Annotated in this window: 112 protein-coding genes, 2 tRNA genes and 1 riboswitch (1 of these 115 only partly in view); of the genes, 44 read left to right on the forward strand and 70 right to left on the reverse strand. The window is 69.9% G+C overall.

Annotation, left to right across the window (positions count from 1 at the left end):
* Window positions 1-157: 157 nt before the first annotated feature.
* Window positions 158-1,045 (forward strand): HAD-IIB family hydrolase, encoded by an 888-nt coding sequence (locus ABZ854_RS04965; protein WP_361204374.1) that lies wholly within the window; start codon window positions 158-160, stop codon window positions 1,043-1,045.
* A gap of 107 nt (window positions 1,046-1,152) precedes the next feature.
* Here the strand turns inward: ABZ854_RS04965 and cydD are convergent, their stop codons facing one another.
* From cydD to ABZ854_RS04980, 3 genes are all read right to left on the reverse strand, one after another.
* Window positions 1,153-4,848: a thiol reductant ABC exporter subunit CydD gene (gene cydD, locus ABZ854_RS04970; RefSeq protein WP_361204377.1), complete on the reverse strand. Its 3,696-nt coding sequence runs from the start codon at window positions 4,846-4,848 to the stop codon at window positions 1,153-1,155.
* Window positions 4,849-4,928: 80 nt separating this feature from the next.
* Window positions 4,929-5,939, reverse strand: a complete 1,011-nt coding sequence (cydB, locus tag ABZ854_RS04975; RefSeq protein ID WP_361204380.1) for a cytochrome d ubiquinol oxidase subunit II — start codon at window positions 5,937-5,939, stop codon at window positions 4,929-4,931.
* Between the two features lie 15 nt (window positions 5,940-5,954).
* Window positions 5,955-7,463, reverse strand: coding sequence for a cytochrome ubiquinol oxidase subunit I (locus ABZ854_RS04980; RefSeq protein ID WP_361204383.1), 1,509 nt, complete (start codon window positions 7,461-7,463; stop codon window positions 5,955-5,957).
* A 209-nt stretch (window positions 7,464-7,672) separates the two neighbouring features.
* Between ABZ854_RS04980 and ABZ854_RS04985 the strand changes: the two genes are divergently transcribed.
* Window positions 7,673-8,047 carry a cyclophilin-like fold protein gene (locus tag ABZ854_RS04985; protein ID WP_361204386.1) on the forward strand — a complete coding sequence of 125 codons (375 nt, stop codon included), beginning with the start codon at window positions 7,673-7,675 and terminating at the stop codon, window positions 8,045-8,047.
* 83 nt (window positions 8,048-8,130) lie between these two features.
* Here the strand turns inward: ABZ854_RS04985 and hisC are convergent, their stop codons facing one another.
* A complete protein-coding gene (hisC, locus tag ABZ854_RS04990; RefSeq protein ID WP_361204389.1) occupies window positions 8,131-9,210 on the reverse strand; it encodes a histidinol-phosphate transaminase in 1,080 nt (359 codons plus the stop codon).
* A gap of 428 nt (window positions 9,211-9,638) precedes the next feature.
* On the opposite strand from hisC, the gene ABZ854_RS04995 reads away from it, so the two are divergent.
* From ABZ854_RS04995 to ABZ854_RS05005, 3 genes are all read left to right on the forward strand, one after another.
* Entirely contained in the window at window positions 9,639-10,751 is a 1,113-nt protein-coding gene (locus ABZ854_RS04995; RefSeq protein WP_129308069.1) for a LacI family DNA-binding transcriptional regulator, read from the forward strand.
* Window positions 10,752-10,989: 238 nt separating this feature from the next.
* A complete protein-coding gene (locus tag ABZ854_RS05000; protein WP_361204393.1) occupies window positions 10,990-12,072 on the forward strand; it encodes a metallophosphoesterase in 1,083 nt (360 codons plus the stop codon).
* A gap of 182 nt (window positions 12,073-12,254) precedes the next feature.
* On the forward strand, window positions 12,255-13,130 hold the full coding sequence (locus ABZ854_RS05005) for a hypothetical protein (RefSeq protein ID WP_361204396.1): 876 nt from the start codon (window positions 12,255-12,257) through the stop codon (window positions 13,128-13,130).
* Window positions 13,131-13,248: 118 nt separating this feature from the next.
* Here the strand turns inward: ABZ854_RS05005 and thiC are convergent, their stop codons facing one another.
* Entirely contained in the window at window positions 13,249-15,033 is a 1,785-nt protein-coding gene (gene thiC / locus ABZ854_RS05010; RefSeq protein WP_361204398.1) for a phosphomethylpyrimidine synthase ThiC, read from the reverse strand.
* Window positions 15,026-15,203, reverse strand: a riboswitch (TPP riboswitch). It overlaps the preceding gene by 8 nt.
* Window positions 15,204-15,274: 71 nt before the next feature.
* On the opposite strand from thiC, the gene ABZ854_RS05015 reads away from it, so the two are divergent.
* Window positions 15,275-16,672, forward strand: a complete 1,398-nt coding sequence (locus tag ABZ854_RS05015) for a YibE/F family protein (protein ID WP_361204401.1) — start codon at window positions 15,275-15,277, stop codon at window positions 16,670-16,672.
* A 105-nt stretch (window positions 16,673-16,777) separates the two neighbouring features.
* Here the strand turns inward: ABZ854_RS05015 and ABZ854_RS05020 are convergent, their stop codons facing one another.
* The 4 genes from ABZ854_RS05020 to ABZ854_RS05035 all read right to left on the reverse strand — a co-directional run bounded on the left by ABZ854_RS05020 (window position 16,778) and on the right by ABZ854_RS05035 (window position 19,036).
* The gene (locus ABZ854_RS05020) at window positions 16,778-17,215 is read right to left on the reverse strand and encodes an SsgA family sporulation/cell division regulator (protein WP_129308065.1); all 438 of its coding nucleotides are present in this window, start codon (window positions 17,213-17,215) and stop codon (window positions 16,778-16,780) included.
* Between the two features lie 98 nt (window positions 17,216-17,313).
* A complete protein-coding gene (locus ABZ854_RS05025) occupies window positions 17,314-18,171 on the reverse strand; it encodes an IclR family transcriptional regulator C-terminal domain-containing protein (protein WP_361204406.1) in 858 nt (285 codons plus the stop codon).
* A 202-nt stretch (window positions 18,172-18,373) separates the two neighbouring features.
* Entirely contained in the window at window positions 18,374-18,586 is a 213-nt protein-coding gene (locus tag ABZ854_RS05030; protein WP_356118675.1) for a DUF5326 family protein, read from the reverse strand.
* Between the two features lie 132 nt (window positions 18,587-18,718).
* A complete protein-coding gene (locus tag ABZ854_RS05035) occupies window positions 18,719-19,036 on the reverse strand; it encodes a cupin domain-containing protein (protein WP_361204409.1) in 318 nt (105 codons plus the stop codon).
* A 57-nt stretch (window positions 19,037-19,093) separates the two neighbouring features.
* Here ABZ854_RS05035 and ABZ854_RS05040 point away from each other — a divergent pair, with 57 nt between their 5' ends.
* The 6 genes from ABZ854_RS05040 (at window position 19,094) to ABZ854_RS05065 (ending at window position 23,870) form a co-directional block, all read left to right on the forward strand.
* Complete coding sequence (locus ABZ854_RS05040) at window positions 19,094-19,471, forward strand: phage holin family protein (protein ID WP_361204412.1); 378 nt, start codon at window positions 19,094-19,096, stop codon at window positions 19,469-19,471.
* Between the two features lie 7 nt (window positions 19,472-19,478).
* A complete protein-coding gene (locus tag ABZ854_RS05045; RefSeq protein ID WP_361204415.1) occupies window positions 19,479-19,970 on the forward strand; it encodes a low molecular weight protein-tyrosine-phosphatase in 492 nt (163 codons plus the stop codon).
* Entirely contained in the window at window positions 19,967-21,115 is a 1,149-nt protein-coding gene (locus ABZ854_RS05050) for a cystathionine gamma-lyase (protein ID WP_361204418.1), read from the forward strand. The genes ABZ854_RS05045 and ABZ854_RS05050 overlap by 4 nt, the downstream gene beginning before the upstream one ends.
* Window positions 21,116-21,313: 198 nt before the next feature.
* Complete coding sequence (locus tag ABZ854_RS05055) at window positions 21,314-22,219, forward strand: LysR family transcriptional regulator (RefSeq protein ID WP_361204420.1); 906 nt, start codon at window positions 21,314-21,316, stop codon at window positions 22,217-22,219.
* A 98-nt stretch (window positions 22,220-22,317) separates the two neighbouring features.
* On the forward strand, window positions 22,318-22,803 hold the full coding sequence (locus ABZ854_RS05060; protein ID WP_129308057.1) for an NUDIX hydrolase: 486 nt from the start codon (window positions 22,318-22,320) through the stop codon (window positions 22,801-22,803).
* A 200-nt stretch (window positions 22,804-23,003) separates the two neighbouring features.
* A complete protein-coding gene (locus ABZ854_RS05065) occupies window positions 23,004-23,870 on the forward strand; it encodes a GNAT family N-acetyltransferase (RefSeq protein WP_361204424.1) in 867 nt (288 codons plus the stop codon).
* Here the strand turns inward: ABZ854_RS05065 and ABZ854_RS05070 are convergent.
* Complete coding sequence (locus ABZ854_RS05070; RefSeq protein WP_361204427.1) at window positions 23,801-25,027, reverse strand: MFS transporter; 1,227 nt, start codon at window positions 25,025-25,027, stop codon at window positions 23,801-23,803. The two genes, ABZ854_RS05065 and ABZ854_RS05070, sit on opposite strands and share 70 nt — an antisense overlap.
* A 142-nt stretch (window positions 25,028-25,169) precedes the next feature.
* On the opposite strand from ABZ854_RS05070, the gene ABZ854_RS05075 reads away from it, so the two are divergent.
* Window positions 25,170-25,628, forward strand: coding sequence for a MarR family transcriptional regulator (locus tag ABZ854_RS05075; RefSeq protein WP_361204430.1), 459 nt, complete (start codon window positions 25,170-25,172; stop codon window positions 25,626-25,628).
* 9 nt (window positions 25,629-25,637) lie between these two features.
* Window positions 25,638-26,090 carry a GNAT family N-acetyltransferase gene (locus ABZ854_RS05080; protein WP_361204433.1) on the forward strand — a complete coding sequence of 151 codons (453 nt, stop codon included), beginning with the start codon at window positions 25,638-25,640 and terminating at the stop codon, window positions 26,088-26,090.
* 80 nt (window positions 26,091-26,170) lie between these two features.
* Here ABZ854_RS05080 and ABZ854_RS05085 read toward each other — a convergent pair whose 3' ends face one another.
* Window positions 26,171-27,556 (reverse strand): serine hydrolase domain-containing protein, encoded by a 1,386-nt coding sequence (locus ABZ854_RS05085; RefSeq protein ID WP_361204436.1) that lies wholly within the window; start codon window positions 27,554-27,556, stop codon window positions 26,171-26,173.
* 54 nt (window positions 27,557-27,610) lie between these two features.
* Complete coding sequence (dnaB, locus tag ABZ854_RS05090) at window positions 27,611-29,092, reverse strand: replicative DNA helicase (RefSeq protein ID WP_361204439.1); 1,482 nt, start codon at window positions 29,090-29,092, stop codon at window positions 27,611-27,613.
* A 459-nt stretch (window positions 29,093-29,551) separates the two neighbouring features.
* Between dnaB and ABZ854_RS05095 the strand changes: the two genes are divergently transcribed.
* Window positions 29,552-30,889, forward strand: coding sequence for an MATE family efflux transporter (locus ABZ854_RS05095; protein ID WP_361204442.1), 1,338 nt, complete (start codon window positions 29,552-29,554; stop codon window positions 30,887-30,889).
* 202 nt (window positions 30,890-31,091) lie between these two features.
* Here the strand turns inward: ABZ854_RS05095 and rplI are convergent, their stop codons facing one another.
* The 4 genes from rplI to rpsF form a co-directional block, all read right to left on the reverse strand.
* Window positions 31,092-31,538 carry a 50S ribosomal protein L9 gene (rplI, locus tag ABZ854_RS05100; protein WP_361204445.1) on the reverse strand — a complete coding sequence of 149 codons (447 nt, stop codon included), beginning with the start codon at window positions 31,536-31,538 and terminating at the stop codon, window positions 31,092-31,094.
* 18 nt (window positions 31,539-31,556) lie between these two features.
* Window positions 31,557-31,793 carry a 30S ribosomal protein S18 gene (gene rpsR / locus ABZ854_RS05105; protein ID WP_003949403.1) on the reverse strand — a complete coding sequence of 79 codons (237 nt, stop codon included), beginning with the start codon at window positions 31,791-31,793 and terminating at the stop codon, window positions 31,557-31,559.
* Window positions 31,794-31,850: 57 nt separating this feature from the next.
* Entirely contained in the window at window positions 31,851-32,444 is a 594-nt protein-coding gene (locus ABZ854_RS05110; protein WP_361204448.1) for a single-stranded DNA-binding protein, read from the reverse strand.
* A 74-nt stretch (window positions 32,445-32,518) separates the two neighbouring features.
* Window positions 32,519-32,809 (reverse strand): 30S ribosomal protein S6, encoded by a 291-nt coding sequence (rpsF, locus tag ABZ854_RS05115; protein WP_009189556.1) that lies wholly within the window; start codon window positions 32,807-32,809, stop codon window positions 32,519-32,521.
* A 272-nt stretch (window positions 32,810-33,081) separates the two neighbouring features.
* On the opposite strand from rpsF, the gene ABZ854_RS05120 reads away from it, so the two are divergent.
* The 3 genes from ABZ854_RS05120 (at window position 33,082) to ABZ854_RS05130 (ending at window position 35,811) form a co-directional block, all read left to right on the forward strand.
* Entirely contained in the window at window positions 33,082-33,396 is a 315-nt protein-coding gene (locus ABZ854_RS05120; protein WP_361204451.1) for a hypothetical protein, read from the forward strand.
* A 179-nt stretch (window positions 33,397-33,575) separates the two neighbouring features.
* Window positions 33,576-34,697 (forward strand): peptidoglycan bridge formation glycyltransferase FemA/FemB family protein, encoded by a 1,122-nt coding sequence (locus ABZ854_RS05125; RefSeq protein ID WP_361204454.1) that lies wholly within the window; start codon window positions 33,576-33,578, stop codon window positions 34,695-34,697.
* An 82-nt stretch (window positions 34,698-34,779) separates the two neighbouring features.
* A complete protein-coding gene (locus tag ABZ854_RS05130) occupies window positions 34,780-35,811 on the forward strand; it encodes an alanine racemase (protein WP_361204457.1) in 1,032 nt (343 codons plus the stop codon).
* A gap of 79 nt (window positions 35,812-35,890) precedes the next feature.
* Here ABZ854_RS05130 and ABZ854_RS05135 read toward each other — a convergent pair whose 3' ends face one another.
* Together ABZ854_RS05135 and ABZ854_RS05140 are read right to left on the reverse strand one after the other, a co-directional pair.
* The gene (locus ABZ854_RS05135) at window positions 35,891-37,423 is read right to left on the reverse strand and encodes a glycosyltransferase 87 family protein (protein WP_361204460.1); all 1,533 of its coding nucleotides are present in this window, start codon (window positions 37,421-37,423) and stop codon (window positions 35,891-35,893) included.
* A gap of 130 nt (window positions 37,424-37,553) precedes the next feature.
* On the reverse strand, window positions 37,554-40,217 hold the full coding sequence (locus ABZ854_RS05140) for a transglycosylase domain-containing protein (RefSeq protein WP_361204463.1): 2,664 nt from the start codon (window positions 40,215-40,217) through the stop codon (window positions 37,554-37,556).
* Between the two features lie 363 nt (window positions 40,218-40,580).
* Here ABZ854_RS05140 and ABZ854_RS05145 point away from each other — a divergent pair, with 363 nt between their 5' ends.
* The 3 genes from ABZ854_RS05145 (at window position 40,581) to ABZ854_RS05155 (ending at window position 43,835) form a co-directional block, all read left to right on the forward strand.
* Window positions 40,581-41,264: a PadR family transcriptional regulator gene (locus tag ABZ854_RS05145; RefSeq protein ID WP_361204466.1), complete on the forward strand. Its 684-nt coding sequence runs from the start codon at window positions 40,581-40,583 to the stop codon at window positions 41,262-41,264.
* A 41-nt stretch (window positions 41,265-41,305) separates the two neighbouring features.
* On the forward strand, window positions 41,306-42,388 hold the full coding sequence (locus ABZ854_RS05150; RefSeq protein ID WP_129308041.1) for an inositol-3-phosphate synthase: 1,083 nt from the start codon (window positions 41,306-41,308) through the stop codon (window positions 42,386-42,388).
* Between the two features lie 154 nt (window positions 42,389-42,542).
* The gene (locus ABZ854_RS05155; protein ID WP_361204470.1) at window positions 42,543-43,835 is read left to right on the forward strand and encodes an MFS transporter; all 1,293 of its coding nucleotides are present in this window, start codon (window positions 42,543-42,545) and stop codon (window positions 43,833-43,835) included.
* A gap of 72 nt (window positions 43,836-43,907) precedes the next feature.
* On the opposite strand, the gene ABZ854_RS05160 is transcribed toward ABZ854_RS05155, so the two are convergent.
* Entirely contained in the window at window positions 43,908-45,374 is a 1,467-nt protein-coding gene (locus tag ABZ854_RS05160; RefSeq protein ID WP_361204472.1) for a CCA tRNA nucleotidyltransferase, read from the reverse strand.
* Window positions 45,375-45,631: 257 nt separating this feature from the next.
* Here ABZ854_RS05160 and ABZ854_RS05165 point away from each other — a divergent pair, with 257 nt between their 5' ends.
* The 7 genes from ABZ854_RS05165 to trxA all read left to right on the forward strand — a co-directional run bounded on the left by ABZ854_RS05165 (window position 45,632) and on the right by trxA (window position 55,307).
* Window positions 45,632-47,992, forward strand: a complete 2,361-nt coding sequence (locus ABZ854_RS05165) for a DUF6049 family protein (protein WP_361204475.1) — start codon at window positions 45,632-45,634, stop codon at window positions 47,990-47,992.
* Window positions 47,993-48,038: 46 nt separating this feature from the next.
* The gene (gene murJ / locus ABZ854_RS05170) at window positions 48,039-50,381 is read left to right on the forward strand and encodes a murein biosynthesis integral membrane protein MurJ (protein ID WP_361204478.1); all 2,343 of its coding nucleotides are present in this window, start codon (window positions 48,039-48,041) and stop codon (window positions 50,379-50,381) included.
* Window positions 50,382-50,499: 118 nt separating this feature from the next.
* Window positions 50,500-52,197: a protein kinase family protein gene (locus ABZ854_RS05175; RefSeq protein WP_361204481.1), complete on the forward strand. Its 1,698-nt coding sequence runs from the start codon at window positions 50,500-50,502 to the stop codon at window positions 52,195-52,197.
* Between the two features lie 22 nt (window positions 52,198-52,219).
* The gene (sigM, locus tag ABZ854_RS05180; RefSeq protein WP_361204484.1) at window positions 52,220-52,945 is read left to right on the forward strand and encodes an RNA polymerase sigma factor SigM; all 726 of its coding nucleotides are present in this window, start codon (window positions 52,220-52,222) and stop codon (window positions 52,943-52,945) included.
* The gene (locus ABZ854_RS05185) at window positions 52,942-53,805 is read left to right on the forward strand and encodes a hypothetical protein (RefSeq protein ID WP_361204487.1); all 864 of its coding nucleotides are present in this window, start codon (window positions 52,942-52,944) and stop codon (window positions 53,803-53,805) included. Before sigM ends, ABZ854_RS05185 begins: the two co-directional genes overlap by 4 nt.
* A gap of 152 nt (window positions 53,806-53,957) precedes the next feature.
* Window positions 53,958-54,929: a thioredoxin-disulfide reductase gene (gene trxB, locus ABZ854_RS05190; RefSeq protein ID WP_361204490.1), complete on the forward strand. Its 972-nt coding sequence runs from the start codon at window positions 53,958-53,960 to the stop codon at window positions 54,927-54,929.
* 45 nt (window positions 54,930-54,974) lie between these two features.
* A complete protein-coding gene (trxA, locus tag ABZ854_RS05195; protein WP_129308032.1) occupies window positions 54,975-55,307 on the forward strand; it encodes a thioredoxin in 333 nt (110 codons plus the stop codon).
* Between the two features lie 75 nt (window positions 55,308-55,382).
* Here the strand turns inward: trxA and ABZ854_RS05200 are convergent, their stop codons facing one another.
* The 9 genes from ABZ854_RS05200 to rpmH all read right to left on the reverse strand — a co-directional run bounded on the left by ABZ854_RS05200 (window position 55,383) and on the right by rpmH (window position 62,358).
* Window positions 55,383-56,000, reverse strand: a complete 618-nt coding sequence (locus tag ABZ854_RS05200; RefSeq protein ID WP_361204494.1) for a GNAT family N-acetyltransferase — start codon at window positions 55,998-56,000, stop codon at window positions 55,383-55,385.
* A gap of 307 nt (window positions 56,001-56,307) precedes the next feature.
* A complete protein-coding gene (locus ABZ854_RS05205; RefSeq protein ID WP_361204498.1) occupies window positions 56,308-57,402 on the reverse strand; it encodes a ParB/RepB/Spo0J family partition protein in 1,095 nt (364 codons plus the stop codon).
* Window positions 57,399-58,472 carry a ParA family protein gene (locus tag ABZ854_RS05210; protein WP_361204501.1) on the reverse strand — a complete coding sequence of 358 codons (1,074 nt, stop codon included), beginning with the start codon at window positions 58,470-58,472 and terminating at the stop codon, window positions 57,399-57,401. The genes ABZ854_RS05205 and ABZ854_RS05210 overlap by 4 nt, the downstream gene beginning before the upstream one ends.
* 333 nt (window positions 58,473-58,805) lie before the next feature.
* Entirely contained in the window at window positions 58,806-59,522 is a 717-nt protein-coding gene (rsmG, locus tag ABZ854_RS05215) for a 16S rRNA (guanine(527)-N(7))-methyltransferase RsmG (protein ID WP_361204504.1), read from the reverse strand.
* 116 nt (window positions 59,523-59,638) lie between these two features.
* Window positions 59,639-60,151 (reverse strand): R3H domain-containing nucleic acid-binding protein, encoded by a 513-nt coding sequence (locus ABZ854_RS05220; protein WP_361204507.1) that lies wholly within the window; start codon window positions 60,149-60,151, stop codon window positions 59,639-59,641.
* A gap of 15 nt (window positions 60,152-60,166) precedes the next feature.
* On the reverse strand, window positions 60,167-61,462 hold the full coding sequence (gene yidC / locus ABZ854_RS05225) for a membrane protein insertase YidC (RefSeq protein WP_361204510.1): 1,296 nt from the start codon (window positions 61,460-61,462) through the stop codon (window positions 60,167-60,169).
* Window positions 61,463-61,465: 3 nt separating this feature from the next.
* Window positions 61,466-61,831, reverse strand: coding sequence for a membrane protein insertion efficiency factor YidD (gene yidD / locus ABZ854_RS05230; protein ID WP_129308026.1), 366 nt, complete (start codon window positions 61,829-61,831; stop codon window positions 61,466-61,468).
* A complete protein-coding gene (gene rnpA / locus ABZ854_RS05235; protein WP_361204513.1) occupies window positions 61,828-62,199 on the reverse strand; it encodes a ribonuclease P protein component in 372 nt (123 codons plus the stop codon). Before rnpA ends, yidD begins: the two co-directional genes overlap by 4 nt.
* 21 nt (window positions 62,200-62,220) lie before the next feature.
* Window positions 62,221-62,358: a 50S ribosomal protein L34 gene (gene rpmH / locus ABZ854_RS05240; protein WP_003956500.1), complete on the reverse strand. Its 138-nt coding sequence runs from the start codon at window positions 62,356-62,358 to the stop codon at window positions 62,221-62,223.
* A 374-nt stretch (window positions 62,359-62,732) separates the two neighbouring features.
* Between rpmH and dnaA the strand changes: the two genes are divergently transcribed.
* The 10 genes from dnaA to ABZ854_RS05290 all read left to right on the forward strand — a co-directional run bounded on the left by dnaA (window position 62,733) and on the right by ABZ854_RS05290 (window position 77,082).
* Window positions 62,733-64,946, forward strand: a complete 2,214-nt coding sequence (gene dnaA / locus ABZ854_RS05245) for a chromosomal replication initiator protein DnaA (protein ID WP_361204516.1) — start codon at window positions 62,733-62,735, stop codon at window positions 64,944-64,946.
* Between the two features lie 907 nt (window positions 64,947-65,853).
* Window positions 65,854-66,984 carry a DNA polymerase III subunit beta gene (gene dnaN, locus ABZ854_RS05250; protein WP_129308022.1) on the forward strand — a complete coding sequence of 377 codons (1,131 nt, stop codon included), beginning with the start codon at window positions 65,854-65,856 and terminating at the stop codon, window positions 66,982-66,984.
* Between the two features lie 300 nt (window positions 66,985-67,284).
* On the forward strand, window positions 67,285-68,160 hold the full coding sequence (gene gnd, locus ABZ854_RS05255; RefSeq protein WP_361204519.1) for a phosphogluconate dehydrogenase (NAD(+)-dependent, decarboxylating): 876 nt from the start codon (window positions 67,285-67,287) through the stop codon (window positions 68,158-68,160).
* A gap of 36 nt (window positions 68,161-68,196) precedes the next feature.
* A complete protein-coding gene (recF, locus tag ABZ854_RS05260; protein ID WP_361204522.1) occupies window positions 68,197-69,354 on the forward strand; it encodes a DNA replication/repair protein RecF in 1,158 nt (385 codons plus the stop codon).
* Window positions 69,351-69,920: a DciA family protein gene (locus tag ABZ854_RS05265; protein WP_361204525.1), complete on the forward strand. Its 570-nt coding sequence runs from the start codon at window positions 69,351-69,353 to the stop codon at window positions 69,918-69,920. The genes recF and ABZ854_RS05265 overlap by 4 nt, the downstream gene beginning before the upstream one ends.
* Window positions 69,921-70,374: 454 nt before the next feature.
* The gene (gyrB, locus tag ABZ854_RS05270; protein WP_129308018.1) at window positions 70,375-72,438 is read left to right on the forward strand and encodes a DNA topoisomerase (ATP-hydrolyzing) subunit B; all 2,064 of its coding nucleotides are present in this window, start codon (window positions 70,375-70,377) and stop codon (window positions 72,436-72,438) included.
* Between the two features lie 42 nt (window positions 72,439-72,480).
* Window positions 72,481-75,075 (forward strand): DNA gyrase subunit A, encoded by a 2,595-nt coding sequence (gyrA, locus tag ABZ854_RS05275; RefSeq protein WP_361204528.1) that lies wholly within the window; start codon window positions 72,481-72,483, stop codon window positions 75,073-75,075.
* Window positions 75,076-75,092: 17 nt separating this feature from the next.
* A complete protein-coding gene (locus ABZ854_RS05280) occupies window positions 75,093-75,959 on the forward strand; it encodes a DUF3566 domain-containing protein (protein WP_361204531.1) in 867 nt (288 codons plus the stop codon).
* A 185-nt stretch (window positions 75,960-76,144) separates the two neighbouring features.
* A tRNA-Ile gene (locus ABZ854_RS05285) sits at window positions 76,145-76,221 on the forward strand.
* 534 nt (window positions 76,222-76,755) lie between these two features.
* A complete protein-coding gene (locus ABZ854_RS05290) occupies window positions 76,756-77,082 on the forward strand; it encodes a hypothetical protein (RefSeq protein WP_361204534.1) in 327 nt (108 codons plus the stop codon).
* 159 nt (window positions 77,083-77,241) lie between these two features.
* Here ABZ854_RS05290 and ABZ854_RS05295 read toward each other — a convergent pair whose 3' ends face one another.
* Window positions 77,242-77,568: a DUF6344 domain-containing protein gene (locus ABZ854_RS05295; RefSeq protein ID WP_361204537.1), complete on the reverse strand. Its 327-nt coding sequence runs from the start codon at window positions 77,566-77,568 to the stop codon at window positions 77,242-77,244.
* Window positions 77,569-77,915: 347 nt separating this feature from the next.
* Between ABZ854_RS05295 and ABZ854_RS05300 the strand changes: the two genes are divergently transcribed.
* The gene (locus ABZ854_RS05300; RefSeq protein WP_003999697.1) at window positions 77,916-78,044 is read left to right on the forward strand and encodes a DLW-39 family protein; all 129 of its coding nucleotides are present in this window, start codon (window positions 77,916-77,918) and stop codon (window positions 78,042-78,044) included.
* Window positions 78,045-78,249: 205 nt separating this feature from the next.
* The gene (locus ABZ854_RS05305; protein ID WP_361204540.1) at window positions 78,250-79,656 is read left to right on the forward strand and encodes a hypothetical protein; all 1,407 of its coding nucleotides are present in this window, start codon (window positions 78,250-78,252) and stop codon (window positions 79,654-79,656) included.
* Here the strand turns inward: ABZ854_RS05305 and ABZ854_RS05310 are convergent.
* Window positions 79,620-81,158 (reverse strand): serine/threonine-protein kinase, encoded by a 1,539-nt coding sequence (locus ABZ854_RS05310; RefSeq protein WP_361204543.1) that lies wholly within the window; start codon window positions 81,156-81,158, stop codon window positions 79,620-79,622. The two genes, ABZ854_RS05305 and ABZ854_RS05310, sit on opposite strands and share 37 nt — an antisense overlap.
* 288 nt (window positions 81,159-81,446) lie before the next feature.
* Window positions 81,447-81,995, reverse strand: coding sequence for a DNA-binding protein (locus tag ABZ854_RS05315; protein WP_361204546.1), 549 nt, complete (start codon window positions 81,993-81,995; stop codon window positions 81,447-81,449).
* A gap of 182 nt (window positions 81,996-82,177) precedes the next feature.
* Between ABZ854_RS05315 and ABZ854_RS05320 the strand changes: the two genes are divergently transcribed.
* Window positions 82,178-82,250: transfer RNA gene (locus ABZ854_RS05320), tRNA-Ala, on the forward strand.
* A gap of 564 nt (window positions 82,251-82,814) precedes the next feature.
* Entirely contained in the window at window positions 82,815-83,051 is a 237-nt protein-coding gene (locus tag ABZ854_RS05325; RefSeq protein ID WP_361204548.1) for a helix-turn-helix transcriptional regulator, read from the forward strand.
* Between the two features lie 127 nt (window positions 83,052-83,178).
* On the opposite strand, the gene ABZ854_RS05330 is transcribed toward ABZ854_RS05325, so the two are convergent.
* Together ABZ854_RS05330 and ABZ854_RS05335 are read right to left on the reverse strand one after the other, a co-directional pair.
* On the reverse strand, window positions 83,179-83,562 hold the full coding sequence (locus ABZ854_RS05330; RefSeq protein ID WP_361204551.1) for a hypothetical protein: 384 nt from the start codon (window positions 83,560-83,562) through the stop codon (window positions 83,179-83,181).
* Window positions 83,559-83,771: a hypothetical protein gene (locus ABZ854_RS05335; RefSeq protein ID WP_361204554.1), complete on the reverse strand. Its 213-nt coding sequence runs from the start codon at window positions 83,769-83,771 to the stop codon at window positions 83,559-83,561. Before ABZ854_RS05335 ends, ABZ854_RS05330 begins: the two co-directional genes overlap by 4 nt.
* Window positions 83,772-83,939: 168 nt before the next feature.
* Here ABZ854_RS05335 and ABZ854_RS05340 point away from each other — a divergent pair, with 168 nt between their 5' ends.
* Window positions 83,940-84,686, forward strand: a complete 747-nt coding sequence (locus ABZ854_RS05340) for a DUF6879 family protein (RefSeq protein ID WP_361204557.1) — start codon at window positions 83,940-83,942, stop codon at window positions 84,684-84,686.
* A 12-nt stretch (window positions 84,687-84,698) separates the two neighbouring features.
* Window positions 84,699-85,550, forward strand: a complete 852-nt coding sequence (locus tag ABZ854_RS05345; protein WP_361204559.1) for a helix-turn-helix transcriptional regulator — start codon at window positions 84,699-84,701, stop codon at window positions 85,548-85,550.
* 55 nt (window positions 85,551-85,605) lie between these two features.
* Here ABZ854_RS05345 and ABZ854_RS05350 read toward each other — a convergent pair whose 3' ends face one another.
* The 37 genes from ABZ854_RS05350 to ABZ854_RS05530 form a co-directional block, all read right to left on the reverse strand.
* Complete coding sequence (locus tag ABZ854_RS05350) at window positions 85,606-85,866, reverse strand: hypothetical protein (RefSeq protein WP_361204562.1); 261 nt, start codon at window positions 85,864-85,866, stop codon at window positions 85,606-85,608.
* A complete protein-coding gene (locus ABZ854_RS05355) occupies window positions 85,863-86,048 on the reverse strand; it encodes a hypothetical protein (protein ID WP_361204565.1) in 186 nt (61 codons plus the stop codon). The genes ABZ854_RS05350 and ABZ854_RS05355 overlap by 4 nt, the downstream gene beginning before the upstream one ends.
* Before the next feature lie 3 nt (window positions 86,049-86,051).
* Window positions 86,052-87,047, reverse strand: coding sequence for a hypothetical protein (locus ABZ854_RS05360; RefSeq protein WP_361204568.1), 996 nt, complete (start codon window positions 87,045-87,047; stop codon window positions 86,052-86,054).
* Complete coding sequence (locus ABZ854_RS05365) at window positions 87,047-87,298, reverse strand: hypothetical protein (protein ID WP_361204571.1); 252 nt, start codon at window positions 87,296-87,298, stop codon at window positions 87,047-87,049. The genes ABZ854_RS05360 and ABZ854_RS05365 overlap by 1 nt, the downstream gene beginning before the upstream one ends.
* Before the next feature lie 66 nt (window positions 87,299-87,364).
* A complete protein-coding gene (locus ABZ854_RS05370; RefSeq protein ID WP_361204574.1) occupies window positions 87,365-87,865 on the reverse strand; it encodes a hypothetical protein in 501 nt (166 codons plus the stop codon).
* Between the two features lie 13 nt (window positions 87,866-87,878).
* On the reverse strand, window positions 87,879-91,058 hold the full coding sequence (locus tag ABZ854_RS05375) for a hypothetical protein (protein WP_361204577.1): 3,180 nt from the start codon (window positions 91,056-91,058) through the stop codon (window positions 87,879-87,881).
* Between the two features lie 3 nt (window positions 91,059-91,061).
* Window positions 91,062-93,608: a phage tail tape measure protein gene (locus ABZ854_RS05380; RefSeq protein WP_361204580.1), complete on the reverse strand. Its 2,547-nt coding sequence runs from the start codon at window positions 93,606-93,608 to the stop codon at window positions 91,062-91,064.
* A 211-nt stretch (window positions 93,609-93,819) separates the two neighbouring features.
* Window positions 93,820-94,338, reverse strand: a complete 519-nt coding sequence (locus tag ABZ854_RS05385; protein WP_361204583.1) for a hypothetical protein — start codon at window positions 94,336-94,338, stop codon at window positions 93,820-93,822.
* On the reverse strand, window positions 94,338-94,814 hold the full coding sequence (locus ABZ854_RS05390) for a phage tail tube protein (RefSeq protein ID WP_361204586.1): 477 nt from the start codon (window positions 94,812-94,814) through the stop codon (window positions 94,338-94,340). Before ABZ854_RS05390 ends, ABZ854_RS05385 begins: the two co-directional genes overlap by 1 nt.
* A gap of 10 nt (window positions 94,815-94,824) precedes the next feature.
* Window positions 94,825-95,256: a minor capsid protein gene (locus ABZ854_RS05395; protein ID WP_361204589.1), complete on the reverse strand. Its 432-nt coding sequence runs from the start codon at window positions 95,254-95,256 to the stop codon at window positions 94,825-94,827.
* Window positions 95,253-95,603: a hypothetical protein gene (locus ABZ854_RS05400; RefSeq protein WP_361204592.1), complete on the reverse strand. Its 351-nt coding sequence runs from the start codon at window positions 95,601-95,603 to the stop codon at window positions 95,253-95,255. The genes ABZ854_RS05395 and ABZ854_RS05400 overlap by 4 nt, the downstream gene beginning before the upstream one ends.
* A gap of 11 nt (window positions 95,604-95,614) precedes the next feature.
* Complete coding sequence (locus ABZ854_RS05405; RefSeq protein WP_361204595.1) at window positions 95,615-95,935, reverse strand: hypothetical protein; 321 nt, start codon at window positions 95,933-95,935, stop codon at window positions 95,615-95,617.
* Window positions 95,929-96,339, reverse strand: a complete 411-nt coding sequence (locus tag ABZ854_RS05410) for a hypothetical protein (protein WP_361204598.1) — start codon at window positions 96,337-96,339, stop codon at window positions 95,929-95,931. Before ABZ854_RS05410 ends, ABZ854_RS05405 begins: the two co-directional genes overlap by 7 nt.
* 3 nt (window positions 96,340-96,342) lie before the next feature.
* Window positions 96,343-97,311 (reverse strand): hypothetical protein, encoded by a 969-nt coding sequence (locus tag ABZ854_RS05415; RefSeq protein WP_361204601.1) that lies wholly within the window; start codon window positions 97,309-97,311, stop codon window positions 96,343-96,345.
* On the reverse strand, window positions 97,308-97,943 hold the full coding sequence (locus ABZ854_RS05420; protein ID WP_361204603.1) for an FkbM family methyltransferase: 636 nt from the start codon (window positions 97,941-97,943) through the stop codon (window positions 97,308-97,310). Before ABZ854_RS05420 ends, ABZ854_RS05415 begins: the two co-directional genes overlap by 4 nt.
* Window positions 97,928-98,599, reverse strand: coding sequence for a hypothetical protein (locus tag ABZ854_RS05425; RefSeq protein WP_361204606.1), 672 nt, complete (start codon window positions 98,597-98,599; stop codon window positions 97,928-97,930). Before ABZ854_RS05425 ends, ABZ854_RS05420 begins: the two co-directional genes overlap by 16 nt.
* Window positions 98,590-99,516 carry a glycosyltransferase gene (locus tag ABZ854_RS05430; protein ID WP_361204609.1) on the reverse strand — a complete coding sequence of 309 codons (927 nt, stop codon included), beginning with the start codon at window positions 99,514-99,516 and terminating at the stop codon, window positions 98,590-98,592. Before ABZ854_RS05430 ends, ABZ854_RS05425 begins: the two co-directional genes overlap by 10 nt.
* A gap of 42 nt (window positions 99,517-99,558) precedes the next feature.
* Entirely contained in the window at window positions 99,559-100,434 is an 876-nt protein-coding gene (locus tag ABZ854_RS05435; protein WP_361204611.1) for a P22 phage major capsid protein family protein, read from the reverse strand.
* A gap of 26 nt (window positions 100,435-100,460) precedes the next feature.
* Entirely contained in the window at window positions 100,461-101,258 is a 798-nt protein-coding gene (locus ABZ854_RS05440; RefSeq protein ID WP_361204614.1) for a hypothetical protein, read from the reverse strand.
* 330 nt (window positions 101,259-101,588) lie between these two features.
* On the reverse strand, window positions 101,589-102,692 hold the full coding sequence (locus tag ABZ854_RS05445) for a phage minor capsid protein (protein WP_361204617.1): 1,104 nt from the start codon (window positions 102,690-102,692) through the stop codon (window positions 101,589-101,591).
* A 4-nt stretch (window positions 102,693-102,696) separates the two neighbouring features.
* The gene (locus tag ABZ854_RS05450; RefSeq protein WP_361204620.1) at window positions 102,697-103,092 is read right to left on the reverse strand and encodes a DUF3307 domain-containing protein; all 396 of its coding nucleotides are present in this window, start codon (window positions 103,090-103,092) and stop codon (window positions 102,697-102,699) included.
* Window positions 103,089-104,591, reverse strand: coding sequence for a phage portal protein (locus tag ABZ854_RS05455; RefSeq protein WP_361204623.1), 1,503 nt, complete (start codon window positions 104,589-104,591; stop codon window positions 103,089-103,091). The genes ABZ854_RS05450 and ABZ854_RS05455 overlap by 4 nt, the downstream gene beginning before the upstream one ends.
* Complete coding sequence (locus tag ABZ854_RS05460; protein ID WP_361204626.1) at window positions 104,572-104,781, reverse strand: hypothetical protein; 210 nt, start codon at window positions 104,779-104,781, stop codon at window positions 104,572-104,574. The genes ABZ854_RS05455 and ABZ854_RS05460 overlap by 20 nt, the downstream gene beginning before the upstream one ends.
* Window positions 104,781-104,951, reverse strand: coding sequence for a hypothetical protein (locus tag ABZ854_RS05465; protein ID WP_361204629.1), 171 nt, complete (start codon window positions 104,949-104,951; stop codon window positions 104,781-104,783). Before ABZ854_RS05465 ends, ABZ854_RS05460 begins: the two co-directional genes overlap by 1 nt.
* Window positions 104,951-106,228: a PBSX family phage terminase large subunit gene (locus ABZ854_RS05470; RefSeq protein ID WP_361204632.1), complete on the reverse strand. Its 1,278-nt coding sequence runs from the start codon at window positions 106,226-106,228 to the stop codon at window positions 104,951-104,953. Before ABZ854_RS05470 ends, ABZ854_RS05465 begins: the two co-directional genes overlap by 1 nt.
* On the reverse strand, window positions 106,215-106,796 hold the full coding sequence (locus ABZ854_RS05475; RefSeq protein ID WP_361204635.1) for a hypothetical protein: 582 nt from the start codon (window positions 106,794-106,796) through the stop codon (window positions 106,215-106,217). The genes ABZ854_RS05470 and ABZ854_RS05475 overlap by 14 nt, the downstream gene beginning before the upstream one ends.
* Window positions 106,797-106,866: 70 nt before the next feature.
* Window positions 106,867-107,340, reverse strand: coding sequence for a hypothetical protein (locus ABZ854_RS05480; protein WP_361204638.1), 474 nt, complete (start codon window positions 107,338-107,340; stop codon window positions 106,867-106,869).
* Between the two features lie 181 nt (window positions 107,341-107,521).
* Window positions 107,522-108,088, reverse strand: coding sequence for a hypothetical protein (locus tag ABZ854_RS05485; RefSeq protein WP_361204640.1), 567 nt, complete (start codon window positions 108,086-108,088; stop codon window positions 107,522-107,524).
* Window positions 108,089-108,195: 107 nt separating this feature from the next.
* On the reverse strand, window positions 108,196-108,849 hold the full coding sequence (locus tag ABZ854_RS05490) for a hypothetical protein (RefSeq protein WP_361204643.1): 654 nt from the start codon (window positions 108,847-108,849) through the stop codon (window positions 108,196-108,198).
* A 217-nt stretch (window positions 108,850-109,066) separates the two neighbouring features.
* On the reverse strand, window positions 109,067-109,651 hold the full coding sequence (locus ABZ854_RS05495; protein WP_361204646.1) for a hypothetical protein: 585 nt from the start codon (window positions 109,649-109,651) through the stop codon (window positions 109,067-109,069).
* Window positions 109,648-110,160 (reverse strand): hypothetical protein, encoded by a 513-nt coding sequence (locus ABZ854_RS05500; RefSeq protein ID WP_361204649.1) that lies wholly within the window; start codon window positions 110,158-110,160, stop codon window positions 109,648-109,650. The genes ABZ854_RS05495 and ABZ854_RS05500 overlap by 4 nt, the downstream gene beginning before the upstream one ends.
* Window positions 110,157-110,828: a hypothetical protein gene (locus ABZ854_RS05505; protein WP_361204652.1), complete on the reverse strand. Its 672-nt coding sequence runs from the start codon at window positions 110,826-110,828 to the stop codon at window positions 110,157-110,159. Before ABZ854_RS05505 ends, ABZ854_RS05500 begins: the two co-directional genes overlap by 4 nt.
* A complete protein-coding gene (locus ABZ854_RS05510; protein ID WP_361204655.1) occupies window positions 110,828-111,652 on the reverse strand; it encodes a DUF2637 domain-containing protein in 825 nt (274 codons plus the stop codon). Before ABZ854_RS05510 ends, ABZ854_RS05505 begins: the two co-directional genes overlap by 1 nt.
* Window positions 111,653-111,729: 77 nt before the next feature.
* The gene (locus tag ABZ854_RS05515) at window positions 111,730-111,936 is read right to left on the reverse strand and encodes a hypothetical protein (protein ID WP_361204658.1); all 207 of its coding nucleotides are present in this window, start codon (window positions 111,934-111,936) and stop codon (window positions 111,730-111,732) included.
* Entirely contained in the window at window positions 111,936-112,253 is a 318-nt protein-coding gene (locus tag ABZ854_RS05520; protein WP_361204660.1) for a hypothetical protein, read from the reverse strand. The genes ABZ854_RS05515 and ABZ854_RS05520 overlap by 1 nt, the downstream gene beginning before the upstream one ends.
* Entirely contained in the window at window positions 112,253-112,387 is a 135-nt protein-coding gene (locus ABZ854_RS05525; RefSeq protein WP_361204663.1) for a hypothetical protein, read from the reverse strand. Before ABZ854_RS05525 ends, ABZ854_RS05520 begins: the two co-directional genes overlap by 1 nt.
* Window positions 112,384-112,599 carry the 3' portion of a hypothetical protein gene (locus tag ABZ854_RS05530; protein WP_361204666.1) on the reverse strand. 141 nt of this gene lie beyond the right edge of the window, so the window shows 216 of its 357 coding nt (coding positions 142-357); its start codon lies off the right edge, out of view; its stop codon occupies window positions 112,384-112,386. Before ABZ854_RS05530 ends, ABZ854_RS05525 begins: the two co-directional genes overlap by 4 nt.

Raw genomic sequence — 112,599 nt, forward strand, 5'->3', positions numbered from 1 at the left:
TGCTAGTGACTGGAGTACTGACGTGTGGAGTTGCGAGCTGCGGCGCTGCGGCGCTGCGGCGCTGCGGCGCTGCGGACCCTCGGATCTGCGTTGCCGAGGCGGGCTGAACGTCATCTGTGTCTCATCTGTGCGGAGTACCGCACGGCCGTGCGTGCATATGCGCGAGAATGACCGGGTGACCTCAGCGACGCGACAGCCCGAGACCCCGGCCGCGGCCACACCCGCGCGGCTGATCGCCACCGATCTCGACGGCACGCTGCTGCGCGACGACAAGTCGGTCTCCCCGAGGACGATCGCCGCGCTGGCCGCCGCCGAGGCGGCCGGCATCGAGGTCTTCTTCGTCACCGGCCGCCCGGCCCGCTGGATGAACGTCGTCAGCGACCACGTCCACGGGCACGGCCTGGCCATCTGCGGCAACGGAGCGGCCGTGGTCAACCTGCGCGGCGGCGCCGGCACCCACCGGTTCGTGAAGGTCCGCGAACTGGCCCGGGACAACGCGCGGGACGCCGTACGGCTGCTGCGCGAGGCGGCTCCCGGCACGGTGTTCGCGGTCGAGCAGACGTACGGCTTCCACCAGGAGCCGGACTATCCCAAGCTGCACATGGAGATACCCGACACCCTGCTGCCCGCCGAGGACCTCCTCGCGGCCGGCGGTCCGGGCGCCGACGAGCCCGTGCTGAAGATCCTCGCGTACCACCCCGACCTGGACCCGGACGCCTTCCTCACCCTCGCCCGCCTGGCCATCGGCGAGCGCGCCAACGTCACCCGCTCCAGCCCCAGCGCCCTGCTGGAACTCAGCGGCCCCGGTGTCTCCAAGGCCAGCACGCTCGCCCTGTGCTGCGCCGAGCGCGGCATCTCCCACGAGGAGGTCGTCGCCTTCGGGGACATGCCCAACGACGTGGAGATGCTCACCTGGGCCGGACAGTCCTACGCGATGGGAAACGCCCACCCGGACGTCCTCGCCGCCGCCTCCGGCCGCACGGTCGCCAACAACGAGGACGGCGTGGCCCTGATCATCGAACGAATGCTGGCCCAGCGGGTCTAGGCCCCCGGCCGAGGAGGGGCGCGGGAAACTGCGCGACCAGTCACGACGTGCCCGCAGACGGACTCGAGGTCCACGGCGGCCGCTGAACCAGCCGACCAAGATGCCGCTCAGCCCGTCCCCACCAGCGACTCCGCTGCCGCCTCCCAGCGGATCATCCTGCGCAACGGCCCCGGCACCGCGGCCAGCTCGGCGTACGGTCCTCGCTGCACCACCCGGCCCTCGTCGAGCACGATCACCTCGTCCACCGCGCCGAGCCCGGCCAGCCGGTGGGTGATCAACAGGGTCGTACGGCCCTCGGTGGCGGCCAGCAGGTCAGCCGTGAGCGCGTCGGCGGTCGGCAGGTCGAGGTGTTCGGCGGGCTCGTCGAGTACGAGGACAGGGAAGTCGGCGAGGAGCGCGCGGGCCAGCGCGAGCCGCTGCCGCTGCCCGCCTGACAGCCGGGCCCCGTGCTCGCCGACGAGGGTGTCGATTCCGGCGGGCAACGCGTCCACCCAGTCCAGGAGCCGGGCCCGGGCCAACGCGTCGCGCAGGTCGTCCTCCGTGGCGTCCTTCCGGGCGAGCAGCAGGTTCTCGCGCACGGAGCTGTCGAAGAGGTGGGCGTCCTGGGCGCACAGCCCGACCAGCCGCCGTACGTCGTCACCGCTCAGCGCGTGGGCGTCCACACCGGCGAGGGTGTACGAGCCTGCCTGCGGGTCCAGGAGCCTGAGCAGGACCTGGGCGAGTGTCGTCTTGCCCGAGCCGGACGGTCCGACCACCGCGATCCGTCGGCCCCGCTCCAGCGTGAGATCCAGGCCGGCAAGGGCGTCCCGGTGCCCGCCGGGATGCCGGGCGGCCAGGCCCCTGACCACGACCGGGAAGGGAGAGGCGGGCGCCTGCCGGGGCCACTCGGGTTCGCGCACCGGCTCGGGAGCGTCCAGCACCTCGTGGACCCGCTCGGCGCTGCGGCGCACCCGCTGCCGGTAGCGCACGGCGAGCGGCATCCCCAGCACGGCCTCGAAGGCGGCCAGCGGGGTGAGCACCACCACGGCCATGGCGACCCCGTGGAGCCGTTCCGCCGCCACCGCCTGGGCACCCAGCAGCGCCGTGGCGGCCACGGTCAGGCCGGAGATCAGCGCCGTGAGCCCGTCACCGAGCGCGGTGGCGGTGGCGGCGCGCGAGGCGATGCGCGTGAGGACGCCGTCGGCTTGCCGGGCCCGCCGCGTACGGTCGGCCAGCGCACCGGCGACGGTCAGTTCGGCGGTACCGGTGAGCAGGTCCGCGACCCGTACGGCGAGTTCCCCGCGGGCAGGCGCCAGTCGCCGTTCCGCCCGCCTGGCCACCGCGGCGGTGATCACCGGGACACCGGCCCCGGCCGCCACGAGGCCCACCGCGAGCGCGGCCCCGGCCGCGGGCAGCAGCCAGGCCGTGAACGCCACGGAGGCGGCGGAGACGCCGACCGCGACCCCGGCCGGCAGCAGCCAGCGCAGCCAGTAGTCCTGCAGCGCGTCCACGTCCGCGACCAGCCGGGTGAGCAGGTCGCCCCGGCGGGCCGACCGCAGCCCGGCGGGCGCCAGCCGCTCCAGCCTCCGGTACACGGAGACCCGGGTGTCGGCCAGCATCCGCAACACGGCGTCGTGCGACACCAACCGCTCGGCGTACCGGAACACGGCCCGTCCGATGCCGAAGGCCCGCGTCGCCGTCACGGCCACCATCAGGTACAGCACCGGCGGCTGCTGGGAGGCCCGCGAGATGAGCCACCCCGAGGTCGCCATCAACCCCACAGCACTCCCCAGCGCCAGCCCCCCGAGTACCAAGGCCAGCCCCAGCCGCCCCCGCCGAACCCCGCTCATCCCCCGAACCCGCCGGAACGCACGACGCCGCCGCGCCCCCGAGCCACCCCCCGACTCACCAATCCGCGCCTCCGGGCCACCTTCCAACGCGCCGAGCCGACCCTCCGAGCCACCCTCCAGCGTGCCGAGCAGGGTCTCCCGCTCATCTTCCAACGCACCGAGCCGGGCCCTCGGGTCACCTTCCAACGCGCCGAGCCGACCTTCCGGGGGACCATCCAACGCGCCGAGCCGACCCCTCGCGTCACTTTCCAGCGTGCCGAGTCGGGTGGCGAGTGGGCGGGGGCGGGGGTCCAGGGGGCGGAGCCCCCTGGGGGGCTCACCACCGCCGGGCCCGGCCGACAACTCCCCGGCCTCCAGCCGTACAACCCGGTCCGCCACCCCCAGCAGCGCGGGCCGGTGCACCACTAGCAACACCGTCCGCCCGACGGCCAGCCTCCGCACCGCCGCGACGACCTCCCCCTCCGTCCCCCCGTCCAGCGCAGCCGTCGGCTCGTCCAGCAACAACAGAGGCCGGTCGGCGAGAAACGCCCGCGCCAGCGCCAGCCGCTGACGCTGACCCGCCGACAGCCCGCCCCCGTCCTCCCCGAGCACCGTCTCGACGCCCTCGGGCAGCGCGTCCACGAACTGCATCGCGCCCGCGTCCCGCAGCGCCTGCCGTACGGCGGCATCGTCCGCGTCGGCCCGCGCGAGCCGTACGTTCTCCGCGATGGTCCCGGCATACAGATGCGGCCGCTGCGGAACCCAGGCGATCCGCGACCGCCACTCCTCCAGGTCGACACCCGAGAGATCGGTGCCACCGATCCGCACCCGGCCCCCGGTGGGCCGCACGAACCCCAGCAGAACGTTGAGCAGCGTGGACTTGCCCGCACCACTCGGCCCGACCAGCGCCACGGTCTCACCGGGTTCCACGCTGAAGGACACACCGGTGACGGCGTCGGCCGACCGTCCGGGGTAGCGCACCGTGACGCCGTCGAAAGCCACCGCCCCCGAGGGCACGGGCCCACGACCCGACGCCGGCACCGGCGTCTCCAGCACCGCGAAGATCTCCTCGGCGGCGGCCAGCCCCTCCGCCGCCGCGTGGAACTGCGCGCCCACCTGCCGCAGCGGCAGATATGCCTCGGGTGCCAGCACCAGGATGACGAGACCGACGTACAGGTCCATGTCCCCGTGGACGAGCCGCATGCCGATCGTCACGGCGACCAGCGCGACGGACAATGTGGCGAGCAGCTCCAGCGCGAACGAGGACAGGAAGGCGATCCGCAGGGTCCGCATCGTGGCCTGGCGGTACTCGCCGGTGATCCGGCGGATGGAGTCGGCCTGCGCCTTGGCCCGCCCGAAGACCTTCAGCGTGGGCAGCCCGGCGACCACGTCCAGGAAGTGACCGGACAGCCGGGACAGCAACCGCCACTGCCGGTCCATCCGGGACTGCGTGGCCCAGCCGATCAGCATCATGAACACGGGGATGAGGGGCAGCGTGCCGACGATGATCGCCGCCGACACCCAGTCCTCGGTGACGATCCGCGCCAGCACCGCCACCGGTACGACAACGGCGAGCCCCAACTGCGGCAGATAGCGCGAGAAGTAGTCGTCGAGAGCGTCGACCCCGCGCGTGGCCAGGGTGACCAGCGAGCCGGTCCGCTGACCGCTCAGCCATCCGGGGCCCAGCGCAGCCGCTTGGTCGAGCAGCCGTCCGCGCAGTTCTGACTTCACCGCTGCGCTCGCCCGGTGGGCCGCGAGTTCGGTGAGCCAGGAGACCAGCGCCCGGCCGCCCGCCACAGCCGCCAACAGCAGCACGGGCGTGGCCAGGTCAGCGGCCGTTCGGCCGTGCTGGAAGGCGCCGACCACAACCTCGGCGATGAGCATCGCCTGGCCAATGATCAGCACGGCCCCGATCGCGCCCAGAACCATGAGGGCCACGAGGAAGAGCCGGGTGGCCCGGGCGAAACGGAGGAGTCGCGGATCGATCGGTTTCACGTGAAACACGCCCTTCGGTCCAGGGAGGGTGTTTCACGTGAAACATCACGGGTCATCGTGAAACGCCCTCCCCGTCAAACTCAGTGCGCGGAGGCGTCCGGCGCGATGTGCTGCGTCCCGATGCGCTTGCGGAACACCCAGTAGGTCCAGCCCTGGTACAGCAGCACGAGCGGTGTGGCGACCGCCGCCAGCCAGGTCATGATCTTCAGGGTGTACGGGCTCGACGAGGCATTGGTGACCGTGAGGCTCCAGTTCGCGTCGAGCGTCGACGGCATCACGTTCGGGAACAGCGACAGGAAGAGCATCGCCACAGCCGCCACGATGGTGAGGCCGGACAGCACGAACGACCAGCCCTCACGCCCCGCCTGGTTGGCCACCAGCGCGGCGACCAGCGCGGCGACCGCCACGATCAGGGCCACCAGGCTCTTGCCGTTCCCGCTGTGCGCCTGGGTCCAGAGCAGGAAGCCCAGGGCCAGGAAAGCCGTGACGAGTCCGACCCGCAGCGCCATCGCGCGGGCCCGCAGCCGGATGTCGCCGACGGTCTTGAGCGCGGTGAACACGGCCCCGTGGAAGGTGAACAGGGTGAGAGTCACCAGGCCGCCGAGGAGGGCGTACGGATTGAGCAGGTCGGCGAGGCCGCCGACGTACTCGAAGTGCTGGTCGATCTTCACGCCCCGCACGATGTTCCCGAAGGCCACGCCCCAGAGGAAGGCGGGGATGAGCGAGGTCCAGAAGATCGCCGTCTCCCAGTTGCGCTGCCAGTTCTCCTCGGGCCGCTTCGCCCGGTACTCGAAGGCCACACCCCGGACGATCAGGCAGACCAGGATGACCAGCAGCGGCAGGTAGAAGCCGGAGAAGAGGGTGGCGTACCAGTCGGGGAAGGCCGCGAAGGTCGCACCGCCCGCCGTCAACAGCCAGACCTCGTTGCCGTCCCAGACGGGTCCGATGGTGTTGATCAGCACCCGGCGCTCGGGCCGGTTCCGGGCGAGCAGCTTGGTGAGGATGCCGACACCGAAGTCGAATCCCTCCAGGAAGAAGTAGCCGGTCCACAGGACGGCGATCAGGACGAACCAGACGTCGTGAAGTTGCATGACTGTTCCCTCCGCCTAGTACGAGAAGGCCATCGGCTTGTCGGCGTCCTGGCCGGTGCCGCCGATCTTCGTGGGCGGGTTGAGGTCGGCGTCGGTCAGCTCGGGCGGACCGGCCTTGGCGTACTTGGTGAGCAGCCTGACCTCGACGACGGCCAGGATGGCGTAGAGCGAGGTGAGGACGATCATCGAGGTGAGGACCTCGCCCTGGGAGACACCGGGGGAGACCGCGTCCCGGGTCTGCAGGACGCCGTAGACGACCCACGGCTGCCGGCCCATCTCGGTGAAGATCCAGCCCCAGGAGTTGGCGATCAGCGGGAAGGCCAGGGTCCAGGTGGCGATGCGCCAGCACCACGGGGTGAGCCGCGGGCTGAGGGCCTTGTTCCGGAACAGCACGAGGTTCGGCACCTCGTCGTCCCCGACCCGTAGGTGCTGTGGCAGCAGGAACTTCTTGCGGGTCAGCCAGAGCCCGGCCAGGCCGATGGCGAAGGAGGCCATGCCGAAGCCGATCATCCAGCGGAATCCCCAGAACGCGACCGGGATGTTGGGCCGGTAGTCTCCGGGCCCGAACTTCTGCTGCTCGGCCTTGTTGACGTCGTTGATGCCGGGGACTTCAGAGGTGAAGTCGTCATTGGCGAGGAAGGACAGCAGGCCCGGGATCTCGATGGCCACGGTGTTGTGGCCCTTCTCCACGTCGCCGTAGGCGAAGATCGAGAACGGCGCCGGCTTCCGCCCGTCCCACAGCGCCTCCGCCGCCGCCATCTTCATGGGCTGCTGCTTGAACATGACCTTGCCTAGCACGTCACCGCTGACCGCGGTGAGCAGTCCGGCGACGACCACGGTGACCAGGCCGAGTCGCAGCGAGGTCTTCATCGTGCGGATGTGCTTCTTGCGGGCCAGGTGGTAGGCCGAGATGCCCACCATGAAGGCGCCGCCGGTCAGGAAGGCCGCCGAGAGAGTGTGGAAGGCCTGACTGAGCGCGGTGTTCTGGGTCAGCACGGCCCAGAAGTCGGTCAGCTGGGCGCGTCCCCGCACCTTGTCGATCTTGTAGCCGACGGGGTGCTGCATCCAGGAGTTGGCCGCGAGGATGAAGTAGGCCGACAGGATCGTGCCGAGGGAGACCATCCAGATGCAGGCCAGATGGATCTTCTTGGGCAGCTTGTCCCAGCCGAAGATCCACAGTCCGATGAAGGTGGACTCGAAGAAGAAGGCGATCAGGGCCTCGAAGGCGAGCGGGGCGCCGAAGATGTCTCCGACGAAGCGCGAGTAGTCCGACCAGTTCATGCCGAACTGGAACTCCTGCACGATGCCGGTGACGACGCCCATCGCGATGTTGATCAGGAAGAGCTTGCCCCAGAACTTGGTCGCCCTGAGGTACTTCTCCTTCTCCGTGCGCACCCAGGCGGTCTGCAGTCCGGCCGTGAGGGCGGCCAGGGAGATCGTCAGGGGGACGAACAGGAAGTGGTAGACGGTGGTGATGCCGAACTGCCAGCGCGCCAGTGTTTCCGGCGCCAGAGCCAGGTCCACGTCGTCACTCTCCTTACTTCGCCGTGGTAAAGCGGCGTGATGCCCCCTTTTGTCAGGTACATAAGGGAGCAAGCGGACGCGCTTGTGAACGCGTTCACATTCACAAGCTATTATGACGTACCGATTTTCGACGCGAGGCAGGGGGGTCCCTCTTGGCCTCAGCGTCAACCCCTTGGCAAGAAATTCAACAGCTTGTTGAATTGCGTCTCATGCAGATACGAATCTCCTGGCCCGCCGGCCAGCTCACCGCGACGCTCGACGACACACCCACCACGCAGGCCCTGGAGAAGGCACTGCCGCTCGTCTCCTCGGCACACACCTGGGGCGAGGAGGTCTACTTCGACACAGGTGTGTCTGTTTCACGTGAAACCGACGCCCGGCAGGTCGTCGAGCCGGGCACGGTGGCCTTCTGGACGGACGGCGACGCCCTCGCCCTCCCCTACGGCCCCACGCCCATCTCACGGGGCGAGGAATGCCGCCTCGCGAGCCCCTGCAACGTCCTCGGCAACGTGGAGGGCGACCCCAGGGTCCTGGCGACCGTGCGGGACGGAGACCCCGTACGCGTAGAGGCCGTCAACGACTAAGCCCCGCACCGGGCGGGGCTCAGTCGGCGGGAAACCGCCTGTCAGAACGCCTTGCAGCCCTCGCTGAAGGCCTGACGACGCGTTCAGAACTCCTTGCGGAACGCCTCCGCCACCTTCAGGAAGATGTCGTTCGCCTCGGTCTCGCCGACCGTCACCCGCACACCCTCACCCGGGAACGGCCGGACCACCACACCGTGCTCCTCGCAGGCCGCCGCGAACGCCGCCGTACGCTCCCCCAGCCGCAGCCACACGAAGTTCGCCTGGGTCTCCGGCACGGTCCAGCCCTGGGCGCGCAGCGCGTCGACCACGCGCGTGCGCTCGCACACCAGTGAGCCCACCCGGCCCAGCAGTTCGTCCTCGGCACGCAGCGAGGCGACGGCCGCGTCCTGCGCAAGCTGGCTCACGCCGAACGGCACAGCCGTCTTGCGCAGCGCCGCGGCGACCGGCTCGTGGGCGATCGCGAAACCGACGCGGAGCCCGGCGAGGCCGTACGCCTTGGAGAAGGTGCGGAGCACGCAGACGTTGGGCCGCTCCCGGTACAGCTCGACACCGTCGGGCACCTCGGGGTCACGGATGAACTCCCGGTAGGCCTCGTCCAGGACCACCAGCACATCGCTGGGGACCCGGTCCAGGAACCGCTCCAGCTCTGCCCGCCGCACCACCGTACCGGTCGGGTTGTTGGGGTTGCAGACGAAGATCAGCCGCGTCCGGTCGGTGATGGCCGCCGCCATGGCGTCCAGGTCGTGCACATCGCCCGGCGTGAGCGGGACCCGCACGGACCGGGCGCCGCTGATCTGCGTGATGATCGGGTACGCCTCGAAGGACCGCCAGGCGTAGATGACCTCGTCGCCGGGGCCGCTGGTGGCCTGGAGCAGCTGCTGGGCAACGCCCACCGAACCGGTACCGGTCGCCACGTGGGAGGCCGGCACCCCGAAGCGCTCCGACAGCTCGTTCATCAGCCCGGTGCAGGCCATGTCGGGGTAGCGGTTGAAGTCGTGGGCCGCCGCGGTCACGCTCTCCATCACGCCCGGCAGCGGCGGGTACGGGTTCTCGTTGGAGGACAGCTTGTAGGCGACCGGGCCACCGGCCGCGGCCGGCTTGCCCGGCTTGTAGGTGGGGATCCCCTCCAGCTCGGCGCGCAGCTTGGGGCTCGTCTCGCTCACCGCAGTCCTCCTCGTGACCACCGGCGGCCCGTCGACGCCGCCGGCTTCCAATACTGCTCACCTTATGAGGATTCGGCCTCGCTGCGAACAGGTGCGCGGCAAACCTCACCAGCCCCACTGTCATCAGTCACATCAGGGGCATCGGCACCCGAAGGCGTACGTATCAGGGGGCGCGCCCTACATATATCTATGCGCCGGTAGCTTGCGCCGTGGCGCGCATCCCTCGTGAAGGTGAGTTGAGACCTCTTCGAGACCTCGGACGGTCGACAGGCACCCACGCCTCGACAAGTCAGGTCCTGGTGTCTCATCCAGCAACTGTCTTGGTTTCTAAGGTAGTTGACCCACCACGACCATGCAGAAACGTGCCTGTCAACGCGTGCATATGCGTCCGCACTACCCCACCGCATGAGCCCTACTATCGGCTCGCCATGACAGCAGCAGGGAAGCACCAGGTGAGCCGCGCGGAAACCTCACGTCGAGGCAGTCGGCCGGGCCGGGCAGGCATCAGAGACGTCGCCGCCGCCGCCGGGGTGTCCATCACGACCGTCTCCGACGCCCTCAACGGCAAGGGGCGGCTCCCGGACGCCACCCGGCGCCATGTCCGCGAGGTCGCCGACCGGCTGGGCTACCGACCCTCGGCCGCCGCGCGCACCCTCCGTACCGGCAAGTCGGGACTGATCGGCCTGACCGTGACGACGTACGGGGATGAACCTTTCACCTTCACGGAGTTCGCGTACTTCGCCGAGATGGCACGCGCTGCCACCTCCGCCGCACTCGCCCGCGGATACGCGCTGGTCATCCTGCCCGCGACCTCCCGCCACGACGTCTGGTCCAACGTCGCCCTCGACGGCACGGTCGTCATCGACCCCTCCGACCAGGACCCGGTGGTCAGCGAGCTGGTTCGGCAGGGCCTGCCCGTCGTCTCCGACGGCCGCCCGGCGGGTGCCCTGCCCGTCACCGCCTGGGTCGACAACGATCACGAGGCCGCCGTACTCGGCATCCTCGACCACCTCGCCGACGCCGGCGCCCGCCGCATCGGACTGCTCACGGGCACCACGACCGACACCTACACCCACCTGTCCACCACCGCCTACCTGCGCTGGTGCGAACGCGTCGGCCAGGACCCCGTGTACGAGTCCTACCCCGCGCACGACCCGTGCGCGGGCGCCGTCGCCGCCGACCGGCTGCTCGCCCGCCCCGACCGGCCGGACGCGGTCTACGGCCTGTTCGACCCGAACGGCACCGACCTGCTCGCCGCCGCCCGCCGCTACGGGCTGCGGGTACCCGAGGACCTGCTGCTGGTGTGCTGCAGCGAGTCGACGGTGTACGCCAACACCGAGCCGCCCATCACCACGCTCTCCCTGAAACCGCGCCGCATCGGCACGGCGGTGGTCCAGCTCTTGATCGACGCCATCGAGGGCGTGGAGTCGGACCACCCGGTCGAGCAGGTGATACCGACCGAGATGATCGTGCGTACCTCGTCCCAGCGACGCCCGCCCCGGACGACGGTCAGCCCGCCGAGGGCGCCGGAGGGCCGCTAGCGGCTTCCGTTCGGATCCGACCGGATCCGGTCAGCTGGAGCCCGGCCGCCGGTATCCGGTCGAACCCCGGCCCAAACGGGGCGAAAGCCGCAGTGAACTGGAGTCTTGCTCCGATTCACCACCCCTGGGTCATCACACGGAGCGACGCTCATTCCTATGATGGGCCCACGACACCGCGGGCCGCTGCGACCAGGCAGTCCGAAGCGGTGCAGCTGCGGCGCGATGGTGGAGGGGTCTGATGACTCAGGGGGCCGGTCTGGGACCCGAGGCGGAACGGACGGCGACGTTGCGCGACTTCCGGGTGCCCGCGTACGTCCACGAGACCGGTCCCTACGCCTCCACGCCCCCCGGCGACCCCGCCCCGCCCGTCGACGAGAGCTATCCCGAGGGCTACACGCCGACCCGGCGCGACCTGCCCGTCATCAACCGAGGTGACACCATGCAGGTCCCCGTCGACCCCGCCCCCACCGCCGTGCCCGCCCCCGCCCCCGAGCCCGAGAACGGTCCCGGCCCGCTGTTCGTCGTCGGCGACGTCCACGGCTACCTCGACGAACTGATGGCCGCCCTGCGGGAGAAGGGGCTGATCAACGCGGCGGGCCAGTGGTCCGCGGGCACCGCCCGGCTGTGGTTCCTCGGCGACTTCACCGACCGCGGCCCCGACGGCATCGGCGTCATCGACCTGGTGATGCGGCTGTCCGCCGAAGCGGCCGCCGCCGGCGGCTACTGCAAGGCCCTCATGGGCAACCACGAGCTGCTCCTCCTCGGCGCCAAGCGCTTCGGCGACACCCCTGTCAACTCCGGCGCGGGCACCGCCACGTTCCAGGCGGCCTGGCTGCTCAACGGCGGCCAGAAGACCGACATGGACCGCCTGCAGGACCACCATCTGCAGTGGATGGCCCGCCTCGACGCGGTCGAGGAGGTCGACGGCCACCTGCTGCTCCACTCCGACACCACCGCCTACCTCGACTACGGCGATTCGATCGAGGCCGTCAACGACACCGTCCGGGAGACCCTCACCCGCAACGACGCGGACGAGTGCTGGGACCTGTTCCGCAAGTTCACCAAGCGCTTCGCCTTCCGCGACGAGGGCACCGACGCCGTGCGCTCACTCCTCGACACGTACGGCGGCACGCGCGTCGTGCACGGTCACAGCCCCATTCCCTATCTCCTCGGCGAGGTCGGCTCCGAAGACGGCGAGGACAACACCGGGCCCGTCGTCGAGGGCCCGCACGTCTACGCCGAGGGACTCGCCATCGCCATGGACGGCGGAGTGACCATGGCCGGAAGGCTCCTGGTCCAGCAACTTCCCCTGGATATCTGAGCGTTCCCGGGGAAGGCGTACCCGCGGCCGAGTCGTCGCAGGTCGGCACGCAATTTCCGGCAACCCCCTGTCACCGTGTGCCGTCACGGCTCTACCATCGCCTTATCCGTAGCAGGCTCCCCTCCGTTTCTGCCCGACGGCTCGCCGGCGTGCGAGCCCCAAGCCCTACGGAGCATCGGGGGATGCACATGAACAGCGTTCCGCAGCACCTGCTGAACGAGGACCGCCAGGAGTTCGAGCGGATCCTCGATGAGGCGCTGCGCTCCGCACCCCATCGACCGGAACTGGCCGCTGTCGGACAGCGGCTCAACCCCGAACAACTGCGCACCATGGCGCTCAACGCCATCGCCCTGATCACCGCGGCCGCGGCGTCCGAGTACCAGCACTATGTGAAGGTCCGTGAGGAACTGCGCCATCCGGCGCCACCCGTCCCCGCCGCCACCCGGGATTCCGGTTCCGATTCCGCTTCCGCGGAGCCGGGCCAGGGCAGGGGGCTCGCCACCGCTCTCGGCGGGGACGCCGAGACCGCCGGCGCTGGCGCCGTCGCGGTGATAGCCGTGCTGGCACCCGTCCTCTCCGGCGCCGCCGCCGCGATCTTCCTTCTCGTCGGCTACATCCTGAAGATGCTCGACCCGGGCGAGGCCTTCGCGCAGACCATGCTCACCGCCGGCTGGGTGTTCGGCGCCGTGACCGCGGCCGCGGTGCTCGTCGCCGCCGTCGGACTGCTGCTCACCGCGCTGCGCAACAACACCTCCGCGGCATCCGGCCCCGACGGCGACGCCGGCCAGGAAGTCAGCTCGGCCAGAGCGGCCTGGCGGGAGGCGGTCCTGGAACGCGGCATCCTCCCGTTCCTCCGGGACGCGCTCGCCGAACCCGGCACCGCCGCCCTGCCCCGCACCGCGCCCTCGTCCCCGGCCGGCCGGATGCCTCGCCTCGGCTACGACCGCCCGGGCTTCAGCAGTCCCGACGACGGCACCGCCCCCGGCCCCCGCCCGAGCTTCAGCAGCCCCGACTACACGAGCCCGGACTTCGGCGGCCCCGAACACCAGCCCGACTAAGGCGTGTTGCGCAAGTCCCGTCGTTCGCCCGGAAGGCGGCAGACGGGACTTTCGCAACACGCCCTGGCCCCCGGTGTGCGCCCCCACCGGGGCGCACACCGCAGGCCTCACCTGACGCCTACTCGGCGATCGGCAGATAGACCCGGTTCCCCGACGCAGCGAACTCCTTCGACTTCTGAGCCATGCCCGCCTCGATCTCGCCCCGGCTGCCTCCGTGTTCCCGCCGGATGTCCTGCGAGATCTTCATCGAGCAGAACTTCGGCCCGCACATCGAGCAGAAGTGGGCCGTCTTGGCGGGTTCCGCCGGGAGGGTCTCGTCGTGGAACTCGCGGGCCGTGTCCGGGTCGAGGGCCAGGTTGAACTGGTCCTCCCAGCGGAACTCGAAGCGAGCGTCGGACAGGGCGTCGTCCCACTCCTGGGCGCCCGGGTGGCCCTTGGCGAGGTCGGCCGCGTGGGCGGCGATCTTGTAAGTGATGACGCCCGTCTTGACGTCGTCCCGGTTGGGCAGGCCCAGGTGCTCCTTCGGCGTGACGTAGCACAGCATCGCCGTACCCCACCAGGCGATCATCGCCGCGCCGATGCCCGAGGTGATGTGGTCGTACGCCGGGGCGACGTCCGTCGTCAGCGGGCCGAGCGTATAGAACGGAGCTTCATCGCAGATCTCCTGCTGAAGGTCGATGTTCTCCTTGATCTTGTGCATCGGGACGTGACCCGGGCCCTCGATCATGGTCTGTACGTTGAAACGCTTGGCGATCGTGTTGAGTTCCCCGAGCGTGCGCAGCTCCGCGAACTGCGCTTCGTCGTTTGCGTCCGCGATCGATCCCGGGCGCAGTCCGTCACCCAGCGAGTAGGTGACGTCGTAGGCCGCGAGGATCTCGCAGAGCTCCTCGAAGTTCTCGTAGAGGAACGATTCCTTGTGGTGGGCCAGGCACCACGCGGCCATGATCGAGCCGCCGCGGGAGACGATGCCGGTCTTGCGGTTCGCCGTCAGCGGCACGTAGGGCAGGCGCACCCCCGCGTGGACCGTCATGTAGTCCACGCCCTGCTCGGCCTGCTCGATGACCGTGTCCTTGTAGATCTCCCAGGTCAGCTCCTCGGCGCGGCCGTCGACCTTCTCCAGGGCCTGGTAGAGCGGCACGGTGCCGATCGGCACGGGGGAGTTGCGCAGCACCCATTCACGGGTGGTGTGGATGTTGCGCCCGGTGGAGAGGTCCATGACGGTGTCGGCGCCCCAGCGGGTCGCCCAGGTCATCTTGTCCACCTCCTCCTCGATGGACGAGGTGACGGCGGAGTTGCCGATGTTGGCGTTGACCTTCACCAGGAACCGCTTGCCGATGATCATCGGCTCGATCTCCGGGTGGTTGACGTTGGCCGGCAGTACGGCCCGGCCCGCCGCGATCTCCTCCCGGACCACCTCGGGAGCGACGTTCTCCCGGATGGCCACGTACTCCATCTCGGGCGTGATCTCACCGCGGCGCGCATACGCGAGCTGGGTGACCGCCGTGCCGTTCCGGCCCCGCCGCGGCTGCCGCGGGCGTCCGGGGAAGACGGCGTCGAGGTTGCGCAGACCGCCGCGCGGCGCGGTGTGCTTGATCCCGTCGTCCTCTGGGCGGACGGGGCGGCCGGCGTACTCCTCGGTGTCGCCGCGCCCGATGATCCAGTTCTCCCGCAGCGGCGGCAGGCCCCTGCGGACATCAGTGTCGAGGAGTGGATCGGTGTACGGGCCCGACGTGTCGTACAGCGTGACCGACTGCCCGTTCGTGAGGTGCACCTGACGGACCGGCACGCGCAGGTCGGGGCGTGAACCCTCGACGTACGCCTTGTGCCAGCCGATGGACTTCCCGGCCTCCTGGGACTTCTCGTCCTGGGCGGAGGCAGGCGTGCGTGCGTCCTTGTTGGTCATGAGACCTACTCCCTACGCCGGCATTACCCGGTAACAGGTTCGGCGGTCGACGCAGCGGCTTCCGTCGGTCGGTGTTTCCCGTGAAACGTCGGTCGTTCCACGTGAAACATCGCCTGTACGGAGGTCAGCGCCCTCTCAGCCCGGTGCTCCGAGCTCCCGCGTGTGCAAAGGTGCCCCCACGCTAGCGTCATTTCGGGCGCGGTGAACAGGGGGCCCCCGGCGTTCTTGCGATGATCGGGCGGTGACGACGATGGAGCAGTCCCCGCCACCGCCCCCGGAACCGCCTCGCGGCGGCCACGCGGCGCAGCATGACGGACATGGCCACGCGCACGGTCACAGCCACGGCCACAGCCACAGCCACGGCCCCGCGGCTCCCGTCTCGGCACATCTGCGCAAGGTCATCGCGGCGATCCTGATCCCGTTCACCGCGGCGGTCGTGGTCGGCCTGGTGGTGCTCTGGCCGGGCGGCGCCCCGCCGCACGAGCGCACCGGCGTCGGCTTCGACCGCCAGACGCAGCAGGCCACGGTCGCCAAGGTGGCCGAGGTGAGCTGTGCGTCGGTGAACGCCTCCGGCGGCGGCACCCCGAACGGTGACAACACCGCCACCGGCGGCGACTCGGCGTCTCAGCGGGCGAAGGGGACCTGCAAGAAGGTGACGGTCCGCGTCGACAGCGGCAAGGACGAGGGCCGCACGTTCACCGAGATCGTGCAGCCGGACCAGCCACGCCAGCTGCACCAGGGCGAGAAAGTCGTCGTCGCCTACGAGCCCTCGGCACCGAGGGACCTGCAGTACTCGGTCACGGACGTCAACCGCAAGTTCCCCATGACGCTGCTGGCCGGGGTCTTCGCCCTGGCCGTCGTGGTGGTGGGCCGGATGCGGGGCGTCATGGCGCTGGTCGCGCTGGCCGTGAGCTTCCTCGTGCTGACCCTGTTCATCCTGCCCGCGATCCTGCAGGGCTCGAACCCCCTGCTCGTGGCGGTCATCGGGTCGAGCGCCATCATGCTGATCGCCCTCTACATGTGCCACGGTCTATCGGCCCGTACATCGGTCGCTGTGCTCGGCACCCTGGTCTCTCTCACACTGATCGGAGTGCTCGGCTCCCTCTTCATCGGCTGGGCCGCGCTCACCGGCAACACAGACGACAACACGGGTCTCATCCACGGCCTGTACCCGTCGATCGACATGAGCGGCCTGCTGCTGGCCGGCGTCATCATCGGCTCCCTGGGCGTCCTGGACGACGTGACGGTGACCCAGACCTCGGCCGTCTGGGAGTTGCACGAGGCCAATCCGTCGCTGGGCCGGCGCGGTCTGTACCGGGCGGCCATCCGCATCGGGCGCGACCACATCGCGTCGGTGGTCAACACCCTCGTCCTCGCCTACGCCGGCGCCGCGCTGCCCTTGCTGCTGCTGTTCTCGATCGCGCAGAGCAGTGTGGGCACCGTGGCGAACAGCGAGTTGGTGGCCGAGGAGATCGTGCGCACCCTAGTGGGCTCGATCGGCCTGGTCGCCTCGGTGCCGGTGACCACCGCGCTCGCCGCCTTGGTGGTGGCGGCCGACCGGCCCGGCGACGCCGGGGCGCCGGTGGGCCGGCAACGCACCCCGGCGCGCGGCGGAAGGGGACGGCGCCGGAAGCGGTGAGGCGGGGCCGGGCGCCGGCCCCGCTACGGCCTCCGCAGAAGCGTTCCTGCATGCCGTCGTACGAGGCCGTCCCACAGCGCCCCGCACCCCCGGTGCCGTAACGCTTCAGCCGGCGCTCTGTTCCTCGGCCAGGATGCGGTCCAGGGCCTCGTCGAGATGGGCGTCGAAGTCGGCCAGGGCGCCTTCCTGCCCGAGAGGCACGAGCTTGTCCGTACGGTCGAGGAAGGCCACGAGCGGCGGTGCGGAGGACCGGAACAGCGCCTGGTCGCTGCCGACCTGAAGCCGGATCAGCACCTCACCGAGCAGTTCGGAATCGGCGGGAGCGATGTGCACATCCCCCTCCCCGCACGGCCGACCGACCCCGTCGATCAGCAGTTCCCGCCCGAAGGCCCAGGTCACCGGGGCGTCCCCGGGCAAGTGAAAAGTGAGCCGTACGGCATAGGGATCACTGGACTCGTAGCGCAACTCCACCGGAATACGGAAGGAGAGCTCCTCGGACACGAGAAAGCTCATCATGACCTCTGCCTGTACGGACTCACGCATGCGCACCCCGTCTAATGACGCCGACTGGCCGGGATTGATCCCTTTGACAATGGTCAAATCTTGCTGAAAGTACACAACAGATCACAAGGAGTGAGTTTTCAGATACTGATAGAGAGCGTGAGCGATCCCAGATGCCGCCCGATCTCCGCCTGCAGCCGACGTGCCGCGGGCAGCAGCCGGTCGGACTGGTGAGCGGGGAGTGAGAGAGCCATCGTCGTCGCCTCGGTGCCGACCGAGATCGGGATGGCGGCGCACACCGTGCCCAGCGCGTACTCCTGCCGTTCCACGACCGGCTCCATCCGCCGCATCCGCTCCAGCCTCCGAAGGACGGTGTGGTTGTCACGCACCGTGTACGGCGTGATCGACTGCACGGGGTAGCGGTCCAGGTGGTCACGGCGCGACTCCTCGTCCAGTTGGGAGAGCAGGCACTGGCCGATGGCGTGCGCGTGGCCCGTCTCCCGGAAGTCCGCCCACTCCTGCACCGCCGGCGCCCCCGGCGAGTCGGAGACGCAGAGCACCTCGATCTCGCCGGCCCGGTAGCGCGCGTAGTACACGGGCACACCGATCGAATCGCGCCAATGTGCCAGGGTGTCGGCCACCGCGCTGCGACGTTTCTGCTGGGCTCCGCTGCTGCTCAGCCGCTCGGCGGCCTCGCCGAGGAAGAACAGGCCCTTCTCGCGCCGCAGATAGCCCTCGTGGACCAGGGTGCGCAGCAGGTGGTAGGTCGTGGGCAGAGCGAGACCGGTCTCGCGGGCGAGTTGCTTGGCGGGGGCGCCGTGCTCATGTGCGGCGACGGTCTCCAGCAACCGCATCGCGCGCTGGACGGATCCGATGAGGGTCGCGGAGTGCGGCTGCCCGGGGATGGACGCGCCGGACAGCGGCCGCTGCACCGGGGGCCTGCGGGAACGCGGCTCGGCATGGGGCGCGAGGGGGCCCGCCGGTGCGGTGTCAACCATGGCCAAGGGTCACTCCGGAGCGCGAGGGGGGCAGCCCGTGCGGAGGAGACACGGGTGGGTGTACGCCGCCCACGGGGGTCGGTCCCGCGTGGAGTTCCGGACTCTAATCGCCTGCCGCCGCTCGTCGGCGGCCTCCGGCGGAAACTTCCCTCCCCCGAGGGAACCGGCGTTTCCTGTTACCGGCCGCCAGCTCCCCGTGCGCTCACCAGTCGCTGCGTGACGAGGAGTTGCCCATGAACTTCCGCACCACGTAGATCAGTCCGCCGACCAGCGCGACGAAGACCAGCGCCTTGAAGAGCAGGCCGATCACGAAACCGACCACTGTCGCTATCAGGCCGCCGAACACCACCAGGGCGATGACCGGCACCGCGACCCACTTCACCCACCACGGCAGCCCCGCGAAGATCTCTCGCATCGCCCTCGTCCTTTGCGTCTCGTGCGTTGTCGATGTTCCGCTCTCGATGCTAGGGCGGCCGGGGGGCCCGCGGAGGCCGCGCATCCCTTGTCCTCCCCTGAACCGCCCCCTAGGGAACCCCGAGACGCGGGCTCAGGCCTCAGGGGGAGAGAACACGACCAGAACCCTCAGGTCCTCGCTGATGTGGTGGAACTTGTGGACGGCCCCGGCCGGCACGTACACGACGCTGCCCCGGGCCACCTCGGTGGTCTCCTGGCCGACCGTGATCGACGCCCGGCCGCTCACGACGAAGTAGACCTCGTCCTGCCGGTGCGGCCGCTGCGGGTCGGACTCGCCCGCGTCGAGGGCGTAGAGGCCGACCGACATGTTCCGCTCCCGCAGGAACTGAAGATAGGCCCCCTCGTTGGCGGCGCGCTCCGCCTCCAGGTCGTCCAGCCGGAATGCCTTCATCGCCCTTGTCGCCCTCGCCTCTGCTCACGGTCGTCCTGGTCTGCCACGATCAGACACATGAAGAATTTCGTAGTCAAGACGATCGCGAACGCGGGCGCCCTGGCGGTCGCCGTATGGCTGCTCGACAAGATCACCCTGACGGGGGGCAGCACAGCCCGGAAGGCCGGCACGCTGATCGTCGTCGCGCTGATCTTCGGCCTGGTGAACTTCCTGGTCAAGCCGGTGGTCAAGGTGCTCACTTTCCCGCTGTTCATCCTGACCCTGGGTCTGATCACGCTGGTCGTGAACGCGTGCATGCTGCTGCTCACCTCCTGGGTGAGCAGCAAGCTCGACCTGAGTTTCCACGTGGAGGGGTTCTGGACGGCGGTCGTCGGCGGCCTCATCGTCGCGATCGTGTCCTGGGCACTGCACGTCGTCCTGCCCGACGAGGACTGAACCCGCCATGACCTTCCGCGTCTGTTTCGTCTGCACTGGCAACATCTGCCGCTCCCCCATGGCCGAGTCCGTCTTCCGCGCGCGCGTGGCGGAGGCCGGGCTGGATGGCCTGGTCGAGGTCGACAGCGCGGGCACCGGCGACTGGCACGAGGGCGAGGGCGCCGACCCGCGGACCGTGGCGGTGCTGGACGCGCACGGCTATGACAGCGATCACGTCGCACACCGGTTCGAGCCGTCCTGGTTCGGCCGTCTCGACCTACTGATCGCCCTCGACACCGGTCACCTCAAGGCCCTGCGCCGCCTCGCCACCACCGAGGAGGACGTCCGAAAGGTACGTCTGCTGCGCTCCTACGACCCCGCCGCCGGCGCCGACCTGGACGTACCGGACCCCTACTACGGGGCCCGGGACGGCTTCGCGGAGTGCCTTGAGATGGTGGAGCAGGCGAGCGAGGGTCTGCTGGCCGCCGTACGGGAACGACTGGAGGGACGGGCCGCATGAGCGACGCCACCAAGGACGAGAGCGGCACCGGCGACGGCACACGCGCGGTGCGGGCCGGGCTGCCGGAGGCCGTCAAACACGAGCCCACCCTGCCCGGACCGGTGTTCGCCGCCCACTTCCACCTGCCCGGGGAGGTGACGGGCCCCTACGCTTACGGCCGCGACGACAATCCGACCTGGACCCTGCTGGAGCGCGCCATCGGCGAGCTGGAGGCACCCGGGCTGGACGAAGTCGAGACGCTGGTGTTCGCGTCCGGCATGGCCGCGATCTCGTCGGTGCTGTTCTCACAGCTGCGCTCCGGCGACACGGTCGTCCTGCCCTCCGACGGCTACCAGGTGCTGCCGCTCGTCCGCGAGCAGCTGGAGGCGTACGGCATCGAGGTGCGCACCGCCCCGACCGGCGGGGACGCCCAGCTGGAGGTCCTCGACGGAGCGCGGCTGCTGTGGATCGAGTCCCCGTCGAACCCCGGCCTCGACGTGTGCGACATCCGCCGACTGGTGGAGGCGGCCCACACGCGGGGCGCCCTCGTGGCCGTCGACAACACCCTGGCCAGTCCGCTCGGACAGCGCCCCCTGGAGCTGGGCGCCGACTTCTCCGTGGCCAGCGGCACCAAGCAGCTCACCGGACACGGGGACGTCCTCCTCGGCTACGTCGCCGGCCGCGACGCCGGGGCCATGGCCGCCGTACGGCGCTGGCGCAAGATCGTCGGCGCGATCTCCGGGCCGATGGAGGCCTGGCTGGCGCACCGCTCCATCGCCACCCTGCAGTTGCGTGTCGACCGGCAGAACGCCACCGCTCTCGCGGTCGCCGAGGCGTTGCGCACCCGGCCGGAGGTGTCCGGCCTGCGCCATCCCGGACTGCCCGACGACCCCTCCCACAAGATCGCCTCACAGCAGATGCGCCGCTTCGGCTGCGTCGTCTCCTTCACGCTTCCCACGCGCGCGCGTGCCGAGCGCTTCCTCCAGGCGCTGCGCCTCGTGGAGGACGCGACGAGCTTCGGCGGGGTCCGCTCCACGGCCGAACGGCGCGGGCGCTGGGGCGGTGACGCGGTCGCGGAGGGCTTCATCCGCATGTCCGTCGGGGCCGAGGACCCCGAGGACCTGGTGGCGGACGTCCTGCGGGCCCTGGACGAGTCCGCAGGCTGAGCGGGCAGCCAGAGCGGTCCGAGCCTCCCCCCTCGTGGCTCGGACCGCCGTGCGGTCCCGCGCGCGAAGAACCGCGCGAACAAGGCTAATTGACTCTCCGTCAGTGTCCAATCACGGTAACGACAGAGACCTATCGACTTATTTATAGTTGATTCCTGCCTGGGGGCCGGAGGAGGCAGGGAGAGGGGTCGTCCCGCCATGGATCTGGCATTGCTGCGCACCTTCGTCACCGTGCACCGGGCCGGCTCCTTCACGCGCGCGGCCGCACTGCTCGGTCTGTCCCAGCCGGCCGTCACCTCCCAGATCCGCACCCTGGAACGCCAGCTGGGACGGCCCCTCTTCCTCCGGCAGGCCCGCGGTGTGACGCCGACGACCATCGGTGACGAACTCGCCCACAAGGCCGCGCCCCATCTCGACGCCCTGGTGGAGATAGCCGGGACCGGGCTGGACGACGACCCCTCCCCGCGTACGCTGCACCTCGCCGGTCCCCCCGAGTTCACCGCGGAACGGGCCCTGCCCGCGCTGACGGAACTGCCGGGCGACGACGGCGGGGGCCTTGCCCTGCGCGTCTCCTTCGGCACGGCGGAGGAAGCCCTGGAAGGCCTCGCCGCCGGCCGACACGACCTCGCCATCAGCACCACCCGGCCGCGCGGCGCCCTGCTCACCGCGACCCCGCTCTGCGACGAGGAGCATGTCCTGGTCGCCTCCCCTCGCTGGACCGACCGCATCGGCACGCCGCAGGCGCAGCGCACGGAGGCGGCCGCCCTGGAGAAACTGCCGGTGGTCGAGGTCCACGAGTCACTGCCCTTCGTCTCGCGGTACTGGGCCTCCGTCTTCGACGCGCGTCCGACCGCCTCGGGCACGGTCATCGTGCCGGATCTGCGCGCCGTGCTCACCTGCGTCGTCGCCGGCGCCGGCCTCGCCGTGCTGCCCCGCTACCTCTGTGCCCACGCCCTCCGCCGGGGCGAGATCACCAGGCTGCACAGCCCGGCCGTGCCGCCGCTGCGCACGTACTTCCTGGCCGTGCGCACCGGGACCCTCGCCATGCCCCACGTCGCCCGGGCGCACGAGTGGCTTCTCCAGGCAGCCTCCCACTGGGGCTGAGCCCCTCGGCCCGCCGCTCACCGCCCGTCGCTCACGGCCCGCGGCGAGGCAGCGACTCACGATGTTTCACGTGGAACAAGCTGGGCCACATTTCTCCCATGACCGTCCGACCCGTGGTCAAGCGCACCGCCCGAGCCGTCCTCCTGGACGGCGACGATCTGGTCCTGATCAAACGCACCAAGCCCGGCGTCGATCCCTACTGGGTCACCCCCGGTGGCGGCGTCGAACGCGAGGACCCGACCGTCGTCGATGCCCTGCACCGCGAGGTCTACGAGGAACTGGGGGCCAAGATCTCCGATGTGGTGCCCTGCTTCGTGGACACCGTGGAGCACATCGGCGAGGACGGAGGCGCCACGGGTGTGAAGGTCCAGCACTTCTTCGTCTGCCGGCTGGAGTCCATGGACCCGGCCCTCCGACACGGCCCCGAGGTGGACGAGCCGGCCGGGGAGTATGAGATCGTCCGCATCCCGTTCACCCGGGTCGGCATCGCCTCGGTCCATCTCGTCCCCTTGTCCTTGCGGCACTATCTGGACGGCAACATCGAGGGTGTACGCGCCATGCACGCACCCGACCTCGGGAAGTAGGCATCCCGGGCTCGGACCGAGCCGACCGTCGGCACCGGTCCACGGGCACGCACCTGAACCGGTATCCGGTCCGCCCCCGATGTTTCACGTGAAACCGTCGCCGCCCAGGTCGCGCGCATGTCCACGGCGTGGCCAAAAGCACGTGTGTCCGCATCGAAACCGGTGGACGGCGGGGGTGCTGGTCGGACAGCCTGACCTGCGTGCCGACTCCTTCCCTCGCCGCTCTGCCCATCCGCCCCCTGACGCCACGCGATCTGTCCGCCTGTGCCGACTTGTCCGAAGACCGGGGGTGGCCACGCGAGGAATGGAAGTGGGGGTTCCTGCTCACCGCCGGCCAGGGCTACGGCATCGACGATCCTCAGGGTGGTCTCGTCGCCGCGTGCGTCATCACCGAGTACGGCTCACCGGGTCAGCCGGAACTCGGCGCCGTCGGCATGGTCCTGGTCGCCGAACGGCACGCCCGGCAGGGCGTCGGACGCCGGTTGATGCGTCATGTCGTCTCGGGCATGGGGGCGACTCCGCTGACCCTGCACGCCACGGCGAACGGCCGCCCCCTCTACGAGGAACTGGGCTTCAAGGTCACGGGCCGGGCGGAGATGGTGCGCGGCCGCTTCGTCCCGGGTGGAGTGGAGTCCCGGGTAGCGACGCGGGCCGCGAACGCCGAGGATCTTCCGGCGATCCTCCGCCTCGACGAGGAGGTGTTCGGCGCCGATCGCACGCCCCTGATCACCCGCCTGCCCGCCTTCGCGGACCAGTTGCGAGTTGCCCAGGAAGACGGCCGGCTCATCGGCTACACGGCCGCCTGGCCCAACATGGACACCCATGTCGTCGGGCCGCTGATCGCCCGCGACACCGAGACCGCCCAGGCACTGATCGCCTCGCTCGCCGCCCACACCGACCGGCCGCTGCGCACCGACATCGACATACGGCACGAGGGACTCCTGGCGTGGGCGAAGGAGCACGGGCTGGCGTCGGTCGCCTTCAACGACGTCATGACCTACGGCATCACGGAGTTGCCGGGTGACTGGACGCGCCGGTTCGCTCCCCTGACGGTGGCCGCGGGCTGAGCCGTCACCGGCGCGGTGCGGCGTTCCAGGCCGGCCGACAGCACGGCGAGGAGCAGGGCGGAACCGGCGAGTGCGGCGCCGACCCAGTTGGGGGCGGTGTAGCCGAAGCCGGCCGCGATCACCATGCCGCCGAGCCAGGCCGAGAGGGCGTTGCCCAGGTTGAAGGCGCCGATGTTGACCGCCGACGCGAGGGTCGGGGCGCCGTGCGCCTGGTCGAGGACCCGCTTCTGCAGGGGCGGCACGGTCGCGAAGCCAAGGGCGCCGATCAGGGTGATGGTCACGGCAGCCGCGACCTTGTCGTGCGCGGTGAACGTGAAGAGGGCGAGGACGACGGCCAGCGCGCCCAGGGAGACGTAGAGCATCGGCATCAGGGCACGGTCGGCGAACCGGCCGCCGACGAGGTTGCCGCCGACCATGCCAAGGCCGAACAGGACGAGCAGCCAGGTGACGGATCCGTCGGCGAAGCCAGTGACACGGGTCATCATCGGCGCGATGTAGGTGACGGCCGCGAAGACGCCGCCGAAGCCCAGCACGGTCATCGCCATGGCGAGCAGGACCTGGGCGTTCCTGAGGGCCCCCACCTCGTGGCGCAGGAGGACCCCCTCCGGCCGCGGCATCTCGGGCACCAGCCGGGCGATGCCGGCCAGGCCGATGACACCGAGCGCCGCGACGACACCGAACGTGACCCGCCAGCCGAAATGCTGGCCGACCAGTGTCCCCAGTGGCACACCGATCACGTTGGCGACGGTCAGACCGGTGAACATCATCGCGATGGCGCCGGCCTTCTTGTGGGGTGCGACCACGTCCGCTGCGACGACCGAGCCGATACCGAAGAAGGCGCCGTGAGCCAGGGAGGCGATCACCCGCCCGGCCAGCATGACCGCGAAGGTCTGGGCGACGGCGGAGAGCAGGTTGCCGACGATGAACAGGCCCATCAGCAGCATGAGCATGCGTTTGCGCGAGACCTTGGTGCCGAGCACGGTCATCAGCGGGGCCCCGATCAGCACCCCGAGGGCGTATCCGGTCACGAGCAGGCCCGCCGTGGGGATCGAGACCCCGAAGTCACCCGCGACCTCGGGCAGCAGACCCATGATCACGAACTCGGTCGTACCGATGCCGAAGGCCCCGATCGCGAGAGCCAGAAGCGCGAGAGGCATGGGGAAAGGCACCTTCCAGACGATTACAGGAACGATTTGAACGCGTCCACAATAATTGCAAACGCTGGATACTTGCAATCGCAGGCTATTGCGGGAGTGCCCTACCCTGTTCTCAGCAGCTCAGAGACGGAGGGGAAGACCAATGACGGCGACGGATCCCGCGCTCACCGCTCTCGCTCAGGGCTGGTGCGCCCTCTCCGCCCTGCACGGAAGGATCGAGACACACATCGAGCGCGCCCTGCAGACGCGGCACGACCTGAGCGGGCGTGAGTACTCGCTGCTCGACGTGCTCAGCCGACAGCACGCCGGCGAGGGCGGGCATCTCCAGATGAAGCAGGTCGCCGACGCGGTCGTCCTCAGCCAGAGCGCCACCACGCGGCTGGTCACCCGGCTGGAGGACCGTGACCTGCTGGAGCGCTATCTGTGCCCCACCGACCGGCGCGGCATCTACACCGACGTCACCGAGGCGGGACTGCGGCTGCTGGAGACGGCGCGGCCCACCCATGACGCCGCCCTGCGCGAGGCGCTGGACGAGGCCGCCGCGAACCCCGAACTGGCGCCCCTGGTCCGTGCCGTGGAGTCGCTGAAGACGCCCGCGTAGGGTGCGGGCATGGGAGATCTTGAAATACGGCGGGCGACCGCGGACGACCTCCCGGCGATCGTCGCCCTGCTCGCCGACGATCCGCTGGGCGCCCGGCGTGAGTCACCCGAGGACCTGAGCCCGTACCGGGAGGCGCTGGAACGCTTGAACGCGGACGCGAACCAGCATCTCGTCGTCGCCGTCCGGGACGGCCGTGTCGTCGGGACCCTGCAGCTCACGATCATCCCGGGGCTCTCCCGCAAGGGGGCGACCCGTGCACTCGTCGAGGCAGTCCGCGTCCACGCCGACGAGCGCGGCACCGGACTGGGCACCCGGCTCATCGAGTGGGCCATCGGCACCTCCCGCGATCTCCGCTGCAGCATGGTGCAGCTGACGTCCGACAAGGCCCGCACCGACGCCCACCGCTTCTACGAGCGGCTCGGCTTCACCGCCTCCCACGAGGGCTTCAAGCTACAGCTCTGAGACGCCGGACGACCGGTACGCGACCGGGCGGCCTGTTTCACGTGAAACGGGCCGCCCAGCGACGACGGAGCCGGCCCGGTTCAGCCGATGCCCCGCCACCCCTCGGGATCCACTCCACCGGGCACGGGAGCCTCCGTGTCGTACGGCTCCCGGGTGAAGACGAACGACCCCAGGTCGAGATGGCTCACGGACCCGTCAGAGCGCCGCACCGGCCGCAACGGCTCCCCGGCGTAGTACCCCTCCAGGCCCGTCCAGGTGCCGTCCGGATTCGCCCGGAAACGAGCACGCCTACCGGGACCGGACAACGGCCCCAGGCTGAGGAGCCCGTCGGCCGTCACCCGCAGCGCGAAAGCGTTCGTACCCCAGTACCAGGGCCCGGCCAGTTCCAGGACCTCCGGTTCCACGTCACGCAGCGGGCGCCAGGGCTCCGGGATGCGTGGTTCCGCCTCGGCGACGATGCGGACGAGGTCGGCACCCACCGCGCCGACCAGCGGGCCGCTGGTGCAGTTGGTCAGCACCACCGCGGCCACGTCGTCCTCCACGCTGATGACGAGGTTCGCCAGAAAACCCGGCAACGAACCGGAGTGCCCGGCGAGAAGCCTGCCGTCGCGGTGCTGGATCTGCATACCGAGCCCATAGGTGACCCCGTCCGACACCTCTGCGGCGGCCGCGGGCGCGGAGGGGGTCCGCATCTCGCGCACCGAGTCCGCGCTCAGCACCCGCTGGTCTCCCCCGGCCAGGAACGCGGCGAAGCGGGCGAGGTCGCCGGTGGTGGACCACAACTGGCCGGCGGGCGCCATCCGGCCCAGGTCCTCCAGCGGCTCCGGCAGCAGCGCGTCCGCCCACGGGTGCACCGCCCAACCGCCGGCGTGTGGCGCCTGCGGCTGGACGCTCGTACGGTGCAGGCCCAGCGGTTCGAGCACCTCCCGGCGCAGCACGTCCTCCCAGGGAGCACCGCGCAGTTCCTCCACCAGCGCGCCGAGCAGGGTGTAGCCGGGGTTGGAGTAGTGGTGCGTCCGTCCGACGGGGTGCAAAAAGGGCTGCTCGCCGAGCACATCGCTCAGCTCGGGCCGCAGCGAGCCGGGCGTCCGCTCCCACCAGGGCCCGGGCGACTCGGCCGCCAGTCCCGCGGTGTGCGCCAGCAGTTCGGCGATCGTCGCCTCGCCCGCGCCTGTGCCCGGCAGGTGCTTCTCCAGGGCGTCACCGAGATCGAGCAGCCCCTCGTCGCGCAGGCGGAGCACCAGCACCGCGGTGAACGTCTTGGTGATCGATCCGATCCGGTACTGCACGTTCACGTCCGGGCCGTGGCCGTCCACCGAGCTACGCGACCCGTGCCACACCGTCCGGCCGCCCCGGACCACCGCCGCGACCAGCGACGGCGCCCTGCCCTCCGCCTGCGCCACGGCGATCCGGTGCACCAGGGCCCGCCGGGTCGAAGGGAGCAGCTCTGCCTCAGATGTCGTCATGCCCCCAGTGCATCCCGTGCCCGGGCGCGCGTCGAGTTCATTTCGGCGGTGTGATCAGGTCTGGGCCATGTCGACGAAGCGGGAGTAGTGGCCCTGGAAGGCCACGGTGATCGTGGCCGTGGGGCCGTTTCGGTGCTTGGCGACGATCAGGTCGGCCTCGCCCGCGCGTGGGGACTCCTTCTCGTACGCGTCCTCACGGTGCAGCAGGATGACCATGTCGGCGTCCTGCTCGATGGAGCCGGACTCACGCAGGTCGGACACCATCGGCTTCTTGTCGGTGCGCTGCTCGGGGCCACGGTTGAGCTGGGACAGCGCGATGACCGGGATCTCCAGCTCCTTGGCGAGCAGTTTGAGGTTACGGGACATGTCCGAGACCTCCTGCTGACGGCTCTCCGCACGCTTGGAGCCACCGGACTGCATCAGCTGCAGGTAGTCAATGACCACCAGCTTGAGGTCGTTGCGCTGCTTCAGGCGCCGGCACTTGGCGCGGATCTCCATCATCGACAGGTTCGGGGAGTCGTCGATGTAGAGCGGGGCGGCCGAGACGTCCGGCATGCGGCGTGCGAGCCGGGTCCAGTCCTCGTCGGTCATCGTGCCGGACCGCATGTGGTGCAGCGCTACCCGGGCCTCGGCGGACAGCAGACGCATCGCGATCTCGTTGCGGCCCATTTCCAGGGAGAAGATGACGCTCGGCAGGTTGTTCTTGATGGACGCGGCCCGTGCGAAGTCCAGCGCGAGCGTGGACTTGCCCATGGCGGGACGGGCCGCGATGACGATCATCTGGCCGGGGTGCAGCCCGTTCGTCAGGGAGTCGAAATCGGTGAACCCGGTGGGCACACCGGTCATCTCGCCACTGCGCGAGCCGATCGCCTCGATCTCGTCGAGGGCGCCCTCCATGATGTCGCCGAGGGGCAGGTAGTCCTCGCTGGTGCGCTGCTCGGTGACCGCATAGATCTCCGCCTGGGCGCTGTTGACGATCTCGTCGACGTCCCCGTCGGCGGCGTATCCCATCTGGGTGATGCGGGTGCCCGCCTCGACCAGTCGGCGCAGTACGGCCCGCTCGTGCACGATCTCGGCGTAGTACTCGGCGTTCGCCGCCGTCGGCACGGTCTGCACCAGGCTGTGCAGGTACGCGGCACCGCCGACCTTGTTGATCTCACCGCGTTTGGTGAGTTCGGCGGCGATGGTGATGGGGTCGGCCGGCTCGCCCTTGGCGTAGATGTCGAGGATCGCCTGGTAGATCGTCTCGTGGGCCGGCTTGTAGAAGTCGTGGCCCTTGAGCACTTCCACGACGTCGGCGATGGCGTCCTTGGAGAGCAGCATGCCGCCCAGAACGGACTGCTCGGCGTCGAGGTCCTGCGGGGGCACCCGCTCGAAGGCCGTACTGCCGCCGCCGTCCCAGGAGCCGTTGTCCCGGCCCCGGTCGTGCTGTTCGTCACGACTCCGGCCACCGTCACCGCGTCGACGGGAGGCCGGCAGACGATCGCTGGGCCCGCTGTCGGCCCACGGATCGTCCAAGGGCTCGGAAATGCTCACCGAGACACCTCCTCCCGTCCGCAGGGCGGACCTCGCCGTGCCCTCTTTTGTACGGCACGACACTGACAAATGAGAGGCCCAACTCCGGTAGTGGCGCGTCGGAATTGTGGCGGTTCCCGGACCGCGGGCGGGGAGTGGGCGCCGCACAACGGTAGGCCCCTCGGCACCGTCAGCCAATCTGGTTATCCACAGGCCATGTGGACGACGGCCCAGATGCTGTGGAGAACTTGCCGAAACCTGTGCACGACCCGGTGGACAGCGCTGTGAACAAGCCCTCCCTTTGATCAGGAGATGATGCTTGACCTGCACTGTTGCCGTCCACGGCCTGTGCAGAAGAAAAACTTCCCCAGTCGGACCAAGATCATGTCGAACGGTGCGCGAATGGACACGGGCGGAGCGACGAGGTAAGGGTCACTATACAATTGCATCTCTTACCTGTGGACGATTAGATTGGTGCTCATGACACCGGCTCGCGCGATACCCGAGGCCACCCGACGACGGCACGACCGCGAGATCGTCGCGCTGGCCGTTCCGGCCTTCGGCGCACTCGTCGCGGAGCCTCTCTTCGTCATGGCGGACAGTGCGATCGTCGGCCACCTGGGAACCGCCCAACTCGCCGGTCTCGGCATCGCCTCCGTACTGCTCACCACCGCCGTGAGCGTCTTCGTCTTCCTCGCCTACGCCACCACGGCTGCCGTGGCCCGACGCGTCGGCGCGGGTGATCTCCAGGCGGCCATCCGCCAGGGCATGGACGGCATCTGGCTGGCACTGCTCCTCGGTGTCGCCGTGATCGCCGCCGTACTCCCGCTTGGGCCCACCATCGTCGACCTCTTCGGCGCCTCGGCCACGGCGGCCCCCTACGCCACGACCTACCTTCGTATCTCCGCTTTCGGCATCCCGGCGATGCTGATCGTCCTCGCCTCGACCGGCGTGCTGCGCGGGCTGCAGAACACGCGGACTCCGCTCTACGTCGCCGTCGCGGGCTTCATCGCCAACGCCGTGCTCAACGCGGGGCTCGTCTACGGTGCGGGGCTGGGCATCGCGGGTTCCGCCTGGGGCACCGTCATCGCCCAGTGCGGCATGGCGGCCGTCTATCTGACCGTCGTCGTCCGGGGAGCCCGTCGGCACGGCGCGTCCCTGCGGCCGGACGCCGCCGGGATACGCGCCTCGGCGCAGGCCGGTGTGCCCTTGCTGGTCCGCACCCTGTCGCTGCGCGCGATCCTGATGATCGCCACGGCGGTGGCTGCCCGGCTCGGTGACGCCGACATCGCCGCCCACCAGATCATCCTGTCGCTGTGGAGTCTGCTGGCCTTCGCGCTGGACGCCATCGCCATCGCAGGACAGGCCATCATCGGCCGCTACCTGGGAGCGGACGACCCCCAGGGTGCCCGCGAGGCGTGCCGTCGCATGGTCCAGTGGGGCATCGCGACCGGCGTCGTACTCGGCCTCCTCGTCGTGGCCGCCCGGCCGCTCTTCCTTCCGCTGTTCACCAGTGACTCGGTGGTCAAGGACGCGGCGCTGCCGGCCCTGCTCATGGTGGCGTTGTCGCAGCCCGTCTGCGGGATCGTCTTTGTCCTGGACGGCGTGCTGATGGGCGCCGGTGACGGCCCGTACCTGGCGGGCGCGATGGTCGTCACCCTGGCGGTCTTCGCACCGGCAGCGCTGCTCGTCCCGACGCTGGGCGGGGGTCTCACGGCGCTGTGGGCGGCCATGACGCTGATGATGGCGGTACGCATGCTGACGTTGTGGCTGCGCACGAGGTCGGGCCGCTGGGTGGTCACGGGTGCGACCCGCTGATCCGTTTCACGTGAAACCCCGCGTGGCCACCATGTTTCACGTGAAACTGCAGGTGCCGCCGTCTTTCACGTGAAACATGATCATTCGCCGACCTCCGGCCCCCACCAAGCGCGCCTGCCTCCGCCCGGCCATGGGAAAGGGGCCGCACCTCAAAGGTGCGGCCCCTTCACCGGCTCGGACGAGCTCAGCGATCACTCGGCGGTCAGGCCGAGACGACCTCGATGTTGACCTTCGCGGCAACCTCGGGGTGCAGACGCACGGACGTCTCGTGGGCGCCCAGGGTCTTGATCGGGGAAACGAGCTCGATGCGGCGCTTGTCGACCTCGGGGCCACCGGAAGCCTTGATCGCGGAAGCGATGTCGGCCGGGGTGACGGAACCGAAGAGACGGCCGGCGTCGCCGGAGCGGACGGCCAGACGGACCTTCACGCCTTCCAGCTGGGCCTTGACCTGGTTGGCCTGCTCGATGGTCTGGATCTCGTGGATCTTGCGAGCGCGGCGGATCTGCTCGACGTCCTTCTCGCCACCCTTGGTCCAGCGGATAGCGAACTTCCGCGGGATGAGGTAGTTGCGAGCGTAACCGTCCTTGACGTCGACGACGTCGCCCGCGGCACCGAGGCCGGAGACCTCGTGGGTGAGGATGATCTTCATGTGTCGGTCACCCTTCCCTTAGCGCGCGGTGGACGTGTAGGGCAGCAGCGCCATCTCACGGCTGTTCTTGACGGCCGTGGCGACGTCACGCTGGTGCTGCGTGCAGTTGCCGGTCACGCGGCGGGCACGGATCTTGCCGCGGTCGGAAATGAACTTCCGCAGCATGTTCGTGTCCTTGTAGTCCACGTATGTGACCTTGTCCTTGCAGAATGCGCAGACCTTCTTCTTCGGCTTGCGCACAGGCGGCTTCGCCATGGTGTTTCTCCTGTGTGATCAAGAAGTTGGGGTACGCCCCACCCTCGGCCCAAGGGCCTAGAAGGGGGGCTCGTCCGAGTAGCCGCCACCGCCACCGCCGCCGGAGCCGGAACCGCCGCCCCAGCCGCCGCCACCCTGGTTGCCACCGGCGGGAGCGCCGGTCGCCCACGGGTCGTCGGCCGGAGCGCCGCCGCCCTGCTGACCGCCACCGGAGCCACCGCCCCAGCCGCCGCCACCCTGGCCGCCGCCACCGCCGCCGTAACCGCCCTGGCCCCCGCGCGCGCCGCCGGCGGTCTTGGTGACCTTGGCGGTGGCACTGCGCAGGCTGGCGCCGACCTCGTCGACGTCCAGTTCGTAGACCGTGCGCTTGACGCCCTCACGGTCCTCGTAGGACCGCTGCTTCAGCCGGCCCTGCACGATGACGCGCATGCCTCGCTGGAGCGACTCGGCGACGTTCTCCGCCGCCTGACGCCAGACTGAGCAGGTCAGGAACAGGCTTTCGCCGTCCTTCCACTCGTTCGTCTGGCGGTCGAAGGTGCGGGGAGTGGACGCGACGCGGAACTTCGCGACCGCCGCACCGGACGGGGTGAAGCGCAGCTCGGGGTCGTCGACAAGATTGCCGATGACCGTGATGACGGTCTCGCCTGCCATGGGGGAACCTCTCGGCGGGTTTGCTGCTGGCTGCTTGCTGCTACTCGAAACCCGAGATCAGCTGAGCGGGAGGCTCAGTGGGTCTCGGGACGGAGGACCTTGGTCCGGAGGACCGACTCGTTCAGGTTCATCTGGCGGTCGAGCTCCTTCACGACCGCAGGCTCGGCCTGCAGGTCGATGACCGAGTAGATGCCCTCGGGCTTCTTCTTGATCTCGTACGCGAGACGACGACGGCCCCAGGTGTCGACCTTCTCCACCTTGCCGCCGCCATCACGGACGACGGACAGGAAGTTCTCGATCAGCGGGGAGACAGAGCGCTCCTCGAGATCGGGGTCGAGGATGACCATCACCTCGTAGTGACGCATGTGGAACCCACCTCCTTTGGACTCAGCGGCCACGGTCGTTCCGTGGCAGGAGGGTTGTGATGCGTGCGCAACGGTATCGGCCCCCACTGACAATCGAGGGCTCCGCCGGGTATCCCGCGGAATGACCTGGGCATGCCTGGGCAGACACCGGTGCAGCGGTACAGACTACCTGCACACCGGCTTCCGGTTGAAATCCGGCGGTGAGGCCCGTCAGTCTGTACACATCGGGTGTGTACGGCGCTACGATGCGCCGCCTTCCGCAGGAGGTGCCAATGGCACAGGCATTGCGACCCAACACCGCCGGATCTCTGTTCGCCACGGACGGCAAGCGCCATCCGCTCCAGGACTCGTTGATGGCCACCACGCTGGTCCTGGGGCTGACGTCCTTCATCACCTGCTTCATCGACGGCCTGCATCTGCTCACCTCATGGACCGGCCTGCTGGGCCTGCTCATCGGCGCGTTCGGACAGTGGGTCTCGGTGACCACACGGGAACGCTTCGGACTGATCCTGGGTCTCGGTGCATCGGGAGTCGGATTCCTGATCGGCATGGCACACGGCGGACTGTTCGGCGGCCTCATCGGCTGACGCACGGGGCACCCCCGCCCGAACCCTTTTCGAACAGCGCGCTTCGTCCCGGCCGCCCCCAGGCCGGGACGAAGGTGCCGTACGCCCAGTCGGGGCGCCCACACGGGGCAGTAGGCTTCGGCGCGAGAGCCGGAGCCCCTGACCCCATGGGGACACACCAGCCCGAGGAGCGCCCCGACATGAGCCTGACCCTGAGGACCATCAGCCGCGAGCAACACCTGGCCTACATCCAGAGCCTGCCGTCGGCGAGTCACATGCAGGTCCCGGCCTGGGCCGACGTGAAGGCTGAGTGGCGCTCGGAGAGCCTCGGCTGGTTCGACGAGCGCACGGGTGAGATGGTCGGCGCGGGTCTGGTGCTCTACCGGCAGCTGCCCAAGATCAAGCGCTACCTCGCCTACCTCCCCGAGGGACCGGTCATCAACTGGTTCGCGCCGAACCTGGACGACTGGATCCAGCCGATGCTGGCGCACCTGAAGCAGCAGGGCGCGTTCTCCGTCAAGATGGGCCCGCCGGTGATCATCCGCCGCTGGAACGCGGAGACGATCAAGAGGGGCATCCAGAGCCCGGACGTGAAGCGGCTGCGCGACATGGAGGCCGACTTCATCGAGCCGCGCGCGTTCGAGGTCGCCGACAAGCTGCGCCGCATGGGCTGGCAGCAGGGCGAGGACGGCGGCGCCGGCTTCGGTGACGTGCAGCCCCGCTACGTCTTCCAGGTGCCGCTCGCGAACCGCTCCCTGGAAGAGGTCCACAAGAACTTCAACCAGCTGTGGCGCCGCAACATCAAGAAGGCGGAGAAGGCCGGCGTAGAGGTCGTCCAGGGCGGCTACCAGGACCTGCCGGAGTGGCAGCGGCTGTACGAGATCACCGCCGTCCGCGACCACTTCCGGCCGCGCCCGCTGTCCTACTTCCAGCGCATGTGGACGGCCCTCAACACCGAGGACCCCAATCGCATGCGGCTGTACTTCGCCCGGCACAACGGGGTGAACCTGTCGGCGGCCACCATGCTGATCGTCGGCGGCCACGTCTGGTACTCCTACGGCGCCTCCGACAACATCGGCCGTGAGGTCCGGCCGTCGAACGCCATGCAGTGGCGCATGCTGCGCGACGCCTACGCGCTCGGCGCCACCGCCTACGACCTGCGCGGCATCTCCGACTCGCTGGACGAGACCGACCACCTCTTCGGCCTGATCCAGTTCAAGGTCGGCACCGGCGGACAGGCCGCCGAATACCTCGGCGAGTGGGACTTCCCGCTGAACAAGCTGCTCCACAAGGCGCTCGACATCTACATGTCGCGCCGCTGAGCGCCCGGCGTTTGATTCCATAGGCTTCACAGCCTCCACACCTCTGACCCACCGCAGCGACGAGAAAGGTTCCGGTCCGGCCATGGCGCTCACGCTCTACGTCGACACCGCGCGCTGGCGGGCGCATCACAAGCACGTGCAGGAGCAGTTCCCCGGTCTCGTCCCGGTCTGCAAGGGCAACGGCTACGGCTTCGGACACGAACGGCTCGCTGAGGAGGCCACGCGCCTGGGCGCGGACGTCCTCGCCGTCGGGACGACCTACGAGGCCGCGCGCATCAAGGACTGGTTCGGCGGCGACCTCCTGGTGCTTACGCCGTACCGTCGCGGCGAGGAGCCCGTGCCGCTGCCCGACCGGGTCATCCGTTCCGTGTCGTCCATCGACGGCGTCTACGGTCTCGTCGGCGCCCGTGTGGTCATCGAGGTGATGTCCTCGATGAAGCGGCACGGCATCAGCGAGCAGGACCTGCCCCAGCTGCACGCCGCCATAGAGAACATCCGGCTGGAGGGCTTCGCCATCCACCTGCCGTTGGACCGCACCGACGGCTCGGACGCCGTCGAGGAGGTCATCGGCTGGATGGACCGGCTCCGCGCCGCCCGGCTGCCGCTGCACACCATGTTCGTCAGCCACCTCAAGGCGGACGAACTGGCCCGGCTCCAGCAGCAGTTCCCGCAGACCCGGTTCCGGGCCCGGATCGGCACCCGGCTGTGGCTCGGTGATCACGAGGCCACCGAGTACCACGGAGCCGTCCTGGACGTCACCCGCGTGGCCAAGGGCGACCGGTTCGGCTACCGCCAGCAGAAGGCGGCCTCGGACGGCTTCCTCGTGGTCGTGGCGGGCGGTACCTCGCACGGTGTGGGCCTGGAGGCGCCGAAGGCGCTGCACGGCGTCATGCCGCGCGCCAAGGGCGTCGCACGGGCCGGGCTCGCCACGGTCAACCGGAACCTTTCTCCGTTCGTCTGGGGCGGCAAGCAGCGCTGGTTCGCGGAGCCGCCGCACATGCAGGTGTCGATCCTCTTCGTTCCCTCGGACGCCCCCGAGCCGAAGGTCGGGGACGAGCTGGTGGCCCATCTGCGGCACACCACCACGCAGTTCGACCGGCTCATGGACCGCTGACCCGGCCGGAAGCGACGTGAAGGCCGTACACGGAGCTCCGTGTACGGCCTTCCGCATGCCGGGCCGACGCCCTGTTCGCTCAGAGCGAACCCTCCCGGTCGGACAGCACTTCCGCCCTGCCCCAGTCCACCTGGGGCCCCTCGAAGGGGGCGGCGTGCCGCGGCGGACGGGCGGCCGCCCCGAACACGAAGCGGTCCTTCGCGCCGTCGAGCACCCCGCCCGAGGGATCGTCGTCCCCGGACCGGCGCACCGTGTCCCGCTCCGGCATCAGGATGTCCCGTACGACGATGACGCACAGGTACAGCGTCCCGAACAGGTGCAGCAAAATCGCCCAGTGGTAGCCGTGCGTCGGGAGGCCCTTGTGGGCGTCTCCGCTGGTCGTGTACGCGAGGTACATCCAGATGCCCAGGAAGTACGCGACCTCGCAGGCCTGCCAGATCAGGAAGTCCCGCCACCTGGGCCTGGCGAGCACCGCGAGCGGTACGAGCCACAGGACGTACTGCGGTGAGTACACCTTGTTGGTGAGGATGAACGCCGCCACCATCAGGAAGGCCAGTTGGGCGAAGCGCGGCCGGCGCGGGGCGGTGAGCGTCAGGGCCGCGATGCCGAGGAAGCACAGCACCACCAGGATCGTCGCCACCGTGTTCACGAACGTGGTGGTGGGCGGGCTGGTGGTGTTCTGCGACCAGATCAGCCAGAAAGACCCGAAGTCCACACCGCGTTCCTGGCTGAACGTGTAGAACTTCGACCACCCGTCGAAGGCGAAGTACATCACCGGCAGGTTGACGACGACCCAGGCGACCACCGCGCCGCCCGCGGCCTGGAAGAACTCCCGCCATTTGCCGGCGCGCCAGCACAGCACGAGCAGCGGGCCCAGCAGCAGCACCGGGTAGAGCTTGGCGGCCGTGGCGAGTCCCAGGAGGACGCCGAAGGCCAGGGCGCGGCCCCGCGACCACATCAGCATCGCGGCGGCGGTCAGAGCCACCGCGAACAGGTCCCAGTTGATCGTGGCGGTCAGCGCGAAGGCCGGCGCCAGGGCAACCATCAGGCCGTCCCAGGGACGCCGCCGCTGAGTGCGGGTCACACAGACCGCGATCACGGCCGTGCACGCCATCAGCATTCCGGCGTTGACGAACCAGTACCACTGCTCCTGGTGCTGGAGGGTGCCGCTGTGCGGTGTCAGCCAGGAGGCCACCTCCATGAACACACCGGTCAGCACCGGGTATTCGAGGTAGTCCATGTCGCCGGGGAGCTTGTCGAAGTAGGGCACGAGGTGGGCGGCGAAACCACGGCCGTCGTAGAGGTGGGGGATGTCCGAGTAGCAGGCGTGCGTGTACTGCGAGCTGGCGCCGAAGAACCAGGCGCTGTGGTAGCAGGGCGCCTTCTGGACGAGGCCGAGGGCGAACATGCCGATCGCCACCAGCGCGATCACCCGGACCGGAGTCCACCAGGACGTCCCGAGCAGGGCCCACCGCCCGATGGGGCCGCCGATCAGCTCGCTCCCGGCTGCGGCGACCTCGTCCTCCCGGGTCGGCCGCACCGGCTCCGCGTCGACGGGCCGGCCGGGGCCGGGCTCGCTGCTGCTCGCGGGCGTCATCTCTGCACTGGCCATGGAGCACATCCTGCCGTACGTCTCGGGGAATACGCCGAGGGCCGCCGCACCTCGAGGGTGCGGCGGCCCGTGTTTCACGTGAAACAGTCCTGGCGGCCCATGGTGGCGTCAGACGGTCCGGACGGTTTGGTCAGCCGGTCGGGCCCCCGAAGAAGCCTCCGTTGCCTCCGTTGCCATTGCCTCTGGTGGTGCCGGTCCCCGTGGTGTCGGTGGCCGTGGGTGACGGACTGGTCCCGCCGTCCGTGCCGCCCGGCCCGGTGCCGCCGTTGCCGTTGCAGTTGTTGCCCCAGCCGAACTGGCAGGTGTCGGACGGTGTCGGGGTCGGGGACGGCCCCGTGTCGCTGGGCGTCGGGCTCGGCGTGTTGCTCTGCGTTTCGCTCGGCGTGGGCGTCGGCGACGGCGTGGGGGTGGGTGACGGAGCACCCGGCTCGTTCTGCGCATCGCCGATCTTGGTGGCCTCCGGGAAGCCCGTGTCGGAGGCTCCCCTCAGCGCGGCCTCCATGTACTCGGTCCATACCAGCGTCGGAATGTCACCACCGTGGATCGAGTCCTTGCCGGCCGTGCCGTTCATGGACATCAACCCGGGGTTCTTCGGGTTCTCCCGGAACATGGTCACCGCTGTGGACAGCTGCGGGGTGTAGCCGACGAACCAGGCCGACTTGTTCTCATCGGTGGTGCCGGTCTTGCCGGCCGCCGTACGCCCGAGGGCCTGGGCGTTGGTCGCCGTACCGTTCTGGATGACGTTCTCCAGGACGTCCGTCACGTTGTTGGCGATGTTCGCGTCCATGGCCTGCTTGACCTTCGGCTTGCTGAAGCCCTGCAGTTCCTCACCGTTGTGCTTGACGGCGGTCACCGAATAGGGGTCCACCTGCTTGCCGGACGCGGCGAACGTGCCGTACGCGTCCGCCATGCTGATCGCACTGGGCGTGGAGGTACCGATGGCGAACGACGGGTTGAGGTCCTTCGCCATACTCTTCGCGGGGATGCCCGCCGACTCCGCGACGTCGCGGACGTGTGTCATCCCCACGTCGACACCCAACTGCACGAACGGCGAGTTGATGGACTGCTCCATCGCCTTGCGCAGGGTGATGTAGCCCCAGTCCTTGGTGCCCTCGTTCTTCTGCCGGAAGACCGAGTTGTCCTTGTTCAGGAAGTAGCTTCCGTCCTGCTTCCTGATCTTGATCAGGTCGTTGCCGTTGTACTTGCTCAGCGGCGAGACCGGGACACCGGGATCCCGGTACGTGCCGTACTGCATGGCCGCGGCGAGAACGAACGGCTTCCATGTCGAGCCGACCGGTACGCCCTGGGTGTCGGCGTTGTTGGTGAAGTGGCCGTTCTCGTAACCGGTGCCACCATAGAGCGCGACGATCGCGCCGTCGTTGGGCTTCACCGATGCGGCGCCGAACTGCACGTACGTGTCGTGCGGGTCCGTCTTGGGATGCAGGCGCGTCTTCTGGATCTTCTTCACGGACGCGCTCAGGGCGTTGACCCTCTTCTTGTCGAAGGTCGTGTAGATCTGGTAGCCGCCCCGGTCGAACTGCGTCCGCGTGATGTCGGAGTGGTCCAGTACGTACTTCTTGGCCGTGTCGACCAGGTAGCTGATCTGCCCCGTCATGCCCTTGGTCGCCTTGCGGCCCTTGGTCGTGGGGTAGTGGCTGATGGCCGTCTTGTACTGGGCGTCCGTGAGATGCCCGTCCTTGTGCATCTCACCGAGGATCCAGGACCAGCGGTCGTGCGAGCGCTTGAGGTTGGCCTCCCGCGTCGCGTTCTTGTCGAAGTCCGGGTTACCGGCCGGGTCGTAGTACGTCGGGCCCTTCAGCAGGGACGCGAGGAGCGCGCACTCGGTCGGCTGGAGGTCGACCGCGTCCTTGCCGAAGTACGTCCGCGCGGCCGCCTGGATGCCGTAGGCGCCCCGCCCGTAGTACGAGGTGTTGAGGTAACCCTGGAGGATCTGCGGCTTCTTGAGCTTCGTGCCCACCTTGACCGAGATGAACAGTTCCTTGAACTTACGGGTGATCGTCTGGTCCTGGCTGAGGTAGGTGTTCTTGACGAACTGCTGGGTGATCGTCGAACCACCCTGCGTCTGTCCACCGCGTGCCATGTTGGCCAGGGCTCGCGCGATACCCATGGGGTCGACGCCCGAGTCCTGGTAGAAGCTCTTGTTCTCGGCCGAGATCACCGCGTTCTGCATGGCCTGCGGGATCTTGTCGATGGTGATGTTCTGGCGGTTCACGCCGGTGCCGGTCGCCACCATCTGGCTGCCGTCGGCCCAGTAGTAGACGTTGTTCTGCGACTCCGCGGCGACGTTCTCACTGGGGATCCGCACCATCGCGAAGCCGATGCCGACCAGCGCGACCAGGCATCCGAGGAAGCCGATGGACAGCCCGGATACGAGCTTCCAGGACGGCACCCAGCGGCGCCAGCCGTACTTCCCCGCACGGGGGTAGTCGATGAGCCGCTTCTTGCCGGGTGCCGTCGTCGCACGGCCCCTGCCGCGGCCGGGGCCGGCCGGTCCGCCCGCGCCGCCGCGCCGTCCCGGACCGGGAGTGTCGGCGCCTCTGCGCCGTCCGCCTCTCTGCGCCGCCCGGCGGGCCTCGGCACGGCCGCCGTAGGGACGCTCCGCACCCCCCGCCCCGGGAGAACCGGACCCAGAGGATCCGGAGGAGTCGGCGGGAGACCCGGTGGCGCCTCGCGGTGCCGCCCGGCGGCCGGAGGGCGGGCCGGACTGGCCGCGTCTGGCCGCTGCACGTCCGCCTTCCTGCGACTGCGGCGGTTTGCGACGGTGCTCGCTCATCGAACGATTACTCCTCGGGCAGGCGCACCCGTGCGCGCCTGGAAACGGCGGCTGGTTTCCGGTCCCCCCGAAGTACGGATGCGGTCGGTTCGGCATTCACCCGTACTGCACCGGGGACAACGACGTCCCCATGCGTCGCGTGGTTCCCGGTGGTGTGCATGCCGCACAGACTACGCACCGTCAAAACCCGCCGAGCTCCGAAGTTCACCCCAAAACAGGCAACTTGCCTCCTGCGAATCGGTGATGTGATCCCGTTCACCGTCTTCCCACTTGTCGCACGGGGAAGGTCGTTCTATCGTCGTGATGTATCGAGTCGATACATCAGTGCGAGATAAAGACGCTGCGGACCGAGAGGAGGCGTTCATGAGCCGGCGTTCCGGCATCCTGGAGTTCGCCGTACTCGGCCTGCTGCGCGAGTCCCCGATGCACGGCTATGAGCTGCGCAAACGACTCAACACCTCACTGGGTGTGTTCCGGGCGTTCAGCTACGGAACGCTGTACCCCTGCCTCAAGACGCTCGTCCTCAACGGCTGGTTGATCGAGGAACCGGGCAGCACCCATGAGGAAGCCCTCGCCGCTCCCCTCGCCGGACGCCGCGCGAAGATCGTGTACCGATTGACGGCAGAAGGTAAGGAGCACTTCGAGGAGTTGCTTTCGCAGACCGGTCCCGACGCGTATGAGGACGAACATTTCGCCGCACGTTTCGCCTTTTTCGGGCAGACGTCGCGGGATGTGCGCATGCGTGTGCTGGAGGGCCGGCGCAGCCGCCTGGAGGAGCGCCTGGAGAAGATGCGCGCCTCCCTGGTGCGCACGCGGGAGCGCCTCGACGACTACACGCTTGAGCTCCAGCGCCACGGAATGGAGTCCGTGGAGCGCGAAGTGCGCTGGCTGAACGAGCTCATCGAGAGCGAGCGGGCCGGGCGGGACCTGAGAGGTTCCGCGTCCGGGGGGTCCGCTCAGCAGGACACCACCAATGGATCGACGGACGGCCTGCCCCGGCCCGGGAAGACCTCCCGGCCGGATACGTCCGACGACACCGCCATGTGAGACCCGCAGGGCCTCACTCGTACACACAGGGAGCAACCGGAATGGGTTCGGTTCGCGTAGCCATCGTCGGCGTGGGCAACTGCGCCGCGTCGCTGGTGCAGGGCGTCGAGTACTACAAGGACGCCGACCCGGCGTCGAAGGTCCCCGGCCTGATGCACGTGCAGTTCGGCGACTACCACGTGCGTGACGTCGAGTTCGTCGCCGCGTTCGACGTCGACGCCAAGAAGGTCGGCCTCGACCTCGCGGACGCGATCGGCGCCTCCGAGAACAACACCATCAAGATCTGCGACGTGCCCAACACCGGTGTCACCGTCCAGCGCGGCCACACCCTCGACGGCCTCGGCAAGTACTACCGCCAGACCATCGAGGAGTCCGAGGCCCAGCCGGTCGACGTAGTCCAGATCCTGAAGGACAAGCAGGTCGACGTCCTGGTCTGCTACCTGCCGGTCGGCTCCGAGGACGCGGCGAAGTTCTACGCCCAGTGCGCCATCGACGCCAAGGTCGCCTTCGTCAACGCCCTCCCGGTCTTCATCGCCGGCACCAAGGAGTGGGCGGACAAGTTCACCGAGGCGGGTGTCCCGATCGTCGGTGACGACATCAAGTCCCAGGTCGGCGCCACCATCACGCACCGCGTCATGGCGAAGCTGTTCGAGGACCGGGGTGTCATCCTGGACCGCACGATGCAGCTGAACGTCGGCGGCAACATGGACTTCAAGAACATGCTCGAGCGCGAGCGCCTGGAGTCCAAGAAGATCTCCAAGACGCAGGCCGTCACCTCCCAGATCCCGGACCGGGACCTCGGCGAGAAGAACGTCCACATCGGCCCGTCCGACTACGTGGCCTGGCTCGACGACCGCAAGTGGGCCTACGTCCGCCTCGAGGGCCGTGCCTTCGGTGACGTCCCGCTGAACCTGGAGTACAAGCTGGAGGTCTGGGACTCCCCGAACTCCGCCGGCGTCATCATCGACGCGCTGCGCGCCGCGAAGATCGCCAAGGACCGCGGCATCGGCGGCCCGATCCTGTCGGCGTCCTCGTACTTCATGAAGTCCCCGCCGGTCCAGTACTTCGACGACGAGGCCCGCGAGAACGTCGAGAAGTTCATCCGCGGCGACGTCGAGCGCTAGCGAGACAGGGCACGGCACGCTAGCGAGACAAAGCGCGGCGCGCCGGCGAGAGTGGGCGCGCGGCGCGCGTCCGTCCAGAACGCTCCTGCCAGGGCGGTGAGGGTCCCCGGGTTCCATGACCCGGGGACCCTCGGCATGTGTGAGGCTGTGCCCCATGTCCGTCGTCCGTGACCTGCGCGTCCTGCTGCGCCTGCGGGACTTCCGGCGTCTGCTGTACGTCCGTCTCCTCTCGCAGGGTGCCGACGGCGTCTACCAGGTCGCGCTCGCCGCCTACGTCGTCTTCTCCCCGGAGAAGCAGACCTCGGCCGCCGCGATCGCCGCGGCGATGGCAGTTTTGCTGCTGCCCTACTCGCTGATCGGACCTTTCGCCGGTGTGCTGCTGGACCGCTGGCGGCGCCGTCAGGTCTTCGTCTTCGGTAACCTGCTGCGCGCCCTGCTGGCCGCGGTCACCGCGGTTCTGATGGCCGGACAGGTGCCGGACTGGCTCTTCTACGTCTCCGCGCTGTGCGTCACGGCCGTCAACCGGTTCGTCCTCGCCGGACTGTCCGCCGCGCTGCCGCGTGTAGTCGACACCGGCCGTCTGGTGCTGGCCAACTCCCTTTCCCCCACAGCCGGAACGCTTGCCGCGACCGCGGGCGGGGGCCTGGCCTTCGGCGTACGCCTCGTGGCGTCGCACTCCGATGCCGCGGTGGTCCTGCTCGGCGCCTTCCTCTACCTGTGCGCAAGCCTCACCTCCCTGACCCTGGCCCCGGCTCTGCTCGGTCCTGACCGCACGCCGGCTCGGCCGCACCTGCGGACCGCGCTCGCCGACACGGCACGCGACCTTCTCGCCGCCGTCCGGTACCTCGCCGCACCGCGGCGCAGGGAGGCGGCCTGGGCGCTGGCCGCGATGACCCTCATGCGCTTCTGCTACGGCGCACTCCTCGTCCTGCTGCTGATGCTGTGCCGGTACGCCCTCTCCACCACCCCGGACGAGGGCCTCAGGCTGCTGGGGCTGGCGCTCGCGGTGTCCGGTGCCGGATTCTTCGCTGCGGCCGTCGTGACCCCGTGGGCGGCGGGACGGCTGGGCCCCGGGCGCTGGATTGCGGTGTGCGCCGGCGTGGCCACGGTACTGGAGCCGGCTCTGGGGCTCTTCTTCGCCACCGGCCCGCTGCTGGTGGCCGCCTTCGTTCTGGGTCTGATCACCCAGGGCGCCAAGATCGCCACGGACACGGTCGTCCAGGCCGCCGTCGACGACGGGTTCCGCGGCCGGATCTTCTCCATGTACGACGTGCTCTTCAATGTCGCCTTCGTCGGCGCGGCGGGAGTGGCTGCCCTGATGCTCCCGCCGGACGGGCGCTCGACGGTCCTGGTGATCCTGGTCGCCGTGATCTACGGAGCGGTCGCAGCAGGAATGACCTGCTTCGAGCAACGGGGAGGCCGAGAAAAGGGGCGATGTTTCACGTGAAACATCGCCCCTCGTACGGTACTCCGGCCGACTCCCGGTCATGTTTCACGTGAAACATGACTCAACACCGACTCAGCTCTGTTCGGCCCACCACTCCTTGAGCGCGGCCACTGCGGCGTCGTACTCCATGGGCCCGTTCTCCAGGCGCAGCTCCAGCATGTGCTTGTACGCCTTGCCGACAGCCGGCCCGGGGCCGACTCCGAGGATCTCCATGATCTGGTTGCCGTCGAGATCCGGGCGGATCGCGTCCAGCTCCTCCTGTTCCTGGAGCTGGCCGATGCGCTCTTCCAGCCCGTCGTAGGCGCGGGAGAGCGTGGCCGCCTTGCGCTTGTTGCGCGTCGTGCAGTCGGAGCGCGTGAGCTTGTGCAGGCGCTCGAGAAGCGGACCGGCGTCACGGACGTAGCGGCGCACCGCTGAATCCGTCCATTCGCCGGTACCGTAGCCGTGGAACCGCAGATGGAGTTCGACCAGCCGCGAGACGTCCTTGACCAGCTCGTTGGAGTACTTCAGAGCCGTCATGCGCTTCTTGGTCATCTTCGCCCCGACCACCTCGTGGTGGTGGAACGAGACCCTGCCGTCCTTCTCGAAGCGGCGCGTGCGCGGCTTGCCGATGTCGTGCAGCAGCGCGGCCAGCCGCAGAGCGAGGTCGGGACCTTCCTGCTCCAGGGCGATGGCCTGTTCCAGAACGATCAGTGTGTGCTCGTACACGTCCTTGTGCCGGTGATGCTCGTCGCTCTCCAGGCGCAGTGCCGGCAGCTCGGGCAGCACATGACCGGCGAGGCCGGTGTCGACCAACAGCGTCAGTCCCTTGCGCGGATGAGCGGAGAGGGTCAGCTTGTTCAGCTCGTCCCGGACTCGCTCGGCGGAGACGATCTCGATCCGTCCCGCCATCTCCCGCATGGCGGTCACGACCTCCGGGGCGACCGCGAAGTCCAGCTGGGCGGCGAACCGGGCGGCCCTCATCATCCGCAGCGGGTCGTCCGAGAACGACTCCTCGGGCGTACCCGGAGTGCGCAGCACCCGTGCCGCGAGATCCTCCAGACCACGGTGCGGGTCGATGAACTCCTTCTCGGGAAGCGCCACGGCCATCGCGTTGACCGTGAAGTCCCGGCGAACCAGATCCTGCTCGATGGAGTCGCCGTATGCCACTTCGGGCTTGCGCGAGGTCCGGTCGTAGGCCTCCGACCGGTAGGTGGTGACCTCGATCTGGAAGCGTCGGTCAGCGCCTTGGACGCGGGCGTCCTTCTGCGCGCCGACCGTGCCGAAGGCGATCCCGACCTCCCAGACGGCGTCCGCCCAGGGGCGCATGATCTTCAGTACGTCCTCGGGGCGGGCGTCGGTGGTGAAGTCCAGATCGTTGCCGAGCCGGCCGAGCAGCGCGTCCCGGACCGACCCGCCCACCAGGGCGAGGGAGAACCCGGCCTCCTGGAAGCGGCGAGCGAGGTCGTCGGCGACGGGGGCCACCCGTAGCAGCTCGCTCACTGCGCGCTGCTGCGCCTGGCTGAGGGCGGAAGGAGTGTCATCGTTGGCGTTCGGCACAACAGAAGAGGGTACGTGTCCCGGGCGGCCGTAGGCTCCCTCATAAAGAGGGGACGGACAGGTCCACCGATACCGGGCCAGGGGCCGCCCTCGGGGTGCAGATCCACTCTCAGCCTTATACAGGACATAGCGGACGGGATGCCGCTGTCCGCCGATCTTGTGGAGCAGACCGCGGCACTTCCCCTCAGCGCGCATCGTTACCATGCGTGGACGCACATTCCGACGACCACTGACGACGACGAGGGACGGGCGAGCGCGTGGCCGAGGCGGCAGACTTCCAGGGGACCAGTGCCTCACCTGCCCGCCGCTGGCTGCGGCGCACCGGAGCACTGCTCGCGGGGGCGCCCCTGCTGGCCGGACTCCTTCAGCTGCCCGCGGCGACGCCCGCCGAGGCCGCCTCGTCCGACCCGGTGACCGTGTCCCTGGACACACTCAGCCCCAGCGCCCCCGGCGACGGCGACACGCTGACCGTGTCCGGAACGGTGACCAACAATGGCAAGCAGCCCGTCACCCAGGCCCATGTCGATCTGAGGGTGGGCCCCCAGCTGAGCACCCGCTCCTCCATCGACAACACCGCCCGGCACTCCGACGACCTCCAGCTGGGCGCCGGCGCCGAGGTCGGCGGGAAGTACGTCGAGAAGTTCACGAAGCTGGCCCCTCATGTCGCGCAGCCCTTCAGCATCTCGGTGCCGGTGGACAAGCTCGACCTCGGTGCGGACGGCGTCTACCAGCTGGGGGTGTCCCTTTCGGGCCAGACGGCCGCACAGCCCTGGGAGCAGATGCTGGGGATTCAGCGGACGTTCCTGCCGTGGCAGCCGTCCGACGCCGACACGAAGACGAAGACGACGTTCCTGTGGCCGCTGATCTCCGACGTCCACATGACCGCCAAGACGGGCGCCGGTGAGCTGCAGACACCGGTCTTCCTCAACGACGACCTGGCCGAGGAGATCGCCCCGGGGGGCAGGCTGGCCCAGATGCTCCAGCTCGGCAAGGACCTGGACGTCACCTGGGTGATCGATCCGGATCTGCTGGCGTCCGTGGACGCCATGGCGAAGGGCTACAAGATCCGGGGCCCGGGCGACACCACCACCGCGGGCACGCACCAGGCGGTGGCCAAGCAGTGGCTCGCAGGCCTGCAGAAGGCCGTCACGGGCAAGGAGGTCGTCGCGCTGCCCTTCGCCGACCCGGACCTCGCCTCCCTCGCCCACAACGGCACCAGCGTCACCGGCTCGCTGAGCCACCTCAAGGACGCCACCGATGTGGCCGCGCTCACCGTGAAGACGGTGCTGCACGTCACGCCGAGCACGGACTTCGCCTGGCCCGTGGCAGGCGCCGTCGACCCGTCGATCATCAAGGTGGCCACCTCCGCGGGCGCGGACAACGTGATCGCGCGCAGCGACAGTCTCCAGGAGACCGCCGGGCTGTCCTACACACCCTCCGCCGCCCGCCCGATCGGCGGCGGCACGACAGCGGTGGTCGCCGACTCGCGGCTGTCTACGGCCTTCGAGGGCGATCTCACCAAGGCGCAGTCCGCGACGCTCGCCGTCCAGCAGTTCCTGGCCCAGAGTCTGGAAGTCACCGCGCAGACGGACGACCAGCGCAACATCGTCATCGCTCCCCAGCGCATGCCCTCGCCGAGCCAGGCCCAGACGATGGCGACGGCCCTGCGGACCCTCCAGGGCGGCACCTGGTCCCAGTCGCAGGACCTCACCGCCGCGGCCAAGGCCAAGCCCGACCCCAACGCGACCACGCGCATCCCCTCGTCGTCCTCCTATCCCTCCGCGCTGCGCAGGAAGGAGCTGCCGAAGGAGGCCTTCCAGCAGATCGGGCGCACCCAGGACAAGCTGGCGAACTTCCAGGCCATCCTGGAGAACCAGTCCCGCGTGGTGACCCCGTTCGGGCGGGCCATAAACCGTGAGATGTCCACGTCGTGGCGGGGCCGGAGCACCGAGGCACAGGACTTCCGGACCGGCGTGGAGAACTGGCTCGACGATCTCGCCGACCAGGTCAAGCTGATCGACAAGTCCGAGACCAAGCTCTCCGGCCGCAGCGCCACCATCCCGGTCACCGTCCAGAACAACCTCGTGCAGCCCGTCGGCCACCTCGTGCTGCGGCTCACCTCGACGATGCCGACCCGCCTGAAGATCGGCGGCCAGGCCTACTACGAGCAGCCCGTCGAGGTCTCCGGCGGCCACAGCCAGTCCGTGAAGTTCAGCACGTCGGCCAACGCCAACGGCAGGGTCGCGGTCGTCGCCCAGCTCTACACCGAGGACGGCCAGAAGTACGGCGACCCCGTCAGCTTCGACGTCAAGGTCACCGAGGTCACGCCGACGGTGATGCTCGTCATCGGGGGCGGCGTGCTGCTCCTGGTACTCGCCGGCTTCCGGATGTACACCCAGCGCAAGCGCGCGGCGGCCCGCCGGGCCGGCGGCGACGGCCCGGACACGGCGGGCGGGGACGACACCGACGGGCCCGGGAACCCCGACGGGCCGGGGGACCGTCTCCCTGAGGAGTCCGGCGCCGGGGCAGACGACCCGAAGCAGCCGAGTGACCCTGCGCCGGACACCGCACCGGAAAGCGCCGACCCGTCCGGGACGGGTGAGAGAGTGGACCGTTGAGCGATGTCGTGGCCGGTGCGGCCCGGGACGATGAGGTGGGGTAGGAATGAACTCGCCGTACGACGGTGACCGCGGCCAGGGCGCGGCCGGCTCGGGGTACCCCGAGACCCCGCCCGAGCCCGGCCAGGTGCCGCCGCAGCCCGCGGCGGACATGTACCTCCAGGACGCCTACGACCAGGACCCCTACCGGGCGCACGACCTCGCTGCCCAGGACCCGGTCGCCGAGGCGCTCTACGACCGCGCCGCGCATCCGCCGCCCCCGAGTGACGGCGACCACTCGTTGTACGGGCCGCCGGCCCCGTCGCCGTACGCCCCCGACCCGCGCGTCTGGGCGCAGCCCCCGGCGCCGGAGCCCGACGGGCGGGCCCCCTACCTGCCGTACGGCGACGACCCCCGTACGACGCAGTTCGTGGGGGTCGACGACCTGGTCACGCACTCCGGCGAGGAGTACCACGAGCCGGACGCCTTCGCGCACCTCTTCCGGGACCAGCAGCAGGGCGGTGAGCCCGGGCCGATGGATCCGCAAGCCGTCCCCGGCCCCGCCGCGGCGCCGGGCGTCGGGCAGGGGCACCCGCAGCAGTATCCGGCGGCGCCGGGACCGCAGCACCACCCGTACGCCCAGGCGCCGTACCAGGCCCCCTCGCCGGCCGCCGGGAACCCGGCACAGGCTCCGGTCCCGGGCTCGGCCACCGTGCCCGGTCCGGCGAACCCCGCCGGTCCCTCCGAGACCACCCCCACGGCGGCTCCCGCACCCAAGGGCGGGCGGGCCGGCGGACTGCTGAAGTCCAGCGCCGTCATGGCGGCCGGCACGCTGGTCTCCCGGCTCACCGGCTTCGTCCGCTCCGCGCTGATCGTCTCGGCCCTCGGCCTCGGCTTCCTCGGCGACTCCTTCCAGGTCGCCTACCAGCTGCCGACGATGATCTACATCCTGACCGTCGGCGGCGGGCTGAACTCCGTGTTCGTGCCGCAGCTGGTGCGGGCCATGAAGGAGGACGACGACGGCGGTGAGGCGTTCGCCAACCGTCTGCTGACTCTGGTGATGGTGGCCCTGGCCGCGCTCACCGCGCTCGCGATGTTCGCGGCGCCGCTGCTGGTGCGGATGCTGTCCAACAAGGTCGCCACCGACCCGGCCGCCAACGACGTCGCCGTCACCTTCACCCGTTACTTCCTGCCCTCGATCTTCTTCATGGGCATCCACGTGGTGATGGGCCAGGTGCTCAACGCGCGCGGCAAGTTCGGCGCGATGATGTGGACGCCGGTCCTGAACAACATCGTCATCATCGTGACGCTCTCGACGTTCATCTGGGTCTACGGCAGCGCCGCCCACTCCGGCATGACCGTCACGAACATCCCGGCGCAGGGCCAGCGGCTGCTCGGCATCGGCGTGCTGCTCGGCCTGGTCGTCCAGGCCCTCGCGATGATCCCGTACCTGCGCGAGACCGGCTTCCGGATGCGGCTGCGCTTCGACTGGCGTGGCCACGGACTGGGCAAGGCCGCGATGCTCGCCAAGTGGACGGTCCTGTTCGTCCTCGCCAACCAGGCCGGCGCGATGATCGTGATTCAGCTGTCCACCGCCGCCGGAAACGACTCCGGTGTCAAGGGCACCAGCTTCGCCTCCTACGCCAGCGCCCAGCTGATCTGGGGCCTGCCGCAGGCCATCATCACGGTGTCGCTGATGGCCGCGCTGCTGCCGCGCATCTCGCGCTCGGCGGCCGAGGGCGACGGAGGCGCCGTCCGCGAGGACATCTCCCAGGGTCTGCGGACCACCGCGGTCGCCATCGTCCCCATCGCGTTCGGCTTCGTCTCGCTCGGCATCCCGATGTGCACGCTGATCTTCGGCTCCTCGGGCACGGGCGAGGCCACCAACATGGGCTACATGCTGATGGCGTTCGGCCTCGGCCTGATCCCTTACTCCGTCCAGTACGTCGTCCTGCGCGCCTTCTACGCCTACGAGGACACTCGTACCCCCTTCTACAACACGGTCATCGTCGCCGCGGTGAACGCGGGCGCCTCAGGCCTGTGCTACCTGCTGCTGCCGTCCCGCTGGGCGGTGGCCGGCATGGCCGCCGCGTACGGCGTCGCGTACGCCATCGGTGTGGGCGTCGCCTGGCGGCGACTGCGCAAGCGGCTAGGCGGCGACCTGGACGGTTCCCGGGTGCTGCGGACGTACGCGCGGCTGTGCATCGCCTCGGTGCCGGCGGCCCTGCTCAGCGGCGCGGCCTGCTACGGCATCGGCCACACCCTCGGTCAGGGTGTCGTCGGCTCCTTCGCCGCGCTGCTGGCCGGCGGGGCGGTGCTGCTCGGCGTCTTCTACGTCGGCGCGCGCCGCATGCGCATCGAGGAACTCAACTCGCTCGTGGGCATGGTGCGCGGGCGACTGGGGCGCTGAGGCGGGGGTAGGCGCACAACCATCGTTCGCGGCTGTGTGTCGTGCATAGCGGCAGACTGTGGGCACAATTGGTTTCGGCGTCGGACAGCGTGCAACGGATGGGGAGGCAGGGACGACGGTGGCGGAACGGAGCACGGCTGCCGTCGACGTGGCAGACAACAGCGGTGAACAACCGCTGACCGCCAAGGCGGACCAGTCCACGGCCGACGGGGTGGCCCAGAACCCAGAGCGGGGCACGGAGAACGACGAGGCGCAGGGGAGCGGCGAGACCGAGCGCCCCGAGAAGAAGGCCTCGCCTCCCGAACTGCACAGCGGTCACAAACTGGCCAGACGCTACCGTCTGGAGGAGTGCGTCACCCGTCTGGACGGATTCAGCAGCTGGCGTGCGGTCGACGAGAAACTCCGGCGTGCCGTCGGCGTCCACATCCTGCCCGCCGACCATGTCCGGGCCCGGTCGGTGCTGGCGGCCGCGCGCTCCTCCGCGCTGCTCGGCGATCCGCGCTTCGTGCAGGTCCTCGACGCGGTCGAGGAGAACGACCTCGTGTACGTGGTGCACGAGTGGCTGCCCGACGCCACCGAGCTGACCGCGCTGCTGGCGGTCGGCCCGCTGGAGCCGCACGACGCGTACCAGATGGTCAGTCAGGTGGCCTCCGCCATGGCCGCCGCGCACCGCGAGGGCCTCGCCCATCTGCGGCTCAACCCGAACGCCGTCCTGCGCGCCTCCACCGGCCAGTGGCGTATCCGCGGCCTGGCCGTGAACGCCGCGCTGCGCGGCGTCAGCTCCGAGACCCCGCAACGCACCGACACCGAGGCGATCGGCGCCCTGCTGTACGCGGCGCTGACCCAGCGCTGGCCGTACGAGAACGACGCCTACGGCATGTCCGGGCTGCCCAAGGACATCGGGCTCATCTCACCCGACCAGGTACGGGCCGGTGTCCACCGAGGTCTGTCCGAACTGGCCATGCGGGCCCTCGTCAACGACGGTGCGACCGCCTCGCGCCACGAGGCCGCGTGCACCACGCCGGAGGAGCTGGTGAAGGCCATCGGCGAGATGCCGCGCATCCGCCCACCCGAGCCGGCGTTCGCCGCCCCGCCGGAGTACCAGCGCACGACGTACCAGCAGGGCACGTACGGCCGCCCCGCACCGCACTCCGCCACCACCCAGCCGGTCACCGCTCCGCCGCCCCCGCTGCAGAGCCGCACCGGCAAGGCGCTGAAGTGGGCCGTGTCGGCCCTCCTCATCGCCGCGCTGGGCCTGGGCAGCTGGCAGCTGGCGGACGCCCTGATGGACCAGGGCGGCAAGTCCGGCGACACGGACAGCACGCAGACGCAGGACGGCGGCGACAAGGGCGCCCCGCTGCCGTCGGCCGGCCAGCCCATCCCCATCCAAGGGGCCCATGACTTCGACCCGTTCGGGGACCAGTCCGAGAAGCCGTCCGACATAAAGAAGGCCTACGACGACAGCCCTGCTACGTACTGGCAGACGGACTTCTACCTGGGTTCCAAGTTCGGCAACCTGAAGTCGGGCGTCGGTCTCATCCTCGACCTCGGCAAGGTCCAGAAGGTCGGCAAGGTGACAGTCAGCTTCGTCGGGGAGACCTCGGTCGAACTCCGTGCCGCCGGGGAGAACGAGAGCTCGGAGCCGACGACGTTCGACGGCTACTCAAAGGTGGCGGGAGGCTCGGGCACGACCGTCGTCCTCAAGCCCGGCAAGTCCCTCAAGTCTCGGTACCTCCTCGTCTGGCTGACCCAGCTGCCCCCGGACAACGAGGGCCACTGGCGGGGCAGAGTGGCCGACATCAAGGTGACCAGCTGAGGTCTCCGCTCAGGAGGGGCAGATGTCAGAGGCCATCGGATTCGACGAGCTGGGCGATCAGGAGTTGCTCGCCCGGCATGTGAAGGGCGATCCCGATGCCTTCGGTGAGATCGTGCGGCGGCACCGGGACCGGCTCTGGGCCGTGGCGTTGCGGACGCTGGGGGACCGGGAGGAGGCCGCTGACGCGGTCCAGGACGCGCTGGTGTCGGCCTACCGGGCTGCCCACACCTTCCGCGGGCAGTCGGCCGTCACCACCTGGCTGCACCGGATCACCGTGAACGCCTGCCTGGACCGGGCCCGTAAGGCGGCGACGCGCAAGACCTCCCCGGTCGACGACACCGAGCGGCTGGAGCAACTGCTGGAGCCGCACGAGTCGGCCTCTGCCCCGGCCGAGCGGAACGATCTGCACCGCCAGCTCCTCGAAGCGCTCGGCACGCTTCCGCACGAGCAGCGCGCCGCGCTCGTCCTGGTGGACATGCAGGGGTATCCCGTGGCCGAGGCCGCTCGGATCCTCGAGGTGCCGACCGGCACGGTGAAGAGCCGTTGCGCCCGTGGCCGGGCAAGACTCCTTCCGCTCCTCGGTCATCTGAGGCCGGACGCCGGCGACGAGGAGAAGAACCCCGGCCCCGGACGGAACCGGATGCACGGGACATCCGTCCCACCGGCAACGGGGTCCCGCGACGGGGGCCCGGGAGACAGCGGACCAAGCGATTCAGCCGTAGTGAAGGGCGGAGGTGGGCGAGCGTGACTTCCACGACGGACATGGCCGGGCACCCGGACGTCTCGGAGATCTCCGACCTCACCGAAGGTCTGCTCACGCCTGCCCGCAGCGCGGACGTACGGCGCCATGTGGACGGCTGCGAGCTGTGCGCGGACGTCCATGCCTCACTGGAAGAGATCCGAGGGCTGCTGGGCTCCTTCCAGGGCTCCTCCAGGATGCCCGAGGACGTGGCCGCCCGGATCGACGCCGCCCTCGCCGCGGAGGCCGCGAAGGCCGAAGCGGGTCATGTTTCACGTGAAACATCGACCGCGCCGGACCGGCCCGCCGGTCGCCCGCGCGCCGCGAGTGGTCCCGGACGCAAGAAGTCCGAGCGCGGCCGTCGCCGCAGGAACGTCACCCTGGGCGCCGTTCTCACCGCCGCTGTCCTCGGTGCAGGCACCTTCGTCCTGCAGTCGCTCGGCAGCGACGGCGCCGATACGACAGCCCAAGGAAGGCCGTCGGCCACTGTTGGCACCTTCTCCGGCGGGAGCGTCCAGAGCCAGGTGAAGTCCCTCCTCTCCGCCCAGACGCAGTCCTCCCCCAGTCGGCAGCCGCGCTCGGGTGTGGACTCACAGCAGAACAGCCCGGGGTCGACCGAGAGCGCGAAGACCCTCCTCCAGCCCGAAGCCCCCGTGCCGGACTGCATCCAGAAGGCGATCAACCGGAGTGGAGACGTCCTCGGATCCAAGACGGGAACCTACGGCGGAAAGGCCTCCTATCTCGTCGTGCTCCCCGACGCGCACGACAGCACACGCGTCACGGCCTACGTGGTCGACGCTGCCTGCGTCAGTCAGCAGCCGGACGGCACCGGCAAGGTTCTGCTGAAGCAGTCGTTCACCCGTCCCTGAACCGGCGCCCCGCCCGCACCGCGTGCTCCCGAGGACCGCGTGTGCCCGGGCACAGCGGGAATGCGGGGCCCGTAGGATCCGTTGGGTGGGTGAGAGCCCTGAAAAGGGCTCCACCGGTCGACTGACGCAGTCCAGAGACGAGGAATCAAGCCGTGAGCGACGTCCGTAACGTGATCATCATCGGCTCCGGGCCCGCCGGCTACACGGCGGCGCTCTACACCGCGCGCGCGTCGCTGAAGCCCCTGGTGTTCGAGGGTGCCGTCACCGCCGGTGGTGCGCTGATGAACACCACCGAGGTCGAGAACTTCCCGGGCTTCCGCGACGGCATCATGGGCCCCGACCTGATGGACAACATGCGGGCGCAGGCCGAGCGCTTCGGCGCCGAGCTGATCCCGGACGACATCGTCTCCGTCGACCTCACCGGCGAGATCAAGACCGTCACCGACACGGCGGGCACCATCCACCGGGCGAAGGCCGTCATCGTCACCACCGGCTCGCAGCACCGCAAGCTCGGTCTGCCGAACGAGGACGCGCTCTCCGGTCGTGGTGTCTCGTGGTGCGCCACCTGTGACGGCTTCTTCTTCAAGGACCATGACATCGCCGTGATCGGCGGCGGCGACACCGCGATGGAGGAGGCCACCTTCCTCTCCCGGTTCGCCAAGTCCGTGACGATCGTCCACCGCCGCGACACCCTGCGCGCCTCCAAGGCGATGCAGGAGCGCGCCTTCGGCGACCCGAAGATCAAGTTCGTCTGGGACAGCGAGATCGCCGAGATCCAGGGCGAGCAGAAGCTCTCCGGGCTGAAGCTGCGCAACGTCAAGACCGGCGAGCTGTCCGACCTGCCCGTCACCGGCCTGTTCATCGCGATCGGCCACGACCCGCGCACCGAGCTGTTCAAGGGCCAGCTGGACCTGGACGAGGAGGGCTACCTGAAGGTGGCCTCGCCCTCCACCCGCACCAACCTGACGGGTGTCTTCGGCGCCGGTGACGTGGTCGACCACACCTACCGCCAGGCGATCACCGCGGCCGGCACCGGCTGCTCCGCCGCCCTCGACGCCGAGCGGTTCCTCGCCGCCCTGGCGGACGAGGACGCGGCCGAGCCCGAGAAGTCCGCCACCGTCTGACCCTCCCTTCCCGCCTCACCGCACGATCAAGTTAAGGAGCCCGCCGTGGCCGGCACCCTCAAGAATGTGACTGACGACTCCTTCGACCAGGACGTCCTCAAGAACGAAAAGCCCGTCCTGGTCGACTTCTGGGCCGCGTGGTGCGGTCCGTGCCGCCAGATCGCCCCGTCGCTGGAGGCCATCGCCGCCGAGTACGGCGACAAGATCGAGATCGTCAAGCTCAACATCGACGAGAACCCGGAGACGGCCGCCAAGTACGGCGTCATGTCCATCCCGACGCTGAACGTCTACCAGCGGGGCGAGGTCGCGAAGACCATCGTCGGCGCCAAGCCGAAGGCCGCGATCGTGCGCGACCTCGACGAGTTCATCGCCGACTGACGTTTCACGTGAAACACGAATGGGCCAACCCCTCGGGTTGGCCCATTCGCATGTGCCCGTAGCCCTCACGCAGCATCACAACGGTCGCAGCGCCGGCTCCTTCTGAACCGCCCCCAGCAGCCGGTCGAGCGCCAGGTTCACGTCGTCCTTCCAGGAGAGCGTGGACCGCAGCTCCAGCCGTAGCCGGGGATGCATGGGATGCTGCCGTACCGTCTTGAAGCCCACGGCGAGGAGATGGTCGGCCGGAAGCAGACAGGCGGCCTCCTTCCAGCGGGCGTCGCCGAAGGCCTCGATCGCCCGGAACCCACGGCGCAGCAGGTCCTTGGCGACAGCCTGGACCATCACACGTCCCAGCCCCTGCCCCTGGAAACCCGGCATGACGAACGCAGTCATGAGCTGCACCGCGTCCGGAGAGACGGGACTGGTGGGGAACGCCGAGGAACGCGGCACATAGGCCGGTGGTGCGTAGAGCACGAAGCCAGCCGGCACGTCGTCGACGTAGATCACCCGGCCGCATGATCCCCAGTCCAGGAGGACGGCGGAGATCCAGGCCTCCTTCTCCGTCGCGGACCTGCCCGCTCTTACCGCGGCTTCACCGCTGACAGGGTCCAGCTCCCAGAAGACACACGAGCGGCATCGTGTGGGGAGGTCCTGGAGGTTGTCCAGCGTGAGCGGTACGAGCCGACGCCCCATGAAGGCTGTTCCTCGCTTCCTTCGCCCGCCGCGTCGCGGGCGGCCGTCAGAGCGCTCCGTTCCCTGATCAGGCTGCCGACGAACCCGCCGACCGCTCCGAGTCCCAGACCCGCGCTCACCAGTCCGGTGCGGCTCATCGATCGCATGGCCCCGTCTCCCCACTCAGAGATGCTGTCCGGTGGATGCGCCATACCCGATCGCATCGTATCCACCGAGGGATTCCCTCGATACCGCCGCAAAGCAAAGAGCGGGCCGTGTTCCGGTACGCACCGGACACCGCCCGCTCCCGTGCAGCAGATCGTGAGGGTCAGGTCTCGTCTGCGGCAGTGTCCTGGGGACCGTTCTGCAGGACCGGTCCCTCGCCCGGAGCGAGGGTGCCGAGGATGCGCTCAAGGTCTTCCATGGACGCGAACTCGACAGTGATCTTGCCCTTCTTCTGGCCCAGGTCGACCTTCACCCGGGTCTCGAAGCGGTCCGACAGACGCGTCGCCAGCTCACTCAGTGCCGGGGAGACCCGGGTGCCGGCACGCGGCCCCTTCGCCCGCTGAGCCGACTGAGGCCGGGAACCCATCAGGGTCACGATCTCCTCGACGGCCCGGACGGACAGTCCCTCGGCCACAATGCGGTGAGCGAGCCGGTCCTGCTCCTCGGAGTCCTCGACGGACAGCAGGGCCCGGGCATGGCCGGCGGAGAGCACCCCCGCGGCCACCCGGCGCTGGACCGTCGGCGAAAGCTTCAGCAGACGCAGGGTGTTGGAGACCTGTGGGCGGGACCGCCCGATCCGGTCGGCCAACTGGTCGTGCGTGCAGTTGAAGTCCTTCAGCAGCTGGTCGTAGGCGGCCGCCTCCTCCAGCGGGTTCAGCTGCGCGCGGTGCAGGTTCTCCAGCAGCGCGTCCAGGAGGAGCTTCTCGTCCTCGGTCGCCCTGACGATCGCCGGGATCGCCTCCAGGCCGGCCTCACGGCAAGCACGCCAGCGCCGCTCGCCCATGATCAGCTCATAGCGGGCGGGGCCCAGCTGCCGTACTACGACGGGCTGGAGGAGACCGACTTCCTTGATGGAGGTGATCAGCTCGTGCAGCGCGTCCTCGTCGAAGACCTCACGCGGCTGGCGCGGGTTCGGTGTGATGGAGTCGAGGGGCAGCTCGGCGAAGTGTGCCCCCACGGGAGGTGCGGGCGTCTCCGCTGGAGGAGCTGCCAACGGCTCCTCGGTTTCATGTGAAACAGGCGGCAGCGTGGCCACCTTCGCCGCGGCCACCCCGCGGTCAGCCGTCAGCACCGGGACGGCCGCGGGGGACGTGGACCCCGCGCCCGTCGTCGTGGCCGGAGCCGGCGTCCTCTCGGTCGGGGCAGCGGGGATCAGTGCGCCGAGTCCACGGCCCAGTCCCCTCCGTCGCTCGCTCACTGGATCCCCTCCACCATGTTCGGGTCGTTCTGGGCGCCGATATGGGCCTGTCCGGCGTCATAGCTGATGCCGATGCCCTTCAGCGCGATTTCTCGGGCCGCCTCAAGATAGGAGAGGGCGCCGCTCGACCCTGGGTCGTAGGTCAGCACCGTCTGCCCATAGCTCGGTGCCTCGGAGATACGGACCGAGCGGGGAATGCTCGTCCGCAGCACCTCGTCACCGAAGTGGTTGCGCACCTCGTCCGCGACCTGGGAGGCGAGTCGCGTCCGGCCGTCGTACATGGTGAGCAGGATGGTCGACACATGCAGGTCGGGGTTGAGGTGCCCCCTGACCAGGTCGACGTTGCGCAGCAGTTGGCCCAGGCCCTCCAGGGCGTAGTACTCACACTGGATCGGGATGAGTACCTCCCGGCCGGCGACCAGGGCGTTGACCGTCAGCAGGCCCAGCGAGGGCGGGCAGTCGATGAGGATGTAGTCGAGCGGCTGTTCGTAGGCCTGGATGGCCCGCTGAAGTCTGCTCTCCCGCGCCACCAGAGACACCAACTCGATCTCCGCACCAGCGAGATCGATCGTGGCGGGGGCGCAGAAGAGACCTTCGACGTCCGAGACGGGCTGGACGACCTCGGCCAGCGGCCTGCTCTCGACCAGGACGTCGTAGATGGACGGAACCTCGGCGTGGTGGTCGATCCCCAGTGCTGTGGAGGCGTTGCCCTGTGGATCGAGGTCGATCACCAGGACCCGGCCACCGTGCAGCGCGAGTGAGGCGGCAAGGTTGACGGTGGTTGTCGTCTTGCCCACGCCGCCCTTCTGGTTGGCGACCACGACGACACGGGTCTGCTCGGGTCGCGGCAGGCCTTCTCCGGCTCTACCCAGCGCCTCCACCGCCAGCTGGGCGGCACGGCCGATGGGAGTGTCGTCCATCGGGGGCGGTGTTTCACGTGAAACATCCGCTCCCGTCGACTCGGTACGGGGACCGGGGACCGGATCGGTCATCGGTCCCGCGATGTTGGCGTCGGACCGCACGGATTCACTCTCCTCGACTTCAGGCTCGCAATGAACAGAGCCTGCCATGTCTTCGGGGTCATGAACCAGTGAGGCCTGGTCTTCTGTGGAGAAATCCACCTCTGTGGACAACTCCGTGCCCCCTGAGGGGGACGGCGGGTGCAGGGAAGCGGGCTCCTCTCCGAGTGAGCCGAGAGGTTTCCGGTCGCGAGGTTCTGCCGCGGCGCGGCCGCGACTGATGATGCCGTGCAGCAGTGAGCGACGTTTCACGTGAAACACGATGCACAGCCGCGGGGACCGGATGTCCGCGACACTCCGACTCGCGTAGGTTTGGCAGCTTGTGTGGAGTACGTCTCGTCGTCAGGACGGATCAGTACAGCCGATCCACCTAGACCGGCGCCCTCAACGCAGTCGGCGTGCCCGGCCCGTCCGGGCCGCCTTGGCTCGCTTGGCCGCGAACCGCACCCCGCCCGGGCTCTCGCCGACCTCGACGCGCACCACGGTGGAGAGCGGATCCACGACACCCTCGCCCACGTGCAGGATGGACGTAGAGACGGCACCCAGCTTGCTCAGCGCCGTGGCGGAAGCCTTCAGCTCCTCCTCGGCGGTGTCACCCTTCAGGGCGAGCATCTCGCCGTACGGCCGCAGCAGCGGAATGCCCCAGGTGGCGAGGCGGTCCAGCGGAGCCACCGCACGGGCCGTCACCACGTGCACCGGCGGCAGCTTGCCCATCACCTCTTCCGCCCGGCCCCGGACCACGGTGACGTGGTCCAGGCCCAGCAGCTCCACGACCTCGGTGAGGAACGTGGTGCGCCGCAGCAACGGCTCCAGCAGCGTGATGTTCAGGTCCTGGCGCACCAGCGCCAGCGGAATGCCCGGCAGCCCGGCACCCGAGCCCACATCGCAGACCGTCACCCCCTCGGGGACCGCCTCCGAGAGCACCGCGCAGTTCAGCAGGTGCCGCTCCCACAGGCGGGGCACCTCGCGCGGGCCGATCAGCCCACGCTGCACACCCGCCTCGGCCAGCAGCTCCGCGTAGCGGACCGCATCGGCGAAACGATCACCAAACACCTCCCGCGCCTGCTCGGGGGCGGGGGGAAGCTCCGCTGCCTCCGTCACGGGGACCGTCCTTCCGTACCGCGCCGGCGCTCCACGCACCGGCCACCAGAACTACCAGGCTGACAAAGTTCGGCCCCGTCTGCGGGCAGACGGGGCCGGTGGAACGAGGGGACCGCTCAGGCGGGCAGTACGACGACGAACCGCTGCGGCTCCTCGCCCTCGGACTCGCTGCGCAGTCCCGCGGCCTTGACCGCGTCGTGCACGACCTTGCGCTCGAACGGGGTCATGGGCTTCAGCCGCACGGGCTCCCCGTTGCTCTTGACCTCGGCGGCGGCCTTGGCACCCAGCTCGGACAGCTCGGTGCGCTTCTTCGCCCGGAATCCGGCGATGTCCAGCATCAGCCGGCTGCGGTCCCCGGTCTCCCGGTGCACCGCGAGACGCGTCAGCTCCTGCAACGCCTCCAGCACCTCGCCGTCCTGGCCGACCAGCTTGTGCAGATCACGGCCGCCGGCATCGCTGATGATCGACACCGAGGCGCGGTCGGCCTCGACGTCCATGTCGATGTCGCCGTCGAGGTCGGCGATGTCCAGCAGACCCTCCAGGTAGTCCGCCGCGATCTCGCCCTCCTGCTCCAGGCGGGTCAGGGTGTCTGCGCCCTCGGCGGCGGCGGAGGTGGTGCCTTCCGTCACGGGATGGACTCCTTCTTACTTCTTGGACGGGGACTTGGGTCGCTGCGGGCCACCCTTGCGCTGCCCGGACTGGGCCTTGCTGCGGCCGCCGGAAGCGGGCTTCTGGGGCTGCTTGGCAGCGGCGGGCTTGGCACCCGCGGGCTTGGCGTCCTGCGGCTCTTCGGACTTCTCCAGCGAGGTGGTGGCCGGCGCGCTGTCGCCCGCCTGCTTCGCACCGCCGGACTGGCGCTGGGCCTTGCTCTGCCGCTTGGGCTGCTGGCGACGCGCGGTGGCCGCGGCGGCGGTGGTCCCGCCGTCCTCGGTCTGCACCACGGTCTGGCCCTCGCTCCTCACCACGGTGCCGTCGGCCTGGGCCGCGAGGCCCGCCTTGCTGAGGCCGTTGATGAACTTGCGCTCGAACTCGTTGCGCTCACGGCCCTTGGCGACGATCGCCTTGACGATCGCCTTCTCGCTGCGCCGGCGCGTCCGGCCGTGCGTCGTGACGTGCTTGCCGAGGCGCTCCAGGTAGGCGGCCTGGGCCTTGGAACCCGGGGTCGGGTTGTTATGGATGACGTACATCTGCTGGCCCATGGTCCACACGTTGGTGGTCAGCCAGTAGACGAGGACACCGACCGGGAAGTTGATGCCGAAGACGGCGAACATGACCGGGAAGACGTACATCAGCATCTTCTGCTGCTGCATGAACGGCGTCTTCACCGTGGTGTCGACGTTCTTCGTCATCAGCTGACGCTGCGTGTAGAACTGCGAGAACGACATCAGGACGATCATGACCGCGGTCACGACCCGGACGTCCGTCAGCGTGGCGCCGAGCGCCGCGACCTTGTCCGAGCTGTCCATGAACTTCGCCGCGAGGGGGGCGCCGAAGATGTGTGCCTTACGGGCACTGGCGAGCAGCGGGTCGTTGATGACGCCGATCGTCTTGCCCGTAGCGATGCCGTTGAGCACGTGGTACAGGGCGAAGAAGAACGGGGACTGCGCCAGGATGGGAAGGCACGAGGAGAGCGGGTTGGTACCCGACTCCTTGTACAGCTTCATCATCTCTTCGGACTGACGCTGCTTGTCGTTCTTGTAGCGCTCCTGGATCTTCTTCATCTCGGGCTGCAGCGTCTGCATGGCCCGGGTCGCCTTGATCTGCTTCACGAAGAGCGGGACCAGGCAGATACGGATCAGAATCACCAGGGACACGATGGACAGGCCCCAGGCCCATCCGGTGTCAGGGCCGAAGATCGCGCCGTACACCGAGTGGAACTGGACGATGACCCAGGAAACGGGTGTCGTGATGAAGCTGAAGAGGCTGGCAATCGTGTCCACTAATCATGCTCCTTGGGCATGGGACGAGGTCTCTGCGGCCGGGCTCGGAGGAACCGCGGAGTGCGGCTTGCCTCCAAGGGCCGGTTCGGCGGCGGAGGGCCCGCCCTTGCGTGCGCGCCAAGCGTTGCGCAGCATTTCGTGCCACCGCGGGCGCTTGCGCGGCGGAACATGGTCCACACCGCCCAGCGACCACGGATTGCACCGGAGGATGCGCCAGGCGGTCAGAGCCGTTCCCTTGATCGCACCATGCCGGTCGATGGCCGTGTAGCCGTAGTGGGAGCACGACGGGTAGTACTTGCACACCGGCCCCAGCAACGGACTGATCGTCCACTGGTACAGCTTGATCAAGGCCAGTAGTGGGTACTTCATCGCGCGCCCCCTCCCAGCAGCCGCTCCAGGGCGGCGTCCAGGTCTCGGGCCAGCTGTGCGTGGTCTGCGTCGCCCGCTCCGGGCAGCGCTCGTACGACTACCAGGCTACCGGGGGCGAACAGGGCGACTCGGTCACGCATCAGATGGCGAAGTCTGCGCTTGACTTGATTGCGCACGACCGCTCCACCCACTGCCTTGCTCACGACGAAACCCGCACACGTCGGAGGAGCGCTCTCCCCAGGCGCGTGCGGGTCCGTGGCACCGCTACGAAGGTGGACGACGAGGAGCGGGCGGCCTGCCCGGCGGCCTCGTCGTACCGCGGTCGCGAAGTCCTCGCGCCGCCTCAGCCGGTTCTCGGTGGGCAGCACGACGTCATGACCTGATCGGGATCAGGCGGACAGACGGGCGCGACCCTTGCTACGGCGGGACGCGAGAATCGCGCGGCCGGCACGGGTGCGCATACGCAGCCGGAAGCCGTGGGTCTTCGCGCGACGACGGTTGTTCGGCTGGAAGGTGCGCTTGCTCACTCGGGGGCTCCAGAAGAAATCGGTAGTGGCGGGGTGCCGTCCTGGCTGTCACCGTGCGCCCACGAGTAGCTCGTATCACGCCCGAGTGCACCGCTTCCCGATCACCTGAAGCGATCTGTGCCCATCGGAGGCAGGCGGCAGCAGCCATCGACAACTCGACCTGGTTACGGTACGCGCGGCTACGCCATCCGGTCAAACCGACGGCGGCCGAGAGACACTTGTCCACAGCCTGGGGACAACAACTTGAACCGTACCCGTCGCGCTGACTACCGTGACTGGACTCTGATTCGTTCCCTTATCCCCGACCGCCCCGATTTACATCCCGACCAGTCCCAGAACCACACGTTCGTGGGACCCGTGAGAGAGCGTGCCCTGTGGCTGACGTACCTGCCGATCTTGCCGCAGTGTGGCCACGAGTACTCGAGCAGCTCCTCGGCGAGGGTCGCGGGCAGGGGGTCGAAGGGAAGGACGAGCACTGGATCCGGCGCTGCCAGCCCCTCGCGCTGGTCGCGGACACCGCCCTGCTCGCGGTGCCGAACGAATTCGCGAAGGGCGTGCTGGAGGGCCGTCTCGCACCGGTCGTCAGTGAGACCCTCAGCCGTGAGTGCGGCCGCCCGATCCGCATCGCGATCACCGTGGACGACTCCGCGGGCGAACCGCCGGCCCCCTCCGCAGCGCCCACACCGCCCGCGCCCCCCGCGCAGCAGCCGCGTTACGAGGAGCCCGAGCTGCCGTCCGGGCCGTACGAGGGCTACGGCCGGCACCGGGGCGGCGACGCGCACCCGGGCACCGAGACCGGACCCCGCGCCGACCAGCTGCCCACCGCCCGGCCCGCCTACCCGTCCGAGTACCAGCGCCCCGAGCCCGGCGCCTGGCCGCGGCCGGGACAGGACGAGTACGGCTGGCAGCAGCCGCGGCTCGGCTTCCCGGAGCGCGACCCCTACGCCTCGCCCGCGCAGGACGGCTACGGCACGCCCCCGCCCCAGGACTACCGCCAGCAGGGCGCGGAGCGGCCCCCCTACGAGCAGTCGTACGACCAGAAGCGCGGCGAGTACCCCGGTCCGCGCCCGGACTACGACAAGCCGCGCCCGGACTACGATGGCGGCCCGCGGGCGGCCTACGACGCTTCCGGCTCGGACTACGACGGCCCGCGCTCGGACTACAGCGACTCGCGTTCCGACTACAGCGACTCGCGTTCCGACTACGACGGACCGCGCCCCGACTACGACGCGGCCCGCTCCGAGTACGACCCCTCACGGTCGGACTACGAGGGTCGCGACCAGGGCCGACGCGAGCTGCCCGAACAGCAGGGCGGGAACGGGGCCGTCCGACGGGGCGGTCCGGGCCGGCCGGAACTGCCGTCGCCCGGCACGAACGGCGGCCACGCTGGGCACACCGGCCACTCCGGCCCGGGTGGTCCCAGCAGCCACGGAGGCCCCGGGGGCCCCAGTGGCCCCAGTGGCCCCGGCGGTCGTGGTGTTCACGGTGCGGGCTCCGGATCCGGGCCCGCCTCCCGCGGAGGTCAGCCGGCGTCGCCGAGCGGGCCGGGCGAGCCGACCGCGCGGCTGAACCCCAAGTACCTCTTCGACACCTTCGTCATCGGCGCCTCCAACCGCTTCGCGCACGCGGCCGCGGTGGCCGTCGCCGAGGCGCCGGCCAAGGCGTACAACCCGCTCTTCATCTACGGCGAGTCGGGCCTCGGCAAGACGCACCTGCTGCACGCCATCGGGCACTACGCGCGCAGCCTCTACCCGGGCACGCGCGTGCGGTACGTCAGCTCGGAGGAGTTCACCAACGAGTTCATCAACTCGATCCGCGACGGCAAGGGCGACAGCTTCCGCAAGCGCTACCGCGAGATGGACATCCTGCTCGTCGACGACATCCAGTTCCTCGCGGACAAGGAGTCGACGCAGGAGGAGTTCTTCCACACCTTCAACACGCTCCACAACGCCAACAAGCAGATCGTGCTCTCCAGCGACCGGCCGCCCAAGCAGCTGGTCACCCTGGAGGACCGGCTGCGGAACCGTTTCGAGTGGGGCCTGATCACCGACGTCCAGCCGCCCGAGCTGGAGACGCGCATCGCGATCCTGCGCAAGAAGGCGGTGCAGGAGCAGCTGAACGCGCCGCCGGAGGTGCTGGAGTTCATCGCCTCGCGCATCTCGCGCAACATCCGCGAGCTGGAGGGGGCGCTGATCCGGGTGACGGCGTTCGCGTCCCTCAACCGGCAGCCGGTGGACCTGGGCCTGACGGAGATCGTCCTGAAGGACCTGATCCCCGGGGGCGAGGACAGCGCGCCCGAGATCACGGCGACGGCCATCATGGGGGCCACCGCCGACTACTTCGGGCTGACCGTGGAGGACCTGTGCGGCACCTCGCGCGGGCGCGCGCTGGTCACCGCCCGGCAGATCGCGATGTACCTGTGCCGGGAGCTGACGGACCTGTCGCTGCCGAAGATCGGCGCGCAGTTCGGCGGCCGTGACCACACCACCGTCATGCACGCCGACCGCAAGATCCGCGCGCTGATGGCAGAGCGGCGCTCCATCTACAACCAGGTGACGGAGCTGACGAACCGCATCAAGAACGGCTGACCGGCCGCCGTACGCCGGCACCGAGGGCGCCTTCGGGAGGGATTCCCGAAGGCGCCCTTCGCCGTCCACCGGCACGCGTTCTCTCCGCTCGGCGCTCCCTCGGCCGCTTTCACCGGCTCCGTCCCGCGCCAGTCCCGCGCCGCCGGTGTTCGAATAGCTGCCGGGTTACGGCCTTTCTCCACAGATTCGGGGACTTTTTTCCGTCCACATCCTGGGGACCGCGAAGTTGTCCCGAGCGGCGTCCACAGGGCAGCCGCCGTAGCCCCGAAGCCCCAGGTCAGATGCCTGTGGAATCGTGGACAAAGGATCTCCACAGACTGTGGACAACGCGGAGATCCACAGGCCGTGCACGGAGTTGTCCACGGGGAACCCACAGGCTGAGCCCCGCTGTCCCCAAGAATCGCGCCCTTCTCCACAAGTCTGTCCACTGTTCGGCAACGCGACGCACCCTGTCACCGCGTCGAGTGAAAGGCGTCACACGAAGGTGCCGAAGGGGGCTGTGGGAAACGTCGCCGAACCTGGGGACGCAGCTGGGGAGAACTCGCCCTTCCCTGTGGGCGGAGTGTGCAGAACTTTCTGTTCTCCACAGAAGAGGCGAGTTGTCCACCGGCTCCGCCCACAGGGGCAGTGGACAAAATCTGGGCCCTGAGCTGGGAAAACGAAGTTATCCACGGTATCCACAGCCCCTACTACTACGACCAACTAGAGAGAGCTCGGAATCAGTTTTGAAGCGGGGCCTGTGCACAACTCGCCCTCGGTCGCCCGACCGTCCCTCGGAGCGACTTGACCCCGACGGGCACCTACTGTCAGTGCGGTGCGTCAGACTGGTCCCCGGTGTCCTTCCCATCGCAGGGGGCGGTGACACCGAGTCGGAGGACTCAGTAGCAACAGCAGGAGGCGGCTTACGGTGAAGATCCGGGTGGAACGCGACGTACTCGCGGAGGCAGTGGCGTGGGCGGCACGCAGCCTCCCGGCCCGTCCGCCGGCGCCTGTCCTCGCCGGCCTGCTGCTGAAGGCCGAGGAAGGCCAGCTGAGCCTGTCGAGCTTCGACTACGAGGTCTCCGCGCGGGTGAGCGTCGAGGCGGAGGTCGAGGAGGAGGGCACCGTCCTCGTCTCCGGCCGGCTCCTCGCCGACATCTGCCGCGCCCTCCCCAACAGGCCGGTGGAGATTTCCACAGACGGTGTACGGGCGACGGTGGTCTGCGGCTCCTCGCGCTTCACGCTCCACACACTGCCTGTGGAGGAGTACCCGGCGCTGCCGCAGATGCCGACCGCCACCGGCACGGTCCCCGGCGAGGTCTTCGCGGCCGCCGTCTCCCAGGTGGCCATCGCCGCCGGCCGTGACGACACGCTGCCGGTCCTCACCGGTGTGCGCATCGAGATCGAGGGCGACACCGTCACCCTGGCCTCCACCGACCGCTACCGCTTCGCGGTCCGCGAGTTCCTGTGGAAGCCGGAGAACCCGGAGGCGTCCGCCGTCGCCCTCGTCCCGGCGAAGACGCTGCTCGACACCGCCAAGGCGCTCGGCGCGGGCGACACCGTCACGCTGGCCCTGTCCGGTTCGGGCGCGGGCGAGGGGCTGATCGGTTTCGAGGGAGCGGGGCGCCGTACGACGACGCGGCTGCTGGAAGGCGACCTGCCGAAGTACCGGACGCTGTTCCCGACCGAGTTCAACTCGGTCGCCGTGATCGAGACCGCGCCGTTCGTGGAGGCCGTCAAGCGTGTGGCGCTGGTCGCCGAGCGGAACACCCCGGTGCGGCTGAGCTTCGAGCAGGGTGTGCTGATCCTGGAGGCCGGGTCGAGCGACGACGCACAGGCTGTGGAAAGGGTGGACGCGCAGCTGGAGGGCGACGACATCTCGATCGCCTTCAACCCGACGTTCCTGCTGGACGGGTTGAGCGCGATCGACTCGCCGGTGGCGCAGCTGTCGTTCACGACGTCCACGAAGCCGGCGCTGTTGAGTGGGAAGCCGGCGGTGGATGCGGAGGCCGACGATGCGTACAAGTACCTGATCATGCCGGTGCGGTTGAGCGGCTGAGGTCGTTGTCCACTGCCGTTGTCCACAGGGTCGGGTGCTCTTGTGGGCGCCCGGTGCTGTGGCTGGGCGAGGTGGGTTTCGCTTACTGGCGCCTGCCGGGTGCCTCCCCCACTCTCGGCTTCGCTCGAGCGGGGGGACCCCCACCGCCCACCCGTGCCGCCCTGGGGGTCCCCCCAGGCCCTTAAGGCACTGGGGGAGGCACGCATGCCCGCAGCCAACGAGTGCTACGTCCGGGTTTAGGGTCGTACGTGGGGGCGAGAGTGCCTCTCATGTCATACAGCGACCTAAGGAACACAACTGATGGAGCTCGGTCTCGTCGGCCTCGGGAAGATGGGCGGCAACATGCGCGAGCGGATCCGCCGCGCGGGCCACACCGTCATCGGATACGACCGGAACGCGGACCTCGCGGATGTCCACAGCCTGGAAGACCTTGTGGGCAAGCTCAGCGCTCCGCGCGTGGTCTGGGTGATGGTCCCGGCCGGCGAGCCGACGCAGACGACCGTCGACCGGCTGGCCGAGCTGCTGGAGCCCGGTGACGTGGTCGTGGACGGCGGCAACTCCCGCTGGACGGACGACGAGAAGCACGCCGGGGAGTTGGCCGCCAAGGGCATAGGCTTCGTCGACTGCGGGGTCTCAGGCGGCGTCTGGGGCCTGGAGAACGGGTACGCGCTGATGTACGGCGGCGACGCAGAGAACGTCGCCAAGGTCCAGCCCGTCTTCGACGCGCTCAAGCCGGAGGGCGACTTCGGCGCGGTGCACGCCGGGAAGGCCGGCGCGGGCCACTTCGCGAAGATGGTCCACAACGGCATCGAGTACGCGATGATGCAGGCTTACGCCGAGGGCTGGGAGCTGCTGGAGAAGGTCGACTCCGTGGAGAACGTCCGCGAGGTCTTCCGCTCCTGGCAGGAGGGCACGGTCATCCGTTCCTGGCTGCTGGACCTCGCCGTGAACGCCCTGGACGAGGACGAGCACCTGGCCGGGCTGCGCGGCTTCGCCCAGGACTCGGGTGAGGGCCGATGGACCGTGGAGGCGGCCATCGACCACGCCGTGCCGTTGCCCGCGATCACGGCCTCGCTGTTCGCGCGGTTCGCCTCCCGGCAGGAGGACTCGCCGCAGATGAAGATGATCGCCGCGCTGCGCAGCCAGTTCGGCGGCCACGCCGTGGAGAAGAAGTAGCCGGAACAGGACAGGAAGGAGGTCGGCGGGACGACCATGCACGTCACGCATCTTTCGCTGGCCGACTTCCGCTCGTACGCCCGGGCCGAGGTTCCGCTCGACCCGGGCGTCACCGCCTTCGTCGGCCCCAACGGACAGGGCAAGACCAACCTCGTCGAGGCGGTCGGCTACCTCGCGACCCTCGGCAGCCACCGCGTGTCCTCCGACGCCCCGCTCGTGCGCATGGGCGCCGAGCGGGCGGTGATCCGGGCGCAGGTCCGTCAGGGCGAGCGGCAGCAGCTGGTCGAGCTGGAGCTGAACCCCGGCCGCGCCAACCGGGCCCGGATCAACCGGTCCTCGCAGGTGAGACCGAGGGACGTGCTGGGCATCGTACGGACGGTGCTGTTCGCGCCCGAGGACCTCGCGCTGGTCAAGGGGGACCCCGGCGAGCGGCGCCGGTTCCTGGACGAGCTGATCACGGCGCGCTCCCCGCGCATGGCGGGCGTGCGCTCGGACTACGAGCGGGTGCTCAAGCAGCGCAACACGCTCCTGAAGACCGCCGCGCTCGCCCGGCGGCACGGCGGACGTGCCATGGACCTGTCCACGCTGGACGTGTGGGACCAGCATCTCGCGCGCGCGGGAGCCGAGTTGCTGGCGCGGCGGCTGGACCTCGTCACGGCGCTGCAGCCGCTGGCCGACAAGGCGTACGAGCAACTGGCGCCGGGCGGCGGTCCGATCGTGCTGGAGTACAAGCCGTCCGCTGCGTACGGGCTGTCCGCCGACGACAAGCCGTCCGGGTCCGGCGACGCCCACGCGCGCGAGGACCTCTACGCGCAGCTGATGGACGCGCTCACCGAGGTGCGCAAGCAGGAGATCGAGCGCGGGGTCACCCTGGTGGGCCCGCATCGCGACGATCTGGTGCTCAGGCTCGGTCAGTTGCCGGCCAAGGGGTACGCCTCGCACGGCGAGTCCTGGTCGTACGCGCTGGCGCTGCGCCTCGCGTCGTACGACCTGCTGCGCGCGGAGGGGAACGAGCCGGTGCTCGTGCTGGACGACGTCTTCGCCGAGTTGGACGCCCGCCGCCGGGAGCGGCTGGCCGAGCTGGTCGCCCCCGGCGAGCAGGTGCTGGTCACGGCGGCCGTGGACGACGACGTGCCGCATGTGCTGGCGGGCGTCCGGTACGCGGTGGCCGGCGGGACGGTGGAGCGGGCGTGAGCAGCGAGCAGCCGCCCCCCGGCAGCGACGGGAACGCGGGCGCGCGGAAGCCGCCGGGCACGGGCGAGCCCTCCGGTGTCGACCTCGCGCGCGTGGCGTTGCGCGCCGCGAAGGAGCAGGCACGCGCGCGGGGGGACGCGGCGAGGCAGAAGAAGCAGGCGCGGCGCGGGGGCGGTCTGCGCTCCGGCGCGCGCGCGGACGGGCGCGACCCGATGGCGCTGGGCGCCGCGATCAACCGGTTGATCACCGAGCGCGGCTGGGAGGCCCCGGCCGCGGTGGGCGGCGTCATGGGCCGCTGGCCGCAGATCGTCGGGGAGGACCTGGCGAAGCACTGCGTGCCGCAGCGCTACGACGAGGACGAGCGGGTGCTCTCCGTGGCCTGCGACTCCACGGCCTGGGCGACCCAGCTGCGGCTGCTGGCCCCGGCGCTGGTGGCGCGGCTGAACCAGGACCTGGGGCACGGCACGGTCCGGGTGATCAAGGTCAACGGCCCCGGCGGCCCGGCCCGCCGCTACGGCCCGCTGCGTGCTCCGGGGAGTACGGGACCCGGCGACACCTACGGGTGACGCACCGGATCCACGGCTGAGGCTCGGGATCCACGGCTGAGGCTCGGGATCCACGGCTGAGGCGCGGGATCTGCGGGTGACGCACGGGTGACGTACCTCACGTCCTGAAGGTCCCGGGCGCCGTCGCCGTACCGGCGGGCCCGTCCCTGTCCACAGCTGTGGATCACGAGCTGACCCCCCAGTAGCCAAGGGTTGACGGCCCGAAGCGCTGAGTGCCGCTGTGAGCCGCTTGGAGCCCCCTTCCGTATATCGGTACCCGGCCGAGACCATTTTGGGGCGGCACATGAGGACTCAGGTACCGGCAAACCCCCATCACTGTCGGTGCTACCGGTAGACTGGGAGACAATCCCGCCCCGCTGTGGGGACCGCCCGGGAAACGCTGAGCAACGCTGATCAAGGCTTACCAACGCAACATGCCGCAGCCGCTCCGGCAACCTGCCGACGAGCCCGGCTCGTGCTGTGCCAGAAAGGGCGCTTCGTGGCCGATTCCGGCAACCCCAACGAGAACATCCCGTCCACCGACGCCGGCGTGAGCGGCGAGGCCACCGCCTCCTACGACGCCAGCGCCATCACCGTGCTGGAAGGCCTGGACGCGGTCCGCAAGCGACCGGGTATGTACATCGGTTCCACCGGTGAGCGCGGTCTGCACCACCTGGTGTACGAGGTCGTCGACAACTCGGTCGACGAGGCGCTGGCCGGGTACGCGGACACGATCGACGTGACGATCCTCGCCGACGGCGGTGTCCGGGTCGTCGACAACGGCCGTGGCATTCCGGTGGGCATCGTGCCCTCGGAGGGCAAGCCGGCCGTCGAGGTCGTGCTCACCGTGCTGCACGCGGGCGGCAAGTTCGGCGGCGGCGGGTACGCCGTCTCCGGCGGTCTGCACGGCGTCGGTGTCTCCGTGGTGAACGCGCTGTCGTCCAAGGTCTCCGTCGAGGTCAGGACCGACGGTCACCGCTGGACGCAGGACTACAAGATGGGCGTGCCCACGGCCCCGCTGGCCAAGCACGAGGCCATCGAGAAGACCGGTACGACGGTCACCTTCTGGGCCGACGCGGAGATCTTCGAGACCACCGAGTACTCCTTCGAGACGCTGTCGCGGCGCTTCCAGGAGATGGCGTTCCTCAACAAGGGTTTGACGATCAAACTCACTGACGAGCGCGAGTCGGCGAAGGCCACCAGCGGTGCGGACGAGGCGGGCGCGGACGAGAAGGCCGAGGTCAAGGCGGTCACGTACTACTACGAGGGCGGCATCGTCGACTTCGTGAAGTACCTGAACTCCCGCAAGGGCGACGTCGTGCACCCCACGGTCATCGACCTGGAGGCGGAGGACAAGGACAAGAGCCTGTCCCTCGAGGTCGCCATGCAGTGGAACGGCGGCTACAGCGAGGGCGTGTACTCCTTCGCGAACATCATCCACACGCATGAGGGCGGTACGCACGAGGAGGGCTTCCGCGCGGCCCTGACCAGCCTGATCAACAAGTACGCGCGCGACAAGAAGCTGCTGCGCGAGAAGGACGACAACCTCACCGGTGACGACATCCGTGAGGGTCTGACCGCGATCATCTCGGTGAAGCTGAGCGAGCCGCAGTTCGAGGGCCAGACGAAGACCAAGCTGGGCAACACGGAGGCCAAGACCTTCGTGCAGAAGGCGGTCTACGAGCACCTCAACGACTGGTTGGACCGCAACCCGGTGGAGGCCGCGGACATCATCCGCAAGGGCATCCAGGCGGCCACCGCGCGCGTGGCGGCCCGCAAGGCCCGCGACCTGACCCGCCGCAAGGGCCTGCTGGAGTCGGCGTCCCTGCCGGGCAAGCTGTCCGACTGCCAGTCGAACGACCCCACCAAGTGCGAGATCTTCATCGTCGAGGGTGACTCGGCCGGCGGCTCGGCCAAGTCCGGCCGCAACCCGCAGTACCAGGCGATCCTCCCGATCCGCGGCAAGATCCTCAACGTCGAGAAGGCGCGGATCGACAAGATCCTGCAGAACCAGGAGATCCAGGCGCTGATCTCCGCGTTCGGCACGGGTGTGCACGAGGACTTCGACATCGAGAAGCTCCGCTATCACAAGATCATCCTGATGGCGGACGCCGACGTCGACGGCCAGCACATCAACACCCTGCTGCTCACGTTCCTGTTCCGCTTCATGCGGCCGCTGGTCGAGGCCGGGCACGTGTTCCTGTCCCGCCCGCCCCTGTTCAAGATCAAGTGGGGCCGTGACGACGTCGAGTACGCGTACTCGGACCGCGAGCGCGACGCGCTGATCGAAATGGGCCGCCAGCGCGGCAAGCGCGTGCGCGAGGACTCGATCCAGCGCTTCAAGGGTCTCGGCGAGATGAACGCCGAGGAGCTGCGCGTGACCACGATGGACCAGGAGCACCGGGTCCTCGGCCAGGTCACCCTGGACGACGCCGCCCAGGCCGACGACCTGTTCTCGGTCCTGATGGGCGAGGACGTCGAGGCCCGGCGCCAGTTCATCCAGCGCAACGCCAAGGACGTCCGCTTCCTCGACATCTGAGTCGGTCTCAGCTGACCGCACCAGGAAGGATCCCCACCAGCAATGGCCGACGAGAACACTCCCGCGACGCCCGAAGAGGGCGGCGAACTCGCGATGCGCATCGAGCCCGTCGGGCTCGAGACGGAGATGCAGCGCTCGTACCTGGACTACGCGATGTCCGTCATCGTGTCCCGTGCGCTGCCCGACGTCCGTGACGGTCTCAAGCCCGTCCACCGCCGCGTGCTGTACGCCATGTACGACGGCGGCTACCGCCCCGAGCGCGGCTTCTACAAGTGCGCCCGTGTCGTCGGCGACGTCATGGGCAACTACCACCCGCACGGCGACTCCTCCATCTACGACGCCCTGGTCCGTCTCGCCCAGCCGTGGTCGATGCGGATGCCGCTGGTGGACTCCAACGGCAACTTCGGCTCCCCGGGCAACGACCCGGCCGCGGCGATGCGGTACACCGAGTGCAAGATGGCGCCGCTGTCGATGGAGATGGTCCGCGACATCGACGAGGAGACCGTCGACTTCACGGACAACTACGACGGCCGCTCCCAGGAGCCGACCGTCCTGCCGTCCCGCTTCCCGAACCTGCTGATCAACGGCTCGGCGGGCATCGCGGTCGGCATGGCGACCAACATCCCGCCGCACAACCTGCGCGAGGTCGCGGCCGGCGCCCAGTGGTGCCTGGAGAACCCGGACGCCTCGCACGAGGAGCTGCTGGACGCGCTGATCGAGCGGATCAAGGGCCCGGACTTCCCGACGGGCGCCCTGGTGGTGGGCCGCAAGGGCATCGAGGAGGCGTACCGCACCGGGCGCGGCTCGATCACGATGCGCGCGGTGGTCGAGGTCGAGGAGATCCAGAACCGCCAGTGCCTGGTGGTCACGGAGCTGCCGTACCAGACGAACCCGGACAACCTCGCGCAGAAGATCGCCGACCTGGTGAAGGACGGCAAGATCGGCGGCATCGCGGACGTCCGTGACGAGACGTCGTCCCGCACCGGCCAGCGCCTGGTGATCGTCCTGAAGCGGGATGCGGTCGCCAAGGTCGTGCTGAACAACCTGTACAAGCACACCGACCTGCAGTCGAACTTCGGCGCCAACATGCTGGCCCTGGTCGACGGCGTGCCGCGCACCCTGTCGCTGGACGCGTTCATCCGGCACTGGGTGACGCACCAGATCGAGGTCGTCGTCCGCCGTACGCGCTTCCGCCTGCGCAAGGCCGAGGAGCGGGCGCACATCCTGCGCGGCCTGCTGAAGGCGCTGGACGCGATCGACGAGGTCATCGCGCTGATCCGGCGCAGTGACACCGTGGACGTCGCGCGCACGGGCCTGATGGGCCTGCTGGAGATCGACGAGATCCAGGCCAACGCGATCCTGGAGATGCAGCTGCGGCGCCTGGCGGCCCTGGAGCGGCAGAAGATCGTCCAGGAGCACGACGAGCTCCAGGCGAAGATCACCGAGTACAACGAGATCCTCGCCTCGCCGGTCCGCCAGCGCGGGATCGTCAGCGCGGAGCTGGCCGCGATCGTCGAGAAGTACGGCGACGACCGCAAGACCAAGCTGATCCCGTACGAGGGCGACATGTCCATCGAGGACCTGATCGCCGAAGAGGACATCGTCGTCACCGTCAGCCGCGGCGGCTACGTCAAGCGGACCAAGACGGACGACTACCGCGCCCAGAAGCGCGGCGGCAAGGGCGTGCGCGGCACGAAGCTGAAGGAAGACGACATCGTCGACCACTTCTTCGTCACCACCACGCACCACTGGCTGCTGTTCTTCACCAACAAGGGCCGGGTGTACCGGGCGAAGGCGTACGAGCTTCCCGACGCCGGCCGGGACGCGCGCGGGCAGCACGTGGCGAACCTGCTGGCCTTCCAGCCGGACGAGTCGATCGCCCAGATCCTCGCGATCCGCGACTACGAGGCGACGCCGTACCTGGTGCTCGGCACCAAGGCGGGCCTGGTCAAGAAGACGCCCCTGAAGGATTACGACTCGCCGCGCTCCGGCGGTGTCATCGCGATCAACCTGCGTGAGCGGGAGGACGGCACCGACGACGAACTGATCGGCGCCGAGCTCGTCTCGGCCGCCGACGACCTGCTGCTGATCAGCAAGAAGGCGCAGTCGATCAGGTTCACCGCCTCGGACGAGACCCTGCGCCCGATGGGCCGCGCCACCTCCGGCGTCAAGGGGATGAGTTTCCGTGAGGGCGACGAGCTTCTCTCGATGAATGTGGTGCGACCGGGTACGTTCGTGTTCACTGCCACGGACGGCGGGTACGCGAAGCGGACCCGCGTCGACGAGTACCGCGTCCAGGGTCGCGGCGGCCTCGGCATCAAGGCCGCCAAGATCGTGGAGGACCGCGGTGAGCTGGTCGGCGCGCTGGTGGTCGAGGAGCACGACGAGATCCTCGCCATCACCCTCTCCGGCGGTGTGATTCGTACGCGAGTCAGCGGGGTCAGGGAGACGGGCCGTGACACCATGGGCGTCCAGCTGATCAACCTGGGCAAGCGCGATGCCGTGGTCGGTATCGCACGTAACGCCGAGGCGGGACGCGAGGCGGAGGAGGTCGACGGCGAGGACGTCGTCGACGAGACCGCCGAGGGTGCCGCGAGCACCGGCACGGACGAGGGTGAGGCGCCCTCGGCCGAGTAGCACGAGGAGTGAGTCACGTGAGCGGAGCCACGGGCGCCGGATCGGCCGGTACCTCAACGGGTACGGACGCGGACGGCGGCGGCCGTGGCTCCGGCGCGCGTGCGAAGCGGGCGAAGGGCAAGGCGGGGGCCGCGCAGGCGGCCTCCGCCGGGGCCTCTGCGGCGGCCGCCCGGAACGCGCCCGATCCGCACACGACGAACCTCAAGCCGGTGAAGGCCTCCGCGGCCGGCCCGCGCGATTCTTCGCCGGACTCTTCCGACAAGCATGGATCCCAGGGGGGAACTGTGACGGACACCCGAGGACCGCAGACGGCGGCCGGTTCGGCCGCCCCGGGCGGAACGCAGTCGTCCTCCCCGCTGCCCGGCGAGCGCGGCCCGCAGCAGCCGGCCGGCCCCTACCACCCGCCGCAGGCCTACCCGGCCCAGGGCGTCGCCGGCACCGCGGGCGTCGCCGGGAGCACGGGCGGTGCCGCCGGGGTACGGCGCCCCCGCACCGGCGCGCGCACCACGCCCCGCACCCGCAAGGCGCGGCTGCGCGTCGCCAAGGCCGACCCGTGGTCGGTGATGAAGGTCAGCTTCCTGCTCTCCATCGCGCTGGGCATCTGCACGATCGTCGCGTCGGCGGTGCTGTGGATGGTCATGGACGCGATGGGCGTGTTCGCCACGGTCGGCGGCACGATCTCGGAGGCGACCGGCTCCAACGAGTCGAACGGCTTCGACCTCCAGTCGTTCCTGTCGCTGCCGCACGTCCTGATGTTCACGGCGATCATCGCGGTCATCGACGTCGTCCTCGCCACCGCGCTGGCGACCCTCGGCGCGTTCATCTACAACCTCTCCGCGGGCTTCGTGGGCGGCGTCGAGCTGACCCTCGCGGAGGACGAGTAGCGGGAGCCTCGCCGAGGACGAGTAGCGGGCCCTTGCCGAGGACGAGTGGCGGGGCCGGCGAAATCCGGCCCCCGCACCCCCCGCCACGTGCCCTGACGGTCCCCCGACAACCGATTTTGGGACTTCCCCGGTCGTGCGCTAATCTTCAGGAGTCAGCGCGCGGGACAACCCCCGCAGAGCGCGGCGGGGCTATAGCTCAGTTGGTTAGAGCGCATCCCTGATAAGGATGAGGCCACAGGTTCAAATCCTGTTAGCCCCACCAGCGAAAAGACCCCCGGATCTCGGTCCGGGGGTCTTTTGCCGTTCGACGCCGTCCGAGGCCGTCAACCACCGTGGGCCCTGTCGCAACTTGTGCGAAGGGGGGACTGATGGCGTACGACGGTGGGGACGGCCTGGGGGCCGGGTCGGGTGCGCTCACCTACGAGGTGCTGGCGGCCGAGGCGCGGCGCCAGGCCGCGCTGCCCAGGCCGAAGGGCGCGGGGCCGCCGGGAGGCGGACGCCCGGACGGCGCCGTGGTGGCGGGTGCCGACGTTGCGGCGGATCTCAGGTCTGTCCGCCCTCGTCCCGGCGGCGATCTATGCGGTTCTCGTCCTGGTGATCTTCGTGCTGGTCGGGGATTCCTCGCTGGTGCCGCAGGCCCTGTTCGTGCTCCTGGTCTCGGTGGGCCTGGCGCTCTACGGGGGCTCCCGCCTGCTCGGGGGTGGGGGCGCCAGGGCCAGAGCCCTGGCCGCCGCGGCCTGCGCGCCCGGCCCCGTGTCCAAGCGGTACGCCCTGCTGTACGACCCGCCGTGGGGCGGTGCCGCCCTGCTGGTTGCTGTTCCCGGCCGGCGGGAGCGACCACGTCGGGCCCGAGGCGGTACTGGAGCTCTGGCCCCTGCCGCTGCCCCAGCCCCGGTTCGCGGGTCGACGCGGGCTGTCGGCCGATCTGCCGGTGGAACCCGTGGGCGAGCTGGAGGTCCGTGGCCGTACGGACGAGTCGCCGCTGGGCGTCCCCTGGATCGACGGGTGCGCGTACTGGCCGAAGCTTTCCTGCGGCGGCGACGACCTGAAGGGGGAGCGGGGCCGAGCCCTGGTGGACCGGCTGCTGGCCGATGCGGGGGACAGGGAAGCGGTCGAGCCGTGAGATCAAGGAGTCGGTACGAATTCGTGAGAAGGGGCTGAGGTCGCCCCGGACAGCGCGAGACCCCCGGGCCTGAGCTGGCGCCGGGGGTCTTCCGTGTCGACTGGTGCGTACGCAAGTCGCCGTCTGGTCGATACGTCCGCGGTACGGGGGGTGACTGGCTCAGCAGTCGAGAGGGGCCAGGACTTCGTCCAGGAGGTCGGCCGTGTCGGGGAGGGAGCGGTGGCGGCAGCTGGGGGACTTGCCGTGGGCCTCGGCCCGGATGCGCTGCTTCATCGTGGGGGGCAGGGCGCTGGCGTGAGGTGACCAGGTCCACTGGTGGGCCGCCGGGATCGGCGGGATCGTCCGCTGCGCGGTGTTCTCGACCGGGCTGGAGTTCTGGGGCGTGGCCGCCGCGGTGGTGGCGGTGACGAGTCCCAGCGCCGTGCACAGCGCGAGGAAGGCGGTGACGATGGCGGTCCACAGCTTCATGACCTTGTTCTGGGTCATGGCCCCTCACTTTCGGGTCAGGCGATTTGCGTACTTTCCTCATGATGTGTATGTGGGCCGGGAAGTGGTGGACCTCGGCTCGTGGCGCGGCGATGTTCAGATGAACACCACTCGGATGGGCGCAAGAAGGGCGGAAACCTCATCAAACCGGCGAGGTGCGGCGAAGAAGGGCAAAGTGACCGTCCGTGAGGGTGTGATCACCCTCAGATCAGAACGGCTCCGTCCCGCCGTATCGCTCGGTGGTGAGCGGGAGTTGAGGGGCGGACGCAGGTCACCGATCGGTATCGGTCGGTGTGTATAGTCGGGCGCCAGAGGTCCCCTACGTCAAGGAAAGACGAGGTCGCGCGGTGAAGAAGCTGCTCCTGGTCGCACTGGCCGCCATCGGCGGGCTCCTCGTGTACCGCCAGATCCAGGCGGATCGCGCCGAGCAGGACCTGTGGACGGAGGCGACTGACTCCGTGCCCACGGGTTCGTGAGTACCGGTACCGACACCAGAATCTGAACAGACCCCGGCCGCCCGCGCGGCCGGGGTTTTGTGTGCCGCCCGGCGGCCGCGCGGATTGCGGGGATGACCGGGGTGCGTTAGGGGCAGGATGGCCACGGTCCGGCGGGTGGCCGCCGAGGACACGAAGGCATCTGGAGCAGCAGGGGGTGTGGCGCGTGCGGGGGTGGCGTGATCGGTTGCCCGCGGCTGCGCGGTGGTGTGCGGCCGGCACCCGGGCGGGGCGTCGTACGGCGGTCGTCGCGCTCGTGCTGGGTGCACTGGCCGCGCTGCCCGGCGGGCCCACGGCGACGGCCGCCGGCGGACTGTCGTACGGCTTCACCCCCGGCGACCTGGTCGTGGGGGGCGCCACCGGCACCGCCGGCGCCCCGCTGCTGGAGCCCGGCCGGACCTACCGCGGCTCCATCCCGCCCGGCGGCAGGCTCTACTACCGCCTCGAACTGCACGCCGGCACCACGGCGTACGTCCCCGTCACCGCCGTACCCCCGGCCGGCGCCACCGTGGCGGCCACCGACGGCATCCGCGTCTCGGTCAAGGACGCGCACGGCGGCTCCTGCTCCTACGCCTCCGAGCAGTTCGGCGCCGGACTCAGCCCCCGGCCCGTCACGGCCGTCGGGCAGCGCCAGGCCGGCAAGGCGGTGTGCCAGGGGGCCGGGACGTACTACGTGCTCGTCGAGCGGCTGGACTCCGGCGGCACGGGCGCCGAAGCGTCCGGGAGGCCCGGGGCGTCCGGCGGGCCCGGGGCGTCCGGTGATACGACGGGCCCCGTGCGGCGCTGGGGTCTGGAGATCGCGCCCGTCACGGAACCGGCCCTGGCGAAGGCCGGGGCGACCAGTGCGCCGGGGGGCTGGAACTCGGCCTCGCCCGAGCCCGTCACCGGTCAGGCCCGGTGGCGGTCGGGCGGTACCGGGTTCGCCTTCGCCCGCCCGCTCGGGCCCGGAGTCTGGCAGACCCGCATCACCCCCGGCGAGACCCTCTTCTACAAGGTGCCGGCCGACTGGGGGCAGCAACTGGCGGCCACCGCCGAACTGGGCGGCTCCTCCGGCGGCCACGGCTATGTCGGCGGCGCGCTGAACCTCGCGCTCTACAACCCCGTGCGCGGGTCCGTCGACAACGCGGCCCTCGGCTACACCGGCACCGCGAAGACCACCGCCCTCGATCCAGCGCCGCCCGTGGAGTACGCCAACCGGTACGCCCCAGTCAGCGGCGTCAGCTCCGTCCGCTTCGCCGGCGACTACTACCTGGTCCTGCACCTGAGCACGCGGATGAGCGACACCTTCGGGGCGGGACCCCTCACGGTGACGCTCCGGGTCCGGGTCGACGGGCGGGCGCACGACGGGCCCGGCTACGCCGGCAAGCCGGTGCCGGCCGGCGTCTTCACGGTCACGCCGGGGGACCGTCTCGCGGCGGAGCCCGGCGGCGCGGGCGGCACCGGCGGTAGCGGGGGCGGCGGTGACCCCGCGATGAAGGTGGTCGCCGCCTGCGGGATCGGCGCGGGGACCGCCCTGCTGCTGGTGCTGGGTGTGTGGACGGTCGTGGCCCGGCGGGCTCAGCCGCGGGCGAGCGCCCAGAAGCCGACGGCGTAGCAGGCGAGCGCAAGGAGCAGGATCGGTATCGCCGCCTTGGCCGGGGGACCGGGGCGGCGGCCCGTGCTGCGCCGCGCCCGTGCACGGCCGTGGGCGCGGTGCGTGCGGGGCGCCGAAGGGGCCTCGGCGGCCGCCGGCTGTGCCGGGCTCCCGTTCTGTGGATCGTGAGCGGTGTACGACGCCGTGGAGGTGTCGACGTGGGGGCGCGGGTGCGGCGGTGGCGTCGCTGTGGGCGGGTGGGGCGGCCAGGAGGTCCCGGACCAGGGGGAGTCGGGCCGGCTGGAGGGATTCCGGTGGGTTGGGTCCGTCCGCTCGTGGGGTGCGACCGCGGGGGAGGGATCGGCGACCGCACCGGCCGGGTGGCCCGTGCGGTCCTGCCCCGGCGGCGGGGCGTACGGCTGTGAGATGTACGGCCGTGGGGTGGGCTCCGGAGGCGTCGCAGGCTGGGGCGGCGGGAGGGGGAAGCTGCCGGTGTCCGACATGGCCGGCAGCGGGGGCGCCGTACCGTGCCCGGTGGTGAGGCGGGGGTCGGTGGGCGGCGTGGCGCCCGTGGGGGGTGTGGCGTCGGTGCCGGTCGGCCGGCTCGGGCGCCGCAGCTCGGGGGCCACCCCGGACGCCGCCTTGAGCGGCCCGTCCGGTGCGAACCCGGACGGCAGCGGGCCGAGTTGGTCGAAGATCTCGATCAACTCGTCGTCCGGGCCCGGCTCGGGCAGGAGTTCCCGGGCCGTGGCGAGCGCCTTGCGCGCCCCCGTGGCCGTGCGGAAGCGGGCCTCCGGATCGGGCTGGAGGAGGGTCGCGACGACCTGCCAGAGGGGCTCCGGAATGCCCGTGGGCGGCCCCGGTGTCCCGTTGTCGACGAAGTAGTCCACGAGGGCCTTGGCGTCCGGCTTGGCGCCCTCCAGGAGATACAGGGCGACCAGCCCTACGGCGAACAGGTCGGCGGGGAAGTCCGGTTCGGCGCCCAGCAGTTGCTCGGGTGCTAGATAACCCGGCGTGCCCACCACGAGGTTGGTCTCGGTCAGGCGGGGCTCGCCGAGCCGCATGGCGATGCCGAAGTCGGACAGCCGCAGCCGCGGCCGGCCGGTGCCGGTGGCCTCCAGCAGCAGGTTCGCGGGCTTGATGTCGCGGTGGACGACGCCTTCCGCGTGCACCGCGGCGAGCCCGGACAGGAGTTGGTCGAGCAGGGTGCACACGAACGCCGGCGGAAGGGAGCCGTAGTCGCCGACGAGGTGGACGAGGCAGCCGCCGGCGACCAGGTCCATGGTGAACAGCACCTGGTCGTCGTCCGCGGCCCAGCTGGCCGGGGCGAGCACGTGCGGGTGGTCGATGCGCAGCGCCTGCTCCCGGACGAAGCGGAGCAGTGTGTGGGCGTCCCGCTGCTGGAGCACCTTGGCGGCCACATAGCGGCGCCTGCGGTGGTCCCAGGCACGCCAGACGGCGCCCACCCCGCCGCGCCCGATCGGGTCGGCCAGCTCGTACCGGCCGGCGAACACCTCACCCATGGCAGTCCGTCGCTCCTCCCCCTCGGTCCCCCGCTACCCCCTCGCCCCCGCCGGCATGCGACGCGGGCGGCGCGTGCCGGCTCAGGCCGCCCAACCGTCCTGGGCCGCGGGACCGGCGGGACCTGACCGCTCTGCGACATCGGAAACTCTCCCGTGTCCCGGCCCCCCGTGTCCCGGTCCTCCGTCCCGGCTCCCCCGATGCCGGTCCTGCCTCCCCGTCGGCCCCCCGCTCGAACCCCGGCTCCGGCCCGGCTCCCGGACCCCCTTCCGGTGTGCCGGGCCGTGCGCTCAGTTCTGGTGGGACTGGTAGTGCGCGACCGCGTCGGACGTGCGGCCGGCGCCGTAGACCCGGAGGAACTCCGCCAGTTCGGGCTGGCTCCCGGCGAGGGTGTCGGCGGCCTCGATGATGTCACCGGCGGCGGCCACCGAGCGCAGGAGCGACTGGATCTCGCGCACCACCCGCTTGACCGTCGGGGCCCCCGAACTGCTCGTCGTCTGCGTGGTGTTGCTGAGCACCGAGCCCCCCTGCGACTTCTTGATCTCGTCCATGCGCTCCGTCGCCTCGGCCGCACTGACGCTGCCGTCCGCGGCCTGTGCCGCCAGCTCCTGCAGCAGCTGCACCCGCTGGACCACGGCGGGATTGCCGATCTTGGCGCGCTGACCGCTCATCAACTGCGAGAGCATCGGCGCGGACAGTCCCAGGACTGCCGCGAGCCGGGCCTGGTTGAGCCCGAGATCGTCGATCAGCTTACGGAAGAGCGCCCCCAACGGCTCCCCGTACCAGTTCCGCTGCAGCTCCCGCGCTCTCGCGGTGGCTTCCTGCTGTGCGGCGTCCATTGCGTCTCCCCATCGCTTCCCCTGAAAACCGCGGTTCGCTGTAGCGAACCACGTCGAGCATCTTACGGAGCGTGGTCATTCGCGGGGAGCCCCAATCTTTTTGCCAGCCACGGGGGGTGACCCGGTATTCTGGTCTGCGGCACCCGCCGGTACGCGGTTCGTTCGGCCGGTGCTTCCCTCACGGGGCCTTAGCTCAGTTGGTAGAGCGCTGTCTTTGCATGGCAGATGTCAGGGGTTCGACTCCCCTAGGCTCCACTGCAGGTCAGACGCCCTCCGAGATCCGTCTCGGGGGGCGTTCTGGTGCCCAGAGTCCGCATAGGGTCCACATCGCCAAACGATCACGGTTTGGTGTCCGCGATCCCGGGCACTTGAACAAAACGTTGAGCGCTTGATTAGAGTGCCTAGCGAGAGACGAGGACGGCGCGGCTCCCCACGTGCGCCAGACAGAGGCTCGTCGTCACCTGCGGGATGTCGGATGGGGAGATCCGGCCCGCGGGCGGCGGCCCCCGCCGAGGAGATCGGCGGGGGCCGTGCGTACAAACGTAGACCGCCCCACCCCGGACAGGGGGTGGGGCGGCTTGCTCTGACCGTGTCAGAGCGAGGACGGCGGGGCCCGGCGGACAGAGGTACGCCGGGCCGCCATCCCGCCCGCGCACGCGCGCGGGCGCCTGTGCGGGGGGTGGCCGTAGGGGCCGACCCCCGTCATTTGCCCTGTGCAACGGTCAGGTACTCGCACCATTTCATCCGAAGCGCCTTGATCACAAAAAGCCTTCTGGTGGCAGGCTGACAACGGATGACGCAGGTCACAGCGTTTGACGGATGCCGCACGACTCGCCCGACGCCGATGCCTGGAAGCTCGAAGAACGCCGCCGCATCGGCCGGCGCCTCCGCGACGAGCGGCTCCACCGCAACCTCACCCAGGAGCAGGTGTTCCTGGCGGTGCCGCTGAACCGGAGTCACTACCAGGCCATCGAGTCCGGCGACGCCAATCCGACCCTGGATGTCCTGCTGCGTATCTGCCGGGTGATCGGCGTACGGCTCGATCTCGTCCGGTGATGGCCGCCGCCCGGCGCCGTAGATTCCGAGCGGCGGCCGACTCCAGGCAGCACCCCAAGTTCGCCGTCGGGGACCGCTGGAGACCCTGCCCGTTCATGACCCCATCGTCGCGGGCCAGGGACGGCGCCTACGTGGCCGGCTCCGCGCGGGCCCGCCGGCACATCCTCTGCAGCCGATACAGGCCGCGGCCGACGGCGCAGCCCGCGGCCGTGTCTTCCGTCGTGCACAGAGTGCAGGTAGTGCTGTGGTCCAGGAGCGCGCGGCGGGCATAGCGGGCCGTGCAGGCGTGGCAGGCACGGGGGAACCAACGCATGCCGCAGATGGAGCTGCTGCCGTGGAGCGGGCTGGTGCGCTCGCCGAGGTCGACGGCCGTCTCCGCGTTCAGGGGGGTGCCGCACCAGACGCAGTCCCGTCCCCGCGTCCGGTCGACGGCGAGCCCGTCCAGCTGCGGGAGTCTCGCGGCCAGCACGTCTACGACCTCGGCCGGAAGGTCCAGCGCTACGGCGGTCATGCCGGGGTCTCGGCTCGCTGCTGGAGGGCGTCGGCCAGGCGGAGTGCGATGTCCGATCGGACCCGGCCCAAGTCGACTAGGCGGAGGCTCGGGGATGCCACGTCGACCGCGAGGGACGGGAGGACGATGCCGGCCTGGTCGAGTGCCGTACGCAGGCGCTCGACGGCGACGAAGGGATCGACGACGGGGGGTGCGGGTTTGGAGGCCATGGCTCGGACGCTACGGACCGCCTGACCCGGTCGCCTACGTGATGTTCTCGAATGTTCGCGCAGAGTGGCCGAATGTTCTCCTGTGGTCTCAGGCCGTCGCCGTCACCCTGTAGAGGAGCCCGCTGGCTCACCGTGATGCTGGTGCCCCAACCACCCGAGGGAGGCGACATGGCACGACGACTGCGGTTCAACGGCACGGACAGCAAGAACGGCGCATGCCCGGCGATCCACGAGGACCTCGACACCCGCGAGGTCATCGTCCAGGGCAAGCCGCTCACGGACCCGGATGACCTGTCCCAGCTCCAGCACTTCGGGCCCGGCGACGCTGCCGTGGTGGTGCCGCGCGAGCTGCTCGTGAACCACGGCCCGAAGGAGATGGAGCGTGTGGCCAAGCTGATCGGGCCGGACGAGTTCGCGCGGCTCTTCGAGACGTTCGAGTATTCCGCCTGGCACCTGGAGACCAGGCGCGGCTACGCCTCCGACCGTGAGGACCTGGGATACGCGGAGTTCCTCCGCACCGGCACAGCGCCCATGGACCTCGGCAGCAGTTGGTGCGCGAACATCCGCCGGCAGACGAGCGCCGGCAAGTACGTCGGCAGGGTCCGCATCGTCGACAACCCGCCGGCCGAGGGTCAGCAGTTCCTCCTCAGCTACGCGGCCTGCAACGCGGCTACCGGCGAGGACGTACGCAACCTCTGGCGCGAGGACGCACAACGGTTGCACCTGCCGGACGAGGACTTCTGGCTGTTCGACAGCCGCCTGGTCGTCGTGCTCCACTTCGATCACGAGGACGTCCTCGGCGACCTGGAGATCATCACGGAGCCCGCCGTCGTCCTGCGGTACTGCCAGGTGCGGGACGCTGCCGTGCACGGGTCCGTACCGTACGACGAGTTCGCGGCGCAGCTGCACGACTGACCCGGGGGGCCGGTGAGCACAGACTTCCAGCAGGCGAGGGAAGCCCTCGGGGTGCGTCTTCGGGAGTTGCGCCTGTCAGCCCCTGGCGGGCGGCTCACCGGTCCTCAGCTCGCCCAGCGGATCGGCTGGGCTCACTCGAAGGTGTACAAGCTGGAGAACGGCCAGCAGACCGCCACGAGCGACGACTTGCGCGCCTGGTCCGAGGGCGTCGGCCAGCCTCGCACCTTCGATGAACTGGACGCCCGGCTCAAGGGCTTCGAGTCCCACATCCGCTCGTGGCGCCGGCAGCTGGCTGCCGGGCACCGGCCCGTCCAGGACGCCTGGAATCTCGAGGTGTCCAAGGCCACCACCATCCGGGCGTGGGAAGAGGCCGTCGTCCCCGGCATGCTCCAGACCGCCGACTACGCGCGGCACATCTTCCTCAGGTACGCCGACCTGCAAGGCACGACACGCGACACGGACGACGCTGTCCGGGCCCGGATACGGCGACAGGAGTGGCTGTACGAGTCGGGTCGCCGGTTCCATGCGCTGATATGGGAGGCCGCGCTGCACGCCCTCGTGTGTCCGCCGTCTGTCCTGGCTGCCCAGCTTGACCGGTTGACGGGCATCGTCGGCATGGACACCGTCGAGCTGGGCGTCATTCCTCTGTCGGCCTCGCTGAAGGTGCCTACCGCGAACGGGTTCTGGGTGCTGGACGAGTGCCTCGTGATCGCCGAGGACTGGCACGCTGAGCTGTGGCTGGACGACGCCGACTCCGTCGCGGTCTATCTGCGGGTGTGGAATACATTGCGGGAGTCCGCGGTCTACGGCGCGGACGCGCAGGCCGTGATCAACCGGGCCCGGCGCGCCCTCCCCCCGCGGTGAGCCCGGACACGACGAAACGGCCCCCTCCCGCCCGAAGGCGAGAGGGGGCCTGGTTTCAGTGGAGGAACAGTGCCGCGGCACCGGTTGCTGCACCGGCCAGTCCGGCGAGGACACCGATCGTGGGCAAGGGCCAGCGGGCACGTTCGAGGGTGCGGAGCCGGGACTCGTGGTCGGCGACGTCGGTGCGGATGTCCTTGGTCTCGTTGAGGATTCCGTCGATCTTCGTCTCGATCCGGCCGACCGCCTGCGCCAGTCCCCTCACCTCCTGGTACATCTGCGCCGGGCTGATGTACACACCCGGGTCTGGGGTCGTCATGCGCCCTCCGACGGTGCACGGTTCGGCACCCGCCAGGTGATGCCGTAGGCGCCGAGGACAGCGAGCACGATGGTGACGTCCTCGGCCGCGGTCAGCCGGCCATCCTGCACAGCGGTCGCCGCCGAGGCGATCCCGGCGGCCGCGCCGGAGATCACGGCCTTCCACACGCTGGAGATCTTCACGGGTCAGGCCTCCTTGGTGAGCGCGTCGCCGAGCCGGTCCAGCGCGGCCTGAGCGCCGGCCTCCGCCGCGGACTTGACCTCCGCCGCCGTCAGGCCGCCGCCGGAGCCGATCGCGTCGACGAGCTTGTCGATCGTCGCGGCCTGCGCGCCGACCTGGGCGGCGAGCGCGTCGAGCTTCGCCCCGTTCTTCCGGCCGGTGAGCACCGCGGAGCCGAGGGCATAGCGGGCGGTCCACTTCTTGTTCTTGTCCCAGTCGCTGTTGTTGTACGGCGGGGCGGAAGCCGGGATCTCGTCTGCACCCCACACGTCACTGGCTGACGGCATGTCGTCCTCCTCGGACGGCTGGGCCCCCTTGGCGAGGGCGATGAGCTTGGCGAACGGCAGGCTGCCGGGGTCGCCGTGGTCGTTCTCGGGGACGTGCTCGTGCCCGCAGATGCCGTGGAAGCCGTTCCACTCGTTGAAGGTCATGCGGGCCGGGCTCGCCCCGTACGAGGCCGGGGTGACGCCGGGGCGCCGCGAGTCCGGGCCGTACGTCAGCCACTCCGACGGGCCGGACAGCGGCACGTTGTGGTTCGCGTGGAGCCAGCGCACGAAGTCCGCCAGGTCCTGGAGTGCCCAGTCCGGTGGGTCGCCCCAGTAGATGTAGTCCCGGCCTGCGACCTTGCTGCCCCACTTCGCGCGGTGCGCGTAGTCGCAGGTGCCCTCAAGTTCGACTTGCACCACGTTCAGGGTGTTCGTCTCCACCCCGCCGGACAGGTTCTGCAGGGCGCGGGAGGAACGGTCGATGTCGAAGTGCTGGTACCAGCGCAGCCGCTGCGCCTTGCAGTCGGCGACGGCGGTGAGGTTCGGGGCCATGCTGCCGCCGTCGTAGTCCGTCAGCCCGATGCCCTCGGTGGTGTGCAGCACCAAGACGTTGACCTCCATGAGGTCGCCGCCCCACTTCGACTGCCACCAGGACGAGGTGGAAGCCCCCGGGTACTTCTGCGGTCCTGTGCTCATCAGACACGCTCCGGCCAGGCCCAGGTGCCGGCCTCGGTGCCCTCCGCGCGGGAGGTCGCCCAGTACGTGTCCGTGCCGTCCAGCAGCACCTGCAAGTTGCAGGTGATGGTGCTCTCACCCCACACCCGCACGATGACCGCGGGGTACACGTCGCCGGCGGCCGAGTGGTTCCCGACGTGGCCGACGAAGCCCGTGTGCTCGGCCAGCTGGTACTGGACGATCCGCCCGACGGACGGCGTGGGCTCAGGCATGAGGCCTCCAGACGTAGAAGAGCCCCGGGCCGGACGGCGCGGGGCAAACGGGGACGGGCCACCGGATCAGGAGGCGGCGCGGTACTGGAACAGACCGTGCAAGGCGTTCCCCGACGCCCAGGTCCACGGGGACACGGCGTCGATCAGTCCGGCGTTCGAGACGGCCGTCGCGTCGACTCGGCCGGAGTCGACGCTGATCCGGATCGTGTCGGTGGGGTTGTACTGGACCCGGCCGATCAGCTGGGCGCTGTCGGACTGGCGCATCGTGATGAAGCCGAGAGTGTCCCCAGACGAGGCCGCGCACGCCACCGGCAAACCGAACGCGAAGTTGTCCGATCCGCCTCCGCCGCCGAAACTGGTCGTCGACCCGAACGCGATGTCGAAGCTACAGACCACCAGGTTGCCGGTCTGGCAGTAGTCGCAGGCGATCGTCGCGTTCCCGTACGACGGCGAGTGCGCGCCCGTCGTCGTGGTCCAGTCTGGCGTCCACGTCTGCCAGGTCGCCGAGATCGACGCGAGCCGCCCGGCCGTGATGCGCATCCCGGGCTGCCACGGTTCATAGGTCACGGGCTTGTGCTCCTTACAGTGCCGCGATTGCCGGGTCGGCGAGGCGGACGTCGGTCCCGTCGGTCTGTGCCTTGACCACGCCGTTCAGACTGCGGACGACGGTGAAGGTCTGCGGCGACGAGGTGCCGGAGATCCCGGTCACCCGCATGCGTTCACCACCGGCCGTGATGTCGAAGGGGAACTCCGCCGGGTACGTCGTCGAGTCCACCCAGACCGGGCCGTCGGTCGTGGCCACAGACAGGCTCGTCGCCGTACTGGTGGCGTCCGCGGCCAGCTCGCTGCCGTCGGTGTCCACGTGCATCGGCGCGCCGGCGAAAGTGAGGTCGTCGATCCATGCGCCGTCCTCACCGGCCGACGACGAGTTGTCCTTGGCGTACCGGAACGTGACCTGGCTGGCTCCAGTGACGTCCACCGTGGTGGAGGTCCAGCCGGTCTCGCCCTGCGCGCGCAGCACCTGGGTGCCGTCGACGAGGACGAGGAACCGGTCGCCCTCGAACCCGGTCCCCGCTTCCTCGGATGAGGTGCGGTACCAGAACGTCAGCTCGGTGACCCCGCTGGGCACGGCCACGATGTAGTCGCTGGTCTGGTTGTTGGTGATCGCCCCGGACTGCAGCGACCAACTGCCGGTGTTGAAGTGGGTCTGGGTCCGCCCCCAGGGCAGGTCTCCGCCGTCGGTTGCGGTGACCACGGTGGCGCTGTCCTCGAAGTCCTCGACGACCGCGACCTGGCCAACGGTCCAGGGTCCGGCCGGGGAGCAGTTGAACGTGATCTCCCACTTCCTCGGGAGGAGAGCCTCTGACCAGCCGTCCACGAGCAGCTCGACAGCGCCGCCGGCCGCGAACCGAGAGGGCAGGTTCTCGATACGGATCTTGTCGCCGACGTTAAGCCCGAGCACGTCCCGGATCAGGTCCGGATGCTTGTGCAAGCGCACCGTGACGGCGGGGTAGCGGGCCTCATCCCATGAGGTGAGGTGCAGCAGCCACCCCGCAGCCTGGTCAGTCTGGCCGTCGTCGTACAGGTTGAGAGTGACGCTGTCGTCGTACAGACCGATCCCGGCAGGGGGGTCCTGTACGGACAAGGCGCCCTCGGTGAGGGTGGCGTAGCCGCTGCTGCCGCCCTGCCGGGTGACCTCCCAGTCGTTACGGACCTGGTCGTCCTCGATCGGTTCGAACGGTGGCGCCAGCTGGCCGGCCGCGTAGTCCAGCGTCAGCTTCGGGGCCTGGTTGTACAGGTCAACGCGGGTGCGGTAGATCAGCTCACGCTGCTCCAGCCGCTCACCGAAGACTCCGCCATCAGCGTTCGCGCAGTCACGTAGCAGGTCCATCAGAGCCGCAGGCCGCTGCGGTCCCACCTGCTCCGTGTCCGATGGGTCACCGACGACGGTCAGGGCTACGCCCTGCTCGGCGCACAGGCGCACCATCCGGTCCCCGGCGCGCTCGCCGTTGAACCCGTCATCCGCAGAGTCGTAGATGGTGACGCTGGCTGCCGGTGCGGTGGTGCCGCCGACGTCGAAGGCGGCCAGGTGCCCCACGCCCATGCCCTCGAAGTCCGATCCCCATGAACCGGTGACACCGGTGACCGCGCCGGGCGTGCCGGTGTAGATGGTGCGGGCGTACCACCAGACGTCTGTGATGACGTCTCGCCAGGCGACGTTGACGTAGGTGCTGGAGCCGCTGATGGCGGAGAAGATCTGAAGCCGGTTCCACACGCCGGTGAAGGCGGCGAGGGCGTCGGGATCGGTGAACAGGACGAAGGCGACCACTGTGCCGTCGCTGTCGAGGGCCTGGACCCGGATGCCCGCGGTGGACACGCGCGCCCGCGCCTGGGTGACACCGCCCGTTCCTGGCGCCAGGTCGACCGTGAACATGGTCTGTTCAGAGGAGGGCAGCTTGTCCAGCTTGTACACCATTTCGGTGTGCCAGCCGCCCGCCGTGGCACCCGGCACCTTCCCGGAGATGCTCGCCGTCTGGCCGAGGGTGGGCAGCGCGTCCGAGCCGAACAGTGTGTCGTCGGCGGCGAACGACAGCCCGGACACCCGCAGCGGGTTGACGCCGTCGATGGGTGATGCCGCCTGGGTGGCGTTCGCGCCGTCCTCCATCGGCCAGTAGGCCAGCGGGCCCCCGGACGGGACGCGGCGGCGCAGTGTCGACTGCAAGGGGTTCTGTCCCTGGCCCATGCGGCGGAGGATGCCCGCGGCCTCGATCGGCGTCCACGCATCGGCTTCGGACTGTGCCCACTTCGGGGGCCATTCCGGGACCTCGCCGTTGAAGCGGGTCACCCGGTCGCTGATCGAACTCGCGGCCTCGATGGTCCAGGTGAGGCCGGCGTCGTCGACGAACGAGGTGGCGCCGGGCGTCTGCGCGGTGAAGTCCGGGTTGGCGACCACGGTGCCGTCGATGCCGTCACGCAGCGCGAAGCGGTGGATCCGGCCGTTCGGGCCCGGGAATCCCAGGTCGGCCCAGCCGTTGCCCGCCATCAGGGGGGCGTCGCTGTTGAAGATGCTCGTGGTCGTCGACGGATTGGTGAACTCGGTCATCAGGGTCCACGGGCCGGAGATGGACGGCCCGGAGTAGAGGCGTGCTGTCCATCCGCCTGCTCCGTTGTCCGCGTCGAGTGTGGCTCGCACGGCGCGGCGGCTACCTGGCCACCACGCCTGCGCCTCGGAGAAGACCGATCCGAGCGTTGTCCCGTCGCCGAGAGGATCCCATTCGAAGCGGAGGCGTCCGTCGCGCATCATGAGCTCCCAGGAGCGCTGGTCGCCGCCCTGGTTGCCCTTGCCGCACAGCTCGACGGAGCCTGATGCGGTCCAGTTCTCGAGGGTCGCTTCGATACGGACGTCGATGTCGCCGGTGATGTCGAGGACGGCGGTGTCCGGCGTGCTCGCCCCGCTGTTGGAGACCGTGGTGCCGGAGGTGGCGAGGAAGGGCTCGGCGCCCGGGAGGCTGATATGGAACGGGGTGTTCCGCCCGAGCAGTCCGTAGTGCGGGCCCTCAGGGTTGCGGGGCGTGTACTTGCCGTCCCGGTTCCGGATCGTCGCCGTGCATGCCGCCGGGTCCGCGGCGTTCGCCCGGTACTGTCGGCCCCGCGTGTGCGTGATCGGGTCACGCGTGTACAGGTCCGCGGTGATGTCCACCGTGGTGTCCCCGAGAACCAGTTCGCCCTTCAGCCCCAGCGGGGTCACGGGAAACGCCACGACTCACCCTCCCAGCACGAACTGGACATCGCCCCCGAGGGCGCCGATCTTCTTCCGCAGCTCAGCGATCAGCAGGTTGCCGAGCGCGGAGCCGTCCGAACCGACCTTCACCACCCGCGGCGCAGCCGACGACCCCAACGCGCCGCCTCCGCCGCCGGCAGCCTCGGCGCCCATCGCCATCGGCACGGACGGGCTCGGGATGCTCACCAGAGACCGCATCGAGTCCGCCACCACGCCCGCGTTCTTCGTCACGCCCATCGCGACGCCCGCAGGGATCCAGTGCCCGACCTCGGCGGCCATCAGCTTGGACGGCGAGCCGATCCCCAGCGCCTTCCGGATCGGGCCGGGGATCGCACTGCGAGCCCAGCCCATCAGCGTGGAACGCAGCCAGCCGCCCATCGAGGCGATGCCCCGCCACAGGCCCTCCACGAGCCACTGGCCGGGCGCGTACAGCGCTGACCGCATGCCTCCGCCGACCGCGCCCTTGGCCCGGCCGGGAAGGCCATGCAGCCACGACACGAAACCGCTCCACTTCGAGGAGGCGGCGTTGCGGAAGCTCTGCCACGCCGACGAGGCGACGCCCGAGAGGGTGGAGCCGAGCGACCCCAGGGCCGAGCGTGCCCGGCCCGGCAGGGCGCGCACCGTGCTCATGAAGCTGTTCCACTGGCGGGAGACCGGGCCGGCCACGTAGTTGGACCACAGGCCGGAGAACCAGCCCCCGATGGTCGACCCCAGCTTCGGGATCTGGCGGTTGATGCCGCTGATCATGCTGGTGGTGAAGTTCCCCACCAGGACCGTGGCCGCGGCGAGCACCGAAGCGGCGACCAGCACGGGCAGCGTGATGATCGCTGCGGCGATCGCGGCCGCGATCAGGCTGAGCTTCAGCGCGCCCTCGGGGTTGGACTGGATGTACTCGGCGATCTTCGTACCGGCCTGTGACAGGCCGTCGATCGTTTTCGGCACGAGCTGGTCCATCTTCGTCTGGATGCCCTGCCACAACAGATCGAAGAACGCGAGGACGCGGTCGGCGCCCTGCTGGTTGCCTTTCCCGGCGTCGGCCCACAGGTTCCCGATCCCCTGGCGGACGCTGTCCAGGACGGGCAGTACGTGCATGCCGAGGAAGTCGACGAGGCCCTGCTTCATGCCCCGTTTGAACTGCTCCACCTTCGTGCTGGAGTTGTCGCGGAGGCTGTCACCCATCTTGTCGGCGGCGCCGCCGACCTTGCCGAGGGTGTTGACGGCCTTCGACGGATCCATGGCGTACAAGGCCTGCCCGAGATCCTCGGCCTGGGTACCGAACAGCTCTACGGCGATCTGGGACTGCTTGACCGGGTCCTTGACGTTGCGGAGCTTGTCGAGGGTCAGGTCGAGGACACCGTTCGCGGTCTTGCCGCCCTTGGAGAATTTCTTGGCCATGTCGTCGGCGTTGAGGCCGAGCGCCTTGAAACCCTGCGCGGTGGTCGTCGAACCGTCGACCGCACGGATGGAGAATTCCTTGATCGCGTCGGCGGCGATGTCCGCGTCCCGGGCGCCGTGCTGGATGGCCTGGTTCATCAGCCCGACGGCCTGCGCCCCGGACACGCCGGCCTTCCTGAACTGGGTGCCGTACTCGTTGAAGGTGTCCAGCAGGTCGTCGGCCTTGTTCGCCGACGACTGGAAGCCCTTGGTCAGGATGTCCAGGGCGTCCTTGCTGTTCTTCGCCAGGCCCGTGCGGACCATCTGCGAGACCGCGTTGACGACGCCACCCAGGTCCTGGTCGAACGTGGTCGCCAGGTCAGCGACGTTCGTGGAGATGGACTGGATCTGCTCGTTCGTCGCGGTCGGGTCGACCAGGCCGGCACCCATCACGGCGCCGATCGCGTCGGCTGCGCCCTCGAAGTCCTCGGTGACCGCGTCCGCGTACAGCTTCCCGGCGATGTGCCCGTACTTCCGGGCCTGCGGGCCCGTCGCGCCGAGCTTTGCCCCGAGCCGGTCGGCGATCTTCTCCTGCTCGACGGCCTCGTTCAGGGCCGACATCAGGGCGCCGCCGGCCGCTGCGCCCACAGCGGCGAGGCCCAGCTTGGAGGTCAGGCCCTCTCGGATGTTGCCCGCGATCTCTCCGATGCCGTCGGAGGTGCTGCCCCGCATCCGGTCCAGGAACGATCCGCTGGCGTCATCACCAGCATCAGCAGCCGCATCGGCGGCGTCACCGGCGCCGCGCCGTACACCGTCGGCGAGGTCGTCGCCAGCCTGCCGGGCGCCCCGCTCCACGCCGTCGTCGAAGCGCTGCCCGACCTGCTGGCCGCCACGGCGGGCCCGGGACTCGGCCTCGAGGGTGGCCGCTGTGACGGCGTCTACCAGGTTGGCCTGCATGTCCCGCCACCGGCCGTCAGCGCCGCGGACGAAGCCACCGCCGAGCTGCTGCCCGGCCTGCTGCCCGGCGTCGTCGGCGGCCCGGCCGAGCTGCTGTCCGGCCTGCCGCATGGCCTGCTGGGTGCGGCGTAGTGCCGGGTCCACGCCCGAGTCGTCGAGGGTGATCAGGGCGGTGAGTTCGCCGACGACGAGGGCCATGGCTACCTCCTCCGTGAACGGGGCTGCGTGGGCGGGGGAGGTGCGAAGTGCCTGGAGAGCCGGGTCTCGGCGGCGAGGAGCCCGTACAGGCGGGTGAGGAACCAGCGCCACGACCTGCCGTCGAGCAGGTCGGGGGTGCTGAGGTCGAGGCCGTAGGTGTCCTGGAAGTCGGCCTCAACCAGGGGCCACTGCTCCAGCAGGTCAGTGCGGGTCAGCCGCGGGCCTTGCCGCCGGGCTTGCGACGCCGTTGGCCGCCCGCCTTCGTACCACTCGTAGAGCCCCGTGACCGGGTCGTATTCGCCGCAGCCGACTCCGAGCGCTGAGAGTTCCGCTGCCGACGGGCCGCCCGGTTCGGGGCCAGGAGAGAAGGGTCGCGACCGGCCCAGAACTTCGCGGCCGCATCCCGGTCGTTGAGGATCCACACCATGGCAGTGAGAGCGACATGCCGGAACCGCGACCAGCCCAGATGCGCGGCGATCTCGTCGTGAACGGGCCCGAGGACGAGACGGAAGAGGTCCTTCTCCTGGTCGTCGTCAAGGACGGCGGTGTCCACGTCGGCGCCGCCGAGGAACACCTGGGCGGCGGTCTTGGTGATCTGGTCGACGCGCAGGCCGACCTTGGCCGGCGGGGACGGGATGCGGAAGGTGCGCATCTGCCCGTCCTCGCAGCGGACGGGCAGCTCCAGATAGTCGTCGAGGAAGTCGCCGAGGGCCTCGAACTGGGCGGCCATCAGCTCCCTGCCAGCGGGTTGTCGATCGCGGTCAGCGGCCCGTCACCGGTGAAGGTGATTTCGACCTCGCCGAGGGCGGAGTACTCGCCGCCGGACGGCGCCCACTGCGGGATGGCCTTGCCCTCGTACGCCTCGGGGAGGCCGTCGCGGTTCATGTAGCGCAGGTGCACCAGGTTGGCGTCGCCGTACGCGTAGTGCGCGAGCCGGATTGCCTCGTGGACCGGCGAGTAGACCTTGCTGGTCTTGTTGGCCTTGCGTCGGATCGTGACCGAAAGCTCCCAGGCCTGCGCGGTCTTGACGTTCCCGGCCCAGCCGTCGGAGTCGTAGTCGGAGCTGTCCTCGATGTTCGGCTCGCTGCTGGGCTGGAACTCGCGGACGCCGGGACACAGCTGCCAGTCCGGCACGTCGTCGGTGCCCATGTTGATTTCCAGGCGCCAGTCGCGGGCGAGCTCGTTCTCCTCGGTGGGTGTGGACATCCCGTCCTCCTCAGGGGTTCAGGTGGATCCCGGACCGGACCGTCCGGAAGTAGTAGTTCGCGGTCAGCTCCTGGCGGCCGCTGGTGTCCTGGCCGATCCATGCCTGGGAGTTCCGCCAGGAGATCTCCACCCACACGCCGCCGGCCGTGTACGAGCGGACGTTGTGCAGGGCGTCGAACACAGCGTCGGCGAGGGCGATCACGTCGAGCGGGTTCACGCCCGCCCGCATGCGCGCCTGCACGCCCGTCACGGAGTCCGTGGAGTCGTCGTCGGCCACCGGATACGGGGTCAGGCCGAGCACCCGGTCCGGGCCGTCGGGCACCTTGCCGAGGACGATCCCCGTGGCATCGGCCGGCAGCACACTGTCCGGGTCGTACACGCCGACGCCAGCGGTATCCAGGAGTTGGGCGATGCCCTGGAGGAGATCGGAGTCGTGGCTCACCGCAGCGACCTCCGCATCTGCGCGGCGACCAGCGCGAGGACTTCCGCACGGGCGGCGTTCAGAGGGTTCTCCAGGTACTTCGCGGTACGGCCGGGGGCGTGCCGGTAGTCGAGGTTCTCGTGCTGGCGGACCGCGTACGGGGTGTCGTAGGCGATCGCGGCCGTCAGCGAACGGGCATCCACCGAGCTGGTGCCGGAGTTCTGCAGCGGGCCTTCGTCGAGCGGCACCACCTGCTGCGACTCGGTCAGCACGTGCTCGGCGCCGAGCTGGAGACCCCGGACGGCGCCGGCCCGCAACTCCCGCCGGACGGGGCCCGCGTTGAAGCGGAGGACGAAACGCGCGGCCATGGCGGACCTCCCTACTGGAGAAACACCTGCGTATTCGACGGGACGGGCAGGCCTGCGCCATCCGCCCGGGCCACGTGGACGATCTTCGTAACCCGGCCGTCCGGGAGCGTCACCCGGCTGTTCAGCGGCGGCCGGTGGTCGGGCCGGGCGATATATGACGAGGTGGACGTGACCTGCTCACCGCCCGGCGTGGTGACCTGTTGCGTGGACTCGTCCCACAGGCAGTCGACCGTCTCGGCGCTGTCGTAGAGGTCGCCGAGGCTGGAGGAACCCTGATAGGCCTCGACGGTCACCTGGTGGCGCAGCAGGAACCCGGGGACCTGCCTCACCATGGGCTGACCACCACGCCGAGACGCAGCTTCTCGGGCGGCATCCGGCGCAGCGCGGCGGCCGCGCGAGGCGGCAGGTATCCGCCCGCCACCGGTTGCGCCGTCGTGGTGTCCGAGCCGCGGGACAGACTCACCGGCCCGGCCGACACGGACTGCCAGCCGCCGTCAGCGCCGACTGGGTCGCCGGTCTCCTGCCACCACTCGACGATCGCGCACACCGCCTCGGTGAACGCCTCGATCACGTCCGTGTCCGTGGGCATGCCCGCGTCGTCGGTGTCGTAGATCGCAGTGAGCAGAGCATCGTCGAGCGCCGAGGATGCGTCACGGAGGAGCTTCGTCGCGTTCGCCGGGGCGGCGGTGTCGAGGTAGTCGGCGAGCTGTTCGACGGTGGCGTAGACCCTGCTCACGGGTTACTCCTTGCCGTAGCGGTCGATCAGCTCGGCCTTGGTGAGGGTGGCGATCTCCGCAGCCTCGTCGGGGTCCTTGGCGAGGCTGGTGGCGTACTCCAGCCAGGCGGCCTTCGGGTCCTGCTGCGCCGGCCGTACGCCCGGCTCCGGCGGCGCCTGAGGCGTCTCGGGCTCCGGTTCCGTCGCGGGGATCCGCTGCCAGTTCGGCAGCATCTCCAGCCGGGCGTTCGGGTGGGCGTACTCCACCTCGTCGCCGGTGTTGTCGTTGCGGTAGCGGTAGGCCATCGGGGAGCCTCTCAAGGGGGTCGGGCAGAACTCGGCGACCAGCGCCCACATCTGGGCGGCCTGGCCGGAGGCCTGCTGGTATCGGCGGTAACGGGCCAGCGACTCGCGAGAGCCGACCGATCGGGTGCGGCGCGGGGCTGGCGGATGCCACAGGTGGAACAGGTCCGCGTGGCCGCGCCACATCGGGCCGGCGAGCGTGGTCAGGGCCAGCGCCCACGCCTGGTCTTCCTGCCCCCAGCCGGTGAACTTCGGGTCCATGGGCACGCCCTCGAGGACGTCGCGGGCCAGGACGACGATGCCGCCGCCGGGCATCCCCGGATGGGTCTCGACGGTGGGCTGGCCGGGCATGGGCGCGCCCCGGAGAACAGCGTCGGTGGCGTCTTCGGTGAGGCGGTGGACGAGCTGGTGCGGCATCGCCCACCGGGCCCGCCCGGAGGCCACGGCGTTGACGGCGAACGGGGTGCCGATGCACCACACGTCGGCGTCGGCGACGACCAGGACGTCCGCGCTGCTCTGCTCGAGCGCGTCGGCGACCGCGGCGCCCTTCGACCACGGGCCCTCGCGGCAGGCGCCGGTGACGATCTCCCAGCCCGGATGCGCGGCCGCCCACTGCGAGCGCATCCACGCCCACACTGCCTGCCGGGGCCCGCCGTCCGGCCGCCACGGCACCAGGACGGCGACGCTCACGACGACTGCTTGTAGAAGACGACGTCGCGGACCTCTCCGCCGCGCGCAGCCTGCCCGGGCCCTCGCGCCCAGCGGTTCAGCCAGTCGTAGTCACGGACCCAGCGGTCGATCTCGAAGAAGCCTCGCTCGGCCATCACTGCGGACGTCTCGCCGTACGGTGCGGCCATCGTCGCGTCGTCGACCGTGCACGTCTCCACGATCACCATCCGCAGCGACGGCCAGGGCGCCGCCGCCAGCACGTCCAGTTCCCGTCCTTGGGCGTCGATGACTGCGGCGTCTGCGTCGGGGGCGAGGTCGTCGAGGCGGCGGACCTCCACGTCGATCGTGTCGGCCAGGCGGTCACCGCGCTGCGGGGCGGCGAGGGTGGACAGGTTCGTGCGGGCCATCACGTGCAGGCGCGCCCGTCCGGGCGTGCTCGCGCACGCGCACTCGTGGACGACTGCCTGCGGGTGCTCGTGGTGCAGGCGCGCGGCCAGCGCCGGGATGGGCTCCACGAGCGTGACCCGCGGGATGCCGGCCTCCCGGTAGAACGGCATCTCCTGACCCTCGTGGGCTCCGACGTGGACGAGATGCTGCGGGGTCCAGCCGAGCCTGGCGAGGAGGGCGGGCAGCGCCCTCATGACGTTGGCCACGTGGGCGCCTCCCGGGTTGCTGGGTGCCGCTCGAAGTCGCGCGGCGTGTCGAAGTCGTCAGTGAGGTCGTTGATCGGGGTGAACCAATCGGCGGTCACGATGTGCTGGTTGAGGCGGGTGTTCTGCCAGGACCGCAGCAGCATCCAGCCGGGCGGCCGGGTCACGATCCCCAGCGCCCGCAGCTCGTGGATGTGCGCCAGCCGCTTGTCCATGCGGGCGTGCTGGGTAGGCCACCAGGACGCGGCGAAGATCTCCCCGTACGGGGTGCCGGTGATCCGGGATCCGTAGGCGCGGCCGAACACGCGGTAGGTCTGCGGGCGGAACGAGCCGATCGTGTCCATGGCCTGGTCGGTGAAGTACACGTCGCCGAGGAGCAGCACCGTCCGCCCGCGGGTGTTCCACAGGTCGCGGGTGGCCGCGTACTCCGACGGTGCGCTGCCGTCCTGCTCGTGCACAGTCACGCCGGGCAGCTTGTACCGGGGGTCGCCGGCCGGGCAGGTCAGGTGCACGTCGTCGGTGAGCTCGCGGGCCTGGCCGACGGTGCGGTACAGCAGCGGCACGCCGTGATGCGCGCGCAGCGGCACCAGATGGGAGGGCACTCCGAGGTGGCCGCCCCATTTTTCCTGGGAGCCCGCACACGCGATGATCACCCGCACCCGAACACCTCCTGCTGGATGTCCCGGAGCCGGTGCTCCCACAGGTGCCGCTCCCCGATCAGCGTGATCGCCGAGTCGGTCATAGTCCGCCGCTCGGCCGCGGTCAGCGCGTCGATGCGCTCACCGAGACCAGCGAAGTCGCCCCGCTCATAGGTCAGCATCACCTCGTCGGTGAACCCGAGTTCGGTCATGCCCTCCGTGCGCGGGTGCGCGAGGAGCCCGCCCCGGCCCATCGTGCACACCATCCGGTCCGACCAGTAGCGGGCGGCCGGCGCCGAGTCCCCGAGGACCACCTCAGCGGAGGCGTACAGGGCGCCGAGATCCTTCCCCCACACCGGACGGTTGCGGCCGTACTGCTGGAAGCCGTACGCATACCGGCGGCGCGCCCAGGTGAGCAGCTGCGCACGATGCTGGCCGTGGATGCCCGGCGAGTAACCGCCCACGAACACCGCCCGGCCGGGGAAGCGACGCCGGTCCGGGGCCGAGCGGCCGAGCCAGCGGCGGCCCAGCGGCGGCGGCAACCAGCGGTGGTTGACGCCGCGGGCTGCGAACTCCGCCTGGTGGCCGCCGTCGGCGGTGAACACCCACTGGCAGGACCACCACGGGTCCATGCCGATCTGCTGCTCACGCTTGCGGATGCCCCAGTACAGGTCGAGGTGCAGGGCGACCGTGGCAGTGCCCGCGTCCTCGATGGCGCACAGCATGCCGGGGATGTTCCCGGTGGGGTTGTGGCCGTGGGTGCGGGCCCAGATCAGCATGTCGGCGCCCCGGCAGGCGCTGATGACCTCGGCGGCGGGGATGTCCCGGGCGGGCAGGTGCAGCATGTCCCAGCCGAGTTCCTGCCCGCCTTCGGTGAGGCAGTCCTTCCACCGGTTCAGGTGCAGCGGCCGGGGGGCGCCGAGCACGACACAGCGCATTGACGCCCCCCTTTCACCGCCACCCACTCCCGGAAGGGAGGCTCAGGAACCGGCGGCCTCGAGGAGGACGGCCCGGTTCGCGTCGAGGGTCTTCGTGCCGTACAGGCAGTCGACCGAGACGACGGTCTGCTTGTACTTGATGTCGTAGTCGTAGACCACGCGGAGGCTGAACCCCTTGTAGTCCATGATCACGGCGTCCTGGGCGCCCGGCGGCAGCTCCAGCGGACGCATCACCAGGGCGAACGCCGTCCGGTGGAACGCCACACCCTGCTCCGGCTCGGACACGTGCTGCGTCCAGTACGGGTCGAACCCGAACAGCCGGCGGCCGAGGTATGCCTCGCGCAGCGCGTCCGTGCTGCCGGACTCGTTGACGAGCTTGAGGACGTCGGAGTCCAGCCAGTTGCCGTTCGCGACCGGGCCGATCACCGCGCGCCGCTCCGTCGTCGGCACCTTCGCCTGGTTCAGCTTGGTGCCCGCGTCGATGAGGATCTCGGGGTCGGCCGGGGTGCGGCCCGTGGTGGTGCCGACGGTCTGGACGATGTCGTCCCGCAGTGCCAGCAGATCGGTGTCGATCTTCTGAGAGATCGCCTCCATCGCCGGGTCGAGGAGCTGGGTGCCGAAGTCCTCGATCTCGAGGTTCAGCTGCTCCGTCGTCACGGTGAAGGAGACGTCAGCGAAGTGGTTCAGCGTCACATCGACGCTGCCCTCGACGGCGTTCTGCGACACGATGCCCGTACCGCGGTTGAACTCGGCCGCGGTGAACGTCGCCGGCTTGCGCACGGTCACGGTGTCGCCCTGCCGGCCGCGGAAATCCGCGTCGTAGTCGCGGTGCACGAGCTGTGCCATGACGGTGGTGTCGTACAGCGTGGCGAGCGCCCTCGTGGCGATCAGGTCGGGGGAGAGGAACGAGTTGGCCACGGGGGCCTCCTAACGTGGGTGGAGGCTCAGCTGCGCGCCTTGCGGCGTGCCTCGCGCTGCGCCTCGATGCCTGTGGGCTTGGTGCGCTTCTCCGAGCTGCCGGAGAAGTCGCTGCTGTTGCGCGCGGGCGCCTGGCCCGCGGCCTTCAACTTCGGGTTGTCGGCCACCGCCTGCTTGATCGCGGTGTTGACCTTCTTCGTGAACTCCTCGTCGGCCGGGTCGAGGTCGGCGATGGACTTCAGGAACGCCCGGCTGTCGGTGAGCGCGTCCGGGTCGGCGCCGTGCTTCGGCGCGCCCCGGTACACCGCCAGCTCCACCGCCGTCTCCCGGTGAGCGGCCGTGGCTTTCTCGATCTGCGCGGTCAGCGCGGCCGGGTCCGGCGGGGCGTCCTTGTCGTCCTTGATCAGGCCGATCGCCTTGCCGAGTTCCTGCACGATCTCCGTGCGGGCCTCATCGGCCGCGGCCTTCTTCGCGTTCGTCCTCGCCTTGCCCGCGTCGGCGTTCGCCTGCTTCAGCTCCTTCTGGAGCCGGGCGATCGTCGCGGCCGGGTCCTCGCCGGCGGGCTTCTTCGCGGGCGGCCTCGGCGTGGGCTTGTCGTCCCTGCCCGCGCCGTCGCCGTCGCTGCCGGTGTCGTCGTCCCCGGTCCCGCCGGAGTCGTCGTCACCCGCGTCGTCCGTGCCGCCGTCATCCTCGCTGTCGTCGCTGCCGGATCCGGAGTCGCCTCCGTCCCCGCCGTCGGCGTACAGGTACGGGTCGAAAGGGCCCGTGCGGTAGGGGTGTGCCCAGCCGGAACCAGCCAGCCGAGGGAGAGTTCGCTTCTGCATGTCGTGCACTCCCGGTGCGCGTGATGGAAAAGCCCCGCGCCTGGCGGGGCTGTGTGTTGCTAATCCGGCCGCACCCGGCGGCTGGAAGTCTGGAGAGCTGCAGGTTCGTCATATGACTGACGCCGATGAATTGCTCCGCCGAATTACCGCTGCTCGGGATTGGGCTCGGAGCGAGGAGACCCACTTCGCTGGTCTGGCCGACCGGGGCCTTGGCCCTGATGGCGCTTCGGGTGAGCACGGGGCCCTTGCCTCGAATTTCTGGGCCAACACCTACAACGCCATACGCGCGGTGCTTGACGAAATCGTGGAACCCGGCAAGCACACCCGCAGCTAACGCGCTGCAGCCGTCTGCTCGCGGTGGGACTTGCGGGGCAGACCAGTGTCGGCGACCAGCTCGCGGATCCTCTTCTGGTAGGCGCGCACGTTCGCGTTCGCCCTCTTCCGCTCCTGGTCGTCGACAGCGGCCGCCGCACGCCGCTTCCACTTCCGGGTCTGCCGCTCGAGGTACCGCTGCTTCTGCGTGTCCTCGTACGTCACCCGGGACGGCTGCTCCTCCGGAATCCGGGACACCCCCGGCACGTACGCGGACACGGTGTGCCGGCAGTTCGGATGCATCAGCCCCGCCGCGCGGGCCTCCGGCAGCGACCCGGCCACCTCCACTGTGACCATCTCGTCGTCCTCAGTGGCGTGCTCCACCTGCACTTCACGCTTCCCGGGCGCGCCAGTGCGGGCGAGGATCTTCCGCTCCCACGGACGGCACAGCGGGCACTCCTCGGGGGCCTGCGACACGATCACCAGCTCGATGTCGGCGGCGCCGAGCCGGTCGGAGTGCGCATCGAGTGCCGCGCGGGCGGTCGCCGACCGCATCGCCATCTCGACGTAGGAGCGCAGCTCCCAGGAGCGGCCTGCGTTGTCGACGAACCCGGTCACACCACGGTCCGCGAACTGGTTCAGGGCCGACTGGGCGGCCTGCCTGCGGGTCTGCTCGCCCAGGACAGCGGGAGCGGAGGCGCGGGCGATCACCGTGCGGTACGCGTCCGTGCTCGTGCGGAGCATCCGCAGGTAGACGGGCCCGGTGTCGTCGACGACTGCGCGGGCGAGCCGGTCGATGGCCTGCGCCCCGGACGGGATCGCGTGCACGGCCGGGGACAGCGCCCCTAGTTCGGCGACGGCCGCCTGCGAGCCGCGGTCGTACGCCTCGGCTACTGCCTGGTGGATCGCGCCGGTGGCGTCGGCCTGCAACGCGGTGATGATCTCGTTGATCGCGGTCTGGAGCTGGCCGAGCTGGGCGAGGCGCAGCTGTGCCCACAGGGGGCTGTCCCAGCCCTGATCGAGGGCCTTGCGGATGGTCTCGATCAGGGTTCCCTCGGCTGCCTCGTACAGGTCGGCGACAGCGGCGGCGAGATCTTCGGACAGGGCCGGAGAGACGGGCACAGGCTCACCTCCCGAGCCACACCACCGCAGCCGCGTTGATCGCGAGGTGCACCGTGTTGTCCGCGATGATCATCAGCCACACCGCCATCCACGGCGGCCGGTCCCGGTGGTAGCCAGTGGCCGAACACTCCGACCACGGGTGCCGATACGCCCTCGGGGCCACGAGATTCTTCGCCCACACGAGATGCCGCGCCAGCCGGTAGCGGTCAATCACGGCGTGCGTGACCACGATGACGGTGAGCGCAATCGGCGACCGCGTGACCAGCAGGTACGGCAGGCCATACGTCACAGCGTGCGCCCATGCTGGCCACCAGCGCTTCGTCTTCTCGTTCGCCATCCAGTCGGACTGGATGAGGTAGTCCCCAGCGAGGTGCGCGAGCAGAACCCCAAGCGCGGTCACGGGAGTTCACCGGTCTGCATCGGGTCCGGGACCGCCATCCCGTTCTCCCGCATGATCCGGTCGACCTCGGCGGCCACTTGGTTGTCGTCCCACTCGGGATGCACCCAGCGGACCTTCGTGTCCACCGACGCGGCGGTGGCCTGCGACAGCACGTTGACCGTGTTCGCCAGCGACAGCGGATCCTCCTGCACCGAGTCCTCAAACTCGACTGTCGGCCGCTCCGGGGTGATACCCCCGCCGAACACCTGCTGGTCGACCGTGAGGAGCGCCTCGATGACCTGCGCGAGGGCCGGCCGCCACCGCAGGATCTTCCGGCCGCGGGTCGTCATGCTGCGCCGCTCCCGCGCGACCACCTCCGTTGCGGTCGCCGCAGCATCGCCGCCCAGCCCGAACGTCTGCCCTGAGTAGCCGGCGCTCCGGAGGATCTGGTTGACCAGGTCCTCGGCGGTCTGCTGATGCTCGGCCACCCGGACCTCGAACTGAGCGACTGTGAGCTGCATGTTGTTGAGGACGTTGACCCCCGCGAAAGCTTCCTGGTCCGGATTCCAGGTGGCTCCCCTGCCGACGCCGTTCGACTGGAGGTAGGAGTCCGGGACCACGATGCGGCCCTTGCCGAGTCGCAGGTCCCGCATCCAGCTGGAATACGTCTCGTCGAGGGCGTCCATCATCGGCTCGATACCGTCGAGATCGGACCGCCCGAACTCCTGCAACCTCGGCTTGCACCGCCACCGGCGCGACGCCTGGTTGGGGATGTACACGACGTCCAGGCCGTCATAGCCGGTCGGGATCGCCCCGTCGGCGTTGACCAGCTGCGCGAACCCTGCCGTGGCCGGCTGATCCTCCAGCGGCACCGACCGGCCGAGCTTGTCCTTCGTGCCCTGGTACAGGCCGTGCAGGATCACCCCGGGCTCGTGCCGTTCGAGATGCCGCCACACCTGGCCGTCCTGCTCGGCGACCACCCGCCAGAACGTGACGGCGGACAGGCGCCCCCACCGGAACTCGGGGATGCCGCGGTCGGCGTGGACTGCGTCGAGCCATGGCCGGTCGGCGATGTCGGTGTCGTAGACGGGCCGCAGGTACACACCGCCGAGCGCGGCGCCGACTTCGGCGGCGGTCTGCAGGGTGGCGAGCATCCCGTCATCGGTGAGCGTGTCCAGGCGGGCCTGCGTGGTGGTGTCGTCGACGAAGAGTTTCGGCGGCTCGGAGAACAGCAGGTCCGCGCTGCCGCCGCACAGGTCACCGGCGATCGGTACGTGCAGCTTCGTGCGCCGCTCACCGGGAGCGGTCGGCGTGCCCCACCACCAGCGCGCCAGGCGGCCTACCACGCCGCCCGCGTACTGCAGCCGCTTCGGGTCTGGGCCGCCGCCGGTGCTGCCGCCGTACAGCTGCTCGAGCCGGTCGGGGTCGCCGGACCACCAGGTGTCCCAGGTGTGCATGGCGTCGAGGGCGGGGCTGAGGAATGCGGGCGGCCAGGAGGTGTCATCCGTCGGCAGCGGCACCGGGCACCTCCTCGTCGTCCTGGCTCGGGTTCTCGATGGCCTCGGCGGCGGCGCGAAGGAAGCCGGCCAGCTGCGTACGCAGACCAGGCAGTGGCACGACGCCGTCCTCGAGGCCGACGGTGAGATCACCGAAGCAGCCGTCGTAGTCGCCGACCCGGAGATGGACGGGCAGCGTGATCTCGGCGCGCATCAGACGCCCTCCCGTTCCAACAGCAGGTGCGCCAGGCTCAGCCACGACGTGGCCAGCTCGTCCAGCCGCTCCATCAGCGCCAGGTTCGTCTCCAGCTCGGCCGCGTGCAGCAGCCGGGCCGCGTTCTCGATCGCCATGATCGGCGTGGTCGGCGTCGGGGCATCAGCCATCAGGCAGCCACCTCCAGCAGCATCGGGATGTGCGGCCGCCACAGGGACTCCGTCGTCCGCACCCCATAGCGGAGTGCGTCACAGCTGTGGTCGTCCTGCTTGATCGGCTTGTCGTCGCCCTTCTCCGCCGCGTCGTCGTCCCAGGAGTAGCCCGGGATCTCCTCGATCAGCCCGGCCGCCGACGGGTGGATACGCAGCCGGTCACCCGCGAACAGTGAGGACACCGTGCGGATGCCGTCGACGACCGCGTTGTCCGCTGCGGTCACCCCGGACACGCCGTCGCGGTGCAGCTGCTCGATGTACGACGCCGCCGACGGGTCGACGATCGTCCACTCCGGGCGCACGCCGATCACGTTCGTCGTCGGCTGCGGCACGGCGGCGAGCCAGCGGCGCCGCGCCGCGCTGTACTCGGCGTCGGTCATCTTCCGGCGCTCGGCCCGCGAGTCCCACCGGTACTCCGAGACGACGTACAGTCGGCGATCGGCGCCCAGGCCGATCAGCAGGTCGGCGTACGGGTTGGTGGTGCCGTAGTCGATCGCGTCGCACAGCCAGCGGTCGATGCGCGGCAGGTCGGTGGTGACGTGCCGCTCCGGGTCGAACGCCTCGTAGATCGCGCCTTCGGCCTGCACCCAGTGTCCGAGGATGTTCCGCCGGTAGAACAGCCCGGTGTAGGTGGTCTTCAGGAACGCCACGTACTCCGGGTCGAGGTACGGGTTGTCGTCGAGGGTGAAGTGCCACGAGCGGAGCCCAGTCTCGGCCGGCCGCTTCAGGTACTCCTTGCGGAACCAGTGCGCGGGGTTGTCCGGGTTGGTCGTCGTGAACAGCCGTGCGCCCTTGACCGAGCAGCGGGCTAGGAGCTGGTCGAAGAACGTCTTCGGCAGCGTCGTCGCCTCATCGACGTACGCGCCTGAGCAGGTCATGCCGCGGACCTTCGGCTCGGCCTTCGCGTCGTTGGCGCCGAGGACGTGGACGATGCGGCCCATGATGTAGGCGATCGGCGCGCCCGGGTTGTACTTGACCTGCTTCGCGAGCGGTCCGAAGATCTCCGGGTTGGTCAGCGGCTGGATGACGTTGCGGTACAGCGAGTCCCGGGTGCGGCCCACCATCACCAGCTCGCCGCCCGCCGGAGCGTTCGCTACGAAGGCGAGCCAGCAGATCAGCGACGCGATCGTCTTCCCGGAACGGACCGAGCCCTCCCACGCGTTGATCCGCGCGGTGGCTTCGACGACCGAGACGATCTGCTTACGGGACAGGGGCAGCGCGTCAAGGAGACTCACCTTCCGCCTCCTCGCCGGCGGTCTCCTCGCCTGCCGCGCCTGCCGCCTGGTCGTACGCGGCCTTCAGCCCGACCATGAGCTGACCGAGCATCGAGCGGGCGTCGTCGGCGCCGGAGTCGTCGGCCGGCGGGACGAGCTTGAGACTTTTCTCGAGGGCGATGCCCGCGGCGGCCATCAGGTTCTTCTTGTCGATGGCGGGCGGCTCGTCGACGTGCTCGGAGTTGTAGGAGTTGTCCTTGCCGCCGAAGTTGTAGATGGTGGCGGGCTCCCACATGGACTGGGTGAGCTTCAGCGCGTCGAGGTGGAGGTCGAGCGCGGTGTCTGCGCGGAGGGCGGCGAGTTGGGCGACGCGGTGCCGGGTGGCCTCTTCGGTCAGGGTGACGTCGAAGGTGAGGCCGAGTTCGGCGGCGATGACGGAGACGGTGCGCTGCCCACGGCCGATGCGGCGGGCGATCTCGTTGCGGCCGAGGCCCTGGCCGTGGAGGGCGGCCACCTGTCGGTAGTCGTCCTCGTCGACGGCTCGCTGGTTGCCGTGGAGGCCGCCGTGGTGGGTGGGCGGGTTGGGCATGCTGCCTCCTCCCGGGCGTGCGAAGGCCCGGCCGTGAGCGATGCGGCCGGGCCAGTCGGTGGGGTGCGGGTCAGGACTCGTTCGCGGTGGCCTTCTTCAGCGCCGCCACCAGCTGCGCACGCCGCTCGTCCGAGGTGAAGGTCTGGTCCCGGGCGGTCCAGGCGAGGGCAAACCTGCCGACCTGCCGCCAGTCGTTGCCGACCTTCTTCATCGAGTCGACCCAGTGCTTGGCGACGGGCGCGGTCTTGAATTCGTAGATCGACACGGTGTCGGTGGTGATGAGCTGGACGCAGTTGTATGTGGCGTCCTTGCCAGTGGCGTTGCTGCATCCACCAGTGTTGTCGGTCGGGTTGCCGAGGGTGGTGACGCCGGTTGCGTCGGCGAGCTTGGCGGCGGCCTGCTTCGCGGTGAGCCCGGCGGGCGTGCTCGCGGTGTGGCTGGCGGGCGACTTGTCCGGCTGGGTGGAGTTGCTGCTGGTGGAGCAGGCGGTGAGAGCGAGGAGCGCCGCGGTGCAGAGGCCGGCTGCGGTGTGTCTGGTGTTCATGTCCCCCCTAGGACGGTGGTGTCTGAGGGGTCATGATGCCGTGTCGGGTGGTGTCCGTTTCCGGGCATGCCAGATCTGCGGCCCATGGTGAGGCATGATCGACAGTTTTTCAACTGAGTGCACAACGGCCCCGCCCGGACGGGACCCGGAGCGGGGCCGCAGTGATCGGTTCTGCGACGTCTCACTCCCCCTGGGAGGAGACGTCGGTGATTTCCACGGACACCTTCGTGCCTGACGAAGCGGTACTGATCACGGACGGCGTGTAGTTCAGACTCGTCTGGTCCGTCAGCTCGGCCGTCTCGACAACGGGGCCGGACTCGTCGCCGTGGATCTCGTAGGTGATCTCGTACACCGCATCCGGGTCGATGCTCTCGCTGTCGCCCAGGAAGGTTAGGTCCGGCTCGACCGTCATGTTGCAGCCCGCCGACCCGAAGCACTGGCGCTTCGTAGTCTTCAGCTTGATCGTAAAGCTGCTGGCGTCGACCTCGCTGTATGTCGACGCAGGATCCGTCTCCGTAGCGGCTGTCGCGGCAGCATCCTCGTGGGTGGGCGTTGCCGCAGCGCTTGCGGCCGGCCTGCCGTCATCGCTTCTGGTATTCACGACCACGATGCCGGTGGCCACGACGGCGGCGATGACTGCGGCGGCAGCCCCGAGGATGACCAGGTTGGTGTGGGACTTCTTCGGTGCCGGCCCTGGTGGGGGTGGGGGCGGGAAGCTTGTTGGAGGTGGTGGCGTGGTGTTGCTCATGATCCCCCCTCGTGGCTGGTGCAGGCATGATGCGCGGCTGTAGGTGGCGTGAGGCTCCGCGGCTGGGATGTGCCCGGGAACCGGTCGGACCGGGCAGCGCGTGGGCGTTAGTCCCAGCCGCCGAGCAGGCCAGAGCTCAACTGCGCGTCGCAGATGTTGTAGCCGCCGGACGCGTGGCCCCTCTTCGTCTTGCCGTTGATGGTGACCGAGCAGTTGATGTCTCCGGAGCCCTGCAGCTGCGCGGTCAGGCTGTAGTACATGGCGTCCTTGTTGAGCGGCAGGGTGGCCTCGAACTTGCCGTTGACGAACTTGCCCTTGCGGTTGTCGGAGTCGGAGCCGTAGGTAATGTCGAGCGGGCCGAGCGCGCCGGCGGGGGCGGTGCCCCAGACCTTGAAGGTGACGACCTTTTTCTTTGGCGTGGCGGGCTTGCTGTCGGCCTTCTTGTCGTCGTCGGCTGCGCCCTTGGGCTTGTCGGCGGTGGACGCCTTGCCGTCCTTGGAGGCGGTGGCGGCGGGCTTGACGCCGCTGGAGCTGTCCGACTTCTTCGAGCTGCCGCCGCCGACGGCCGCGCTGATGATGCCGATCACGACGAAGAGCCCGATGATGCCGAGGCATCCGAAGCCGAGGATCTTTCCGATGGGGTTCTTCTTCGGGGGCTGGGGCGGCGCGCCCCATCCCTGCTGCGGGGCTCCCCATCCCGGCTGCTGCGGCTGCTGCTGGTACGGCTGGTTGGGCTGCTGCGGCGGGTATTGCTGGCTCATGTGTGTCCCCGAGGATCGTTGTGTGTTGCATGTGTGCGACTGGTAATCGTGCTGTGTGGTTGTGTTGGACCGGTGAAAGTCACCCGATCGTGACTATTCGGTGATCGGGTTGACGGCCTGGGCGGCCGGACTCGCCGTCAGACGAGCGGCCACTCAGGGGTAGATGAGCCCGTAGACGGGCGGTAGACCGCGGTAGATACGCCAGTAGACGTGCAGGTCAGGCGGCGGTAGACGGCGCGGTAGACGTCTCCTCGGCGACGACCGGGGAAGGACCGAGATCGGAGCGCCGGACACCCCGCGTGGGGCTCTTACTGCCGGGGGCCTTGACCTTCAGATGGACGGGGATACCGAGGGCCTCCAGACGGGCCCGCAGGTCGCCCACCGTCCAGCCCTTCCCGTGGCCCTGCTCCTGGAGGTGGGCGAGGACCGTCTTGAGGTGCACCGCGTCGGCGTCCCCCATGGCCTCCAGGAGCAGCGTTCGGACGGCCTCGACGTCGGGGCCGTCGGGCGCCTCGGCGGGGGTCTCGGCCGCGGTGGTCTTCCCGGCCCGCCAGGCGATGGCGAGCCAAGCCGCGGACAGCAGCCACATCAGGTCGGGGATCGCGCGGACGAGACGCCACAGCAGGTACAGGCCGAGGCAGAGGGCGGCGACGCGCAGCCAGCAGCCGAGGGCGGCCCGCCACCCGGCCAAGTCGGCGCGCCGTCCCCGCGCGACCCAGGCCGTGAGGCGTGCGGCGAGGCGACGGCCGGCCACCCGAGAACCGGTGGCGAGCCGTGCGGCGGGACGGGCGAGGCGGCTCACAGGACACCCGCCCCCTGGAACGCGCCGACCACCGCGTCCCCGGCCCCGTTCAGCGCGCCCGGCAGCCAGGACAGGACACCGGCCACCCCGGCGGTCAGCAGGAACACGCTGCCGACGAACGCGCCGCCGACGATGCGGCGCTTGTCCGCCTTGCCGGCCGCCTTGTAGGCGAGGACGACGAGGAGCACGCCCAGGACGACGATGATGGCGCCGGAGATGCCGAGCCCGGTGAGGCGTCCGCTGGTCAGGGTGCCGCTGGACGTGATGCCGGTGGTGCCTTTGCCGATGCTGCCGCCTGCTCCGTTGGCGATGCCGCCGGTGTGGGTGTGGGTCCAGCCGAGGATCCCGCCGGGGCAGGCTGCGGCGAGTGCTGCGCCGGTGAAGCCCTTGCCGAACGCGGCGAGCATCTTCATCTCGCGGCTACCCCTCCACCAGGGGTGCAGGTTGGCGACGAGGACGACGAGGGCGGCGAGGAGACCACCGAGGGTGGCCGTGGTGGTGCCGGTCATGAGGGGTGAACTCCGGTGAGGGCGAGGATCGGATCGGCCCAGGAGAGGACTCCGAGGGCGCCGAGCAGGGCGGTGACGAGGAGGAAGCGGGGCAGCGCGCGGCTGGGCTGGCCGGGCGGGCTGCTGTGGTGGTCGATTGCCCAGGCGGCGGTGATGGCCACCCCGGCCATGACGTAGGCGGCGAGGACGCCAGCCTCGGTGCGGGCCTGGTGCAGGGTGTGCGCCCAGATGCCGACGGGGCTGCGGCCGCCGGCCCACGGGGTAAGGGCGGCGAGGATCGCGGCGAGCATCCGCCACGTGACCAGCCGGTCCCATGCCTGCTGCCACCAGCGCGGGCCGGGCTCCGGTTCGGGGTCCGGGCTGGTCAGGAGGATCTCGTGGACGTGGCGGACGACCATCGGGCCCGGATCGCGCAGGACCGGGGCCGGGGCAACCGGCGGCGGAGCCGGCGGCGGTGGGGTGCGCCAGGGCGGCAGTTCGCCGGGCGCGGGTGCGCGCGCGGGCTGGGGCGCGCCCGCGGGGATGATCCGGGTCGGGGTGACAGGGCGCGGCTGGGGTTCGGGGAGGGACACGGTGGGCTCCTGGTGGCCGAAGGGGCGGATGCGGCCGGCTCGTAGGTAGTGGCGGATGCGCAGCTCGTCGCCGCTCGGCTGCGGCTGCGCACCCATCACGCCTCCTGCGCGGCGGATGCGGGCATGTCGGGGAGTTGTGCCTGGATGCGCTGCGCCCGCTTCTGCCCGATGCGCAGTTCGGACTGCAGCCGCCTGAGGGATGCGCGCTGCCCGGTCTCGTCGAGTGCGGATTCGTTGACCTTGAGTGCGGCCGCGAGGAGGGCTGCATCCGCATCCGGGCCGGGTAGTTCCCGGACTACGGGCGCGGGTGCGGCGGTTGCGGGCTGCGGATGCGCTGCGGGCGCATCCGGGGTGTGGCCTGCGGCGAGTGCGGGTGCGCACACGGCGGGATGCAGTTGCGGGTGCGGTTGGAAGTCGAGGACGAGCGCACTCGGTGCGTCCGGGTCGGCGACCTCGACGGCCTGCTCGGCTGCACGCTCGAAGTCGGCGGATGCATCCGGTTGCGCGGGCGCGGCAGGGGCTTGGATGCGGTGGAGTGCGTCGTGAACCTGCCGCATGAGTGCACCGAATGCGACGAGTGCAGCCGACGGCGGCACTGCAGCTACGACGTACTCCATCGGCTGCGCCCCGTCGCCGACGCCGAACACGTTGAGTGCGATCGAGCCGAGCGACCCGATTGCGGCGAGTGCGTACGCCCACCAGTCGACCGCACCGCGAAGGGATGCGCGGAGCACGAGGAGTTCCCCGGCAACGATGAACAGGTCGACGGTTGCGGGCCACGCCCAGGCGCGGGCGCCGTCGAGGCCGTTGCCTCCGGCGATGTCGTGGAGGTGTTCGTAGGAGAGCCAGAACGCGGCGGCGGTGAGCGCGATGGTGACGGCGGCGGCCCCGGCGGCGAGCGCGCTGGTGGGGTTCTTCACTGTGCTCCTCCGGGAGCGTGGGCCGGCCCCGCGCGGACGGGGGGATTGGAATACGCGCGGGGCCGGCGGTCGGTGGGTTATCTGGCGGGCCGGTACCAGCGGCCCTTGCGGTCTTGGGCGCGGTCGCGGTCCTCCCATGCCTGGCCGGCGCGGGCGGCGTCTCGGGCGCCGCTGCGCCGGTGGCTCGCGCGGCGTTGCCGTGCCGCCTGGTCGGAGGCGCTCTCACGCCCGGCGTACTTCGACGCGGCGAGGTGGCGGTCGCGTCCGGAGCTGAACCAGCCCATCAGGCGTGCCCCCCTCGCGGCGGGAACCAGCGGGTCCACTCGCTGCCGTGCCGGACCGTGATCGTGTCGCCGTCCTGCGAGATGACGCCGTCGCCGGAGGAGTCGCCAGCCGACCGGAGCGCGGACGCGATCTCGGACTGGACGTGCCCGCCGCAGACGGTGGACGCCTGCGGGTCGGGCCGCCAGGTCCGGCCGCCGTCGGTGCTGTACTCCATGGCGTAGCGGACCGTCTCGTCGATGCCGTTGAGGATCGGGTGGCTGTAGACGGCCGTCTCGAAGTCGGCGAGCTGCGGGCTGTAGATGCCGGGGTGACGCATCAGGCGTGCCCCCGTCCGCTACAGCCGGTGCAGCTGCGCCACACGGTGATCTGGCTGCCGTCGGGGTTGAGGGTCGTCTCGGGAAAGCCGCCTTGGCCGCCGCAGTCCTGGCAGGTGGGGCCCTGGTAGGTCATCGGCTTGCCTCCGGGCGGGGCATGGCGCGGCATTCGGAGGCGTGGTCTTGGGCCCACTCGCGGGCGTCCTGGCCGTAGTGGCTGCCGACGATGTCCTTCAGCGCGGACGGGTACAGGCCGAGGTAGGTGTCTTCATGACTGTCGAGGCAGCCGGAGCAGCGTGCGGTGATGGTCACGTCGATGACGGTCTCGGGTCGCCTCTGGACGCTTAG

It is taken from the genome of Streptomyces sp. NPDC047028, from assembly GCF_040644095.1.
Lineage (GTDB): Bacteria > Actinomycetota > Actinomycetes > Streptomycetales > Streptomycetaceae > Streptomyces.

Coding starts and splice junctions, on each gene's coding strand:
- ABZ854_RS05310 (WP_361204543.1), bottom strand. CDS start 81,158: ATGGGTGAGGTGTTCGCCGGCCGGTACGAGCTGGCCGACCCGATCGGG.
- ABZ854_RS05480 (WP_361204638.1), bottom strand. CDS start 107,340: ATGAACACCAGACACACCGCAGCCGGCCTCTGCACCGCGGCGCTCCTC.
- ABZ854_RS05045 (WP_361204415.1), top strand. CDS start 19,479: ATGACCTTCCGCGTCTGTTTCGTCTGCACTGGCAACATCTGCCGCTCC.
- ABZ854_RS05440 (WP_361204614.1), bottom strand. CDS start 101,258: ATGCAGAAGCGAACTCTCCCTCGGCTGGCTGGTTCCGGCTGGGCACAC.
- ABZ854_RS05080 (WP_361204433.1), top strand. CDS start 25,638: ATGGGAGATCTTGAAATACGGCGGGCGACCGCGGACGACCTCCCGGCG.
- ABZ854_RS05125 (WP_361204454.1), top strand. CDS start 33,576: ATGAGCCTGACCCTGAGGACCATCAGCCGCGAGCAACACCTGGCCTAC.
- ABZ854_RS05500 (WP_361204649.1), bottom strand. CDS start 110,160: ATGACCGGCACCACCACGGCCACCCTCGGTGGTCTCCTCGCCGCCCTC.
- ABZ854_RS05360 (WP_361204568.1), bottom strand. CDS start 87,047: ATGAGCACAGGACCGCAGAAGTACCCGGGGGCTTCCACCTCGTCCTGG.
- ABZ854_RS04995 (WP_129308069.1), top strand. CDS start 9,639: ATGACAGCAGCAGGGAAGCACCAGGTGAGCCGCGCGGAAACCTCACGT.
- ABZ854_RS05350 (WP_361204562.1), bottom strand. CDS start 85,866: ATGACGACCCCAGACCCGGGTGTGTACATCAGCCCGGCGCAGATGTAC.
- ABZ854_RS05525 (WP_361204663.1), bottom strand. CDS start 112,387: ATGACCTACCAGGGCCCCACCTGCCAGGACTGCGGCGGCCAAGGCGGC.
- ABZ854_RS05390 (WP_361204586.1), bottom strand. CDS start 94,814: ATGTCCACACCCACCGAGGAGAACGAGCTCGCCCGCGACTGGCGCCTG.
- gyrA (WP_361204528.1), top strand. CDS start 72,481: ATGGCCGACGAGAACACTCCCGCGACGCCCGAAGAGGGCGGCGAACTC.
- ABZ854_RS05135 (WP_361204460.1), bottom strand. CDS start 37,423: ATGGCCAGTGCAGAGATGACGCCCGCGAGCAGCAGCGAGCCCGGCCCC.
- gnd (WP_361204519.1), top strand. CDS start 67,285: ATGGAGCTCGGTCTCGTCGGCCTCGGGAAGATGGGCGGCAACATGCGC.
- rpsR (WP_003949403.1), bottom strand. CDS start 31,793: ATGGCGAAGCCGCCTGTGCGCAAGCCGAAGAAGAAGGTCTGCGCATTC.
- ABZ854_RS05460 (WP_361204626.1), bottom strand. CDS start 104,781: ATGCGCGCCGAGATCACGCTGCCCGTCCATCTCCGGGTCGGCGACTAC.
- ABZ854_RS05075 (WP_361204430.1), top strand. CDS start 25,170: ATGACGGCGACGGATCCCGCGCTCACCGCTCTCGCTCAGGGCTGGTGC.
- ABZ854_RS05405 (WP_361204595.1), bottom strand. CDS start 95,935: ATGGTGAGGCAGGTCCCCGGGTTCCTGCTGCGCCACCAGGTGACCGTC.
- ABZ854_RS05055 (WP_361204420.1), top strand. CDS start 21,314: ATGGATCTGGCATTGCTGCGCACCTTCGTCACCGTGCACCGGGCCGGC.
- recF (WP_361204522.1), top strand. CDS start 68,197: ATGCACGTCACGCATCTTTCGCTGGCCGACTTCCGCTCGTACGCCCGG.
- yidD (WP_129308026.1), bottom strand. CDS start 61,831: ATGAAGTACCCACTACTGGCCTTGATCAAGCTGTACCAGTGGACGATC.
- ABZ854_RS05380 (WP_361204580.1), bottom strand. CDS start 93,608: ATGGCCCTCGTCGTCGGCGAACTCACCGCCCTGATCACCCTCGACGAC.
- rpsF (WP_009189556.1), bottom strand. CDS start 32,809: ATGCGTCACTACGAGGTGATGGTCATCCTCGACCCCGATCTCGAGGAG.
- ABZ854_RS05330 (WP_361204551.1), bottom strand. CDS start 83,562: ATGACCGCCGTAGCGCTGGACCTTCCGGCCGAGGTCGTAGACGTGCTG.
- thiC (WP_361204398.1), bottom strand. CDS start 15,033: ATGACCAACAAGGACGCACGCACGCCTGCCTCCGCCCAGGACGAGAAG.
- ABZ854_RS05150 (WP_129308041.1), top strand. CDS start 41,306: ATGGGTTCGGTTCGCGTAGCCATCGTCGGCGTGGGCAACTGCGCCGCG.
- ABZ854_RS05110 (WP_361204448.1), bottom strand. CDS start 32,444: ATGGCAGGCGAGACCGTCATCACGGTCATCGGCAATCTTGTCGACGAC.
- ABZ854_RS05120 (WP_361204451.1), top strand. CDS start 33,082: ATGGCACAGGCATTGCGACCCAACACCGCCGGATCTCTGTTCGCCACG.
- ABZ854_RS05210 (WP_361204501.1), bottom strand. CDS start 58,472: ATGGCAGGCTCTGTTCATTGCGAGCCTGAAGTCGAGGAGAGTGAATCC.
- ABZ854_RS05335 (WP_361204554.1), bottom strand. CDS start 83,771: ATGGCCTCCAAACCCGCACCCCCCGTCGTCGATCCCTTCGTCGCCGTC.
- ABZ854_RS05140 (WP_361204463.1), bottom strand. CDS start 40,217: ATGAGCGAGCACCGTCGCAAACCGCCGCAGTCGCAGGAAGGCGGACGT.
- ABZ854_RS05400 (WP_361204592.1), bottom strand. CDS start 95,603: ATGGCCGCGCGTTTCGTCCTCCGCTTCAACGCGGGCCCCGTCCGGCGG.
- ABZ854_RS05340 (WP_361204557.1), top strand. CDS start 83,940: ATGGCACGACGACTGCGGTTCAACGGCACGGACAGCAAGAACGGCGCA.
- ABZ854_RS05085 (WP_361204436.1), bottom strand. CDS start 27,556: ATGACGACATCTGAGGCAGAGCTGCTCCCTTCGACCCGGCGGGCCCTG.
- ABZ854_RS05155 (WP_361204470.1), top strand. CDS start 42,543: ATGTCCGTCGTCCGTGACCTGCGCGTCCTGCTGCGCCTGCGGGACTTC.
- sigM (WP_361204484.1), top strand. CDS start 52,220: ATGTCAGAGGCCATCGGATTCGACGAGCTGGGCGATCAGGAGTTGCTC.
- ABZ854_RS05130 (WP_361204457.1), top strand. CDS start 34,780: ATGGCGCTCACGCTCTACGTCGACACCGCGCGCTGGCGGGCGCATCAC.
- ABZ854_RS05295 (WP_361204537.1), bottom strand. CDS start 77,568: ATGACCCAGAACAAGGTCATGAAGCTGTGGACCGCCATCGTCACCGCC.
- ABZ854_RS05520 (WP_361204660.1), bottom strand. CDS start 112,253: ATGCGTCACCCCGGCATCTACAGCCCGCAGCTCGCCGACTTCGAGACG.
- ABZ854_RS05515 (WP_361204658.1), bottom strand. CDS start 111,936: ATGGGCTGGTTCAGCTCCGGACGCGACCGCCACCTCGCCGCGTCGAAG.
- ABZ854_RS05050 (WP_361204418.1), top strand. CDS start 19,967: ATGAGCGACGCCACCAAGGACGAGAGCGGCACCGGCGACGGCACACGC.
- ABZ854_RS05040 (WP_361204412.1), top strand. CDS start 19,094: ATGAAGAATTTCGTAGTCAAGACGATCGCGAACGCGGGCGCCCTGGCG.
- ABZ854_RS05035 (WP_361204409.1), bottom strand. CDS start 19,036: ATGAAGGCATTCCGGCTGGACGACCTGGAGGCGGAGCGCGCCGCCAAC.
- ABZ854_RS05030 (WP_356118675.1), bottom strand. CDS start 18,586: ATGCGAGAGATCTTCGCGGGGCTGCCGTGGTGGGTGAAGTGGGTCGCG.
- ABZ854_RS05070 (WP_361204427.1), bottom strand. CDS start 25,027: ATGCCTCTCGCGCTTCTGGCTCTCGCGATCGGGGCCTTCGGCATCGGT.
- ABZ854_RS05315 (WP_361204546.1), bottom strand. CDS start 81,995: ATGGACGCCGCACAGCAGGAAGCCACCGCGAGAGCGCGGGAGCTGCAG.
- ABZ854_RS05025 (WP_361204406.1), bottom strand. CDS start 18,171: ATGGTTGACACCGCACCGGCGGGCCCCCTCGCGCCCCATGCCGAGCCG.
- ABZ854_RS05505 (WP_361204652.1), bottom strand. CDS start 110,828: ATGGGTGCGCAGCCGCAGCCGAGCGGCGACGAGCTGCGCATCCGCCAC.
- ABZ854_RS05145 (WP_361204466.1), top strand. CDS start 40,581: ATGAGCCGGCGTTCCGGCATCCTGGAGTTCGCCGTACTCGGCCTGCTG.
- ABZ854_RS05000 (WP_361204393.1), top strand. CDS start 10,990: ATGACTCAGGGGGCCGGTCTGGGACCCGAGGCGGAACGGACGGCGACG.
- ABZ854_RS05060 (WP_129308057.1), top strand. CDS start 22,318: ATGACCGTCCGACCCGTGGTCAAGCGCACCGCCCGAGCCGTCCTCCTG.
- ABZ854_RS05475 (WP_361204635.1), bottom strand. CDS start 106,796: ATGCCCAACCCGCCCACCCACCACGGCGGCCTCCACGGCAACCAGCGA.
- ABZ854_RS05005 (WP_361204396.1), top strand. CDS start 12,255: ATGCACATGAACAGCGTTCCGCAGCACCTGCTGAACGAGGACCGCCAG.
- ABZ854_RS05490 (WP_361204643.1), bottom strand. CDS start 108,849: ATGAGCCAGCAATACCCGCCGCAGCAGCCCAACCAGCCGTACCAGCAG.
- ABZ854_RS05485 (WP_361204640.1), bottom strand. CDS start 108,088: ATGAGCAACACCACGCCACCACCTCCAACAAGCTTCCCGCCCCCACCC.
- ABZ854_RS05020 (WP_129308065.1), bottom strand. CDS start 17,215: ATGCGTGAGTCCGTACAGGCAGAGGTCATGATGAGCTTTCTCGTGTCC.
- ABZ854_RS05385 (WP_361204583.1), bottom strand. CDS start 94,338: ATGGCCGCCCAGTTCGAGGCCCTCGGCGACTTCCTCGACGACTATCTG.
- ABZ854_RS05430 (WP_361204609.1), bottom strand. CDS start 99,516: ATGCGCTGTGTCGTGCTCGGCGCCCCCCGGCCGCTGCACCTGAACCGG.
- murJ (WP_361204478.1), top strand. CDS start 48,039: ATGAACTCGCCGTACGACGGTGACCGCGGCCAGGGCGCGGCCGGCTCG.
- ABZ854_RS04985 (WP_361204386.1), top strand. CDS start 7,673: ATGCAGATACGAATCTCCTGGCCCGCCGGCCAGCTCACCGCGACGCTC.
- ABZ854_RS05095 (WP_361204442.1), top strand. CDS start 29,552: ATGACACCGGCTCGCGCGATACCCGAGGCCACCCGACGACGGCACGAC.
- rplI (WP_361204445.1), bottom strand. CDS start 31,538: ATGAAGATCATCCTCACCCACGAGGTCTCCGGCCTCGGTGCCGCGGGC.
- ABZ854_RS04965 (WP_361204374.1), top strand. CDS start 158: ATGCGCGAGAATGACCGGGTGACCTCAGCGACGCGACAGCCCGAGACC.
- ABZ854_RS05465 (WP_361204629.1), bottom strand. CDS start 104,951: ATGGCTGATGCCCCGACGCCGACCACGCCGATCATGGCGATCGAGAAC.
- ABZ854_RS05325 (WP_361204548.1), top strand. CDS start 82,815: ATGCCGCACGACTCGCCCGACGCCGATGCCTGGAAGCTCGAAGAACGC.
- ABZ854_RS05200 (WP_361204494.1), bottom strand. CDS start 56,000: ATGGGGCGTCGGCTCGTACCGCTCACGCTGGACAACCTCCAGGACCTC.
- ABZ854_RS05365 (WP_361204571.1), bottom strand. CDS start 87,298: ATGCCTGAGCCCACGCCGTCCGTCGGGCGGATCGTCCAGTACCAGCTG.
- cydB (WP_361204380.1), bottom strand. CDS start 5,939: ATGCAACTTCACGACGTCTGGTTCGTCCTGATCGCCGTCCTGTGGACC.